Here is a 112,827-nt window from a genome sequence, read left to right on the forward strand (position 1 = left end):
TCCGAATTCACGCGCACTGAATTCGTCTCTTGCGTGGCGCGCTGAAATCCCGCAATAGCGGAACCCAAGTTGAGCTGGAACAATGTGAATGTCGCTTGGCATCTCTCTTGCGATTTCGGCAACTGCCACCGCCGTACGCTTACGAACTCGTAAGCGCTCCGGCGTGATATACCCTTCACGGTAGGTCCGAAGCTTCGTCAACTCAGCGAGCTTCTCCAGTACAAATTGTACGGCACGGCAATACTGATCGCTCGGACCATAGTTTTGCGAAAAATGCTTCTTCGCAACCGCCTCGACGCTAGGGATCGCGAACCAGGCTTCGGCGCCTTTTGGAAGTTCCGGAAGGTTAGCTGCAAAGGCGTGCGCCCACATCGGATCAAGCTGAAAGGCGTTTGCGATTACCTCTATCTGGGCTTCGATCGGCCGCGGCCGATATCGGTTTGGGTACGCATAGCGGGGTTTTGCCTCACTGTCGGATTGTGACTCAGTATGACTGGGTGAAGTTCGTTTGAACATCTTGATTACCTTCAGCCCGATGTTCGGCTAGGGCGAGCACCCGTCTCCCATGAGACGAGCTCTTCAAGGTCCATGCCGATGAACCACGAAAAGCTCGTCTCTTGTCAACGAGCCCCGGAAATGCGCGACCCAGTCACCCTTGGTTCCTCCGAGGCTTGCACGACACGTGAGCTTGCCGGAAATACTATACACGCATAGGCTGTTCTTCGGTATTGACACTCACAACGAAAAGTGTCGCATTGATTCTTGGCGCCTTGTGCTGCGCGTGCATCGCAGGGTGGCCAAAGTAGATTCGTGAAACGCGTTCGCGAAAAGGCGAACATTCGCCAAGTACTAAACCAATTTTACTTGCCGGCCCGTTCCATCCTCCCAAGTGTATGAAATCGGATCAATCGCGCTAAGTTCGTCGCGTATTGCGAACAAGAACAGACTTGGTCCGACACTTTGCGGGACATTCAATTGTAGAAGCGCTTCTCTCATCGAGCGTGCCCGGCGATGATCGGTCGTGACCGTCAGAACCCGGAATGTCTTCCACCCAAATTGGATTTCATGCTGCATGGCCAGATGAGCTGCAAGGTACGCGCGCATCTTGCGCTCGAAGCTAGTTTGCGAAGCGTCAGCGCGGGTTATTGGCATAGTTCCCCGGTCGATCTCCACCATGAAGCAGCGGCGTGAACCATCGGGAAACCTAATGCCAAATATCAGATCTGGCACAAGCCCAATCTCCCGAGTTTTTCCGTTATACGATACGCCGACACGCATTGCGAGTGGATTGCGCGCGCTACGCGTTTGCTCTGTGAATGCGACGATTAGTTCTTCGGAATGGATGAGGCTGATATCACTGCGCTTGTGAACAGCCAGCTCAAGTGCGACCTGAAAGTCAACGATCTCCAGTTGGTGTTCGATGAATGGACGGCCCGCCTCACGGTTTTTCCGACTCCATTCAATCTTTGCCGCAATTGTGCCGCCACCTTGGCTCAGCAAATGCGCCCCAAGATCGGCAATTGCGTACACCATTGGCGCCGACCCCGCCGTCGGATAATAGTCGAGCTGCGCCCGCGGACGATCAATGTATCCGGCGTGAAAAAGCCGTAACAGGCGATCATTCGCGCGGTCGAGGGAACGGTCGACGAGCGCGGCTATGTGAGTTGATCGGAGGAACCGATATCGCGCGAGCAAGCGCAAGATAATCACGTCATTATGGGTCAGGCGAAAGGATAGCGGCTCCGACGCGCGGCGGAATCGTGGTCGACGTGTGCGCTTCGTATCCGTAGCATCCTGCATGTCGAGCAGCATACCCGAGCCAGGATCGCGTTCGAATATGCGTCATCGACAGCGCACCAAAAAGTGAAACATGATCATACTGTCTCACGGAAGCACATAGTCGCACATAGCGAACGACCAGAGAAGCGCGCCCCGCCGAATTCAACTGACCCAGACGATAGGGATCTGTACTCTCTTTCCAGGAGGAGGTGATACCATGGACATAGATGTCAAGATCGCACGCGTTAAAGAGCTGATCGCGAAACGCGAGGAATTGAATGCTGAACTTCAGGAGTTGTTCGCTGGCTCTCTGAAGGAACGCCGCGCGCCGAAATGCTCGAATTGCGGCGATGCTGGGCACCGAGCCAACGCGTGCCCATCAAAACAGGCCGTAGCCGTTCAATGAACTTCAAAGCCCGCTTTCGGCGGGCTTTCTTCTATCCCGCTATGAGCGCCAATCGTCGCCGCCAAGGTCTGACGCTGTCGCCGGTCCGGCAGTAGGCGGCTCTACTAAGGTCGCACGCCGTGCCCCCGCATCCGTCTGAGCAGCTGTCGGCGCCTCTGGCCTGACCGAATAGCGCTCTCGGATTCTCTGGCGAACGGTAGCGCGTTCAGCCGGCGTCATGCGCGGCATCGCATTCATGTCGATCCCCGGCACGCCGACCGACACCGCCGCACTTGTCATGCCGCGGATGTATGCTGCAAAATGATACGGCGGCTGATTGAGAATGAACTCTGGTGTCGTTCGCATGTCGCGCGCGAGCGCATGAGCAGCCGCGTCGCTGATTTTGGAAGCGACTTTTATAGCGGTCGCACCATACAGAGCATCAAGTACATGCGGCTGCATTTGCTGCAATCGTTGATGCGCGAGGACTAAGCCGACGTTGAGCTTACGTGCCTGGTCCAGGATGACCGGTATTTTGGGATCGCGCTTGATGAAATCCTGGCACTCGTCGATGTAGACGAAACAGGGGAGGCGCCTCTCCTTTGGAAGAAGCTGACGCTTGTGCGCGGCCAGCAAGATCATTGAAATGAAGAAGCGGCCCACGATCTCCACGCCCTCCTCTTGAAGGAGGCTTTGCGGCACGTTGACGAGAATAACCTTCCCAGCGTCCATTTCCGTGAAAAAGTCGAACTTGGATCTTGGCGCTGCAAACATCCGAGACAAAGTGCGGATGCGTTTGACGGCAAACAGGCGATCAACGACCTGCTCCTTCGTACGGTCAAACTCCTTGCTGTTGAACTTCAGCTCAAAGAAACGCCGAGCATCCGGATCGAGCTTGGACAGGTGCTGCTCGAATTGGGTGAGGCCGCGAGGCTGCATCAGGTCGATGAGGGTATCGATCGTGGCTGACGGAATGGTAAGCAGCAGCTCGATCGTGAAATGGAACAATGTGTTCTGACGGCTGGTCATTTCCGCCGACAGCAACGAGCTGAAGATGTAGTCGTACTGCGCGAGCACGGCGTTGCGGAAGCCTTCATGCTCGGCGGAGGAGTAGGACTGCGTCTCCTCGATTCCTACGTCGAAAAGATTGAGCGCGACCGGCCATTCTATGTCTTCGGCGTCAATGACGACGAGCTTGCCGTCGAGGCGTTCTCCGGGCGCGAACGCCTTTAACCCTTCGATCGCTTTGATGAGGTCGCGGTTGCTCTCCATTACAACGATTGACGCCTTGTTGTTCGCTACGAGCTCCAGATCGCGCATGATGAGGTACTGGAGGAGCGTGGACTTCCCAGCCCCGGGCGGGGCCACGATCCACTGGTGCTCGAAGCGAGACTTTTGGGGGAGTGCGAAGGGAATGGGGAAGAGAAAGAGGTCAACGAAGGGGGTGCCCTTCAGATACGTCTCGACCAACTCGATGGGCGGAAGCTCGGAGTCCGACGCGTAGATCATCGGCCTTCGAGGCTTCTCATCTTCGGGAGCGACCCCAGAGGCCTCGCACAAATTGGCGTACAGCCGTTCATACAGCGTCGTAAAGAGACCTGCCTCAACGTTTTCCTTTCTGCAGATGGTGCCGATAATTCGACCCACAACGTCGCGAGGGCCGTGCAATAGACAGACGAGCGGAACCGTGAGCGGCGCGGCATCTGCGCTCTCGGACAAGGCAGGCAGGCTGGAAATAAAGCCCCAACATGCATCGCGCAGGGCCGTAATGAGCAGATCGCTTACGCGATCGTCATTGGCGAGAAAGTGCTGCTTGGCACGCAGGATGCGGCGCAGGTCTACGTGTTCCTTGATCGAGAGCGTCGCGCTGTTCAGGTCGATTTCCGGGAAGGAGAAGACGGTCGTCTCGAGGGCGAGGACCGCTTCTTGGCAGCGATCCAGGGCCTTCACTAGCGTGATTGACGTCGGCAGTTCAATGACCTCCCCAACCTGCTCTGCAATGTATGTATTGACGCGAGCGATCGAATCCTCACGTGCCCACATTGATCCGAAATGAGCCGCGCGTACTTCATCATACAGGGCGATGGTCTCCGACAGCTCACGTGCCCGCTCATCCGTGAAGCGCCTCAGAAACGGAGTGAAAGGTGACGGAGGTATGTACTTTGGAAGCTTAGAACTCAAGGACCTCCTCCCGTCCGTCAAAGGTCTGCGCCGTTTCAAGGTACGCCTTGAGGTTCTTGCATGCATTGAGAATGGCCGCTTCGGCGCCAAGCAGTTCGTCGAGATCCTTGCATTCGATGTGTTGACCGCTCATCAGGCTTTCGACGGTGATTCGAAGCGAGAGCGCCATCATGGCGGCGCTTGCAATTCCGCGGGCATTTTTCCAAATCGAACGCCCAACGGTGCTATTTGCGCCCTCATCGAAATGACCGTAGGCGGCCTCACCATGTTTCTTACGCGCCTCGCTATCGTACACGACGAGCTTTCCAAGACCGTACTTTCCCACCAATCCCTTTTCATCGGGCGTGAGGTCGGTGCGTGCATCGAGAGCAAAGATGATCTTCCCCCCAAGCATTCCACCCGTGCGCTGGGAGCGTTTGAGCTTTAAATGCATGGAGTAATCCTTCCCTGCAAAATGGAAACGGAGCATGCACGCTCGAGAAGTAAAATGCCAGGTGTACCCGTTACAGGATTCCGGGTTCTCTCACGTTCCTTACTAAAGGCCGATGAAGCTAGCGGCGCCCTCAAGTGAAGCTTGTCCTCCTCATGAAGCGATTGATGAGGCTCGGACGAAGTCTGAGATGGATCAATCGCGAATACGAGGAGGAACATATGAACCGCGCTGGCGCGCGTTGTGCGTCAGCACAACGGAAGTCGCGCGGAGAGCCCCACCTTATTGCTTAAACATGGAGACGCATTGGTGGGCATGCCTACTGTTCACCCCGCCTTACCCTAAAGGCGGGGCGTTAGGAGGGGCGTAAGGGGGCTGGTCACTAACCCCGCGACCTTAATCGCCCAACAAGAGGAAGGGCTGGCTTTGGAGGGCCAGCCCCGCTCCTACTTTGTTGGAGCGTCGGCAGGCTTGGCGTTTGCGTGAGAGTCAAGCCACTCGATGATCTCATGCAGCCACCAGACCGGCGGGCTGTTTCGGTGTCGGCCGAGTTTGAAAAACTGCGGAGCCTCTCCACTAGAACACAGCCTGAACCAGTGCGTGCGGCTGTAGGGAATTCCAAGTGCCTTAAGTCCACGCCAGTTGACCACTTCCTTACCAGTCATCGCTGAGCTCCATTGGGTTGGAGCCGTCGCGACGGCCGTTAAGTGTCAGCCGACGGGGCGATGCTATCTGAAGTTGCGAATTAGGTGGTCAACTTTTTCAGGCGCGCTTCGAACATTTGCAGCGCACCGGTGCGTCTCAGGTAGGTAACTATACCTGCCCTATGTCGACCAAAAACGGTTTGGGAACGGAATTTGCCGGGGAACGTCGCGCAGACCGCCGACCGAGCCCCACCATACCTTTCCGATTGGCCCGATCAAGAGCGGACAGCCCCCGGCGTCGCCAATTCGCTGTTCGTTTCCACCGGGCTAGGCGAATTACTTATTTCTTGCGCGCGTTGATTGTGGTTCTCTCCCAAAAGGGGGGAACGAATGGATAAAGGAATTTCAATAAGATACTATCGGGTTGAGCGTGCAGAGCAACATCACCTGACCTTCGCAGGAACATTGCAAGCCATCGCGGCTCTCGGAGCGCCGGGCAAGCGCATGAGAGAGCACAATGGGATGAAGATACGATTGGAGCGCTTCGCCACGCCAGCCGCAAAAATCTTCGAAGGGGAGTTCGTTCGACTTCAGGAAACTGACTATCCTTCGGAAGTGCACGAAAACAGCGTCGCGGCTCTCCAAACGGCGCTGCCTCTCGGCCATCATGTCGCGTTTGTTTATGATGAGAGTCGACACGTGCTCGCAGCTCAGTACGATCCGCGCACCCTGTCACTATCGAGAGTGAATGGCTATATAAGCTGCTTCCCGCCTCACACTTGGTACCTATTTACACCATTGGTACGGAAGGACACGTGGAACCAATTCATCTCGACTCCGCCGAAAAAGCTTCGTTTTGCGATTGCAAATCCGGAGGACCTTGACCACCTCACGGGAGCGAACAAAGCCGTTTATGAGAACATCTCTCAGATGGCTAAGAATTACAGTCCGCATCTAATTGAGATTTCCATGTCGATGGGGCAGTCGAAAGGTGCCCTTCAAAAGGCACATGAAATCGCGAAAGACCTTCTCCGTCGGGGCGATAACGGCGATATCGACCTCCGAAAGCTGAAGGGAAAGGGAGCAGAGCAGCAGGAAGAGTTGGATTTGTTAGAAGAGGTGCTGACGGAACGGATTTCGCTCGATCTCCCTCGCAATGATCCGAACCAAAGTTATCAGCTTAGGCTTGCGGCACTACACGCCGGCATGAAGCGCAACAATGCCAAGTTCTAGATTTCCCACCGTTGGATATGTGGTCGAGCGCTTTGGGCCGCTCGGCTGCGTATTAGCTTGGCTGATCGCAGCTTACTTTCTACGCCGCTGGCTCGTCACGAATATCAATTCGGGTGAGATATCACTATCCGGACTGTTTTCGGCGGTGTTCGGCTGGGCCGCAATACAAACGGGCTTCATTTTTAGTGTCTTCGGCTTCGTCACGACGAAGACCGGCGGGTTTATCGAGAAATTCCGAGGCACCAATGTGATGGCTCAGTTCCAGCTTTACACTGAGCGAGCCATGTACATGGGCTTCGTTTTGACAGTCTACTGCATCCCACTCATGGTCTTGAAAATCGATGTATCCAACAATTGGGTTTACTGGGTCGTCGTTGCTTGGTTCGCTGCATTCATCTGGGCCTTCACGTCCTTCCTTCGAGTCGCATTGAACTTTGGCCGCTTGGCGATGATTCCCGATGCAGATTATATTCCCGGCTGATCTCGCCGCCCTAGCGCAGGCGCCATCGGCAGTGCTTAACTCCGTGTCGACGGGCTTTAAGCTCGCGAGTATGGTTCCGCCTAGAGTGATCCATACAGAATGACAAAACCCGCCCCGGTGGGCGGCGAGTGCGTGCCCACATCGCCGGCTGTTTAGCGTCGCTCGAGGGCATGCTGGTGAGGGGGGCGATGGGACGGCCGATAAGTATCAGCCGACGAGTTGCGGTATCACGTGCTGCAGAATGTAGCGTTCGAAATTTTCCATCGCGAGGGCCATTTCGGGTAAGTAGGTGTGCCTGTCATATATGACTTCAACGTCGGAGCGAGACGAGATATGGTTGACTAGGCGCTCTGCGATGTGAGGTGGGGTGCCGATGCGGGCGTGAATGGTGCGAAAGGTGCGGCGCAGGTCGTGAAGCGTCCATTTCCCCACGCCGCTAACCTTATCGAGCGCCTTCTTGCTTTTGGACCAGCCGTTAAACGGCGTAGCTCTTCCGCGAGCGGGAAATAGCAAGGCGTCGCATGTGAGCAGGGGCGCCAGGATGGACAGAGCGATATTGCCCAGCGGTAGCTCATGCTGTCGTTTGTTCTTGGTGAGCGTATCAGGAAGGCAGATCGATTTTTGATTATGCGAGACGTAGATCTTTTCCACGCCTGCGATCTCATTTTTTCTTTGGCCGGTGAGCATCAAGAGTTTCACTATCGTGCGATAGCTTTCCGGCATGTCATGATGAGGCTCGGAGCAGGCAATCCAAATTCTCTTCAGTTCTTCGTCGGAGAGGACGCGCGTACGAGACGGGACCGAGCGCCGTTCAATGCCAGTCGTCGGGTTTTCGGTGATGTAGCGTCGGTTGGTGCACCAGGTGAAGAAGGTGCGCCCCACGCGGAGAGCCGCGTTGAACTCCTGGGATGTCTTGATCCCTTCAAGCCGTCGAACGATCTGGTTGTGAGTTACCTTCCCAAGCTTTCCTAGAATATCGAAGTGACGTTCGAGGCGATCCTTAAGGTCCTGAACGGTGCGTGCACGTCGCGCCTTCTCTTTCTCTTTCAAGAAGAGCTCACGCGCCTTCTCGACGGTTATGGACTGGGGTTGAATTCTGCCAAGCGTCTTCTCGGCGAGTAGCCGTTTTGCCTCGCGGCGAGCCTCCGCAAGACTAATGAGAGGCCATCTGCCGATTGCCCTGCGGGAGTTATGGGTTTTGAGGATGAAGGTCTTCGCGCCTCCTCGAGACACACGGCAGGCGAATGAGGGAAGTGTCAGATCCCAATAGTCGACCGTGCCTTGCGCAGGGGCTGGCAAAGACCGTAGGCCGACATCAGAGAGCTTAATCCGTGGCACTTGCTTGGCACCTTGAACAGGTGGATTGGAGCGATCATCAGTGTTGTACCTAGGAGGAGAAAATGCAAGAAGAACGAATAGCTTACGGTGGCTATGACGAGTGGCGGTGAACCTAGGAAAAGAGCTGTTTTCGTTTTCCTAAACCGTAGGTCGGAAGTTCGAGTCTTCCCGGGATCGCCAGCTTTTCGATGACTTAGCATTATGGGGCGGAGCGTGGTGGTTTCGCAACGCCACGCATTATGAGCTGATTGATCGGCACCCTCCCAAAGACATTCGTCGCAACCATATTGCTTTGGGGGCTGGCAACGGCAACGCGCCGGCGATTCGGGCCCTGCGTCGTCAGCGATCTCAGGGATTCCCAAAGTGCCGGCTAGCACGGCTCGAAGACATCACCACATCGAGCTATGGGCAGGGGTGTCGCTTGCCATCGTATCCGAGATACGTTCCCGAAGCCGGGTCGTACGAGCGATATTTTTGTTCGCAATAGGACGAGCCATCCGCAGAGTCGTCGTAATCGCCGTAGTAGCCGTCGTCGTAGCCGCCATAGTAAGGCCAGCCCGAATAGGCGCCCAATGCGAAGGCGCCGCCAAGGCCAAGACCCCCGCCGTAAGCCCATGCGTGGCGGTAGCGATGCCGGAACCCGGCATGATGGAATTGACCGCCATGGAAGCCGGCGCCGGCCGCGATGGGACGCCCGGCCTGATGGAGACCGCCGGGCGCATGGAAGCCGCCGGCGGCCCGGAAATGACCAGCTCCGCCGTGGAAGCCTCCGCCGCCTCCGAAGTGCCCACCACCGTGAAATCCGCCGCCTCCGAAATGTCCGCCACCGCCCCCATGTCCACCGCCGCCATGTCCGCCGCCGCGCGCAGAGGCAGCCTGTCCCGGCGCCAAGGCTGCGCAAAGAGCGATCACGCCAAGCAATTTCAGTCGTTCCATCGTTTTTCTCCAACTACATGATGTCGGCCACGTCTCAACCTTTGCCGGACACTCATTGGCCCGAGACCTGCCGACGACTCCATGTTTGCCGGATGCGCGCTCGCCGTCTTTTCAATAGGCCGCGGATGTTTCAGCTTTGCACGTGAAGTCGGAATCCGAGCGAACAGGCCGCTGATATTGTTGACCTGAGACCGGTTTCGTAAAACATGCGTTGAAAGTTCGAGCAGTCCCGGGATCGCCATTTTGTCATGGGCAATCGTCGCTGTTTGCCACGCTCGTCGGCGCAAAATTTGCTAGAAGCGGAAGACTTCCTTCCTGGCCTTGCCGACGTGCCGGCCACGCCTCGCTGCCCTATCCGGAGATACCAATGCCTTTCGACTTGATCCTGCGCGGCGGCCGTGTGGTCGACCCGTCCCAGAAGCTCGATGCCGTCACCGATGTCGCCTTTGCGGGCGGCAAGGTCGCCGCCATCGGCACCGGGCTTAAGGCCGATCCGGGCACCGATGTGCGCGACGTCTCGCGTTATATCGTGACGCCGGGGCTGATCGATCTGCACACCCATGTCTATTGGGGCGGTACTTCGCTCGGCATCGACGCCGAGGAATTCTGCCGCCTCTCCGGCGTCACCACGGCGGTCGATACCGGCAGCGCCGGTCCCGGCAATTTCGCGGGCTTCCGCAAGCATGTGATCGAGCCGAGCCAGGTCCGCATCCTCGCCTATCTGCACGTCTCGCATGCCGGCATCTTCGGCTTCTCGCACCGGATCATGGTCGGCGAGAGCGAGGAGTTGCGGCTGATGAATCCGATCGAGGCGGCCAAGGTGGCCGATGCAAACCGCGACCTCATCGTCGGCATCAAGGTGCGCGTGGGGCTGCACTCCTCGGGCACGTCGGGGATCGTGCCGCTCGACATCGCGCTCGAGGTCGCGAACGAGGTCGGCATGCCCCTGATGGCGCATATCGACCATCCGCCGCCGAGCTACGAGGAGGTGCTGGGCCGCCTGCGTCCGGGCGACGTGCTGACCCATGCGTTCCGCCCCTTCCCCAATACGCCGGCGACCGCGCAAGGCACGGTGAAGAAGGCGGTGCTGGACGCGCGCGAGCGCGGCGTGCTGTTCGATATCGGCCACGGCAAGGGCTCGTTCGCCTTCAAGACCGCGCGCGCGATGCTCGCCAACGGCTTCTATCCCGACACCATCTCTTCCGACATCCATCAGCTCTGCATCGACGGCCCGGCCTTCGACCAGGTCACGACCATGTCGAAGTTTTTGTGCATGGGCATGGAGCTGTCGGACGTGATCGCGGCCTCGACGGTGAACGCGGCGATGGCGCTGCGGCGTCCCGAGCTCGGCAGCCTCAAGCCCGGCTGCGTCGGCGACGCCACGCTTGTTACGGTCAGGCAGGGCCAGTTCGACTATGAGGACGTCGTCGGCGAGCACCTGATCGGTGATCGCAAGATCGTCTCCGAGGGCGTCGTGATCGGCGGCCGCTGGTGGCATCCGAATTAGGGCTTTGCCTCCTCCCGTGAGGACGGGGAGAGGAAGCTACTCGTTCTTGTCCACATTCCAGAACATCGGCGTCGCCGGGCCGTCGATCACGCCGGTGAGCGATTTGCGCCAGGCGCTCGGGGCCTGGAACTGGCCGAGCGGGACGTAGATCACCTGATCGTAGGCCTCCTTCTGCACGTCGAAGGCGATGTTCTTCCGCTCTTCCGGTGAGGCGGCGCGGGCAAAGGCGTCGCGGAGCTCTTCGAGCTTGGGGTCCTCGGACCAGCCGAACCAGCCGCCCTCCTTGCCCTTGCCGACCATGGCGCCATTGACGAGCGGGTTCATCGAATCGGCGGCGCCCTGGTAAGTGAAGAACATGTTCCAGCCGCCTTCCTTCGGCGACTTCTGGTTGGCGCGGCGGGTGACCACGGTCTGCCAGTCCATCGCCTGAAGGTCGACCTTGAAACCGGCGTCGCGCAACAGCTGCGCGACCACGACCGGCTGGGCCTTCAGCAGAATCTGATCGGTCGGTGCCAGGATCACCACGGGCGTGCCGTCATAACCGGACTCGGCCAGCGCCTTCTTGGCGTCCGCCATGCCGTTGCCCTTGATCAGGGTCTCGCCGCCGGCGTCGCTGGCCAGCGGCGTATCGCAGATGAAGAATGCGCCGCAGAGCTTGTAGTATTTGGGATTGCCGATCTGTGCGTCGAGCACGTCCTTCTGGTTGATCGCGAGCATCGCGGCGCGGCGGATCTTCACATTGTCGAACGGCGGATGCAGGAAGTTCATCCGGCCGAACGACTGGAAGCCGAACTTGTTCAGGATCGTCACGTTGATGTCCGGATTGGACTCGAGCGCGGGCAGCAGGTCGAACGGCGGCGTCTCGACGAAATCGACATCACCGGATTGCAGCGCGTTGAGCGCGGTCTGCGCGTCCGGCATCGTCAACCACTCGACCCGGTCGACCTTGACCACCTTGCCGCCGGCCGTCCATTCGGCCGGCTCCTTGCGCGGCACATAGTCGGTGTTCTTCTCGTAAACGGCCTTCACGCCGGGCTGGAATTCGGCCGCGACGAATTTGAACGGGCCGGAGCCGATCTGCTCTGGAATCTGCTTGCTGATCGGGGTCTCCGCGAGTCGCTTGGGCATCATGAAGGCGCAGATCGACGATGGCTTGGCGATCGTCTCCAGCACCAGGCCATAGGGCTCCTTCAGCTTGAAGACGATTGTTTTGGCGTCCGCGGCTTCGATACCGGCCGTGAAGTCCATCAGCTTGCGCGCCATGCCGTCGACGCTCGTACCCCAGCGCTTCAGCGAGGCCACGCAATCCTCCGCCGTCACCGGTGCGCCGTCATGCCACTTCAGGCCGTCGCGCAAGGTGAAGGTGTAGGTCAGCTTGTCCGCGGACACCGTCCAGTCGGCCATCTGCGGCTGCACCTTGAAGCTGGAATCGATGCCGAGCAGCGTATCGTAGACCATGTAGCCATGGTCGCGGGTGATGATGGCTGTCGTGAAGCCAGGGTCGGTGACGCGAAGGTCCGATTGCATCACCACGCTCAGGGTCTTCTTTCCGGTCGCGGCAGATACAACCGAGGTCCAGGCCAGAGGAAGTGCCGATGGCGCAACAGCCGCAAGCTGAAGCAGTTTCCGTCGCGAGACGTGAACCATTCGCAATTCTCCCGATGCAAGCGAGACCAGACGGCGGCTGCCGATGATGGGCAGCGTATGGTTTGCTGCCGCACCTTGCAATGACGGTTGTCTCGCAAATCTGACGTCGTTTGCGGGCGAGCAGGGACCGCCGGGACCGGTGGCGCGGCGGCCGGCTGTCTCGTTCTAGGCTTGTTCGCGATAGAATGTCAGCAGCCGCGCGCCTGCCGGCGAGAGCCACTCGGCCGCGCCGGTGATGTAGCCTTCGACGCGGTTGGTTGTTCCGACCAGATAGGTGATGGGCATGCCATTGAGCGTGAAGACCGAGGTGGATGCTTCGGCTGCCGCGCCATACGCGTCGACATAGCAGGCGAGGTTCTGCACGGCGAGGCCGCCGAGGAACGCGCGGATTTTTCGAAGGTCCTTGGTGTCGGTGCAGATCGCCACGACATCCAGCTGGTCGCGCTGCGATCCGGCGAGGCTTGCGAGCACGGGCAGATCGAGCCGGCAGGCCGCGCACCACGTCGCCCAGAAATTGATGAGGGTGATGCGGCCTGGCTTCGCCTTGACCACTGCCTCCCTGCCGCCGATGTCGTGGAGCCTTAGCTGTGGCATTAACGCGCGCGGCCGCACCACCGTGAACTGACTGCGGCCGGCCTCGAACACCGGCGGCCAGCTTTCCTGCGCGCGGGCCGTGCGCAAGGAACCAAAAAGTGCCGGTGCAGCCATCAGGATCGATCGCCGCGATATTGCTGGAACGCGTTCGCGCGCCTCGTCATGCATGAATATACGCCCAGCCCTTGAGTTGCAGATCGACCACGCGGCCGATTCCGAAGGGGACGAGGCTCGCGCCTGATATCAGCGGAATCGAGATCTGCTCCTTGGCTTCCGCGATCGCCTTGGACGATGCGCACATGCTGTAGGTGAGGTTGGGCAGCGACTGCCGCAGCGTCGCAAGCGGCTCGATGAGCGGGGTCTTGTCTGCCCGGAAGACGTCGATGCCCTTGCCGTTGGCGACGACCTCGATCAGCAATCTCGCTCCCCTGTCGGCAAAATGCCTGGAGAGGTTGGCCGAGTAGCTGATCGCATGACCCATGACATAGGGCTCGTTGCTGTCGATCAGGATCACGACGCCGTCGGCGAGACGATCCTCCTTGGCCGCGGCGGTGCCGCCGGCCGTGAGGATCGCGGTGCCCGCAAGCAGACCCCTCCGGGACCATCCATTGGCTGAGATCATGGCCGCGCCGTCCTGCCGCTCAAAATTGCCGAGCAGCAATCGGCGCCTTGCGGCCGCGTCCCCACAGCACGAACAGGCTGAGCGCGAGCAGAACGACATTGAGAGGCGCAACCGGCGCCTCGCCGCGCGAGAGGTGGAAGACGAGCGCGAACACCTGCAGCACCGAACAGCCGAGCGCGGCCAGCACCGTCAGCCGCGGCAGGATCCGTGTCAGGGCCGGCAGCAGAATGCCAATCCCGCCGGCGAGATCGACCAGCCCGATGAAGCGAACGAACGTCTCGGAATACTGGCCGGCCCAGGGCATCATCGCGGCAAGCTCGGGAATCGGCGTCAGTAGCTTGACCAGCCCGGCCGAGCCGAAGGCGAGGAAGATCAGGCCCTGCGCGACCCAGAGGCAGATGCGAAGGGCGCGGCCGGGAGTGGCGGTCTCGAAGGTCGTGGTGGACATCGTGGTTCTCCAGAACGTGAGGGTTGCCACCATTTGATGGTTTCGCCTTATTTGATCATTATGTGTTCCGGGATGAGTTCCTTTCCTGAATGTTGATGATTTCATGGATTCCCTGGTCAGCATGAGGGTGTTTTGCCTGGTCGCGGAGCTGAAGAGCTTTGCGACCGCGGCGCAGCGCCTGCGCATTTCGCCCGCGATGGCGAGCAAGCATGTGATGCAGCTCGAGAAGCGGCTCGGCACGCGGCTGCTCAACCGGACCAGCCGGCGCGTCAGCCTGAGCGAGAGTGGTGCGCTCTATTTCGAGCAGGCGCGGCAGATGCTCGATTCGCTCGACGAGGTCGAAGCCGCCGTCAGCAACGCGACCGTCGTTCCGCGCGGCACGCTGCGGCTGACCGCGCCGGTCTGGATGGCGAACACGATCTTCGCGGGCGTGCTCGCGGACTACCAGGCCCGCTATCCGGAAGTTTGCCTCGATGTCGATCTCAGCGGGCGGCTGGTCAATCTGGTCGAGGAGGGATTTGACCTCGCGCTGCGTGCGACCGGCGCGCCCGACGAGGCGCTGATCGCGCGCCCCATCACCAGGGTCGCATTCCACCTGGTCGCTGCGCCCGCCTTTCTCGATCGCGCCGGACGCCCCAGGAGGCCGGCCGACCTCGCCGGCCAGGCGCTGCTGCACTACGCGCTCTATCCAGGCGAAAGCTTCTCCTTGAACAGGAACGGCACGGTCGAGACCGTCAAGCTTACCCCGGTCCTGCGCAGCGGCAACGAGACGCTGCTGCACATGGCCGCGCTGGAAGGCATGGGCTTCGCGTTCCTGCCGAAATGGCTGGTCACCGAGGACATCGCCGCCGGGCGTCTCGTGCACGTCCTGCCCGACGACATCATCTTCGACGGGCGGCTGTTCGCGGTCTATCCGAGCCGCAAATATCTCTCCGCGAAGGTGCGGACCTTCATCGACTTCGTCGCCGCCGACAAGCGGATGAGGTGACCGGCGACCGCGCGATCAAGCCGCGCAGCTCAGTCGCGCCCCGCCTCCATGATCGCCTTGGCCAGCCGCGCGGGATCGGAGAAGCACAGCTCGTGGCTTCCCGGCACCTGCACCAGGCGGAACAGACCAAGCTTCTCCGACAGACGCGGATGCCAGGGATGGCTGTGCGGCATCGCGATGTCCTCGGTGCAGTTGATGTAGGACTTTGCCAGCGGCATCTCCGCCGGATTGGTCTTGAGCGCGATCTTGTCGGTGAAAGTCGCGAACGGGTGCGGGTTGAGCACGTCATAGGCGCGCTGCGCGGTCTCGAGATCGGCATCGTTGATGAAGACTTCGCGCCAGATGGGGAAGGGCAACACCACAGAGCTGTCGCCGCGTTCGGCCGCGATGGCATCGAACAGCCCGATAAAGTGCGGCGGCACCATGTCGTTGAGGCATTCGCCGTTGTTCGGCACGAAGGCATTCCAATAGACCAGGCGGCGAATGCGCTCGGGCGCGAGGTCGGCGACGCCGGTGATGATCATGCCGCCATAGGAGTGGCCGACCAGGACGACGTCCCTAAGATTGTTCTCGGCGAGATAATCGGCGATCGACTGGATCGCTTCCTTCAGCCCGGTCGTCTTGGCATCGCCCGGGCGGTTGCCCTTGATTGTCGGCGTATAGACCTTGTGGCCGGCGGCGCGGATCGGGGCCGCGACGGGTTCGAACTCGGCACCGGTGTGCCAGGCGCCATGGACGAGAACGTAGGTCGACATGTTGTAGCTGCTCCCGAGGGTGTGGTTAGATCGGCATGACGTGGGTCCTTTGCGGCGCTCACGAGGCGCGGCGGACAATTCTTGTTGTGCGAAGTGTGAACCGGCTGGCCATTTTCCGCTTGGCTGGCGCTGAACCGGATTGGTCTCGGAGCGAACTGATGGAGCAGGTCAGTCCCACAAGCCGGCCGCGGCACGTCATCTGGAACACCGCAGTGACCCGGCCGGACGAGCAGTTTTCCTACTATCGCGAGGCGATCTGCCAGGCATTCATGAACCTGACGCCGGAGGCGGCGACGACGTCACGCTTCCCTGCCAAGGTGGAGACGATCGGGCTGGGCGCCGGCGCAATCAACCGGGTGATGTTTCCCGAGCACACCGTGCATCGTTCGCGCGCTGATATCGCGGCATCGACCGAGAGCTGCTTCTATCTCAACTTCAAGCTCGCCGGGCGCTGCCGCATGCTCCAGGGCGACAGCGAGGTCAGCCTGTCCCGCGGTCAGGTCGGCATCGTCGACAGCGACCGCGAGGTGACGCTGCTGCACGATCGCGGTCCGACGCTGGAGGTCGCTTCGTTCTGGGTGCCATCGCGCGCCTTACGCGACCGGCTGCCGCCGTCGTTCGATTTCAGAGCCGAGCGCGTCTCCGACGATCCCCATGTCGGTCATCTCATCGTCGAGACCGCGCGATCGCTGAATGCCGGCGCATTGCGGATGGCGGAAGAGGACAGCATTCGGCTGTTCGATGTGCTGCTCGATCTCGTTGCGCTCAGCCTGTCGCGCCGCTCGCGGGCGCAGACGGCGGAGGCCGCAAGCTTTGCAGACGCGACCGTGCTGGCGCTGCGCCGCGCCATTCACGAGCGGCTGCGCGAGCCGGGACTGACGGTCGCGGCGGTCGCCGGCGCCGTCGGCATCAGCGAGCGCTATGTCCACAAGCTGTTCGAACGCTCCGGCACGACATTTTCGGACTATTTGATGGATCGCCGCCTCGTGGGCGCGGCGGCCGACCTGAAGGATCCGGCATCGGGCGGCCGCGCGATCGGCGTTATCGCGTTCGACTGGGGCTTCTCCGATCTCTCCCACTTCGCGCGGCGCTTCAAGCAGCGCTTCGGCTGCCGCCCACGCGATTGGCGTGCGCGTTGAACAGAGCTACAGCGACCTCGCAATCAGCAGCTTCATGATCTCGTTGGTGCCGCCATAGATCTTCTGGATGCGGGAATCGATGAAGATGCGCGAGATCGGATATTCCTGCATGTAGCCGTAGCCGCCGAACAGCTGGAGGCATTCGTCCGCGGTCTGGACCTGCTTGTCCGAGCACCAGTATTTCGCCATCGACGCCGTGACGGTGTCGAGGTCCTTGGCGACGAGGCGCTCGATGCACCAGTCGACGAAGACGCGCGCGATCATCGCTTCGGTCTTGCGCTCGGCGAGCGTGAAGGCGGTGTTCTGGAAATCCATCAGCGGCTTGCCAAACGCCTTCCGCTCCTTGGTGTAATCGACGGTGAGTTTGACGGCGCGCTCCATCGCGGCGACGGCGCCGACCGCGAGCGCAAGGCGCTCCTGCGGCAGCTGCTGCATCAGCTGGACAAAACCCTGGCCTTCCTCCTTGCCGAGCAGGTTCTCCGGCGGCACGGTGACGTTGTCGAAGAACAGTTCTGACGTGTCGGAGGCGTGCAGGCCGATCTTGTCGAGGTTGCGCCCGCGCTTGTAGCCGTCGGCGCCGGCGGTCTCGACGACGATCAGCGAAATGCCCTTGGCGCCGGCTTCGCCCGTGCGTGCCACGACGACGACGAGATCGGCGGCCTGGCCGTTGGTAATGAAAGTCTTCTGGCCGTTGATGACGTAGGAATTGCCCTGCCTCTTCGCGGTGGTCTTGACGGCCTGCAGGTCCGAGCCGGTGCCGGGCTCGGTCATGGCGATGGCGCCGACCATCTCGCCGGAAGCCATCTTCGGCAGCCAGCGCTTCCTCTGCTCCTCCGAGCCGTAATTGAGGATGTAGTGCGCGACGATGGCGCTGTGCACGGAGACGCCGGTGGTCAGCTCCGGCACCGTGCTTTCGAGGTCGTCGAGCACGGCGGCGTCATAGGCGAAGGTGGCGCCCAGGCCGCCATATTCCTCCGGCACGCTCGCCAGCAGCGCGCCCATCTCGCCGAGCCCGCGCCAGGCGAAGCGGTCGACCATCTTCTGCTCGCGCCATTTCTCGGCATGCGGCGCCAGATCCTTGGCCAGATATTTCCGGAACTGGTCGCGGAAGATTTCGAGCTCTTCAGTCATCCAGGAGGAGCGGTAGGACATGATTACCTCGGTTGATACGGCTTCGGCTTGGTAGGCCAGTCGGCCGCGGCAATTATTGTGTTTTCAGGCTGCACGGGTGACGCTACCAAGGCGGCCGGAAAACGCGTCTGTCGGGATGGCTGATTGTGGCGACCAAAACTCAAGAGCTCAAGCTCGACGTCGAGCGCATCGGCACGGTCTCGGCGATCCTGGTGCGGCCGACCAAGGCGCGCGCCTGCTACGTCCTCGCGCACGGCGCCGGCGCAGGGATGCGGCACGCATCGATGGACAGGATTGCGGAGGGGCTCGCGGATCGTGGCATCGCGACGTTCCGCTTCAATTTTCCCTACATGGAAAACAAGCAGGGCCGTCCTGACCAGCCAGCGGTCGCCCACGCCACCATCCGCGCGGCTGTCGAGGACGCAAGCCGGCTCTGCCCCGGCTTGAAGCTCGTTGCCGGCGGAAAGTCGTTTGGCGGGCGCATGACCTCGCAGGCGCAGTCCAAGGCGCCGCTGGCTAACGTCAAAGGGCTCGCCTTTCTCGGCTTTCCCCTGCACGCCGACAAAAAGCCGTCGACGGAGCGCGCCGAGCACCTGGCCCATGTCGAGATCCCGATGCTGTTCCTGCAAGGCACGCGCGACGGGCTTGCCGATCTCAGCCTCCTCAAGCCCGTGATCGCGCAACTCGGCCCGAAGGCGACGCTGCACGAGGTCGCCGGCGGCGATCATTCCTTCGCGGTGCTGAAGAAGTCCGGCCGAACCAACGAAGAGGCAATTACCGAGGTGCTCGATACGCTCGCGGCCTGGATCGACGGGCTCGCCTAAAGCTTACGCCGAATAAAGCCCCTTGTCGCGCGCCTTCTGGATCGCGAGCGCGGCGATCAGGTCGAGCGTCGGCGTCGACAGGCCGGCGGTGCGGGCGAAGGCGGCGGGCGCCTTCACCAGCACGTCGATTTCCATGGCGCGACCGAGCTCGTAATCCTGGAGCAGCGACGGCTTGTGGTTGGGGGCGGGGCCGCTGCGCGTCACGCGCTTGACCTCGGGGATGAAGTGCTGCGCGATGTCGTTGGCCTCGTTCAGCATGCGCGGAATGACCTCGGCAAAGGCCGGGTCGTCACGCACGCCGCGCGCGGTCTGGCCGGTGAGCAGGCACAGCACCGACAGTGACATGTTGGTCAGGAGCTTTGACCAGATCGCCTCGCGGATCTCCGCCACCGGCGGCGATTCCAGCCGTGCATCGTTGAGAACGCCGCGAAGCCTGGTGATGCGCTCGCAATTGCGGTCGTCGCATTCGCCGATCAGCAGGCGGTTGCGGTCCGGCGTCAGGTTCTGCACCACACCGGGCGCGGTCACCTCGTTGGAGGAGAAGACGACGCCGCCGACGATCCGCTCTTTCGGGATGCAAGCGCGCAAGCGGCCGCCGGGGTCGAGGAAGGAAATGTCGGGCGGCGTCGGATGCCGCGGCGGCAGGCCGATGCCGTACCACCAGGGAATACCGTTCTGCGCAAAGACGATCGCGGTGTCGTCCTGGAGCAGCGGTTTTATGCTGGCGACCAGCCCCGTCAGCGCGGTCGCCTTGAGCGTGCTGATCACGACGTCCTGCGGGCCGAGTTGGGCCGCATCGCCGGAGGCGTTCACCTTGGCGGTGACCTCGGAATCGCCGACGCGCAGCTTCAGGCCATTGGCGCGGACCGCCTCCAGATGGGCGCCGCGCATCACGCACGAGACCTCATGGCCGGCGCGGGCCAGCCTGACCGCGATATGGCTGCCGACGGCGCCCGCGCCGAAAATGCAGATGCGCATGGTGTGATGTCCCGTCCCTGATCCCGTGATGTCGCCCGACAGCAGCATGACACAAGCCGCCATGCGATGGACGCGGCCGCCCTACGCCGGAAAGATATGGATCGGGATGAGTTGCCTCAGCCATAGTGGGCGGCAAACAAGATGACCGGAGGATCGCCGATGACTGCCAACCCCGTCCTGTGGACCCTCGATGAGCGTGGGGTTGCGACCGTCACGTTGAACCGGCCTGAAGTGAACAATGCCTATGACGGCGCATTGATCGCAGGCGTGCTCGCGGCCACGGACGATCTCGGCAGGAAGTCCAACCTTCGCGTCGTCGTGCTCCGGGGCAATGGCAAGCATTTCCAGGCCGGCGCCGACCTCAAATGGATCAACGGCGTGCGGCCGCAATCGACTGAGGCGAACGAGGCGGCGTCGCGGGCGACCTTCGAGGCCGTGCAGCGGCTCAATACCTTGCCAATCCCGACCGTCGCGCTGGTGCAGGGCGGCTGCTTTGGCGGCGGCACCGGCGTGATTGCCGCCTGCGACGTCGTGATCGCGGCGGACAATGCGCTGTTCTCGATCACGGAGGTGCGGTGGGGCCTGACCGCCGCCATCATCATCCCGCAGCTTTGCGATGCCATTAGTGTACGGCAAGTCCGCCGCTACGCGCTGACGGGCGAACGCTTCGGCGCCGAAGACGCCCGCCGCATCGGCCTCGTCCACGAGGTCGTCCCGCTCGCCGACCTCGAGGCCGCCGGAGCCAAGGTGGTCGAGCAGCTCCTTGCCAACGGACCGGAGGCGATGGCGGAAACCAAGAAGCTCGCGCTGGAGAGCTCGTTTGGCGGGATGGCGGTGGACGATGCCGCGTACAAGCGGCTCGTGCACCTGCATTCAGTCAAGCGTCAGAGCGCTGAGGCGGCGGAAGGGCTGGCATCGTTCGCCGAGAAGCGGGCGGCGAGTTGGGGTGGCGGTCAAGGCTGAGCCTCTGTCGTTCAGCAGCCGCGGCAGATGTTGTTGATGCTGCGATAGACGGCATCGTCGTCCTGCCGCATCTGGCGCATCGATTCGAGCGTCTTGCTTTCCGCGCTGGGCTCCGGCTTGCGCTTGGCGGCGAGCGCGGCTTCCTGACGTTGGTAACACGCCTCCCGCTCCGGCTTGGCCTGGATGAACCGGCATTGCGCGACCTCGGCGCGGGCCGGGGCCGTACCGCCCATGATGCCGATCGCGATGGCGGCAGCCATTTGTATTCTTGATCCCATCGTCATTCTCTCGAACCGCTCATTATCCCACAGCAATCCGATACCATCTGCATCGGACCTCTGTCCCAAATCTCGTCGGCGGCCGATCGACCCGAATCTCCGTAATTCCGCGGGGCCTTCCTTAAGGGTTCAATCATTCCAGGACATTAGGGTTACGACAATTGTCACGCCACGGTGTCGAATGCACAGACAAGTTTTGGGACTTTGGAAAGCCGGATCGATCGTCGCCGCGGCGGCAGGGTTGCTGGTTCTGCAACCGGCTGCCGCTTCACCGCGATTGGTCTCTCTGGCGTTCAATTCCCAGTTGGGGAGCCCGCAGCAAATCGGGGCTGATGAGTTTCGCCAGAAGCTGGTGGCATCGGCCGGCAAGCGCATGGTGATCGACGAGCGGGCCACCAACGCGCTCGGCAGCGAGAACGCCATCCTGGCGGCGACCCGGGCCGGTTCGGTCGATATGGCGGTGCTGTCGGGGTCTGTGGTCAGTTCGGTCGTCCCCGAACTTGGCGTCTTCGACATTCCCTTCCTGTTCCGCGACGCAGCCCACGCGAAGGCCGTGGCGCAAGGTCCGATCGGCGCGGCGATCGCCGTCAAATTCGCCGACAAGGGGCTGACGCTGCTGGCGATCGGCCGACAGGGATTTCGCAACGTCACGAATTCGAAGCGGCCGGTTCGCACGCCCGAGGATATCAAAGGGCTCAAGATTCGCGTCATTCCGAACGAGATCTACCAGATGACGTTCAAGGCGCTCGGCGCCGAAGTGGTCCCGATGGAATTTCCGCTGGTCTATACCGCGCTGAAGGACGGCCGGCTCGATGGGCAGGAAAATCCGGTGCCGACCATCGCCGGCTCCCGGCTCTACGAAGTCCAGAAATACCTCACGCTGACCGGTCACTTCTTCGCGCCGATCGCGTTCGTCGCCAACCGTGCCATGTTCGAACAGCTTCCGCCGGCCGACCAGGCCATGCTGATCGCGCTGGCGAAGGAGGGAGCGGAGGCGACCTGGCAGGCGAAGCTCGATGCCGCATCGCTTGAGCAAGTGCGTAGCGGCGGCATGAACGTCATCGAGACATTCGATCGCCAGCCCTTCGTCGATGCGGTCAAGCCGCTCGATCAGGAATTCGAGAAGCGGTTTGGCAAGGATCTGCTCGCCGCCATCCGCTCCACTCGTTGAAGAATTTCGGATTTGCCATGAAATTATCGCACATGATGTCCCGGGTCGGCGTTCGTCCGCGCGTGTTTGGCGGCTTCGCGCTGGTTCTCAGCTTTCTGGTCCTGCTCGCGGGCTTTGCCATGGTCCAGGTCGAGCGGATCGGCGGAACGGTCAATGAGCTCGTGACCAGCGCCGCCGGCGACGCCGGCATGTCACAGGCGCGGGCCGCGCTTCTGGAGGCGAACTCGGCGGTCGAGAAATTCATCCGAACCTGGAATGTCGGCGACAAGGATGCCGCGGCCAAGGCGATCGACGGCGTCGGCAAACTGGCCGATCAGGTCGACCGGCAATTCGGCAAGCTGCAAGCGATCGCGGAAGGCATCGGCCCGGTCAAGACCGCGCTGGAAACCTATCGCTCGTCGTTCACCGCGGCAGCGGAGGCGGCGGATCGGCTGCGCGCCGCGACCACGAAGACCGACGCCCAGGGGGCAGCCGCCGGCCTCAATGTCAGCGGCATTCAGGTTGCGCTCGCCAACCGGTCCGAGGACGCGGAACGGCTGGTCAACCCGATGCGCCTGGCCGGCGTCGTTGACGCACTGCGCATCACCGTGATGCGCTATGGGTCCACTCTGTCGACGGGTGATGCCGACGACGCCAAGCAGGCGTTGTCCTATGCCCAGCTGGCGATCGCAGACACCGAGGCTGAGCTGGCGGGGGCGAACGACGCCAAGCTGAAGGCGCTGGTCGCGGCGCTCAAGACTGCGATCACTGCCGACGCGGCCGCGCTGGACGAGGTCATCAAGGTGGCTGCCGATCTGCGCGCCAGACAGGCTGAATTGAAGAAGGCCAGTGCGGCAATCGACGACCACGTCAACAGGATCAACGCGAACCTCGGCACCGTGCGCGCCGAGCAGGGCGACAAGACCGCGGCAGCGGTCGATCAGACCAAGCAGACCGTGATCGCGACCGCGGCCGGCGCGCTGCTGCTGGGAGCGGTGCTGGCCTGGCTGATCGGCGCCAGCGTGTCGGGTCCTATTCGCGGCATGACGGACCGGATGCAGTCGCTGGCGGCGGGCGAGCTCGATGAGCCGATCCCCGGCGGCGACTCGCGCGACGAAATTGGCCGCATGGCGCGCGCCGTCGAGGTGTTCCGCGAAAACGCGCTGGCGGTTCGCCGCATGGAAGGTGAGGCGACGGCACAGCGCGAAGCCAGCGAGGCCGACCGCGCCCGCATGATGTCGGATCTTGCCGGCCGCTTCGAGCAGGGCATGCAGGGCGTCATTTCCGGTGTCGGCGGCCGTGCCGACGACATGGGGCGCAGCGCCGAGGAATTGGCAAAGGTCGCCGAACGCGGGCGCGGGCTCGCCGAAGCGGTCGCGACCCGCGCCGAGCAGGCATCGATGAATGTGCAGACCGTCGCCTCCGCCACCCAGCAGCTGGCGGCCTCGATCCGTGAAATCTCGAGCCAGGTGCACCGCTCCGTCGCAGTCTCGAACAGGGCGACCGACGAGACCAACCGCACCTCCGAATTGATGCATGGGCTGTCGGATGCGGCTGAGAAGATCGGCACCATCATTCAGCTGATTCAGGCCATCGCGAGCCAGACCAATTTGCTGGCGCTGAACGCGACCATCGAAGCGGCGCGCGCCGGCGACGCCGGCCGGGGCTTCGCGATCGTCGCCAGCGAGGTCAAGAGTCTCGCCACCCAGACGGCGCAGGCGACCGAGCAGATCGCCAGCCAGATCGCGACGATCCAGAGTGCGACCGGCCAATCGGTTCAGGCGATCAGGCAGTTCGGCTCCACCGTCAAGGAAATGGCCGACATCGCCACTGCGATTGCCGCGGCCGTCGAAGAGCAGGGCGCGGCCACGGGCGAAATCGCGCGCAACGTCGAGGAGGCGGCCAACGGCACCACGGCGGTGACGCAGGAAATCGGTCAGGTGCGCGCCGTGGCGGGCGAGACCGACGCCGGCGCCGAAGCCGCCCTTACGGTCGCAGCCGCCCTGAAGCAGCAGGCGGATTCGATGAGGTCGAACGTCGACGATTTCCTCCACACCATCCGCTCGGCGGCCTGAACTCCGGAGAAGTCGGCGACGCCGCGGGGGCGAACGAGGCGGCCTACAGCACCGGTAGCAGCGCGCTCTTCAATTCGCGCAAGAGAGCCTGCACCGCGGCGGCGTTGCGCCGCCGCTCGGGGATCGCGGCCTTGACCCACAGCTCGGGAATTGGAAAGTCGCGCAGCACCGGCTTGAGCGTACCGTCGCGCAGGGCATCCGCCACGAGGTAATGAGAGATCAGCGCGATGCCGTTGCCGGCGATCGCGCTGCGCGCCAGCACATGGCCCTCGTTGGAGGAGAGCAGCGGGCTGATCTGGATGCTGATGCGCCCGCGCGGGCCGTCGAAGATCCACTCTGGTCCCGTCGGCAGAAAGCTGAGGCAGCGATGGTCGACGAGGTCGCGCGGATGCTTTGGTGTGCCGTGCTTCTTCAAATAGACCGGTGAGGCGCAGAGCAGGCGCTTCAGCGGGCACAGCGGCTCGTCGACCACGCCGCCGAAGGAATGAGGGAAGGCGCCGATGGCGATGTCAAAGCCTTCGGTGACGGGATCGACCGGGCGGTCGATCAGCACGATCTCGAGTTTCAATCGCGGGTTCTGCGTCTGGAAGGCGCTGAAGGCGTCGGCAAGGCGCGCCACGGTGAGCGAGGTCGGCGCCTTGATGCGGAGGTGATCGACGAGATCGTGTCCCTTCTCGCCCATGCGCGAGAGCAGGTCGGTGGCATCGGCGACGACACTGCGGGCGCGATGCACATAGCGCTGGCCGGCTTCCGTCAGGCGCAATTGCCGGGTCGAGCGATGGAACAGCGGCGCGCCGATCCGCGCCTCCAGTTGCGTGACGCGCTTGGCGACGACCGAGGTCGAGACATTGAGCTTGCGTGCGGCGGCAGAGAATCCGGCCGTATCCGCAGTGGCGAGGAAGGCCTGAAGGTTTACCAGGATGTCCATGTCGACCTTTCTCGATTCGAGAAAGCTGATCGCGTATTTTGGTGGATTGTAGCTCGCCCTGCGTTAATTCATAGTCGGCTTCAAGCAAGAGATTTTGGGAGCGGACGCTCATGCGGGCCATGATGATCGAAGAACCGGCACGCCAGGTGCCGCTCTACGGCGAATATGAAGTCGTCGTTCTCGGCGGCGGACCCGCCGGCATCGTGGCGGCGGCGTCAGCGGCGCGCGCGGGACGAAAGACGCTGCTGATCGAGCGCTACGGCTTCCTCGGCGGCATGGGCACGGCTGCCGGCGTCACCAATTTCTGCGGCCTGCATGGCAATGTCTACGGCCAGGCCCACCGGCTGGTGCAGGGCATGGCGTCCGATCTGCTGGCGCGGATCGATCATTTGAACGGCCTCAACGCGCCGCATCTGATCCTCGGCAAGGTCTTCGCCCAGGCCTATGACACCGCGGCCTACAAGATCGCGGCCGACGAGCTGCTCGCCAGCCACAAGGTGCACATCCTTTTCCATGCGCTCGGTGCCGGTGTCGTGATGGGCGATAACAGCCGCGTCGATGCGCTGATGGTCGAGACCAAGGCCGGACGGCAGGCGGTCCGCGCCGAGGTCTTTATCGATTGCTCCGGCGACGGCGACCTCGCGGTCTGGGCCGGGGCGCCCTTCGAGGTCGGCGACGAGCACGGCCATCCGATGTACCCCTCGATGATGCTTCGTCTCAACGGCATCGATCCGGACAAGGCGGGCGATGCCTGGCGGACCATCCCGCAATTGATGGAGAAGGCGCTCGCCGCCGGCACCCACACATTCCCGCGCAAGAGCGCGATCGTGCGGCCGCAGAAATCAGGCATCGAATGGCGGGTGAATTTCACGCAAGTGGCGCGCGAGGACGGCCATGCCATCAACGGCATCGAGCCCGACGACCTCACCCGCGGCGAGATCGAGGGCCGCAAGCAGGCGCTGGCCGCATTCGAGTTCCTGCGCAGCACCGTGCCAGGCTTTGAAAAGTCCTACATCGTCGATTTGCCGCCGCAGCTCGGCATCCGCGAGACCCGCCGCATCAAGGGCGGCTACCAGCTCAGCGGCGAGGACGTGCTCGGCTGCGCCTCGTTCGCGGATTCGATCGGCGTCAATGGCTGGCCGATCGAGGCCCATGTTCCCGGCGACGTCGTCTTCACGTTCCCGCCAATCCCGGAATCGCGCGGCTATAACGAGCTGCCTTACCGCATGCTGGTGCCCGAAGGCGTCGACAATCTCCTCGTCGCCGGCCGCTGCGCCTCGATGACCCATGAGGGCCAGTCGGCGGCGCGGGTTTCCGGTGCCTGTTTCGTGATGGGGGAGGCCGCCGGTTCCGCCGCGGCGCTCGCGCTCTCAGGAAACCGCATCCCGCGCGACATCCCCATTGAAAAATTGCAGGAAACGTTGAAACAACAGGGCGCCTTCATCGGGCGAGACCAGCCCGTGCCCGAAGGTTTGTGACGGTTGTAACATTACGACCGAGGGAACGACGACGGAGGAAACGGGATGATCGGGATTGCGCGGCTCGCACTGGCTGGCCTGATGGCGATCACAGCGATGGGCACGGCCCGGGCCGAAGACGCGCTGAAGGCGAGGATCGGCGTACTCCGCCTGTCGTCGTCCGCGCCGGTCTTCATTGCGCAGGACAAGGGCTATTTCCGCGAGGCCGGTCTCGACGTCGAGCTGAAGTTCTTCGACGCGGCGCAGCCGATCGCGGTCGCGACGACCTCGGGCGACGTCGATTTCGGCGTCACCGCCTTCACCGCGGGTCTCTACAATCTTGCGGGCAAAGGCACGCTGAAGGTGATCGGCGGCATGAGCCGCGAGAAGGCCGGTTATCCCCTGATCGGCTATTTCGCCAGCAACAACGCCTATGCCGCCGGACTGAAGACGCCGAAGGACCTCGCGGGCAAGCGCATAGCGATGACGCAGGTCGGCTCGAGCTTTCACTATTCGCTGGGGCTGCTCGCCGACAAATACGGCTTCAAGCTCGCCGACGTGAAGATCGTGCCGCTGCAATCGCTGTCGAACGCGGCCGCCGCCCTGAAGGGCGAGACGGTCGATGCGGCGCTGCTGCCCATTTCTACTGCGCGAAAGCTGATGGACGAAGGCGGCGCGAAGTTTTTGGGATGGGTCGGCGACGAGACACCCTGGCAATTGGGTGCGGTGTTCGCTTCGCCCAAGACACTCACCAACAAGGTGCTGGTGACGAAATTTCTCGGCGTGCTCGCGAAAGCCGACCGCGAATATCACGACGTCATCCTCACTGCGATGAAGGACGGCGTTGCCCCGATCAACGACAAGACAAAACCGCTGCTGGAGATCATCGCGAAATACACCAATTTGCCGGTCGAGCAAGTGGTCGGCAATTGCGCCTACATCGATCCCGACGGCAAGCTGGACGTCAAGAACGTCGACAACCAGATCAAGTGGCTGCAGGAGCAAGGTTTTGCCGACAAGGGCTTTGATGCGAACGCGATCATCGCCAAGGATTTTGTGAAGGCGGATTGATGCTGCGCTCCTCCAACCATCCCCGTCATCCTGAGGTGCGAGTGGCGCAGTGCATCCGCACTGCGCTGCGAGCCTCGAAGGATGAGCGGCCGAGCTGCATCCGGGCCGCGCATCCTTCGAGGCTCGCTTCGCGAGCACCTCAGGATGACGGGTCTAGGGCGGGGGAGTTGCGTTAATGGACCTGATCGCCAACCACATCAGCCATCGTTTCGATGACCTCGCCGTGCTCGGCGACGTCTCCTTCACCGTCGGTGCCGGCGAGGTGGTGGCGATCGTCGGTCCGTCCGGCTGCGGCAAGAGCACGCTGCTGTCGATCCTCGGCGGGCTGTTGCAGCCGACCTCGGGCGCGCCCGAGCTGCGCGGGGCGCCGCCGGCGGACAGTCTCAATCCGCTGACCTTCGTCTTCCAGGATTTCGCGCTGCTGCCCTGGGCCACGGTCGAGGAGAATGTCGAATTTCCGCTGCTGCACACGCAGCTCTCGGCAGCCCAACGCCGCGCGTTGGTCGACGACGCCTTGCGCCGCACCGGGCTGACCGATTTTCGCACAACCTATCCGAAGCAGCTCTCCGGCGGCATGCGCCAGCGCGTCGGCATTTCGCGCGCGCTCGCGGTCAAGCCCGCCATCCTGCTGATGGACGAGCCGCTCTCGGCGCTGGATTCGCAGACCCGCGAATTGCTGATGGAAGACTTCGTCCGCCTGCTCGCCGACGGCGGCATGGGCGCGGTCTATGTCACCCACAATCTCGAGGAAGCGGCGCGGCTCGCCGACCGCATCGTGGTGCTGTCGCGGCGGCCGGGCCGCATTCGCGAAGTCGTGACGGTGCCGATGACGCGCACTGAACGCGGCGAGATCGCTGCGCGTGAACAGCTGCTGGCGCTTCAGAACCAGATCTGGTCGCTGATCCGCAACGAGGCGATCGACGCCGAGCGCGAGGTCCAGCATGCTTGATCGCGCGGGGATGCCTGCGAAGGATGACACGACGCGGCGCGTCCGTTTTCGCGGCGCCGGCTTCGTGCCCGCCAGCAGCCGCTTCGGCGGCTGGATCGCGCTCGCCCTCGTCATCGCGATCTGGCAGGCGGCCGGCAGCGCGGGGCTCGTCAATCCGCTGTTCCTGCCGGCACCGGCTGCGATCGCGCGGGCGATCTACGAGCTCGCGGTCTCAGGCGCGCTCTGGCAGCATCTCTCCGCCTCGTTGCTGCGCATCGGTGTCGGCTGGCTGCTGGGAACAGCGGCCGGTGTCGTCGTCGGCTTTGCCATCGGCTTGTCGCGGCTTGCGCGCAGCGTCGGCATCACCTTCATCTCGGCGCTGTTCCCGATCCCGAAGATCGCACTGCTGCCATTGCTCATTCTCTGGCTCGGCATCGGCGAAGAGCCGAAGATCGCGACCATTGCATTAGGCGTGTTCTTCTCGACCGCGATCTCGGTCTATAGCGGCGTCGATGCGGTGCCGCGCAACCTCATCCGCATGGCGCAGAGTTTCAACGTTCCCTTCGCCACCATCGTGCGCAAGGTGATCTGGCCCGGCGCGCTACCCGCCATCCTCGCCGGCTTCCGCATCACGGCGTCCGTCGCACTGCTGCTCGTCGTCAGTGCGGAGATGATCGGCGCCCAGTACGGCATCGGCGCCTTCGTGCTTCAGGCCGGCAATCTGATGCAGACGGACCAGCTGCTCGCGGGCGTGGTGATCCTGTCGGTGTTCGGGCTTGTGGTCGGGAAGGTGATCGGCTGGCTGGAGACAAGGTTGCTGCACTGGCGTTAGCCGCAATCACTGCTGCCGTAGGGTGGGCAAAGCGAAGCGTGCCCACCATTTTCCATGAGTCGCGAAGACGTGGGCACGGCGCAAGGACGCCTTTGCCCACCCTACGAGACTGCTGCACTGGCGGTAGCCACAGCCGTCATTGCGAGGAGCCCTTGCGACGAAGCAATCCAGACTGTCTCCGCAGAAAGATTCTGGATTGCTTCGCTTCGCTCGCAATGACGGTGTGGCTAGCAGCGTCGCCTACCCGTTCCCGCGATCCTCACGAAACAGATCCAGCTTCTGCTGCACCGGCCGATCCGAGAAGCTGAACAGCACGGCGTCGTCGTCAGCCTCGTGCGTCACCCACTGCCAGCTCGGCACCACGAACAGATCGCGCGGGCCCCACTCGAAAACGGCATCGCCGATGCGGCTGCGGCCACGGCCCTCGATCGGACAGAACACGGTCGCATCGGTCGCGCGATAGCGCGCGGTCTTGAAACCCTTCGGCAGCAACTGGATGAAGGTGCCGATGGTCGGCATTGCGAAATCGCCGGTCTCGGGGTTGCTGAATTTCAGCTTCAATCCGTGGCAGGCGTCCCACTCCTGGCTCGCGCGGGCTTTCTCCAGCGCCTCGCGGGTGTAGGCATAGGGATAGCTGAAGATCGGCGAGGTCTTCGAGCTCCGCTTCACGTCGACCGGCAGCAGATTGTGGCCGTAGCGCGCAAAGCTGTCGCCGGCCGGTCTTGTGATCTTCTGCTGATCTTCCTTGGAGCCTTCCGCGAAAGAGCAGTCGAAGAACTGCACCAGAGGGATATCGAGGCCGTCGAGCCAGAACATCGGCTCACTGGTCTCGTTGGAATGGTCGTGCCAGGTCATCGACGGCGTGATGATGAAGTCGCCGGGTTCCATCGCGGTACGCTCGCCGTCGACCGCGGTGTGGGCGCCACTGCCTTCGAGCACGAAGCGCAGCGCCGACTGGCTATGCCGGTGGGCGGGCGCGACGTCGCCGGGCACCACCATCTGCACGCCGGCATAGAGCGAGGTCGTGATTTTCGACTGGCCGCGCAGGCCGGGGTTCTCCAGCACCAGCACGCGCCGCTCGGCTTCCTTGGCGGTGATCAGTCGGCCTGCTTCGGTCATGTAGTCGCGGATGACGTCGAATTTCCACAGATGCGGCCGGCAGGCGCTCCTCGGCTCCGGCGTGATCAAATCGCTCATCACCGTCCAAAGCGCGGTGAGGTTTTCGCCGTCGATCTTCTTGTAGAACGCCTCGCGTTCCGGCGTCTTGGTCACGGCTTCCATGGTGCGGCTCCCGTTCGTTTTGTTGATTGACAGTATACTTACGATTTAGGTAGCGTCAACGTGACGAACGACATACAAGGTCGTCGTCATTCCGGGCTCTCGCTTCGCGGGCCCCGGAATGACGGAAAACAAAAGGGAGGGTTCCGATGAAGCTGCACGGCTATTTCCGCTCCAGCGCCGCCTATCGGGTGCGGATCGCGCTGAACCTCAAGGGCCTCGGCGCCCAGCACCTGCCGCATCATCTTCGCAAGGGCGAGCAATGTGCGCCCGCCTATCTCGCCATCAATCCGCAAGGGCTGGTGCCGACGCTGGAGAACGATGGGGGCGCGGTGCTGACCCAATCGGTCGCAGTCATCGAATGGCTCGACGAGACGCACCCCAATCCGCCGCTGCTGCCGAAGGATCCGCTGCGGCGCGCGAAGGTGAGGGCGTTCGCGCTGGCGATCGCCTGCGACACCCACCCGGTGCAGAATTTGAAGGTGCTGGCGCGGCTGCGCGAGCTTGGGCTCGCCGAGGAGAAGGTCCAGGACTGGGCGGCGTGGGTCAACCGCGAGGGGCTGTCGGCCTGCGAGACGCTGATCAGGGACGAGCCGGGACCGTTCTGCTTCGGCGATGTGCCGACGCTCGCCGATCTCTGCCTGGTGCCGCAGCTCGCCAATGCCCGCCGTTTCGGCGTCGATGTGTCGGCCTATCCGCGGCTGCTGAAGGCGGAAACCGCGGCAAAGGCGCTGCCGGCCTTCGCAAACGCCGCCCCGGAGAAGCAGCCCGATGCCGAGTAAGCCCGCCACTCCGATCACGATAGACGCGGTCTATGCCGCGCCGGGCTATCTGTTCCGGCGCATGCAGCAGATCGCAGTCTCGATCTTCATGGAGGAGTGCAAGGCGTTCGATCTTACGCCGGTGCAATATGCGGCGCTGATCGCGATCCACACCCATCCCGGCATCGACGCGACGCGGCTGTCGGCGGTGATCGCCTTCGACCGCTCCACGCTCGGCAGCGTGATCGAGCGGCTGCAGGTCAAGGATTTTATCGAGCGCAAGCCGGCACCCGAAGACAAGCGGATCAAGCTGCTCTATCTGACGAAATCAGGCGCGGCGATCCTGCGCGAGATCATCCCCGCCGTCGAGCGCGCCCAGGCGCGCATGCTGGAGCCGCTGAAACCCGCCGACCGCAAGGCGCTGATGGGGCTTTTGGTGCAGCTCGTCGACCTCAACAACGAGGCCTCGCGCGTGCCGCTGCGCGCGGAGGACGCGCTGGAGCATCTGGGGAAGGCGTGAGGGCGACGCCACAGCGAGCCCAGCACCAAATCTCGTAGGGCAAAGGCGCCCTTGCGCCGTGCCCACCATCTCTCCATTGGATGAGAAGTCGTGGGCACGCTTCGCTTTGCCCACCCTACGATTGCTGAGAACGTGGCGGCGCCGTTGGTCACATCCGCAGCAACGCCTGCCGGTCGATCTTCCCCGTTCCCGTCTTCGGCAGCTCGTCGATGAAGATCACCTCGCGCGGATATTTATACGGCAAGAGCTTGCCCTTGACGTAATCCTGTAGCCGCCGCGTCGCCTCATTCTGATCAGTCGCGCGGTTGTTCATCACCACCACCGCCTTCAGCGTCATGCGTCGGTCCGGCAGCTCGGCGGCGAACACCGCGCATTCGCGGATGTCGGGGTGATCGGCGAGGCACAGCTCGACCTCGAGCGGATAGACCCATTGGCCGGAGATCTTGATGAGGTCGTCGGCACGGCCGCGGAAGAAGTGGAAGCCGTCGGCATCGCGCACGAAACGGTCGCCGGTGTAGATCCAGCCGCCCTCGCGGACGGTCTCGGCGGATTTGTCCGGCCGGTTCCAGTACAGCGGCGTGTTGGAATCGCCGCGCACCCACAGGATGCCTTCCTCGTCGTCGGCGACGTCGCGGCCGTCCTTGTCGCGCAGTGCGACCTCGTAGCCTGGCACGCGCAGGCCTGCGGCGCCGAGCTTCTTCTGCTCGGGGCGGTTGGAGAGATAGATGTGCAGCACCTCGGTCGAGCCGAGGCCTTCGACGATCTCGAGGCCGGTGAGAGTCTTCCAGCCGTTGAAGACGTCCGCAGACAAGACCTCGGCCGCCGAGAGCGACATGCGCAGCGACGAGAAGTTGGTCTTGTCTGCTCCCTCCGCCTTGGTCAGTGAAGTGTACAGCGTCGGCAGGCCGAAGAAGACCGTCGGCTTGTATTGCTCGATCGCGGCAAAGATCGATGCAGGCTTCGGCTGGCCCGGCAGCAGCAGCGTCGCGGCACCCGCGGAGAACGGGAAGGTGACGGAGTTGCCGAAACCGTAGGCGAAGAAGATCTTCGGCACCGAGAAGCAGATGTCGCCGGGTGTCAGCTTCAACACGTTCTGGGCGAAGGCGGCATTGCTGTAGGCCATGTCGTGCTGGAGATGCACGATGCCTTTGGGCCGGCCGGTCGAGCCGGAGGAGTACATCCAGAACGCCATCTCGTCGCGATGCGTGTCCGCTTCCGCGAGCTCGGCCGGGAACTGCGCGAGCCAGCCGGGCGCCGCGATCGCCGCAGGCGCGGCGTGGCCGCGCGCTTCGCCGTTGACGACGATCAGCGTGCGCAGGCCGGTCGCCTTGCAGGCCTCCGCATCGAAGCGCGTCGCGAATTCGGCATCCGCCACCGCGACGGCGGCGCCGGAATCGGCGAGATAGAATTGCAGCAGGTCCGGCGGCGTCAGCGTGTTGATCAGGAGCGGCACGAAACCGGCGCGCACCGCGCCGAAGAATGCGGCGGGATAGGCGGGGGTATCGTCGAGGAACAGCAGCACGCGGTCGCCGCGCTTCAGGCCGAGCGATGCGAACCCGTTGCCCCAGCGGCAAGCTTCCGCGCAAAGCTCGGCATAGCTGCGCGTCCCCGCGGGGCCGATCAGCGCGGGCTTGTGGCCGCGGCCCTTGGCAAGCTGGTCGAATAGCACGCGGCTGGCATTGTAGGTTTGCGGAATGGCAAAGCCGATTTCGCGGGCGCCCGGGCTGGCGGCGGGCACCTGGTCGCGGATCTCGCTGCTCATGCGGCATCTCCGCCGTTCTTCTCGGCCTCGTAGCGCGTCATGAAGGCGGGCGACATCGCGCGCAGCCGGGGGTCGTCGATGCGGCCGGAGCGGGTGATGTAGCTGTAGGCGAAGTCCATCAGGCCGAGCTGCATGTGCTGGGCGAAGTGCTCGTACCAGAAGGCCGAGGTGCGCGCGGCATTGACGAGCTTCTCTACCACCGGTTTTCGCGCGGCCTGGTAACGGTGCAGCGCGGTCGACAGATGCGCATCCGATTCCAGCGCCTTGACCAGCGCAATGGCGTCCTCGATCGCGAGCCGCGTCCCCGAGCCGATGGAGAAATGCGCCGAGTGCAGGGCGTCGCCGAGCAGCACCATGTTCTTGAACGACCAGTGCTCGTTCCAGACCCAGGGAAAGTTGCGCCAGACCGACTTGTTGGAGACCAGGCAGTGGCCGCCCAGCGTGTCGGCAAAGACCTCCTCGCAGACGCCCTTGCACTGCTCTGCATCCTTGTAGGCGAAGCCATAGGCCTGCCATGTCGCGTGGTCGCATTCGACCAGGAAGGTGCTCATGGTCGGGGAGTAGCGATAGTGATGGGCATTGAAGGCGCCGCGGTCGGTCTTCACGAAGGTCTGCGACAGCGTGTCGAAGCGTTTTGAGGTCCCGTACCAGACGAACTTGTTGGAGGAGTAGGACAGCGACGTCCCGAAATCGCCCTCATAGGCGCGCCGCACCAGCGAATTCAGTCCGTCGGCCGCGACGATCAGGTCGTGGCCGTTGAGCTGGTCGATGGCGTGGATCTGCGTGTCGAAGCGCGGCGTGACGCCGGCGTCGAGCGCGCGCTGCTGGAGGAACTGCAAGAGCTCCAGCCTGCCGATCGAGGAGAAGCCGACGCCGTCGATGGCGACGCTGTCGCCGTGCAGGTTGAGCGTGATGTTCTCCCAGCTCTCCATGTGCGGCGCGATCGCATCGACCGTTTCGGGGTCGTCGGCGCGCAGGAATTCCAGGGCCTGATCGGAGAACACGACGCCAAAGCCCCAGGTCGCGTCGGCCGGGTTCTGTTCGAACAGGTCGACTTGATCCTCGGGGTGACGCTTCTTCCAGAGATAGGCGAAATAGAGCCCACCGGGCCCCCCGCCAATCACGGCGATCCGCAACGTCTGCCTCCCTAATTGACAGTATACTTACTATCTAGGGGTAGCCTAATGTGCTCCGGCCGTCCACGCCAGTGGAATTATCGAAGGCGAGGCGCGTCGAAGCCTACTCCCGGACATGCGCGTCTGGCACGTGTCCGAAGCAGTGGCGTTGCGAACCATAGCCAAACGGCGCGGGCTTGGCCATCCGGGGTCAGACGCAGCGCTTCACGTAGACGCCGTTCACCAGCACCCTGGTACAGCGGACCGCGGGAACCGGCTTGCGCACCACGACGGCCGCATTCGGCCCAGCACAGCCGGCGCGGTAGACGCCGCGGGCGCACACCACCGCGTTGGCATCGGTGGTCTCAAAGGTCATGCTCGCGCCGAAGGCGAGGAGCGCGGCAGCAATAAGCAGAAATGAACGCATGTTGTCCTCCCGGTCTTGTCGTGATTGAAATCGGTTACTTGCAAAGGGTTTGTCGCGGCAGGCGCGCGAAAATTCATTCGCGCGCGGCCGGTCGGTGGCGCGCCCTTGGCGCGCAATCGCGCGCCGCTTATCGCGCCGCGAACGGCGCCAGCACTTCCTTGCAGGCGGGCGACAGTGATGCGGCATTGCTGGAGATGCATTGCACGATGCGGCCCCCGCCCGGCGCGACGCCGGCGCAGAGCGTGCGGATGTCGGCACCGCAGGCCGAGCGCACGATGAACAGCTCTTCGCGCGGCCGCAGCGGGCGCAGAGCGATCACGGCCGGCGCCGCCGCTGGTGCTGCCGCCGCTGGAGCTGCGCCTGCGGGGGCTGCCGTTGCAGCGGCGCCGCCGCCACCGGTTGCGGCGCTCACCGCCTTCTCGCAGGCCGGCGAAACCTTGGCCTTGTTCTTCTCGAGGCATTCGAGGGCTGGGGCGCCGCCCGGCGGCACGCTGGCGCACACCTTGGGATAATCGGCGCGGCACGCGCTCTTGACCGCGGCAATCTGCGTGCTGCTCGGCTGCTTTGACGCCGCCGCTTTCGGAGCGGCTGCGGCGGCGGGCTTCGCCCCGGCGGCGGGGGCCGCTTCGGTCTTTGCCGGTTCAGACTTGGCGGGCGCAGCTTCAGTCTTCGGCGCCGAAGCGGGCTCGACCGCGCGAACCACGGTCTGGCATCCCGATGACAGGCTGGACATGTTCTTCTGGAGACATTGATACGCCTCCACGCCGCCGGGCGTGACGCTCGCGCAGTGCGCCATGAAGTCGGAGCGGCATGCGGAACGGATGGCGCTCTTCTGAGCCTCGGTCGGCGCTTGCGCGAATGCGCCTGTTGCAGTTGCGAAGAGCGTTGCCGCCAGCAGCGCGCGACGCGTTGATGCATGTTTCAACGTGTTGAACATTTGGGTAAATTCCCTGCCCTGTCGGTTAACGCCGACGATTTTTAAATGCAATGCAAGCAATCATTGCGGGTGATGCCGCGTGCAGCATCATTGGCTGCCTCGACCTCTACCGCAAGTAGATTATACGGGCGCAATTGCGACGCAACTAGAGCACGATCCGGAAAAGTGTGCCGTGGCTTTCCCTCGCGACAAACGCGGAACGCGTTTGCGCGGAGATCATGCTCAAACAATGCGTCGTCAGAGCTTGACCATGCGCTTGCCGCGGTTCTCTCCCGCGAGCAATCCGATCAGCGCCTTCGGCGTGTTCTCCAATCCGGCGATGATGTCCTCCTGCACCTTCAGTTTACCGGATGCGACCCAGCCCTGGAGGTCGGCGAGCGCGCGCTGGCTCTCCTTCATGTAGTCCATCACGATGAAGCCCTGCATGACGAGTCGCTTCACCACGATCAGGCCGGGCACGCCGCGCGGGCCGTGCGCGGCAGGCGCGCTGTCATATTGCGAGATCGCGCCGCAGCAGGCGATGCGGCCGTAATTGTTCATCTGCGGCAGGCAGGCTTCCAGAATGTCGCCGCCGACATTGTCGAAATAGACGTCGATGCCTTTTGGCGCGGCCGCGCGCAGGGCCTTGAACACCGCGCCGTCCTTGTAGCCGACGGCGGCATCGAAGCCGAGCTCGGAGGTCAGCCAGTTGCACTTGTCCGCGCCGCCGGCGATGCCGATCACGCGACATCCCTTGATCTTGGCGATCTGCCCGACGATCGAGCCGACCGAGCCTGCGGCTGCGGACACCACGACGGTCTCGCCCTCTTTGGGCTTGCCGACCTCCAGCAGGCCGAAATAGGCGGTGAGGCCGGCGATGCCGTACACGCTGAGCAGATGCGTCATCGGCTCCAGCTTCGGCATTTTCGTGAGATGCTTTGCCGGCACCGCGGCAAACTCCTGCCAGCCGGTGTCGCCGAACACGATGTCGCCGGCAGCCAGCCCCGGCGCCTTCGAGCTGACGACCTCGGCGATGCCGCCGCCGGCCATCACGCTGTTGGCCTCGACCGCGGAGCGATAGGTCGCGCCGTGCATCCAGGCGCGGTTGGCCGCGTCGAGCGAGATGTAACGCACCTGCAGCAAGGCCTCGCCGTCCTTCGGCTCCGGCATCGCACCCTCGACCATCTTGAAGTGCTCTGCACCGAGCTTGCCGCTGGGCTTTTCGACCAGAAGAATCTGGCGATTGATGCTGCTGCTCATGGCGTTTCCTCTTCGTTTGCTTGACGATTATTGATGCAGCCGCCGCAGAGAAAACGTGCAAGCCGCATTCGTTGTGCGCTGCATGAAGGCTAGATCGCGCCGACCCGTTTCGCAACGGGAACATCCGGCCATCGCGCGCGCACGCCAAGCGTGTTGCGTCGTCGTCATATCTGCGACATCATGAAGCGCCGGTGTAGGTGGGGGTAAGCGATGTCGAACAAGTTTACACAATACATTCTGGCCGCGATGGTGCTGGGCATCGTCATGGGGGCGGCGATCTTCAACTTCCTGCCCGACACCAGAGCCGAATGGGCTTCCTCCATCAACCTGATCGCCATGATGTTCCTGCGCCTGATCAAGATGATCATCGCGCCGCTGGTGTTCGCGACCCTGGTCGGCGGCATCGCGCATATGGGAAGCGGTTCGCGGCTCGGGCGCATCTTCGCCAAGACCATGGGCTGGTTCGTCAGCGCGTCCTTCGTGTCGCTGCTGCTCGGCCTCGTCATGGTCAATCTGCTCCAGCCCGGCGCGAACTTCCCCGGTACGCTGCCGCAGGCGGGGCAATCGACCGGCTTGCCGGTCTCGGCCTTCTCGATCGAAAAATTCCTGACCCACCTGATCCCGACCTCGATCGCCGACGCCATGGCGCAGAACGAGATCCTCCAGATCGTGATCTTCGCCGTGTTCTTCTCGGTGGCGATGGGCTCGATGCCGGAACGGTCGAAGCCGATCCTGGCAATGATCGATGACGTCGCTCACATCATGCTCAAGGTGACGAGCTATGTGATGCTGTTCGCCCCGCTCGCGGTATGGGCCGCCATCACGGCCACCGTCGCCAAGAACGGCCTCGGCGTGCTGTGGAAGCTCGTCGTCTTCATGGGCGGCTTCTATCTCGCGCTGGCGATCCTGTGGGGCATCCTGATGGTCGTCGGCTTCATCGTGATCGGGCCGCGCTACAGCCATCTCTTGAGACTGATCCGCGAGCCGTTGATGATTGCGTTCTCCACCGCGAGCTCGGAAGCGGCCTATCCGAAGACGCTGGAGGGGCTGACCAAGTTCGGCGCGTCGTCGCGGATCTCGAGCTTCGTGCTGCCGCTCGGCTACTCCTTCAATCTCGACGGCACGATGATGTACTGCACCTTCGCAAGCATCTTTATCGCGCAGACCTACCACATCGAGATGTCGCTCGCGACGCAGCTGGCGATGCTCGCGACGTTGATGATCACCTCCAAGGGCGTTGCCGGCGTGCCGCGTGCGTCTCTCGTGGTAATCGCCTCGACGCTGTCGCAGTTCGGCATCCCCGAGGCAGGTCTGCTGATGATCATGGGCATTGACACGTTCCTCGACATGGGGCGCAGCGCCACCAATGTCATCGGCAATTCGCTCGCGACTGCCGTGGTCGCGAAGTGGGAAGGTGAGCTCGGGCCCGAGCACGAGCTCGGACCCGGCGAAGCGGCGACGCCGGACATGGTTCCGGGCGAACTGCCCGCGATGGCCGGCCATTGACGGGAGTGCGTCATGCGCCTTTCAACGGCGATATCGGGCGGCCTGTTGCTGGCGGCGGTGGCGTGCCTGCTGGCAACCGGCGCCTCCGCCCAGACCGGTGGCAGCGAAGGGCTTAGCCCGACGCTGTCGGCCATCAAGAACAGGCACACCGTGCGGCTCGGCTATCGCGAGAGCTCGCCGCCGTTCTCCTTCCTCGACCAGTCGGGCCGCCCGATCGGCTACAGCCTCGAACTCTGCGAGGCCATCGTCGAGGAGATCGGCGTCGAGGTCGACGATCCCAACCTGAAGATCGACTACGTCAAGGTTACCTCGGACGACCGCATCGACGCCGTGCTCCAGAACAAGATCGACCTGGAATGCGGTTCGACCACCGCCAATGCCGAGCGCGGCAAGCGCGTCGCGTTCTCGCCTTTGATATTCGTCGCCGGCACCAAGCTGATGGTGCCGAAGGCATCAAAGGTCCAGTCGCTGACCGATCTGAAGGGCAAGACCGTGGTGGTGACGAAGGGCACCACCAACGAGCAGGCGATCCAGGCGGCCGACAAGAAGTCCTCGCTCGGGCTGAACATCGTCACCTCGCCGGATCACGAGCAGTCGTACCAGATGCTCGTCGACGGCAAGGCCGATGCATTCGCGACCGACGACATCCTGCTCTCCGGCCTGATCGCGCGCCACAAGGCGCAGGACAAGTTCCGCGTCACCGGCGATTACCTGTCCTATGACCCCTACGGCATCATGTTCAGGAAGGGTGAGCCTCCGCTGACGGCGGTGGTCGACCGTACCTTCCGCAAGCTCGGCTCCAATCAGGACCTCATCCCACTCTACAACAAATGGTTCATCGCACGGCTTCCGACCGGCGAGCGTCTGAACGTGCCGATCTCCCTGCAGCTGGAGGAAGCGTTCAAGTCGATGGACGATTCCGCGAGCGCGAATAACTAGTGGCGATCTCCCTTACCCTCCCCTGGAGGGGGAGGGTCGATCGCGCGAAGCGCGAGCGGGGTGGGGTGATCTCTCCAGCGGCACCGCGTATGTTGAGAGACTGTCACCCCACCCCGTCTCGCATCGCTGACGCGCTGCGAGCCGACCCTCCCGCTCCAAGGGAGGGTGCAGCGAACCAGCAGGCACTAGTTTCCAGCAAACACCCGATCCAGCGCCGCGTCGTACGTCGCCTGCACCAGCTCCGGATGCAGCTTCGCCAGCGCTTCCATCATCACGCCGGAATTGATTTCCAGCACCCGCCACACGCCATCGACACGGACCACGTCGATCGATGCGAAGGTGATGCCGATGGCGTCGGCGGCTTCTCCGGCGAGTTTTGCGCAGGCCGCTCGGACCTCGCCGTCCTCCATGAGCACCGGCCGCGCACCCGCGTCGAGATTGTGCCGCCAGTTCAGGATACGCTGCTCGCCCTTCGGGACAATGGCGTTCACCTCGCGCGTACCGAGCTCGGAGAGCGCCCCGTCATGTCCCGCCGCGGTCGCCAGCTCACGCAAGGTGTGCACGCCGTCGCCAACGACCTGTGGGCGCTCCTTGCGGTAGACGAGCATCGCCTGACCAGCGAGCAGGATGACGCGGACCTCGTCCTCGATCTCGACATAGGGCGCGATGACGAGCCCGAGGCTCGATGCAAATACCTCGGTCACGGCACGATCAAGCGCGTCGCGGCCCGTCACCTTGAACACCGCGCGTCCGGACGTGCCCTCGTTCGGTTTCACCACGATGCCTTGCGGATTCTGCCCGAGCAGCGCCAGCATCGCTTGCTGCCAATCGGGGCCTGCAACGTGCGCGCCCATGCTCGGGTTGAGGAAGAGGTGATGCGGAACGCATGGCACGCCCTCAAGCGCCAGCACCTCGGCAGTGGCCGATTTGTCGTTGGCGAGGCGGTGCGCGATGGCGCTGTTGAGGCCGATGTCGTAGCCGAATGCGAAATGGCGCTTCGCGCGGCTGCGCATCGCGAGCAGCCAGCCGCCGGCGCGGACATCGAGCGCGATGCCATGGGTCGCGCAATAGCGCCTGATCGCCTGGACGAAGATCCGCTCGCCGCTTGCCATGTGTTCAGTCGTTCCTGTCGCAAAAAGCCGCAAAAATGCGGGAAACGGCGCCAAGCCGGGGTGAAAGTCAGAGCTATTCTTAATGAAATTCTCGCGAGCGCGACGGAAATTAAGTGCTGCAATCAGGCCCTGAAGGGAAAAGAAATTGCCCGCCGCGCATGCCCGACAGCAGATTCATTAATGATGTGGCCGTTTCCGCCGCAAATGCCGGTCTGAGCGGCATCAATTGCATCCGGAACGAGGTTGATTATTGGCCTCAATGGCGTAGATCACACACGCGAAATCCTCCGCCATGGCAATGGTGTCCGCCCCGCTTTCGGGGGCCGGGCAATGCTTTTGCCCTAAAACCGCAATTATTCGGAATATCGAAAATCATGAGCGCGTTTTACCGAGAGAAGGTTCTTTCCGTCCAGCACTGGACCGACACGCTGTTCAGCTTCCGCGCCACGCGCGACACCGGCTTCCGCTTCCAGAATGGCCAGTTCGCCATGATCGGCCTCGAGGTCGACGGCCGTCCGCTGCTGCGCGCCTACAGCATGGCGAGCGCCAACCACGAGGAAGAGCTCGAGTTCTTCTCGATCAAGGTTCAGGACGGTCCGCTGACCTCGCGCCTCCAGAAGATCAAGGAAGGCGACATCATCCTGGTCGGCCGCAAGGCGACCGGCACGCTGATCACCGACAACCTCATTCCCGGCAAGCGGCTGATGCTGCTCTCGACCGGCACCGGTCTCGCGCCCTTCGCCAGCCTGATCAAGGACCCCGAGGTCTACGACCAGTTCGACAGCATCGTGCTGGTGCATGGCTGCCGCCAGGTCTCCGAGCTTGCCTATGGCGAGAAGCTGGTTGCTTCCTTGCGCGAGGACGAGCTGTTCGGGGAGCTGCTGGCGGACAAGCTGATCTACTATCCGACCGTGACCCGCGAGCCGTTCAAGAACCGCGGCCGCATCACCGACCTCATCAACTCCGAGCAGATCTTCAACGATATCGGACAGGGCCCGCTCGACATCGAAACCGACCGCATCATGATGTGCGGCAGCCCGGCGATGCTGGAAGAGCTGAAGGTGATGTTCGAAGGCCGCGATTTCATCGAGGGCTCCGGCAACAAGCCCGGCCATTTCGTGATCGAGAAGGCGTTCGTCGAGCGGTAAGCGCCGTTCGGCTTTTGATTGACGCTCCGTAGCCACAACATCGCTGTCGTCCCGGGGCGCGCGACTTGTCCGCCGTAGCTCGACGAGCGAAGGCGGAAGCGCGAGCCCGGGACCCATAACCACAGGAAGTGGTTTGGCGAAGACTCGTGGTTATCAGCTCGCGCAATAATTCCTCCCTGTGGCTATGGATCCCCGCCTTCGCGGGGATGACGGCGGTGAGTGTGGCTGCCATCCCGCCTCACACTCGCTAACACCACCCTCTTCCCTCACCATCCTCCCTCGACTTTGTTATTGGCGCGTCTCGCGCGCCCCTTGTTATAAGCTCGCGCCAAAATCTCGCCGCGATGTTGCAATGCGAGAGCTGGGGGAGCTGCGCAAATCTTGTCCGTGATCGACCATGGTCCGCCGAAACCGACCGCCTTCGTGCTGGCGGGCGGCGGCAGTTTTGGAGCGATCCAGGTCGGCATGATGCATTCACTGGCGCGGCACGGGGTCGTCGCCGATCTCGTCGTCGGCTCCAGCGTCGGCGCGATCAACGGCGCCTATTATGCCGGCGACCCCTCGCTCAAGGGCGTGCTCGGGCTTGAAGCCGTCTGGCGCGGCCTGAAGCGTCATGATGTCTTCCCGGTCACCTGGAAGAGCCTCGCCGGATTCATGTGGCGGCGCGATTTCCTGATTCCCCATGACGGCATCCGCAAGCTGGTCGAGGACCACATCCCCTATCGCAACCTCGAGGATGCCGCGCTTCCGGTGCACATCGTCACCACCGATTTCGTCTCTGGAGAGAGCGTGGTGTTGTCGGAGGGGGCGACGGTGGACGCGATCCTGGCGTCCACTGCGATCCCCGGCGCGTTCTCGCCGGTCTACTACCGCAATCGGTTCCTCGCCGACGGTGCGATCTCCTCGAACACCCCGGTCCGGGTCGCGATCAGGAAAGGCGCAAAACGGCTGGTCGTGCTGCCGACCGGGCACGCCTGCGCGGTGAAGGACCCGCCGGTGGGCGCGGTTGCCAATGCCCTGCATGCGCTGACACTGCTGATCGCCCGGCAATTGGTGGCGGAGCTCGAGGGGTTGGCGTCCGACATCGAATATGTCGTGGTGCCGCCGCTCTGTCCGCTGGTGGGATCGCCCTACGATTTTTCGCGGACCGACGACCATATCGAGCGCGCGGTCGCGAGCACCGATGCCTGGCTGGCGCGAGGCGGCCTCGAGCAGCACGGCGTCATTCCGCACGAGGCGCAGCCTCATGGTCACTGATTTGTCATTTCATTTGAATCTATTGCACTGCGAAGCCCGCCGCGGGATGGATTGATTTGCGGCATCCGGATTCGGTAGCCTCAAGGCGGGGGCCGCGTCATATCCATGGACGTGGCGCGGGCGTATCATGCCCTGTCAGACTGACGAGAGGGATGTGGTCGTGGCCAACGATAACAAGACGCAAGCTTCGCCCGAAGGGCTGATGGAAACCCTGCTGCTCCCGTTCTCGCCGCGCTTCATCGTGCTGACCATCTGCGCGGTCGTCACCGCGCTGCTGATCGGCATCGGCCTCGCCGATGGCAAGATCTTCGACATCCTGCTGATCCCGATCGCGATCTTCGGCGCTCTCACGCTGCTCGGCGTCCGCGATCTCATGCAGAAGAGTCACGCGGTGCTGCGCAACTATCCGATCTCGGCGCATATCCGTTTTCTGCTCGAAGAGATACGCCCCGAGATGCGGCAGTATTTCTTCGAGAGCGAGAAGGACGGCATGCCGTTCTCGCGCGATACCCGCTCGCTGGTCTATCAGCGCGCCAAGATGGAGCTCGACAAGCGCCCGTTCGGCACCCAGGAGGACGTCTACCGCGAGGGCTACGAGTGGATGCATCACTCGGTCTCGCCGAAGACGCACGCCGAGGAGAAGTTTCGCGTCACCATCGGCGGGCCCGATTGCGCAAAGCCATATTCGGCATCGGTGTTCAACATCTCCGCGATGAGCTTCGGCGCGCTCAGCCCGAACGCCGTGCGCGCGCTCAATGCCGGCGCCAGGAAGGGCGGCTTCGCGCATGACACTGGCGAGGGCGGCTTCAGCCCTTACCATCGCGAGATGGGCGGCGACATCATCTGGGAGATCGGCTCCGGCTATTTCGGTTGCCGTCATCTCGACGGCACGTTCGATCCGGAGGCGTTCGCGCGCGTCGCGAGCCAGGACCAGATCAAGATGGTCGAGCTCAAGATCAGCCAGGGCGCCAAGCCCGGCCATGGCGGCGTGCTGCCCGCGGCAAAAGTCTCGGAGGAGATTTCCAAGATCCGCGGCGTCACGATGGGCGAGGACTGCATCTCGCCGGCCTCGCACCGCGCGTTCTCCACGCCCGTTGGCATGATGCAGTTCATCGCCGAGATGCGGCGCTTGTCCGGCGGCAAGCCGGCCGGCTTCAAGCTGTGCATCGGTCACCCCTGGGAATTCCTGGCGATCTGCAAGGCCATGCTGGAAACCGGCATCTATCCGGATTTCATCGTTGTCGACGGTAATGAAGGCGGCACCGGCGCCGCGCCGCTGGAGTTCATGGACCATCTGGGCATGCCGATGCGCGAGGGCGTCAATCTCGTCCACAACGCGCTGGTCGGCATCAATGCGCGCGACCGCATCAGGATCGGCGCGTCCGGCAAGATCGCGACCGCCTTCGACATGGCGCGGGCGATGGCGATCGGCGCCGACTATTGCAACTCGGCGCGCGGCTTCATGTTCTCGCTCGGCTGCATCCAGTCGCTGAGCTGCCACACCGACCGCTGCCCGACCGGTGTTGCGACCCAGGACCCGACGCGGGCGCGCGCGCTCTACGTGCCGCTCAAGATCGACCGCGTGCATAATTATCACCACGCCACGCTGCACTCGCTGACCGAGCTGATCGCAGCGGCCGGTCTCGAACATCCGCAGCAGCTGCGTCCGATCCATTTCAGCCAGCGGACATCGACCACCCAGGTGCGATCCTTTGCGCAGCTCTATCCGTCGCTGCGTCCGGGCGAACTGCTCGAAGGCACCGAAGATCCGCGCTTCCGTGATGCCTGGCAGATGGCGCGGGCGGAGTCGTTCCAGCCGGCGCCGTAGGAGTCACCGCATGATCCGCCTCATCCTGCGGCGGTGTAAATTCATCGGGGATTGTGGTTGTGTTTTAACGTCTGTGTCAGCTTGGGGTGTAGATTGGCCCCATGGACGAGCGACGCGACAAAGCCAGGCACCGTGTGCTGAAAGCCGGAACCATCGAGTTCGGCGGCGGCGCGATCGACTGCACCGTCCGTAATTTCTCCGATACGGGTGCCGCGCTCGATGTCACCAGTCCCGTCGGTATCCCCGAGCGCTTCACCCTGGTCATCCAGGCCGACGGAACGCATCTCGCCTGCACGGTCGTCTGGCGCAAGGAGAAGCGGATCGGGGTGCGGTTCGGGTGATGGGTGCGCGTTTGGCGCGAGCTCGCACCACAAACTCCGCTGTCTTCCCGGGGCGCGACAAAGTCGCGAGCCCGGGACCCATAACCCCAAGGAGAAGTTGCCGGGCAAGCTGGCAACGACGAATCTTCGTCAAACCACTCCCTGTGGTTATGGGGCCCGGATCGGCGCGCGCTCAGGGCGCGCTTGTCCGGGACGACGGGTGGAGGGTTGGGTGCGCAATCACCCCGTCTCGACCTCACTCAACCGGCCCGCCAGAATCTTGTCGATCCTCCTACCGTCGAGATCGACCACCTCGATATGCCAGCCGGCGAAGTCGAAGGCATCGCCGACATTGGGCAGCACGCTGAACTGTTGCAGCACCAGGCCCGCCACCGTGTTGTAGCGGTGCGGCGGCAGCTCGACGCCGAGCAACTCGCCGAACTCGTCGACCGGCATCCAGCCGGAGACCAGCAGCGAGCCGTCGTCGCGCCTGACATAGGCCGGCTCCGGCGGTCCCTCCTCGGAGTGGAAGGCGCCGACGATCGATTCCAGAATGTCAGCCGTCGTCACGATACCCTCGAAGGCGCCGTATTCGTCGTAGACCAGGCCGACATGAACCGGAGCGGCTTTCAGGATCGCCAGCACGTCGCGGGCGTCGGCTGATGCCGGAATGCCGGGCGCCTCGCGCACCAGCGCTCGCAGATCCGGCGTGCGCTCGTTCATGTAGGCGACCAGCAGGTCCTTGGCCTGGAGCACGCCGATCGGCTTGTCGCGATCGCCGTCCGAGACGGGAAAGCGCGAATGCGGGCTCTTCGCGATGATCGCTTGAATGGCCTCCGGCGCATCGTTCAAATCGATCTCGTTGACCTCCGTGCGCGGCGTCATGATCGCGCCGACCGGCCGGTCGCCGAGCCGCATGACGCCCGCGATCATCTCCTTTTCGCCCGACTCCAGCACGCCCGCGTTCTCGGCTTCGCTGACGAGGTGATGGATCTCGTCCTCCGAGACCTTCTCCTCGGCCTTGCCGCCGCGGCCGAGCAGCGTGAGGATCAGCTTGCCGGAGAGATCGAGCAGGAAGACGAGCGGCAGCGAGATCCGCGCCAGAACATGCATCGCGGGCGCGACCTTGACCGCGATGCTCTCGGGGTCGCGCAGCGCCACCTGTTTCGGCACCAGCTCGCCGACGATCAGGGTAGCGTAGGTGATGAGCGTGACGACGATGCCGACGCCGACGATGTCGGCAATCCCTGAGGACAGGCCGAGCTCGACCAGCCATTGCGTCAACCGCTGTCCGAGCGTCGCGCCCGAGAACGCGCCCGAGAGCACGCCGACCAGCGTGATGCCGATCTGCACCGTCGAGAGGAACTTTCCGGGATCGGCCGCCAGCGTCAGCGCCCGCTCGGCGCCGCGCACCCCCTTGGCCGCGAGCAGCGACAGCCGGGCCGGGCGGGACGAGACCACGGCCAGCTCGGACATGGACAACAGGCCGTTAATGACGATCAGGACGACGACGATGATGAGTTCGACGGACAACATTGCGCGCAAGGAAAAGGGATACCTGACCCGGCGAACGCCGGACCAAGCCCATTATATATGAACTCGACGCACAATTTGTCCGGTTCCAGCCAAATTGCCGCAGGCGGTATCAAGCGCTCTCGCCCGGGTTTTCGAGGCTGAACGTCTCCGACTGCTCATCATACGCGAACAGCTCGCCATAACGGCCCCAGGACACGACGGTCCTGAGCGTCTCGTCCGCATAGTCCTCGGACATGTAGTCTTCGAGCTCGTTGCGGAACCGTGCCGCGGGGGCGGTATGGGAGGGACGTTCGTCGAGCACGCGGCGAATCAATCCCATCACCGGCACGTAAGTGACGAGATGCTCGGCGAACAGCTTCTTGCGCGCGTCGGTTTCGAGATGGGCAAAACGCTTGCCCGTGTCGGTGAGCATCAGGTCGCCTTCGCTCAGCTGGGCGAAGCGCAGCAGTTGCAGGGACTCACCGAGGTGGAGGATCTCGTCGGCCTCGAGCCGGAGCTGGCTTGCGAGCACGGGCAGGTCGGCGTGTCCGTGATAGGGCGGCCCCGCCAGCGTCTCGATCAGGCCCGACAGCACGTTGGACGATACGTGGTGCAGGGTCATGCCGACCCCGGAGCCCAGGATGCCTTCGACGGGAGGCGCCTTCGGTTCGGCGCGTTGGGTCATGCGCGCGTAAATGTTGTCGACGAGCTGCCGGAAATGGGGGTCGAGCCGGTTGCGCGGATGCGGCATGTCGACCTTGATCTCGGCGGCGACACGCCCTGGATTGGATGAGAACACCAGGATGCGATCGCACATCAGGACCGCCTCCTCGATATTGTGCGTCACCATCAGGATCGATTTGATCGGCAACCGGCCCTCGATCCAGAGGTCGATCAGATCCGTGCGTAGCGTCTCGGCCGTGAGGACGTCGAGTGCCGAGAACGGCTCGTCCATCAGCAGGAGGTCCGGATGCACCACCAGCGCGCGGGCGAAGCCGACGCGCTGGCGCATGCCACCCGACAGTTCCTTCGGGAAGGCGGACTCAAACCCGTCAAGGCCGATCAGGTCGATCGCAGCAAGGGCGCGCTTGTGGCGCTCGGTGGCATCGACGCCCAGCGCTTCGAGTCCGAGTTCGACGTTCTGGAGCACGGTCAGCCAGGGAAACAACGCGAATGATTGGAACACCATGGCGACGCCGTTCGGCGGCCCGACGATGGTCTCGCCGCGACAGGTCGCCTGTCCCGCAGACGGGCTGACCAGGCCGGCGATGATCCGCAGCAAGGTGGACTTGCCGGAGCCGGAGCGGCCGAGCAGGCCGACGATCTCGCCCGAGCGGATCGTCAGGTCGACCTTGTCCAGCACCAGGAGCTGTTCGCCGCTGCCTTTCGGGAAGGATCGGCAGACACCGCGGATGTCGATGAGCGCAGAGGGTTGATCGAGCATGATGGTCTCCTCGTCAGCCGAGCCGCAGGCGACGCTCGCCGAAGGCATACAGCGGCCGCCAGACCAGACGATTGAACAACGTCACCAGGATGCACATCGTGGCAATTCCAAGCACGACGCGCGGGAAGTCGCCGGCTTCCGTGGCGGAAGCAATATAGGCGCCGAGCCCGGTGGCCTTCAGATGCGTGTCGCCCCAGCTTGCGACCTCCGCGACGATCGACGCATTCCAGGAGCCGCCGGACGCGGTGATCGCGCCGGTGACGTAATAGGGGAAGATGCCGGGCAGGATCGCCTTGAACCACCACCGCCAGCCGCCGAGGTGGAAGCTGCTCGCGGCCTCGCGCAGGTCGCTCGGGAAGGCGCTGGCGCCCGCGATGACATTGAACAGGATGTACCATTGTGTGCCCAGGATCATCAGCGGGCTCAGCCAGATGTCGGCGGCAAGCTTGAAGTGCACGATGGCGAGGACGAAGACGGGAAAGGCGAGGTTCGCCGGGAAGGCCGCCAGAAACTGCGCCAGCGGCTGAATCCGTTCCGCCAGTTTCGGGCGAAGGCCGATCCAGACCCCGACCGGCACCCAAACCAGCGTGGCGAGGCTGATCAGGACGGCGACGCGCAACAATGTGATGAGCCCGTCCCTGATGACGACGAGAACGTCGGACATTCCGAGACTGGCTGAGAGATAGCGATAGGTCAGCCAGGCGGCATAGGCTGTGCCGGCGAGGATCAATGCGATCCAGACCGTATCGACGAGGCGTGAAGTCTGGACCTTGCCTGCTGCCGCGGGCGGCAGCTTCGGCAGCGGAATGCGCAAGTTCGAGATCGCGCGGCTCAGCGCCGCGAAAGGAAGGGTCAGCGCACGCAGCGCCCGAGTCCGGCGGAACAGGTCGAGCATCCAGGAGGCCGGCGCCTCGCCTGAGGCGGTCTGCTCGAAGCGGAATTTATCGGCCCAGGCGACGATGGGGCGGAACAGCAGCTGATCATAGGCGATGATCACGAGCAGCATCGCCAGCATGGCGTAGAGGATCGCCGGCAAATCCTGCTGCTGAATCGCCAGCGCGACATAGGAGCCGATTCCCGGCAAGGTCACCGTGGTCGTGCCGACGGTGATCGCTTCCGAGGCGACCACGAAGAACCAGCCACCCGACATCGACATCATCGCGTTCCAGATCAGTCCCGGCATCGCGAACGGCACGTCGAGGCGCCAGAAGCGCTGCCAGCCGGACAAATGGAAGCTTTGCGTGGCCTCCTCGAGGTCCTTCGGCACGTTGCGCATCGACTGGTACATGCTGAAGGTCATGTTCCAGGCCTGGCTGGTGAAGATCGCAAACACAGAGGCGAGCTCGGCGCCCAGCACCTGGCCCGGAAACAAATTCATGAAGAAGACGACAGTGAAGGTGAGGAAGCCGAGGATCGGCACCGACTGGAGGATGTCCAGCAGCGGGATCATCACCATCTCCGCGCGCCGGCTCTTGGCGGCAATCGCCGCATAGACGAAGGTGAAGACCGTCGAGCATGCCATCGCCAGCAGCATCCGCAACGTGGTGCGCAAGGCGTAGAGCGGCAAGTTTGAAGGATCGAGCGAGACGGGCGTGCGGTCCAGCTCGGACAGGGGCGCGACGGTCTGCTTGCCGCCATAGACGATCAGTACCATGGCGCCGATCACGAGGATCAGCGCCGCGACATCCCAGACATTGGGGAGGAGCGCGCGGCCGATCGCGGCCGTGCGGATATCTCTCGGCTTCATCGGCCCGCCCTTGGGCTGGAATTTTGGGCTAGAACTCTGCGTGCAGGCGGCCCGAGAAGATCGAGACCGGCCCGCGGTCGGCGTTATAGGCCGGGTTTGTGATCAATTGATAGTCCGCGGTCAGCGTGACGTTCTTGATCACCGAGTAGGCGTAGTAAGCCTCGAGGATTCGCTCATTGTTGTAGTTCAGCCGACCATCGCCGATTAGGAGGCCGATGCCGCCGGCTGCGAGGAAATCGCGATGCCCGGCCGACAGGCCGTTGATGGCGCCGCCGATGCCGACTGTATCGTCCGGCCGTCCCCAGCGGCTACCCTTGATCGAGAGGCCGCCAGCGAGACTGCGGTCAATGTCGGTGAATGACAGAATCTGGTTCTGGCCGTCGTTCCAACTCGCGCGGGCGAATAGTCCGACGTCGTTGACGATCTGCTGCTCAAGATTGACGTAGAAGCCGTACTTGGGGCGGATGCGCTGGGTTGCGGTGGCGATGTCGTTGATGTCGAGCGCAGGGTTCGCGGCCGCCAGAGCCAGCACTTCGCGATAGTTCGCGGTGTTGCCGCCGTTGGCGAAGACGCCGACGCGCAGCTTGCCGGGCTGCTCGAAGATCGAATGGCGCTCTTCGAATTCGACGACCGCGCCGCCCATCTTGTAGACCAGTGTATCGCTGTTGGGCGCATCGGGGACCTGGAACAATCCGCCGCGCACGGCCCAATCCTTGCGATTGAGCTCGACCACGGCGCCGCGCGTATAACCGGGCAGATCGGCGGGGAAATCATAGGCCCCCGACGACCACATCGCCCAGTTCATGAAGTCGGCGCGCGGGTCCTTGGCGTAGGAATTGCCGTCGAAGAAATCGCCGACGGCGAAGCGGCCGACGATCAGCGTGACGCGGTCGATATCGCGTTTGCCGGCAAGCTGGTTCGGGGCGTCAGGAACCTCTTCCTGCTCGCCGCCGAGCCCAAAAGTCTGCTTGAAGTAGTAGCGCTGCGCGCGGATTTTCGGGAATGGCGCGCCGGCCTTCTGCGCCTCGCCATTGGAGAAGCCCGCAAGTCCGAGCGTTCCGTTGAGGCCAAAACCCTGCGCCAACTCGGGATTGAAGTAGAATTCGCCGCCATCCCACAGCCGCGCGCCGAGGAACGCCGTCGTCGTCCATGTCGCCTGAAACTGGCCGCTGCCGGGCAGGCTCTGCGGACTGGCATAAGGCGAATGGATCGGCCCGTAGCCCTGCGGCAGTACGGTGGTCTGCGCGTGGACATTCCAGTCGCCGGAGTCCGGCAGCTTGGTCTTGCCGTTGATCGGCGCCATCCAGGGCGTGTCGCCAAACTGGTAGTTGAGGCCGAGCTTGAACAGGTGAACGCGCGGCTCGACATCGACGTTGCCGAGGCCAAAGCCGCTGAGGTCATAGGTCCGGCGCGACAACGCGACGTAATCGTATTCGGCCTTTGCGGTCCAATTGCCGCTGACGGCGTATTCAAGGCCGAGTCCAGCCGTCCATCCGGTCTGGTACTTTCCGACCGGAAACAGCTCCGAGACTCCGTCGGCATCGTTGACGTTGATATGCGTGTGGCCCCAGGCGAAGCCGCCGGTGACGAAGGGCATGAAGCGGTCGAAGGCATAACCGATGCGGCCGCGCACGGTGCCGACATAGTCGGCCGTGGTGTTGAACGGCGCCGGCGACCGTTCATGCGCGACGATATCGCGCGCGCCGGTGAACGTGGAGTCCGCCTCGATGCCGAGCACGACACGGTTTGCGAGCTGGCGATTGTAGCCGAGCTGATAGCCGCCGTTGAGCCCGGTTGCGCTGGGCGGCAGGATCACGCCTTGCAGCGGCAGTGAATTGGTGCCGGGTCCGAAGCTTGAATCGCCGTAGCCGAAATGGCCGCCGACATAGAATCCGGTCCAGTCATAAACCGTCTTCGCGGCACGTGCCTTCAGCGGCAGGTCGGCAGCGAAGCCTGCGGCGGGAAACGCCATCACGCCCGAGGCGATTGCCGCGGCCGTCCGCAAATACCTGTAACGGTGACCTCTCAACGTCAAAACGCACGCCCCCAAAACGCGAATGTCATCCACCCGCCGCGATATCCCTGCCGATTCGCGGCGATCCTGTCATCAGGTTCCGGTTATCCACGCCACCGGCCGAGATGATCTCGATTCGATGCGGTTTCGTCCCAAGCCCCTGCACTTGCTGCCAACCTTATTGCGATTAATTCGCAATAGCAACTGGCGTAGATTGCCACAGGGGATGGTTGGCACCGCTGTGTGACGCGACTGCAACAAATTCCCAGGCCAAAAATGGATGACCCCGCCCGGGGGGACAGCCGGGCGGGGTCGGGGACACGACACGGGGTGGATGAGGCGCCCGTGTCGGACGCAGGATCCACGTGAGATCAGCCTCAGGTACCTAGATCAGTAGCAAGTACGAACGCGGCCGACGTACTGGCCGAAGGCGTTGTACTGGGCGACCCAGCCGCAGCGGTGATAGCCGTAGTAATAGGGGTCGTTGCTGGCGGCGATCGCGGAGCCGACGACGGCGGCGGTAGCGATGCCGGCACCCACACCCCAGACCCAGCCGGGCTGCTTGGCTTCGGCCGAGGAGGTGGTGGACACGATGCTGCCGGTGACGGCGAGGGCAGCGAGTGCGACGGCGGCAATCCTGGTCTTGATCGACATGTGAAACTCCATCCGGGTTGAGGCGGTCCGTTGTGGCCCGCGTGCCCAGTTGGACGGAGGCTCGCCGCGTCCGGTTCGAATCCCGCAAAAGCGAGCGTGCAGCCCGGCTGTTTCCTGAATGATTCCAGCCGGATGCGAGCTAGCCGAGAGGCCCTTTGACGAGCCTGTTCACGTCGAAGTTATCGACCTCGGCGAGCAGCTCGCAAAAGGCGCGCGCCCCCTGATCGATGAGCTGCTCGCCCTTTTCGGCGACGGCCAGCGTCGCATTGCCGATCGCGCCGCTCGTGTGGAGATCCTGCGCCTGCCAGGCGAACGGTGCGGGCCGCTGCGTCGACAGCCAGCGATACTGCCTTTCCATGGCGATGCTGCTCGCGGGAAAATCCGCGATCGCATCCTTGCGCACCTGACCTGGATAGCGTGCCAGCATGATCGAGGTCTCGACCGCGCCGCCATGGATGCCGTGGCGTACCTCATCCGCCGGGAACAGCTCCTCCGCGCCCGACAGCCGCGACCACGACGTCGTCACCACAAAGAGCTTGTGATGCGCGCGAAGATCCTGCGCGACCAGCATCATTGCCGCGCTGTTGCCGCCATGGCTGGTGATGATGACGAGCTTTTTCACGCCGCGCTGCGCGATGTCCTCGCCGATCCCGGTCCATCGCTTCAGCGCCACCTCGGTCGGCAGCGTCTGCGTGCCCGGATAGTCGATATGCTCGGTGGAAATCCCGACCGCTTCAACGGGCAGGAACGTCGCCGGAACATTTGCGGGCAACAGCTCGCGCACGCGCGCGAGATACGCGTCCGCGATCATCACGTCGGTCTCGAGCGGCAGATGCGGGCCGTGTTGCTCGGTCGCCGCCAGCGGCAGCACCGCGATCCAGCGCGACACGTCTGCAAGGCTCGCATCGGCCCAGTTGATGTCGATCCAGTCCCGAGACGGCGTCATCGTGGTTTCTTTGCCCGAATTTGTCGCGTATTTTGGGGTTATCAGGGGACGCGGGCCTGGCCGGCTCGCGTCCCCGAATGTCTTGCGGTTTTATCGCGTTGCCTTCACATCGGCCAGCCACGATCGACGGAGTGCCATCATGACCCCCTCTCATTTGCGGCGAGCGTTAACGGCGGGCTTGATGGCCGCTTGCGTCTCTCTTGCGCCGGCGCGTGCCGAGACGCTGGACAAGGTCACCTTCGGCACCAATTGGGTCGCCGAGGCCGAGCATGGCGGTTTCTTCCAGGCGGTCGCCGACGGCACCTACAAGAAATACGGGCTCGACGTCACCATCGTTCCCGGCGGTCCGAACGAGAACAACCGGATGCTGCTGATCGCCGGCAAGATCGATTTCTTCATGGCCGCGAACACGCTGATGTCGTTCGATGCGGTGGCAAATAGCGTCCCCGTCGTCACCATCGCAGCGGTCTTCCAGAAGGATCCCCAGGTGATGCTGACGCAGCCGGACGCCAAGGTCGCCAAGATCGAGGATCTCAAGCCGCTGACCTTGTTCGTCTCCAAGGAGGGCATGACCAGCTACTTCCAGTGGCTGAAGTCCGAATACGGCTTCAACGAGAAGAACGTTCGTCCCTACAATTTCAATCCGCAGCCTTTCATCGCCAACCCCAAAAGCGCGATGCAGGGCTACGTCACCTCCGAGCCCTTCGCGGTCGAGAAGGCCGCCGGCTTCAAGCCGAATGTGCTGCTGCTTGCCGATTACGGCTTCAACACCTATTCGACCCTGATCGAGACCCGCCGCGACATGGTCGAGAAGAAGCCGGACCTGGTGCAGCGCTTCGTCGATGCCTCCATGGTCGGCTGGTACAATTACATCTACCGCGACAATTCCGCGGGCAATGCCATGATCAAGAAGCTCAACCCGGAGATGACCGACGAGCTGCTCGCCTATTCCGTCGCCAAGATGAAGGAATACGGCATCGTCGATTCCGGCGAGTCCTTGAAGAACGGCATCGGCGCGATGAGCGACGATCGCTACACCTCCTTCTTCAACAAGATGGTGAAGGCCGGCGTCGTGAAGGCGGATCTCGACTTCCGCAAGTCCTATACGCTGCGCTTCGTCAACAAGGGCGTCGGCGTCGAGCTGCGCCCGAGCAAGCCGTAGTGCAAGGTCCATGTCATCCGTCAAAACCTCGTCCGGGGTCGAGGCCGGCCTGACGGCTCTCGCCGTCAGCCTGCGCGGCGTGACGAAGGCGTATGATAATGGCGTCATGGCGCTCGGCCCGCTCGACCTTGCCGTTCGCAAGGGCGAGTTCATCTCGCTGCTGGGCCCGTCCGGTTGCGGCAAGTCCACTGCGCTGCGCCTGATCGCAGAGCTTAGCGCGCCATCGTCCGGCATCGTGCGGGTGGCGCACCACGAGGGCGATGTGCTGCCAGGTCATGGCATCGGCTTCGTGTTCCAGGAGCCGACGCTGATGCCCTGGACCAGCGTGCGCGAGAATGTGCGGCTGCCCTTGAGGCTCGCAGGCGTTCCGAAGCCGGAGGCGCGCGCGCGGGCTGATGAGGCGTTGGCCAGCGTGGGTCTTGCCGATTTCGCCGATGCTTTCCCGCGCGAGCTCTCCGGCGGCATGAAGATGCGGGTGTCGCTGGCGCGTGCGCTCGTCACCGACCCTGATATCCTCCTGATGGATGAGCCGTTCGCCGCGCTCGACGAGATCACGCGTTTTCGCCTCAACAACGACCTGCTTGCGCTGTGGCGAGCCCTTGGCAAGACCGTCATCTTCGTCACCCATTCGGTGTTCGAATCCGTCTATTTGTCGCAGCGGGTCGTGGTCATGACCGCGCGGCCCGGCCGCATCCAGGCCGATATCCGCATCGAGACGGTCGAGCCGCGCGGTGAGGAGTTTCGGACCTCTGCCGCCTATTCCAATTATTGCCGGAAGGTGTCGGCCGCGCTGGCGCCGTCCTATTCGGGGCAATCGATGCTATGAACGCGCAAGCTCCCGCCGCAAAACCATCCGGCGCGCAACGCGCGATCCGCTTCGTGCTTCCCGTCATCGTGTTCGCAGCCGGACTCGCGGCCTGGGAACTGGTCGTCCGCATCAAGGACATCCCGCCTTACGTTCTGCCAGCGCCCTCCGTCATCTTCCTGACGCTGATCAAGGACTGGGCGGTGCTGTCACAATCGCTCGCGACCACGCTGCTGACCACGGTCGAAGGTTTTGTCGCCGCCGGCATCGGCGGCATCGCGCTGGCGCTGTTGTTCAACCAGTCGAAATGGGTGGAATATTCGCTATTCCCCTATGCAATCGTGCTCCAGGTGACGCCGGTGATCGCGATTGCGCCGCTGCTTCTGATCTATCTGGAGCAGCAGACCGCAGTCGTGGTCTGCGCCTTCATCGTTGCCTTTTTCCCGGTGCTGTCCAACACCACGCTCGGGCTGAATTCGGTCGATCGCAACCTTGCCGGCCTGTTCCAGCTCTATGGCGCCTCGCCGCCGCAAACCCTGCGCTTCCTGAAGCTGCCGGCGGCGCTGCCCCATATCCTCGGGGGCCTGCGCATTGCCGGCGGCCTGTCGCTGATTGGCGCGGTCGTGGCCGAAATCGCAGCCGGAACGGCCGGCGCGGGCTCCGGGCTCGCCTACAGGATCGCCGAATCCGGCTATCGATTGAACATACCCCGCATGTTCGCAGCGCTGCTGCTGTTGTCGCTGGCCGGGATTGTCATCTATGGGGTGCTGGCGCTAGTTTCCCACCTCGTTTTACGGCGCTGGCACGAGAGCGCGCTTGGAAAGGATAACTGATGACTGCCGGTTCGATTTCGTCCGAAAAGATCGACCTTTTGATTTATGGACCGGTGCGGCCGATCCTCGACAACGGTTTTTCCGATCATTTCGTCGTGCACAAGGCGGAGACACGGGGCGATCTCGAGCGGCTGACACCGGCGATCCGCGAAAAAATCCGCGGCGTGGCGGTGACCTATCACACCGTGCGGGCCGACAAGGATTCGCTGTCGCAGCTGCCCAAGCTGGAGATGGTGGCGAGCTTCGGCGTCGGCTACGACCACATCGACGCCAAATACGCGGCCGAGCACAACATCATCGTCACCAACACGCCCGACGTGCTGACCGAGGAGGTCGCCGACGTTGCGATGGGCCTTCTGATCTCCACCGTGCGTGAGTTCATCAAGGCCGACCGCTACGTCCGCTCCGGCCTCTGGCAGACGCAGAACTATCCGCTCAGCGTCGGCTCGCTGCGCGACCGCAAGGTCGGCATCGTCGGCATGGGCCGGATCGGCCAGGCGATCGCGCGCCGGCTCGATGCCTCGCTGGTGCCGGTGGTCTACCACTCCCGCAATCCGTCGAAGGACGTCTCCTACAAGCACTATCCCGATCTGATCGAGATGGCGAAGGCCGTGGACACGCTGATGGTGATCGTGCCCGGCGGCGCCTCGACCAACAAGATGATCAATGCCGAGGTGCTGAAGGCGCTCGGTCCGCGCGGCGTGCTGGTCAACGTGGCGCGCGGTTCGGTGATCGACGAGCCCGCGCTGGTCCAGGCGCTCAAGTCCGGCACCATCCTCGCCGCCGGTCTCGACGTGTTCGCGGCCGAGCCGAGCGTGCCGGACGAGCTCAAGACCATGCAGAACGTCGTGCTGCTGCCGCATATCGGCTCGGCGTCGGTGGTGACGCGCAACGCGATGGATCAGCTCGTGGTCGACAACCTCAAGTCCTGGTTCGCCGGCAAGGCGCCGTTGACGCCGGTTGCGGAAACGCCGTTCAAGGGGCGCTGATGAGAGGTCTTCGGGTCGTTGCATTCGCCGTCGCGGCCTGCGTGGCCGCGATCGGCATCGCGCATGCGCAGGATGCGACGACCCTGAAGAAGGCGATGCCCGGGCAGTGGGAGCTCTCGACCACCGAGCGCAGCAAGACCTGCGTCGTCACGATGAAAGGCGATGCCGCGGGGCAGGGGTTCAAGCTGGAGCTGGAGCCGGCCTGCAAGACCACGCTGCCCTTTACGAAGGACATCGTCGCCTGGAGCGTCAGGGGCCTCGACATCGTTCGTTTGCAGGACGCGACCGGTGAAGCCGTGATCGACTTCACCGAGGTCGAGGCCGGCATCTTCGAAGGCCTGCGGCAGGGCGAGGGCGTCTACATCCTCCAGGACCTCGCCGCAGCCCGCTCGATGGCCAAGTCGATGGACCAGATGATCGGCGACTGGTCGATGGTGCGCGGCAACGGCCAGCCGGTGTGCGGGCTGACGCTGACCAACACGGAAGCCGGCCCGGACAATTTCCAGGTCTTCGTCAAGCCGAAATGCGATCCGGCGATTGCTCAGTTCAATCCGGCGCAATGGCGGCTCGAACGCGGCCAGATCGTCCTGATGTCGAAATCAGGCGAGGTCTGGCAGTTCGAGGCCGACGACAACGCGCAATGGCGGCGCGTCCCCGATACCGCCGATCCCCTGATCATGCTGCGGCAATAATTCTTCCGGTCGATGTCGATTTAGCCGAGGCTCAATCGTCACATCCACAGCGAGCCGGTTTGCAGCCGGAGCGGCTGCTGCTCGCCAAGGGAGTTTTTCATGCGCTTCATGTACATCGTCACCTCCAGCCAGCCGATGGCTGCCCCGAGCCCGGCGCTGATGGAGGCCATGCAGAACATATCCGAGCGGGAGATCAAGGCCGGTCGAATGATCGACAATGGCGGCCTCATGCCGCTTGCGACCGGCGCACGGGTGCGAATCGTCGACGGTGAGCTCAGCGTCATCGACGGCCCCTTCGTCGAGGCCAAGGAAGTGATCGGCGGCTATGCCATTTTCGAGCTGCGCGACAAGGCGGAGGCCGTGGCCATGGCGCGTCAAAACAAGAATCTGGAGCCCCGTTCCGATTCCATCGGAACGGAAAGGGCTCTGGTCGGCGGCGATGACGACCGCCGACATCGATCACGCGATCCGTGCCGCGATTCACGCAACTTGGCGCGTCGCGCAGCCGCGGCTGATCGCTACGCTGTCGCGTATGCTGCGGGACGTGCCACTGGCGGAGGAATTGACCCAGGACGCACTGGTCGCAGCGCTGGAAGCCTGGCCGCTCAGCGGGGTGCCGGACAATCCCGGCGCGTGGCTGGTTGCGACGGCCAAGCGTCGTGGGCTCGATCATCTGCGCCGGGCAAAGATGCTCACCCGCAAGCAGGACCTGCTGACGCACGAGCTGATGCAGGAGCAGGACGCGATGCCGGATTTCGACGCCGCCCTCGACGACGATATCGGTGACGAATGGTTGCGGCTGATCTTCACGGCCTGTCACCCGCTGCTGCCGCGGCAGGCCCGCGCGGCGCTGGCATTGCGTATGATCTGCGGCCTGACCACCGACGAGATCGCGCGCGCCTTCCTGGTCACGGAGGCAACCGTCGCGCAACGCATCGTCCGCGCCAAGCGCACGCTGTCGCGGTCGGGTCTGAGCTACGAGATCCCGAGCGGCGAGGCGCTTTCGGAGCGTCTCGCCTCGGTGCTCGAGGTCGTCTATCTCATCTTCAACGAGGGCTATTCGGCCTCAGGCGGCGAGGAGTGGCTGCGGCCGCAGCTCTGCGACGAGGCCCTGCGCATGGGGCGGGTGCTGGTCGGCCTCGCGCCTCTCGAGCCCGAGGTCCACGGTCTCATGGCACTGATGGAGCTGAATGCCGCGCGGAAGCAGGCGCGCACGGGCGTCGATGGCGAGCCCATCCTGCTCATGGACCAGGACCGCAGGCTCTGGGACCGGCGCCAGATTGGCGGCGGCCTTCGCGCGCTCGATCGCGCGCGCGAGCTCGGTGGTGCCGGCCGGTTCTACACGCTGCAGGCCACGATCGTCGCGTGTCACGCGACGGCGGAGACGGCCGCTGCCACCGACTGGCGCCGCATCGCGGAGCTCTATGGCCAGCTTGCGGCGCTGGTGCGCTCGCCGGTGATCGAGCTCAACCGAGCGGTCGCGCTTGGCATGGCCGAAGGGCCGCAGGCCGGTCTCGATCTCGTGGACATGATCGCGGACGAACCGGCGCTCGGGGCTTACCACCATCTCCATTCTGTCCGCGGCGACCTCCTGGAGAAGCTCGGCCGCTTCGCCGAGGCGCGAATATCGTTCAAGACCGCTGCACGTCTCGCGAACAATGCGCGCGAGCGGGTGTTGATGGAGCGGCGTGCGGCAGCTATTGCCGATGCCGACGGCTGAAAACGCGAACGGCCTTACGTCGTCGGCTTCGGCGGCGGCGCGGTGCCTTGCGCCCACTTCTCGAACTTGCCGAGCACGCCCCAGGCGGTGAGCGCCAGCGAGATCGGCATCGCGAACTGGCCGAGCCCCGGCACCGCCGACACGATCGTCCCGAGCAGTCCGGCAAGACCGCCCGCATTCGGGCTCGCGGTCACCGAAGAGAGCAGCGCAGTGAGCACCGAGCCGCCGATGCCGAGTGCCGTCTTCTTGCCGTCGAGCAGCTTGCCGATGGTCTCGCCGAGCGCGCCGTTGACCTGGCCGAGCACCGGCTTGCCGTCCTTGTTGAGCAGGGTGCTGAGCAGGTCGACGACCTGCTTCAACTGATCGACGGGGGCCGGGTTGGTCGGGCTGACCGGTCCTGGCACGGGCGCCGTCTTGTTGATGAGGGAGAAGAGCCGTTCGAACAGGCTGATCGGATCGTTGGTGGCGGGCAGCGTGTTGCCCGGTGTCGTCGTTCCCGGTGTTACGGCGCCGGCTGACGGTCGCAGCAACTGTGCGAGGTCTTCCAGCCGCTTCAGGATCTTGGAAATATCGCCGCTCGGCACGGAGCCTCCCGCCTGCGTTGCACGCGTGAGCGCCGCGACCGTGGCCCCGTCGAGAAGCCCGGTATCCCTCAGGCCGTTCCGCTGCTGAAACTGCGAGACCGCGGCCCCGGTCTTCGGTCCGCTGATGCCGTCCTCGGCGAGCGGCGGATTTGCGCCGAGCTTGTTGAGCGCCTGTTGCATCAAGACAATCGTCGACGCCGCATCGTCCTCGGGCTCGGTGCGGTCGGCGAATTGTGGGCTGCCGTCGAGGGTGATCGAGGAATCGAGCGACATCATCGCATGCAGGATCACCGCCGTGCCGAGCTGGGAATCGACGTGGTTCGAGTCGAACACGTGGTCGCGGATGAATTTGCCGGCCCTCGCCTCGGGCGGGCCGTACAGTGTCGAACCGCCATAGAGGTAGGGCGAATTGCAGCCCTTGGAGTGATAGCCGAAGCCGTTGAACGCCTCGAGCCGGAATAGGATCCGGGCGATGCCCCAGTCGTGGGCGCCGATGAAGTTCTCGATTCTGAACGCGTCCACGGCGCCGTCCACGAACGTGGCAAAGGGGCCGCGCCCTTTCGGAACGATGGTCGTCACGCGATGAAGCGTTTCGCCGTTGCCGAGATAGGTGTCGAAATCGTAGTTGGATTCGCGGTAATGGCAGAGCGCAGCAAAGTACCAGGGGACTCCGGTCAACCGCTCGATCTGCTGATAGGTCGCCTTGCCGTTGATCGCCTTGCGCGCGACTCCATTCGCGTCGGCGAGGCGCGAAGGCCGGATCTCGAGATTGGCCCAATTCCGCTCGTACTCGCTTTTCAGACTCTCGAATGAGACCATCTTCCGCTCCCGAAAATTGATGAATTATCGAAATTTCGTGCAAGTCAGATATGGACAGGTGCCGTGATCGGCGTGTGGCTCCAATGTGATCTCCGGCAAATGTGGCAGGTTGCCGGCCCGGCGCATGTGAAATGGCTTACAGCCTGGGCGGGAAAATGTGCCGCAGGGCCGGACCCGCGCCTTCGCCGGCAGCGCGACCCGTCAGTGGGGGAACCGGCATGGTCGTTCGTCCGTTAGCATTTTAGACGATGCGGTAGGGAGCCCTGCATGGCCAAGCGCGTCCTCGCGATCGGCATCGAACCCGGCAATGCGGATTACAGCGCGTTTCCGCAGCTCACGCCGGAGCTCGTGCGCCATTATATCGAAGCGCAATTGCTGCGCCTGCGTGATCTCGGCTACGAGGTCACGAGCTGCCTGATCGATCTCGACGCGACCGCCGAAGCCGGCGTTACGGCCGCACTGCGCGACGAGCGCTTCGACTGCATCGTGATCGGCGCGGGGCTGCGCGAGCCGAAAGAGCGCCTGTTGCTGTTCGAGAAGGTGCTCAACCTCGTCCATCGCCTGGCGCCTGACGCCGCCATCTGCTTCAACTCCACGCCGGCCGACACCGCCGAGGCCGTGCAGCGCTGGATCGATCCCTGACGTCCGATCGGCCGGTGCATCGCTCGCGGCATGGTTTGAGCCGTCTTCGCGCTGCGCCTCCGACGCCATCGCGTAGGCGTCGTGAGCCGCGCCGCCGGCTATTTGTCTGGTCCGAATCCGCTTCCGGCGCTATGACTGGCTCATCACAGGGAGGGCGAGCATGCTTCGAGGTCTTCGCACAGGAAGCTTTGGAATTGGAAGTTTTGGAATCGCGGCATGTCTGACGGTCGCGATGGCGATGCCGGCGCATGAGGCCGCGGCCCAGGATGCCATCGGCGGCGCGATCATCGGCGGTGTCGGCGGGGCGATCCTCGGCGGCGCGCTCGGCGGAGGCCGCGGCGCCGCAATCGGCGCGGTCGTCGGTGCCGGCACGGGCGCTGCGATCGCCTCCGAGGGCGAGCGTCGCCGCGCCGGCTACTACGCCTATCAGCGCGGCTGCTACATGCAGCGTCCCGACGGCTATTACGTCCGGGTCAGCCAACGCTATTGCTATTGATCGATCAGCCGCCGGCGTCACAGGATCGATGGCGGCCGGCGGTAGATTGGACGCGGAGGGGTGAGTATCGGCCGGCGAGCCGCTCTTCCGAGCTGGTGGTTCGCATGAGCATCCGATCTCGCATATGCCGGTGGCTGATCGCCGCGATCGTGGCCGGCGATCTCGTCGGAGCCGGGGCTGCCCGGGCGCAACAGATTCCAGCCGACGAACCCGCGTTTACGGCTTTCGTGGCCGAGCGCATCCGCGCCGAGATTCGTGACACCCCGGTCGTGATCAAGGGACCGCTGACGCTGTCGGTCGGCCCTCTGCAAACCAACCTCGACCGCATCTACGCCTTCTGCAAGGCCAACACCGGCGGCTGCGCCAGGGAGATCGGCGCTTATGTCAGCGGCGTCAAGGCAACGGCGAGCAGCCGGAACGATCCGCCGACCCGAGCAGCCCTTCGCGTGGTCGTGCGCTCGGCCGACTACATGCGGCAGGCGCTTCGGGAGGTCGACGCGCGCGGCCCGGCCCTGACGCGGCCACTGGCAGAGGGGCTGGTGATCGTCCCGGTGCTGGACTCGCCGCGGGCGGTCAGGGTGTTCAACGACAAGGACCGTGCCGCGCTCGGCTTGACGCAGGAGCAGGTCTTCGACATCGCCATCGCCAATCTGCGCAGCAGCGTGAAGCCGCTCACGACGGTCGCAAAAGCGGTCCCGTCAGGACAATTCGGCACGCTGACGGGGGACTATTATCAGACCAGCCGGCTCGCGCTGGTCGACAGCTGGGCGCCGCTCGCGCAGGCCCAGGGCGGGATCCTGATCGTCGCGGCGCCGTCGGCCGATCTCGTGCTCTATGCAAGCGAAGACAGCAGTGCCGCGATCGACGCGCTGCGGACGCTGGCCAGGAACATGATGGCGCGCGCGCCGAAGCCGCTGTCCGGCACGCTGCTGCGCTGGACGCCGAAGGGCTGGCAGCTCGTCCGGTGAGATGCTCTCTCGCGGGGCGGCCGCTCTGCTCAACTCTTGCCGGGGTCTGCCGGCATGATCTGGAGCAGCGGCTCCGGTTGGATCGAGATCTGGCCGGCGAACGGCCGGTCATGCGCGGCGATGAGTAGCACGGAGGTGGCGACGCCGGTGGCGAACAGGCCCATCGCGATCGCCGATCCCAGCCGGTTGTCGCAATGAACGAGGCCGATCACCAGCAGCGCGCAGGCCGCCTGGAGATACAGGCACCACCATTTGACCGGGTTCACCGCGGCGAGGCTGACGATGATCCGCTGCCGCCGCGCGTCCAGCGCCTGCTCCAGCGCGGCGATGAGCTCGCGCTGCACATTCGCCTGCCCCGGGCCTTGCGGCGTCATCGCAACGACGAACTGCAGGGCTTCGGCGAGCGCCGGCGGCGTGACCTTCAGCGACACCTCCTGATGCGCCATCATCGGCCATTCCACCGCGACGGCCTGCCCGACATAGTCGCGGACCAGGCCGCGCAGCTTCGTCTCCTGCTCCGCCGGCAGGCCGGCGGCCAGCAGCACGGCGCTGCGCAGCGCACTGGCCTCGCGGCTCACCGCGGCGCTGGCGCGGTCGCTGTCGCCCCATACCTGCGCCGCGGTAAAGGCGACGAACAGGCCGAAGATGATGCCGAGCACCGGCAGCATGCCCGGCGAGATCGCCTTCAGCGACTTCGCGCGCTCCTCCGTCGCAGCCCTCGCGACGCCTGCGAAGATGGCCGCGGCGAACAGGTACGTGAATCCGAAGATCACCAGCGCCATCGCAGGCACCGGCAGATTGTGCAGCCAGTCGCTCATGCTGCTGTTGTCACTTGATTCGAAGCCCTAGATCAACCGCATCCGCGCAGGCCGGCGTGGCCGCTCTTGCCGACAATGAAGCACGATACAGCCCGGAATTGTCGTCATTTGAGCTGCGCGCAACAATTAGCACGGCGCGGCTGCGGCGCGATCAAGGGAGACGGAATGAGGACCTTCGAGAATTTCTAGCTCCGGTCTACGGCTGGCTTACCGAGGGCCCCGACACCCGTGACCTGAGTGGAGCAAAGGCGTTGTTGGAGGAGTTCGCGACGTCGTAACTGGAAATAGCGCCCGCTTGCTCATTTGCAAACGGGCGCTGTCTTCTAATACAACGATGTTAGTTCTTTGCTTCTTTGGGTGCTGGCGGATTCTGCGCAATAAAGGTGTGGGCCTTGGTCTTCCAGTTCCCGTCAGCTTGTTTAAGCAGAACGCGCAACGTGTGCCCGCTCATCGTCCGTACCTCGCCCCCGCTCTTGACTTGGTTCACAGTCCAACTCGACAGGAGGTACGCGAGATTTCCATCGGCGCGGGTCTCAATTATCTCGAAGGTGTGATCCTTGAAGCCCGCCTTGATGGCCCCCTCCCAAAATTGCTTGATTGCCTCAGGCCCAATTGCGACCGGGGAGCCTCCTGGTACCAAGATCGCATCGTCAGTGTACATAGCAGGAAATGCCGCGGTATTTGGAGTGTTAAATGCGTTCAGCCATTGTTGGTTGGAAACTTCCATCGCTGTACGAAGATCATCCGCCCTTGCAGATGAGCCCCACATCAGAAGCGGGAGAAGCAATGCGAAGACCAATGATTTCGCGCTCGTTTTCCTCTCCTATTGTCTGCCATTGAGAAAATGAAGTCAGGAAAACAGCAGACGTTATCCCATGCCGTTGGTTCGCGAAATGCCAGAAATGTGCGGGAGACTCACCCGGTGAAGCCAGTTTATCCGGTGGCAATATAGCCGCGCGCGCCTCGTCGAGATGCAGGAACAGCTATGTCTGATCCAGACGAACAGCGCTGAAATCCCCGAAGCGGATAGCAACGTCAGCAGTTCTGACGGAGCTCGTGATCGGGTTAGTGGCTTAGGCGACTGGCAGCACGAAGACCGCCGCCCGAGGCCAAGCTGAACGGTCTCAGAGAGCCGCTCCAAAGAGAGCCCCGACCGTGCCAGCCGGGGCTCCAGGCCAGATCCGCGCGGCCGGGAGAGCAAGCCGCGCAATTTCGGAGTATGCCTCAGTCCATGCTGCCTCCGGTGATGGAAGTGCGGCGGTCCACAGGAAAGCTGCTCAAAGCAATCCGCTCGCCGTGAACCTGCAACGAGTGGCCGCCACCGCGTGACAGGTGAGGTGAACGCCAGAACGCCACTGCCGCGCCACCAAATCGCTTAACGACTCAACGACGCATGTTGCATCGGGCCGGGGCGATGCGCATGGGTGGTGTAGTGATGCGCAATTGGTCCAATGTTTATGTGACTGCGTCCGTGAGCGGGCTGATGGTCACGATGCTTTTGCTTGGCGCGATCCTCGCTCGACATGCCGGACTGGCGGAGAAGAAAGGCGACCGGGTCATCGCTGTGTCAGCGCACAGCGAGGCCCGCACCCGGACAACTTCTGAGAACGGTGGCGGAGCCACGGTAGATTTTGGTGTCGCGGACCTTAGAGGGTCGCTGCCGTAAGGAAGTGATCATCGGCCCGCCCTGCCGAGTTCGCTGAGGGACCTTTCGGCTGGCCAGTCATCTTGCCTAAAGCGCGATGAGATTGGGATGAATCGTCATCGCGCTTTAGGTTGGTGTTTGAGCATGATCTCCGCGCAAACGCGTTCCGCGTTTGTCGCGAGGGAAAACCGCTGCGCACTTTTCCGGATCATGCTTTAGCCGAGGCGATCGGCGCGTTGTAGGCTGCCAATCCGAGTCATTCGTGACCAAGCGAAGACGGCCGCATGGAAGCGGCCTGCCTTGGGCGCTGGCCACTTCCGGTCTTCTCCGGTTCGCAGACATTCTCAAAGTCGGTCGGCATGTCTCAAACGGGCCAGTAGCTGACACATTTCGAATCAATAGCGACTGCCATCCATCGGCGCCCCTGGGATCGCACTGAATTGCGATCCCAGCGAGTTCCAGACCCGCGTTGCGGCTGATGCTTCGGGAAACAGCGTGTCCTAGGCTACTTCATGTATCCTACGTAGTAGATACCGATTACATTCTTCGATGCGTCCCGGATCGGCTTGTAACCTGTGATGAAGGGCTTACCGAGAATGTCCGCCTCTCCGTAGAATGGTTCATCCTTTTTGATGGATTCGATCGCTTTGCCTTTGGGGTCGAGAATGGTTCCGACCGCTCGCGTGCCGTCATCCTTCTTAACGTTAGTGGCAACGCGAACGTACTCCTCGCCGTTCTTCACAAATATGGTGGCCGTTCCCTGAGCCTCCTTAACCACTTCATCGACCAAATCGAAATTGTTGTTCATCTTTGTAGAACCAAAATAGATTGCCGGGACTTGCTTGCCAGCCACAGTATCGGTCCCATTGATCTTCGGTGGACCTAGCTTATTCGCCTTTGACTCCAACAGCTCCATTGCAGTCTTGACCTTCGCATCCTGGGCCTGAACGAGGTTTGGAAAGAGTGCTGCTGCCCCGATAAGGCATGCGACTTTTAAGAAACCAATGGGTTTGAAGTTCATGAGTATTCCTCCCGTGAAAATGCTGTACCGTTCGGGGGCATCGTCCATCTGGGCAATGGCTCTCAAGATAACTCAGTGCGGGTTCGAAGTTTGCATCACGCGATGACCTCGTATGAAAAGGACGTGCCTAGCCGTCCCCAACGGGTTTCCTAGTCGCGTGCTTCAAATCGGGATTGAGACGATCCCAATCCTTTTCGCAACTGAGATACTCAGCCATACCCCAGCAACAGCTATCTTGATGTGGATCAAGGTAGGGCAAGGCAATTTAGCGGTGCATTTTCGCCTCGCTCCGCGATGTCTCAGTTGGGTCACAAGCGACCATCTGAGCTAAATTATGAAAAGAAGAAGAGCCCAGCTGTGATGGGCTAGGCTCTCTTTCAGCGATTGATGGCCGCCTCAACAGTCACCTTTACGGCGGCGTCGAGTTCAGGATCACTTGATTTCCCAGGATGTGTTGTGCGGGATGTCCATCGCAAAATAATCGCCAGAGCCAGCCAGCGCAGGCATAGCTATGCACGCAAATGGTTCGCTTCCGGTGATGCCCTTATACTTACCGGTACCGCCGGTGATGATATGCGTTCCACAATCCATCTTCGGCTGGGTCTTGTCGAGGTCTCGAGTATCGAATGTCGAGAAAATCTTGTCGCCGTCGCTGTCGGCGAGCACGCAAGCTCCGTCAATGTATTTCTTGTCCCCGGACGCGACGTTCAGCGCCACGCAGCGTGCTGACATCTTGTCCAGCATCTTCTCTCCCTTCATGTTTTGAGTGGTCCCGACCGCCTCCAGCGTAGTGGCCTTGCCGAGTTCGGCGGTGTCAATGCTCATCAAGGGCCGAAAAATAAAGTGCGTCACATAAGGAGTAGTCCCCTTCTTTTCAATCGACTCTGCCGCGACAGTGGCGGGGGCAAAGGACATGAGCGCTGCAGCAAAAGCCGTTGCTTTGGTGAGTCTCATCGCTGCGGTGAATGTGGGGACTATGCGCACGTTGAAGAAGTTCATGAGTGCCTCCTTAGATCAAGCGACGGTTCAGGTCTCCGCCGTGAACTGCCGCGAGTTGAAATCGACCTGCGTACGCTTTCTCCTGTCAAATCGAGTTGCACGCCGGCGCCGAGCGTCAACGTGATCATGCTTTCATGATGCTTCGCCTTAGACTGACGAAGTATGTGGGGATGGTGGCTCCAATCATCGGTTTTGACCTCAATACAAGGCTCGACCGAACGACCTGGGATACAAACATAATAGCATGGAACGCGGCGGACGTCAGCGTCATGCCCAGAAAACGCAGCGCGCACGGTCAACTGTCCTGACCGAATGCGCTATGCAAAATGTAATTCGCCTGTTGTTCAGATGAAACACGGTGCACATGGGTTCAGCGACCCTGTCGCCACTCTTCATGCTTTGCGTCGTTCCGCTTGCAACTCAGGAGGTGAGCATTGAGTGATGCCGATTTCCGCAGCCACCAACATCCGTAATATCCGCCTTGGGTCAATCGCGTCGTTTTGCGAGTTCGCGGTAAGGTCCGCTTTAGCCCCCAAGAGGCGACGTCGTTTAGATCAGCTTCAGTCCCCTCAGACTCGCATGACCGCTCTTGCCGACGATGATGTGGTCGTGCACGGCAATTCCCAGCGGCTTGGCGATGTCGATGATCGCCTTGGTCATCTGGATATCGGCCTGCGAGGGGGAGGGATCGCCTGAGGGGTGGTTGTGCACCAGGATCAGCGCGGTTGCCGACAGCTCCAGCGCGCGCTTGATGACCTCGCGTGGATAGACCGGGGTGTGGTCGACGGTGCCGGTCTGCTGCACCTCGTCGGCGATCAGCTGGTTGCGCTTGTCGAGGAAGAGCAGGCGGAATTGCTCCTTGTCTGAAAACGCCATGCTGGAGCGGCAATAATCGATCACCTCGTTCCAGGATGACAGCGCATTGCGGCTGTTGACCTCACCCTTGGCGACGCGATGCGTCGCCGCGGCGATCAGCTTGAGCTGGTGGATCGCGGCTTCGCCGATGCCGCCCACCTCGCGCAGCCGCGCCACCGGCGCGTGCACGACCTCGGCGAACGAGCCAAAAATCTTGATCAGCGTCTTTGCCAGCGGCTTGGTGTCGCGCCGCGGCAGCGCCGGAAACAGCGCCATCTCCAGCAGCTCGTAATCGCTCAGCGCATCCGCGCCGGCGCTGTAGAAGCGTTCGCGCAGCCGCTCGCGATGGCCGTGATAATGCGGCGCGTCCTCGGGCTTGGCCTTGTCGTGGTCGGTCTTGGCGGGCATCGCCCGCCAGCATTGCCGCGGACCAGCGCTTTTGCAACCGTCAATTGCGGCACGGCAGGCCGGTCTCGGTACCTGACTTTGGTGACAATCAGCCCGCCGGTTTCCTGGCGGTCTGCGCTGGCACGGGCATCGTGACGGCAACGACGCCGGCGAGAATGAACGCCATTCCTGCGACAATCGACCAGGTGAAGCGCTCGCCGAGCAGCGCGGTGCCGAGCGCCACCGCAAAGCCCGCGCGCAGGTAGCTTCCGCTTGTGGTCCCAAGCGGGCCGAGTGTGCGGATCAAACGGAAATAGATCACCATCGCGAGCGCCGTGCAGACCACCGCGAGGCTGACGACGGCCGCGACCGCCTGCGACGTCGGTGCCAGCGTCCAGGGTCGCTCGAGGACGAGTGCGGCAGGGACCATGAGGATCGCGGCACAGCTCATGGCGCCGGCCGCCGTGACGGTGGCGGGAAAGGCGGAGAACCGCTGCCCCCATATCGGTGCGAGCGCGTAGCAGAGGCTTGCGCCGAGCACGGCGGCCTGCGCCAGCGGGGCCGTCGTGCCCAACCCGGACAGCGCATCGATGCCGATCGTGACCGCGACGCCCGCAAGACCCAGCGCGACGCCGATGATCTTCCGGGTGCTGATCGCCTGCCGCCCGCGTGCGGTCATCATCGCGATCGCGAGCACGAACATCGGCGGGGTCGCATTGAGCACGCCGGCGAGACCGCTTGCGATATGCATCTCGCCCCAACTGATCAGGGTAAACGGCAGCGCGCTTTGCAGCAGCCCTTGCACGAAGAAAGCCGCCCAGATCGGTCCTCGACCGGGAAGAGCGTGCCCCTGAGCGCGCGCGATCGCGATCAGGAGAATAGCCGCGATCGTCACGCGCGCGGCGACCATCGTGAATGGCGGGATCGTCGGGATTGCGACCTTGATCAGCGTGAACGAGCTGCCCCAGATCAGTGAGAGCAGCAGCAGAAGCCCGATCTCGAACGTGAGCGTGGTTTGTCCTGACGTCGTTGGTTGCGCCTGCGTGTGCATTGCGAATCTGCTCCGGGATGGACCGGGACCATGATCCGGCGCGGCGGCGCAGGCTGGCCGGATTCGGACCTCATCGCCCGAATCGAGTCCGATTCCAGCTACTCGGCGGGCTGCGTTGAAACTATTCTTCCGCCATGGCAACAGGCTCGGCACATCGGCAAACGCTGCCGCCGCACCTCGACTGGGAGACCTGCGATCGGGCGCGGCTGGCGCGGGCACGCGCGTTCGACGGGCTGTTCTTCTCCGGCGTTCGCTCGACGCGCATCTATTGCCGGCCGGTCTGTCCGGTTCGCCCCGCTCGCTCCGAGAACGTCACCTTTTATGCGACCGCCGCTGCCGCCGAGCGCGCCGGCTTTCGTCCATGCCTGCGCTGCCGGCCGGAAACCGCGCCGGGATCGCCGGCCTGGATGGGAACGGCCACCACCGTCGCGCGCGGGATGCGCCTGATCAATGACGGATTTTTGGATCGCGCGTCCATGACGGAGCTTGCTGAAGCCCTTGGCGTCGGGCCGCGCCATCTGCTGCGTCTATTCCTGCGCCATGCCGGCGCGAGCCCGAGCGAGATTGCGGCGACGCGACGCGTGCAGGAAGCCAAGCGCCTGATCGACCAGACCAGCATGACATTGGCGGAGATCGCCTTCGCCGCTGGTTTCGGCAGCGTTCGCAGATTCAACGATGCATTTGTCGCGACCTACAAGCGGCCGCCGTCGTCATTCCGCCGCCATCGCTAGGGCGCGGCGCCGGGCATCACCCGATCTGCTTCTCGCCGTGCCGCTTCGACAGCGTGAAGATCTCGACGCCCGTCGCGGTCACCCCGACGGAGTGCTCGAACTGCGCCGACAGCGAGCGGTCGCGGGTCACCGCGGTCCAGCCGTCGGAGAGGATCTTCACGTGCGGCTTGCCGAGATTGATCATCGGCTCGATGGTGAAGAACATGCCGGGCTTGAGCTGAACGCCTTCGCCGGGCCGGCCGATATGGATGATGTTCGGCTCGTCGTGGAACATGCGCCCCAGGCCATGGCCGCAGAAATCGCGCACCACGCTCATGCCCTGCGGCTCGACGAAGCTCTGGATGGCGTGGCCGATGTCGCCGGTGGTGGCGCCCGGCTTCACCGCGGCGATGCCGCGCATCATCGCCTCATACGTCACCTCGATCAGCCGCTCGGCCTTGCGCGCGATCGGGCCGACCGCATACATCCGGCTGGAATCGCCGTACCAGCCGTCGACGATGAAGGTGACGTCGATGTTGACGATGTCGCCTTCCTTCAACGGACGGTCGCCGGGCATACCGTGGCAGACCACGTGGTTGAGCGAGGTACAGGTCGAGTAGCGGTAGCCGCGATACATCAGCGTGGCCGGATAGGCGCCGTGGCTGAAGGCGAAGTCGCGGACGAACTGGTCGATGCGCTCGGTCGGCACGCCGGGCCCGACGATGTCGGTGAGCTCGTCGAGGCACTTCGCCACCAGCGCGCCCGCCTTATGCATGCCGGCAAAGGCGCTCGGCCCGTGCAGCTTGATCTGTCCTGTCTTGCGCAGGGAGGTATCGGAGGCTTCGACGTAGCTCATGCGGGGCTGGTCTCGATGTCGGCGGAAGGGCTTGATTTCAAGGCCATAATCTAATGATCACGGGCCTTCATGCAAGTCAGGCGTGGCTCTTGGGCCGAAACAGGGCCTAATTCGGGACTTCTACGGTGGTTTCCACCGGCAGGGCGCCGCCCCGGACGCGGATCTCGCGGACGGGATAGGGAACCCGGATGCCCTCGCGCTTGAAGGCCTCCCACAGCGCCAGCATCACGTCGCTCTTGACGCCATCCATGCCGTCGGGGTCCGCGATCCAGAAGGTCAGCGAGAACTTCATCCCGGCTTCCGCGAACTCGGTCAGGATGCTGTTCGGCGGCTTGCCTTTCTGCGCGCGGGGATGGGCGGCCGCGGTCTCGGCGGCGAGCTTGCAAACCAGCCGCGGATCGGCGTCGTAATTGGTGCCGAAGGCGATCTTCACCAGCGTGTTCTTGTCGGTATAGGTCCAGTTGACGACCTTCTGCGTCACCAGGTCCTCGTTCGGCACCAGGAATTCGCGGCCGTCGCCGGCGGCGACGGAAATATAGCGCGTCTTCATCGCACTGATGCGCCCGGTGTTGTCGCCGATGGTGACGAGGTCGCCCGGCTTCACCGACTTGTCGGCGAGCAGGATGATGCCCGAGATGAAGTTGGCGACGATCTTCTGGAGGCCGATACCGATGCCGACGCCGACCGCGCCGGAGAACACCGCGAGCGCCGAGAGATCGATTCCGACCGCGCCGAGCGCAATGACGATTGCGATGGCCAGCAGCCCGATGCGGATGATCTTGACCAGCAGCACCTGCACCGACGGCGTCAGATCGGTGGTCGAATTGATCCGGCTCTCGGCGAAATTGCTGGCGATGTTGGTGGCCCAGAGCGCGATGAGCAGCAGAGCGCCGGCCTTGATCACCAGCAGCGGCGTCAGCCGCAGGCCGCCGAGCACGATCGCAAAGGAATCGAGCAGGTCGACCGTGCTGTCGAGCTGGCCGATGATGGACAGCGCCGCGACGAACCACGCCGTGATCGACACCAGCTTGACGATGAAGGCGTTGCGCAGCACCGAGGTCACGAGCCGGATCGCAAGCCAGGCCAGGCCCAGCTTGGCGGCGACCATCAGCAGATAGCTGCGGCTCGGCCAGGTCGCGTGATACATCACCACGCGCTCGATGATCACGAGCAGGGTGAACACCGCCGTCGAGGCGCTGGAGACCATCACCCGCGCGAAATGCCGGAGCGGCAGCGGCCAGCGCAGCGCCAGGGACGTCAGGTCGACGCGCCTGCGAATACCAGCCTCCGCCGCATAGGCGATGCCGGCCGCGGCCAGGATGAGGCCGAATTGCAGGTAGAACCAGGGTGAGGAGATTTCCGCCCCGACGCTGCGCGCGGTGGTCTGCACGAACTCCATGAAGTCTTTGAGGTCCATGTCCATCGGTCTCGTCGGCAAGCAGGCGGGAGGATTTGATTCGAGGGCGGCGCAGAATCCCACAAAGGGCGCCGCCGGGCCATCGATACACCGCCAAGTGAAGCGCGTTAAGGCCGCAAAATACGGGCAGATTGCCGCGAGCGGGAGAAAATGGGTTGGCGTGGGAGTCTGCCGACGATAAGGATGCAATTCCAGCGATTTGTACCCGGAAGGTGGATGGCTTCCCTCGACTCTGTCAGCCTCGCCATATTGCTCGGCGCCGTCCTCGTCATGGCCGGTATCCTGTCGAGCCTGCTTGCTCTGCGCTTCGGCGCGCCCTTGCTGCTCGTCTTCCTCGCCATCGGCATGCTCGCGGGCGATTCCGGCCCCGGGCAGCTGCAGTTCGACGACGTCCGCACCACCTATCTGGTCGGCTCGGTGGCGCTCGCCCTGATCCTGTTCGACGGCGGCCTGAAGACGCGCTTTGCCAGCATCCGCACCGTGCTTGCGCCCTCCGTCGTGCTCGCGACTGTCGGGGTGCTTCTGACCGCGCTGATCACGGCGCCGTTCGCCAAATACGCGCTCGACCTCAACTGGACGGAATCGCTGCTGGTCGGTGCCGTCGTGGCCTCGACCGACGCGGCCGCAGTGTTCCTGCTGGTGCACACCCAGGGCCTGCGCCTGCGTCCGCGCGTCGGCGCGACGCTGGAGGCCGAATCCGGCACCAACGACCCCTTCGCGATCTTCCTCACCTTGATGCTGGTCGAATACATCTCGCTGGGATCGAGCTCGGCCGGGCATGTGGCGATGGAGTTCATCCAGGAGGCGGTGCTGGGCGCCGTCGTCGGCGTGGTCGGGGGACGTCTCGTCGTCGTCGCGCTCAACCAGGTGGCGCTGCCGCAGGGCCTGCATGCGCCGTTCGTGACCACGGGCGCGCTCGTGATCTTCGGCGGCTCGCAGATCATGCACGCCTCCGGCTTCCTTGCGGTTTACCTGGCCGGCATCATCATCGGCAACCGCCCGACCCGCGCGCATAATTCGGTGGTGGCCTTCCTGGATGCCGCGACCTGGCTGGCGCAGATCGTGATGTTCGTCCTGCTCGGCCTCCTGGTCTCGCCGAGCCGGCTTGGCGCCAGTGCGCTGCCGGCGGTCGAGGTCGCATTCGTCCTGATGCTGGTCGCGCGGCCGGTCGCGGTGTTCGTGTGCCTGGCCCCGTTTCGCTTCAACTGGCGCGAGAAGATCTTCATCGCCTGGACCGGCCTGCGCGGCGCGGTCGCGATCTTCCTGGCGTCGATCCCGATGCTGGTCGGCCTGTCGAAAGCCTATCTCTATTTCGATGTTGCCTTCGTCGTCGTCATCATCTCGCTCCTGCTGCAGGGCTGGACGCTGGCGCCCGCCGCGCGCAAGCTGCACGTGGCGCTGCCGCGCGCCGAGCGTGGTCCGCGCCGTGTCGAGCTGGATCTGCCCGGCCAGCTCGAGCAGCAGCTCGTCGGCTATCCGGTGCGGCCCAAGAGCCTGTACTTCCGCCGCGGTCTGATCCCGTCCTGGTCCAAGCCGACGCTGGTGATCCGCAACGAGAACATCTTGACCCCGACGGAAGCCGATCCGATCGCGCCCGGCGACTACATCTATCTACTGGCCCCGCCGGAAAAGGCCGAGTCGCTCGACCGCTTCTTCGTCGACATGCAGCCGAGCTCGGCGCCGGATCCGCATCTGCTCGGCGACTTCATGGTCTCCGGCGAGCACACGCTGGCCGAGCTTGCCGGGATTTACGGCGTGAAGGTCGGCGAGGATGACGGCAAGCTGACCCTCGCCGACTATTTCGACGTCCATCTCGACCGCGCGCCGAAGGAGGGCGCCGAGCTGCCGCTGGACGAGATCGTGCTGGTCGCACGCTCGATCTCCGGCGGCCGCGTCAACGTCGTCGGCCTGCGGTTGCCGGAGGACGAAGAAACGCCCGCGCCGCTGACGCGCCGGCAGGCGCTGCGGCGCAAGCTCGCGGATTTGTGGACGTCGGTGGCGGGGGTTTAGCTGTCGCGAGAGCGGGTACCGCGTGCGCCAAAATCGCGGTGTCATTGCCCGCGAAGGCGGGCAATCCAGTATTCCAGAGGCGGTCGTAATTGAACCGAGAGGCCGCGGCGTACTGGATGCCCCGGTCAAGCCGGGGCATGACAGCGGTGGTGAGGCGGAAGCAAGCCGCACGAGCCCCTCACGTCAGCACCTTCACCCCGCCGAACGACGTCACCCGGCCCTGCTTCAGCATCACGATCTGCGTCGCGAGCTGGCGCAATTCGGCGACGTCGTGGCTGACATAGACCATGGGGACATTGGCCTCGTCGCGCAGCCGCACTAAGTAAGGCAGGATCTCCAGCTTGCGGCCCTCGTCGAGAGCGCCGAGCGGTTCGTCGAGCAGCAGCAGGCGCGGCCTCGACAGCAGCGCGCGCCCGAGCGCGACGCGCTGCCGTTCGCCGCCGGAGAGTTTTCCGGGACGACGGTCGAGCAGGGCGCCGATGTCGAGCAGGTCGACGACGCGCTTGTGCTGGGCAGGATCGGGCGCGAGGCTGCTCATCCGCCGGCCATAGTCGAGATTTTGCGCGACGTTGAGATGCGGAAACAGCCGCGCGTCCTGGAACACATAGCCGATGCGGCGGCGATAAGTGGGCACATGGATGTCAGCCGCGGTGTCGTCCACGGTCTCGCCATCGATCACGATGGTGCCGCGGTCGGGCCGCAACAGGCCTGCGATCATGTTGACCAGCGAGCTCTTGCCGGCACCGGACGCGCCGAACAGGCCGATGACGCGGCCTTCGCTGGTGAAGGTTGCGGAGAGCGAGAATTCGCCGAGTTGTTTTTCGATGTCGACGCGCAGCATGGTCAGTTCCCGTGCAGGCGCTGTGTGGCGCGGCGGGCGAACCATTCGGCGGCGATCAGCGCGCCGAGCGCCAGCACGATCGAGACGATCACGAGTCGTCCCGCGGCCGCGTCGCCATCGGGCGTCTGGATCAGCGAATAGATCGCGGAAGAAATCGTCTGGGTCTCGCCGGGAATGTTGGAGACGAAGGTGATGGTCGCGCCGAACTCGCCGATCGCCTTGGCAAAGCCCAGCACCATGCCGGCGAGCACGCCGGGCAGCGCCAGCGGCAGCGTCACCGTGAAGAAGACTTTCCAGGGCGCCGCTCCCAGCGTCTCCGCGGCCTGCTCGAGCCGGCGGTCGATCGCCTCGATCGACAGCCGCATCGGGCGCACCAGCAGCGGAAACGACATGATGCCACAGGCGAGCGCGGCACCGGTCCAGCGGAAGGCGAAGACGATGCCGAGGTATTCGGCCAGGAAGCCGCCGACGAGTCCCTTGCGACCGAAGGTGAGGAGCAGGAGATAGCCGGTGACGACAGGCGGCAGCACCAGCGGCAGATGCACCACCGCGTCGAGAAACGATTTGCCCCAGAAGTCATGGCGGGCAAGCAGCCATGCCAGCGCAATGCCGAACGGCGTTGCGACCAGCGTGGCAATGACGGCGACCCTGAGCGAGAGCAGGATCGCCGTCCATTCGGCGGGAGAGATCTCGAGCACGAAAAATCAGGTTGTCGGGCTTACCAGGAACTTGAAGCCGTATTTTTCCAAAATGGTCTTGGCTGCGGTCGAGCGCAGGAAGGCGAGATAGTCGTTGGTCTCGGCCTTCGCGGTGGTGGTCGCGGCGACGGGATAGATGATCGCGGGATGCGAATCCGCCGGGAAGGTGCCGACGGTCTTGACGCCCGGCTCGACCTTGGCGTCGGTCGAATAGACGATGCCGAGATTGGCCTCGCCGCGGGCGACCAGCGTCAGCGCAGCACGGACGCTCTCGGCCATGGCGAATTTCGGCTCGGCGGCCTGCCAGGCGCTCAGCTTCTCGAGCGCCGCCTTGGCGTATTTGCCGACCGGCACGGACTTGACGTCGCCAGTCGCGACCTTGCCGTCGCCCGCGAGCTTGGCGAGATCAAAGCCTTGCGCGATCGTGACATTGTCGATCTTGGAGTCCTTCGGCGCGATCAGCACGATGCTGTTGCCGAGCAGATTGACGCGGGTCGGTTCGTTGATGGTCTTTTTCGAGATGGCGTAGTCCATCCAGTCGGTGTCGGCGGAGACGAACACGTCGGCCGGCGCGCCCTGCTCGATCTGCTTGGCGAGCACCGAGCTTGCGGCATAGCTGACGCTGAACTTGACGCCGGTCTTGGCGGTGTAGGCGGCGTCGACCTCGTCGAGCGCGTTCTTCATCGAGGCTGCGGCGAACACGGTGATGGTCTTGTCCTCGGCGCTAGCAGGCGAAAGGCTCGCGCCCGCGAGGACCACGAAGGCGGTGAGAAGTCCGGCAATACGAATCATGGAGTGCGCTCCGTGCGAGCTCGCGCGCGCGAAAGGCACGCGCAAATCTGGCGTTGGTTGGGTCGGATGCGACGGGCGGAAGCGCTGTTCCACGGGGGCCCCGCGACGGCTTACGGCCGGCAGGGATATCGCAGCTGCGAAGATAGCAGGCTGGCGCCTCAGGTCAAAGGCGACCGTTTGTCTAACCGGGCAGCCTTATTGCGCCGGCAGGATCGCGATCGACAGCGAATTGTCCTTGGCACCGCTGATCTGGAGCACGAAAGGCTGCGCCGACAGCTCGTATTTCACGGTCTTGCGGATGCCGTCGCAATCGGTCGCGCCGCTGAAGGCCACGGGCTTGAGGAAATGCCCGTCCTGGACCACGTCCACCCAGGCCCCGGAGGACAGGCTGACCGTATAGAGCCCGGCCTTCGGCGCCTTGATGCTGGTGAAGCCCGCGAAGGTGCCGTCCTTCGGCGCCCTTTCCGGCGGTGTGGGCAGCTTCGCGTCCGCGGGGGCAACCAGCCCCAGCGTAATGGCCGACGACGGCAGGGCCGCCTGCTCGCTTCCGGTCGCGAGCTTGGCACGATCCGGCGCAGTGAGCGCAGCGCGCTCGCGCTCGATCGGCCATTTGAACTTGTCGCAGCCGCTGGGCTCTTCGGCAGCCAGAGCGGTGGTCGCACCGAGCGAAAGCGCAGCGAGGAAGGTGAGGACGCGCATGTCAAATCTCATCGTTGGCCACGCGAACGATGCGGGGCTTGCGGTCAGGCTTGTTGAACGGCGGGATGCGCATCCCGAAATGCCGCTGGCTTACGGCCGAGCGGCGAAGCGATCCTAGCGCACCAGGGGAGGCGCACCAACTCTCTAGTTCGTCATCCCGGGGCGCGCGCAGCGCGAGCCCGGGATCCATAGCCACAGGATTGTGTTTGGCGAAGACTCGGAGTTACCGCCTCGCGCAACAACCATTCCCTGTGGTTATGGGTCCCGGGCTCGCTTCGCGCCCCGGGACGACGGCGGTGGGTGAGGCGGCAGCGTACGCTACCAAGCTGTAATACGCCCTACGGCTTCGTATCCGCCGCGTGCAGCACCACCTTGCAGGCCGCCGGCATCTGCGCCAGCGTCATCGGCGGCTTTGGCTTCGGCGGCTCCGGCGGAGGCTTCGGATGCAGCACGGCGTCGCTGAACCAGTAGGCGAGGTCGGACGGGTTGCAGCCTTCGTCCTCGGATTGCGACGACTGGCCTTCGCATTCGCGCGAGCCCGCCGGGCAGCGCATGCGGATGTGGAAGTGATAGTCGTGGCCCCACCACGGCCGGATCTTCCAAAGCCACGAGCGGTCGCCCTTGGCCTCGCGGCACAGCGCCCTCTTGATCGCGGGATTGACGAAGATGCGCTGCACCGCCGGCTCCTGCGCCGCGTCGCGCAGCACCAGAACATGAGCAGGCGTGAACACCTTGGGGTCGATGTCGAGCCGATCCTGGCGCACCATCATCACCGCCGACATGTCCTCGCGCTCCTCGCGCGACAAGCGACGGTCCGGCATCGGTGTCAGCCAGATGTCGGCATCCAGGCCAATTTGATGGCTGGCATGGCCCGACAGTGCCGGCCCGCCGCGCGGCTGGCCGATGTCGCCGACCAGAATGCCCGGCCATCCGGCGTCCTTGTGCGCCCTGGCGGCGAGCCGCTTGATCAGCGCGATCATGTCGGGGTGGCCGTAATTGCGGTTACGCGACAGCCGCATCACCTGCCAATTGTCGCCGTTGAGCGGCATCTGCATGGCGCCGCCGATACAGCCCTTGGTGTAGGAGCCGATGACATGAGCCGTTCCCTTCGACGGCAGCAGCTTTCGCGCGAACAGCTCCTTGGCGCCGATGCTGGGATCGTTTGGATTGGCGAGCGGCGGCAGCGGTTTTGGGTTGACGCTGCCCTTGTCCTGGGCCAGCGCGGCGCCGGCGGTCAGGAACGTCATGACGAGCAGGAGAGGGGCGAGGCGGCGGGGACTCATGCTGTCACCCTTATAACCCAACGCGGCGCCAGGATGTCAGGGTTAAGAAACAATCCCTCGGCTGAAATATCGTCCGAAAGTCGCAGTTCCCTACGCGGGGCCGGCCGATTTTTAACGACGCGATAACCCTCTCGTGCATTGACCAAAATTCGTGCGTGGGAGGCGTGCTCGCTGCCTTCTGCATGCATTCGCGCGCGATCTCGGAAATGATTCAAGGCAGCGCGCAATTTTGCGCCATCGCGTTCTCCGATGACGACGATGTGATGGGCTTGGCGCGCCCGGCGGCGCTGCCGCGCCGCGCAAAGCGGCAATTAGGGCTGCTTTGCTGCGGCCACCAGATCGTGCGACCGACCGGCAAGCCGCCCAAGATTACTTTTTTTTCAGACACTTGCCCCAAAACTTGCGGCCACTGGGCGCGACTGGGACGTATCAAGTTGAGTTTGGGGTCTCGAAAAACAACAAAGCGAAAGGGAGGCGTGCTCGCCCGGGCTGGCCGACAGCCGCGCAAGCCGCGCTTCGCGCGCGCGCCTCGACCCGTTTCCGAACGCGACGAACTCCTGCACCGCCGCGCCGAGGCGGAGGCCGCGATTGCCGAGGCCCGCAAATCCCATGAGCGCCTGCGCCAGGCCATCGACCTCCTGCCGCAAGGCATCGTGTTTCTCGATGCCGAAGGCCGCTACGTGCTCTGGAACAGGAAATACGCCGAGATCTACAGCAAGACCGCCGATCTGTTCGAGGAAGGCGCGCGCCTCGAGGACACGCTGCGCATCGGCGTCGCGCGTGGCGACTATCCCGAGGCCGCCGGCCACGAGGACGAGTGGATCGCCGAGCGGCTGCAGAAGCTCTATCAGCCCGGCGCACGCCACGAGCAGATGCTCGCGGACGGCCGCGTCATCCTGATCGACGAGCGGCTGACCGACGACGGCGGCGTGGTCGGCCTGCGCGTCGACATCACCGAGTTGAAGCAGCGCGAGGCCTCGTTCCGCCTGCTGTTCGACGGCAATCCCGTCCCCATGATCGTCTGTGCGCTCGACGACGAGCGCATCCTCGGCGTCAACGATGCCGCGATTTCCCATTACGGCTATAGCCGCGCTGAGTTCGAGAAGCTGAAGATCCGCTCGTTGCAGGCTTTCGACAGCGAGCCGCCCTGGACCACCGATCGCTCCAGCGAGGAGCAGGCCGCGCGCACATGGAAGCACGTCAAGGCCGACGGCGCGCTGATCGACCTTGCGATCTATTCGCGCGAATTGACCTATGCCGATCGGCCCGCGGTGCTGCTTGCGCTGATGGACATCACCGAGCGCAAGCGCGCCGAGGCGCGGCTCGCCTTCATGGCCCAGCATGACGGGCTGACCGGCCTGCCCAACCGCAATCTGCTGCGCCAGCAGGTGGACGAGATGCTGCTGCATAGGCGGCGCAGCTCCGACAAGGTCGCGCTGCTGATGCTGGGGCTCGACAATTTCAAGGCGGTCAACGACACGCTGGGACACGCGGTCGGCGACAAGCTGCTGCGCGGCGTGGCCAAGCGGCTGCGCTCGACCTTGCGCGAGGACGACGCGCTGGCGCGGCTGAACTCCGACGAGTTCGCGATCGTGCAGAGCGGTCTGGCCCGGCCGGAAGATGCGGTGATGCTGGCAAAGCGCCTGCTGGAAGCCATCGCAGATCCCTATCTGCTCGACGGCCATTCCGTGGTGATCGGCGCCTCCATCGGCATCGCGATGGCGCCCGGCGACGGCGATGATTCCGAAAAGCTGCTCAAGAACGCCGACATGGCGCTGTCGCGCGCCAAGGCCGATGCCCGCGGCACCTTCGCCTTCTTCGAGGCCGCGCTCGATGCCAAGGCGCAGAGCCGGCGCAAGATCGAGGTCGAGCTGCGCGACGCGATCCAGAACGACGTGCTGCGGCCCTACTATCAGCCGCTGGTCGATCTCTCGAGCGGCCGCATCACCGGCTTCGAGGCGCTGGTGCGCTGGCCGCATGCCGAGCGCGGCATGGTCTCGCCAGCCGACTTCATTCCGGTCGCCGAGGAAACCGGCCTGATCAATCCGCTCGGCGGCCTGATGCTGCGCCGCGCGTGCCTGGATGCCGCGACCTGGCCCGACGACGTCCGCGTCGCCGTCAACCTGTCGCCGCTCCAGTTCCGCAGCGGCAATCTGCTCTCGGTGGTGACGGACGCGCTGAAACATTCCGGCCTGCCGGCGCGGCGGCTGGAGCTCGAGATCACCGAGACGCTGCTCTTGGAGAAAAGCGCGCACGTGCTGGCGACGCTGCATGCGCTGCGCGCGCTCGGCGTCCGCATCTCGATGGACGATTTCGGCACCGGCTATTCCAGCCTCAGTTACTTACGCAGCTTCCCGTTCGACAAGATCAAGATCGACCAATCCTTCGTGCGCGATCTCGGCGCCAACCGCGAGGCCCAGGCGATCATCCGCTCCATCGTCAGCCTCGGCAAAGGCCTTGGCGTCACCATCACCGCCGAGGGCGTCGAGACCGAAGCCGAGCTGAGCTGCCTCCGCGCTGAGGGCTGCGACGAGGGCCAGGGCTTTCTGTTCAGCAAGGCCCGACCCAACGCCGAGATCATCAGCCTCTTGGCCGCCCAGCGCGGCATCGATGGGGCGGACGGGAATGCCGCGATGGTGGCTTGAGCGGATACCGGCGTCAGGGACGCGTCGCTCTCTCACTCCCTCGCCCCGTTCTTACGGGGAGAGGGTGAGCAAGCCCGCCGCGCATCACCCCTCCGCCAAAATCGCCTTCCCCACATCCTCATAATGCGTATCCCGCGCCTGGATCTGCTGCGCGATGGCGTGCATGTCGCGAAACCGCCGCTCGAACGGATTGCTGCGGAACACCGCTGTCGCGCCGGCCATGTGATAGGCCGCGTCGACCACCTTCGCCGATTGATGGATCGTCCAGGTCGCGGCCAGCCGCACCGCGCTCCGCTGCGCTGGGCTGAACTCGCCGGTCGCGCAGAGGTCGTGCCACATAGCAAGCGCCGTCGCATAGAGATAGGCGCGCGCGGCGCGTAAGTCCCCCTCGGTGCGGCCGATCAGGCCCTGGACAGCCTGGTTGTCGCGCATGACGCTCGCTGCCAGCGACTGGTGCTTTGCCCGCGACAAGGCGATGGCGGCATCCAGCGTCGCGCGCGCGACGCCCAACGAGACCGCGGCAAAGCCGAGGCTGAAGGTCGAGCCGGTGCCGATCCTGTAGAGCGGGCCCTTCTCAACCAGCGCCGACGGCACGTCACGGAACGCCGTGAAGCGCTCGGGAATGAAGAGGTCGCTCACCTCATACGAATCCGTGCCGGTGCCGGCGAGCCCGATCGCCTGCCAGACGTCATGCAGCACCGCGCTCGCAGCCGGAAACAGGATGGTGCGAACCTCCGGCGAGCTGTCGGCATTTCTGCGCGGCGTCCCGTCGGTACCGAGGATGCGGACATGCGCCCCCAGCCAGCTCGCCTGCCGCGAACCCGAGGCAAAATCCCAGCGCGCCGTGACGCGATAGCCGCCCTCGACCGCACGCGCCTCATGCGCGATCGCGCCCCAGGCGAGGATGCCGGGAGCTGTGTTGAAGATCTCATTTGCGGTGTGGTGGTCGAGCGAGGCTGCGATCATCGCGCAGACGCTGCATTGGCCGAGACACCAGGCCGTCGAGGCGTCCGCCTTCGCGAGCTCCTCCAGCATCTGCATGAAGATGTTGATGGGGGCCTCGGCACCGCCGAGACTCTGCGGCAAAAGCGCGCGATAGAGCCCGCTCTCGATCAGCGCGCTGACGACCGCGGGCGTCAGCCGTCGCGTCCGCTCGATATCTTCCGCCTCGCCCGCAATCAGCGGTGCGATGGCGCGTGCCCGCTCGACCAGGCCAAACCCGGGAGTTGCGTTCATGCGCGTTTCCTCGCCCCTTCTGCCGTGAGCAGTCAGGGACGATGGTGGTTTATTTGGTAGTGAGGATCAAGACCGTGCCTCCGTCATTCCGGGGCGTGTGACGTGTCCGCCGAAGCTCGGAGGGCGAAGGCCTCGACTCCATCGGTGGGCGGCAAGTCGAGGACCTGTCATTGCGCCCGCGCAAATCGCCCTTGTTGATTTGACGGTGAGAGCAGGTTGCTGGTGCGACGCGCAGCGCCTTGCCGGTGTCATCGTAACTTCGCAAAGGCGCTGCAAAGGATTACGCGCGCGATCCATCTCATGCAACTTGGCGCCCTCCCGAAAGATGACGTGGCTTTTGGTACGGCCGCGACTGAGCTCATTAAACTCACGGCATGACAATAAAGAAATTCAGAGGACTTCCGTGACCATCGGCCAACGATTAGACGAGGTTCAGGGATTTGGACCTGGCTTTGATTTCCTGCGCATATTCCTGGCCGTCAGCGTCGTGCTGATTCACGCTCCGCTGATTACCGGAACGTGGTCACCGCTCGATCCGGTCTGGATGTTTCAGTTTTCGATCCTGCCGATGTTCTTCGCTCTCAGCGGCTTCCTGATCGGGGGAAGCGCCCAACGGCTCGCGTTCAGCTCGTTCATCCTGAACCGCGGGTTCCGGATCATGCCGGCCTTGGTCGTGGAAATCGTTCTCTCGGCGCTGGTTCTCGGACCGCTCGTGACGAGCTTGGATCTCGCCTCCTATTTCAGCGACGAACGGTTCTTCAGGTACTTCCTCAGCATTGTCGGTCTCATTCAATACGAGCTGCCAGGCGTCTTTGAGAACGCCCACTATACGAGGTTTCTCAACGGGCACGAGGTGGGGATTGTCAACGGGTCGCTGTGGACCGTCCCGCATGAGATGTTCTGCTACCTCGTCATGTCAGCCATCATCCTCTTGGGTCTGCTCAAGAGACCTCTCTTGGTGCTGTCATTCACAATTCTCGTCGTGTCCGGCGGCATCGCGCTTCAACTGACGGCACCGCATCCGGGTCGCATTCTCGACTCGCTCACTTACATCTTTGCCCAGCGTGGCTCCGCGCGCCTTATTCCAGCGTTTCTTGCTGGATTGCTCGTCTACCAATTCCGGCATGCGATACCACTCAGGTGGTCGCTCGTGGCGGGTTGCTTCGCCGGCCTTGCCGCGATCCAATTCATCGGGACGCAAGACTGGATTGCATCAGTGCTCGTCCAGGCCATAACCACACCGATGCTGGCCTATGTCACGGTCTTCTTGGGATTGACGCCGCTTCCAAGGCTTGGGATTCTCAACACGGGTGATTACTCCTACGGAATCTATCTTTATTCCTGCCCGATTCAGCAAACTGTGAATTGGCTGCTGCCGGACATTCGCAGCAATGCCTTCAATTTCATCACCAGCCTGGTACTGACGGCACTGTTCGCGGCCTTCTCTTGGCACTTCATCGAGAAGCCCGCACTGAAGCTGCGAAAGAGCTTTTCTTTGCGGCGGCCCACACACCAGGACGACAAGACGCTCGCCGTTGAACCGACACCGCTAACGGTACCCTCCCGGGAAATCGCCTAGGCAGAGAATGCGGTTCGAAATCTTGCGACTGAACTGTTCGCGGTTGCCAGAAAATGGGTTTCGCGTTGAAGGGTGACACCTCCACCCCTCTCAGGCAACGACTTGGCTACGCCCCTGGATATCAAGTCCCGTTGGCGAAATTCAGTGTCACGACCTTTGTGCTGTCGAGGGGGGAAACATCGCGGATAGGCGCGGCAAGAATTTCACCATATCCCTGAAAGATCCCTGTGACGGTTGCCGGATCGTGGGATCCGTTCACGACGAAGAGGTCCAGCGCGACATGGGGCGGGGCGTATGACGTTGAAACGGACAGCCGCGCCTGCGTGATCAGGTTGGCCTGGTTCATCACGATGCCCTGCCGGTGCGTCAGGATGGGGTCCGGGTAGGGGAAATTTCCACCCAGCGTCGACGTACAGTCGAACTTCCAGGCATTGGAAGCCAAGCCGCCCAGACCGCCACTAAAGTCGGTTGCGTCCAGCTGCATCGTCCCTGCGATCGCCCAGTTCGAGCAGTTTGGATTGCCGTTGGCTTCTCCCGTCATCACTCGAAACCAGGCGTTGCCGCCGCCCGCGAGCTTGAGCGAGAAAGGCTTGAGCCTGCGAAATCCGGAGCCGTAAATCGGTGACACGATACCCATCGGAGCAGCATTGCCGCTGGACGCAAGCGCGCCGGCAAAAGAGGGACCGCTTTCGACCATCCAGTAGAAGAGGGAAAACGACGTCTGACCGAGCTGCCAGCCGACATAGTTGATGTCGGATTGCTGGATCCCGACGTCACCCTTCTTCGCGGCAGCAAACGCATGCGTGTGGGAATGTCCGTCCGGTCCGAAAATGGTGGCCGTTCGACCGGCAAAATCATACTCGATCGAACAATTCAGCGGCGTACCGTCGGTCGGCCACGGCGTTTCCCACAAGCCGAAACCGAATACGCCGTCGTCCAAACCCTTCGTTCCGGTCGCGGTTTGCTGCAGAGTGTAGCCATCAGCCGCCACCTGCGCGTGAAAGAACTTGCCCTGCGTTTCCGTAAACTGGGTATCTGCAGAGGCGAACATCACTGAGTTCGCATTGGCGCGGTCGCCCGATCCGCCTGGGACGGGCAGAAAGGAAACGACCTCTGACTGTCGATAAAACGTGCCGGGCTGGACTGGCAGGTAGTTGTAGCAGTTGTCCTGGGCCGTCATGCGGGCGCCGACAATCTGCAACGTTGAAACGCCGGGTCCAGTGCAGAACCACGTTTGTCCGGTCGGGCTGACACGCCCCTGCACGGGCGTCCCGTTGGAAGCATCGAAATTGTCATAGATCGTTGGAGCCCTGGATGCGAGATTGGCGCGGGCACGCACGAGGATCGATGCGGATGCAGATCCGAAATTCATCCACACGGCCGCGTCGCGTGCGCCGCTCAGGCACTGCCAGATGGTGCCGGAAGCGACGTTGATCCATGTCGAACCGACCTCATAGCCTTGCGATGAGTCATTCGTCGCAGCCGGGTCACTGTTGGCCGAATAATTGTTCTTCACAATTTGATCTCCTCATTGGCCCGGGACTCAACGTGCGCCGTGCACAGCCGCTTTCGCGGTAGTGGCAGTCCGTGGGTATCCGCGGCAGTTGCATAGAGATAATCCGCGACGCCGCGATGACGTCGCACCGGACTGTTCGCTATCGCGATCGCTCCGGTTCGTGGCTCATGGCCGTCTTGCGCGGATCAAGAGGCGGTCTGACGGCTGGTGCACGACGCCCGGCGACGCCGAAGGACGCCGCTAGTGCACCGGCGCGTTCGACGAGATCGAAGCCTTGCGAGCTGTTCAGGCGTTGCTTCGTCAGGCCGCGGCGCGGCCGAGGTCGAGCCCTTGCCTGCGTCTGGTCGGAAAACTCAGCGCCACCGCGACGGCGGCGAGCCCGATCGCGAAGGAGCCGACGTGCAGCCAGGTGTATCGTTGGAAGTTGTCGAACACGAGCCCGCCGGCCCAGGGACCCAGCGCCATGCCGAGGCTGGCAAAGGCCGACACCGCGCCGAACACCGTGCCCATGATGCGCGCGCCAAAATATTCGCGGACCAGCACCGCATAGAGCGGCATCACCCCGCCATAGGCGAGGCCGAACACGACCGAGAGCGCGTAGAATTCCCCGAGCTGGGCCACCGCGAGATAGGTCGCGATGCACATCGCCTGCACGAACAGGCCGCCGACCAGCACGGGCTTTGCACCGATGCGATCGGCCGCCGCGCCGAGCAGCAGGCGTCCGCCGAGGCCTGAGACGCCGGCGACGCTGTAGACCGTGACCGCGGTGAGCGGCGCGATGCCGCACACCATCGCATAGGACACCATGTGGAAGATCGGGCCGGAATGCGCCGCGCAACACGCGAAATGCGCGGCCGCGAGCGCGATGAATTGCGGCGTGCGTAGCGCCTGCGCCGCGGTCAGCTCGATCTCCGGCGCCGCGTCGGTGCTTGCCGGGCCAGCCGCTTGCGGCGCCGGCCGCACCAGGAAGCAGGCCGGGATCAGCAGCGCCCATGCGGCGATGCCGATCACCAGCATCGCTGTGCGCCAGTCATAGGCCATGATCAGCCAGCTTGCGGTCGGCGCGATCGTCACCGGCGACACGCCCATGCCGGCAGAGACCAGCGCCACCGCGAGGCTGCGGTTCTTTTCGATCCAGGCGCTCGCGAGCGCCATCATCGGGGCGTAGAAGCTGCCGGCAGCGACGCCGATCAGCACGCCGAAGAACAGCTGGAATTGCCACAGGCTGGTCGCCTGGCTCGCGGTGACGAGGCCAAGCCCCAGCAACAGGCTTCCGGCGAGCACCACGATGCGCGTGCCGAACCGGTCCGACAGGGTGCCCCAGAAGAACGCGGCAACGCCCATGCAGAGGAAATCCAGCGTCGCCGCCGCCGACACGCCGGCGCGCGACCAGCCCATCGCTTCGGAGATCGGCTGCAGGAAGACCGCAAGCGACAGCATCGTGCCGAAGCCGACACAGGTCATCAGCGCTCCCGCGGCGACAACGACCCAGCCATAGTCGAACCCTGACGGCTTGCTCATGCGTTTCCTCGGCGCTTTTGCTCTTGTTGATGCGCGCGGGGATGGTGGCCCATCTGTCGGCGGAGGGCAAGGTTACGCGCAATGCGGGGGGTACAGAGCTCGCTGCCTTGCGGCGCCTTGCGCATCGGCACGCGCCATGGGCCGCCGCAACGTCGACTTAGGAGGTGTCTTGTGCCGCAGCTTCGCTGCCCCCGCGTGCCCGTTCCATTTGCCCCGGCCACCCGTAAGCCGAGATCAGGCTCATGTAGGCCTCAAGACCCGTGCCGGTCATATTGAGGGAGCGGCTGCACTGTTGGAGGGCTTCTTCATATTGACGGAGGTGCAAGTGTGCGACGCAGAGAAGCCGCGCCGCGATGGTATCCTGCAAGACGGCCAGGTTTGCGAGATCGCCGTCGAACCGATCCGACCAGATGTCGCGGGCGGTCTGAAGGTCGGTTAGAGATACGTTGACCCGCACCTGGTCTCCGTTGCGTCGCACCGCGCCCCGCACGGCCCAGCGGACGCGGAGATCCGTCCCGAGCTGCTGCAGATCAATCACCTTCTTCTTGTAGGTCAGGGCGGTGTCGCGTCCGACAACGAGAGTGGCGGGCGTTCGCGCGAGATCGGTGGTCAAGCCTGTCGAGATCACGTCGGCAAAGGAGTCCTGCGCCGGACCGTCGTTGAGGCTGGCGAAGGGCAACACGACGAGAGAGAGGCGAGGCGCGATCCCGGGCCTGACTGTCGGCTGTGCCTGGATATTCTGAGCTTCCCGTTGTGCGTCGGTACGGACCGTCTTCCAGGCATTCCAGTATCCGGCAACGCCACCGGCAATTGCGCCGATGGCAGCGACCGACGCCAGCACGCTGCCGACGAGCTTCAAACGGCCCCTGATGTCCTCCAGCCAACCGGCGGATCGCCGCTCGCCAACAGCGTTCGCAGAGGTACCCGGGATCGTAACAGCTGCCATAGTTCGTGGTTGCCGATCCTCATCGTGCACGGCGCCGACGAAACGAAAGCCCTTTCGTGGAAATGTCTTGATAAGACGTTGTTGCTGACCGGAGTCACCGATCGCGCGCCGGACGGCGTTCAGCCGGGTCGTCAGCGCCGCATCGGATACGATCCGGCCATTCCAAATCGCGTTGACGAGATCGTCCTTGCTGACGACGCGATCCCTGCTGCGGATCAAATGTTCGAGCAGATCGAGAACCTGGGGTGTCGTGGGCACCACATCGAGCCCGCGCCGCAATTCGCGCCGCTCAGTGTCCAACGCACAGTCCTCGAAGAAATAGCGCATGGCACCATTCTCCAAGCCTGCCCTCTATCCTCCGAGGGCGTGGGAGCTGCAATCCGTCGACAATAGGGCTTCGGTAGCGAAAATGTAAGCCGCGAACATCGGTCCACCCCATCAGGGAGTGGCAGCGCCGTGCCTTTTCGGAAGGCCCGCTTCGCAGAGACCCTTCTCGAAGATCGCGAAGTCATCTGCCCGGCGAAACGGTGCCAGATTCCCGAGATTGGCACGAAGATCCGGATTGCATTCAAGGGCTTGCAGGAGGGATCGTTGCGCTCGTTCATGCCGCCCGGCGAGTGCGTTGCTGGCTGCGGACATGCAGGTCACGAGCAGGAAACTCGTCTGACCACGCAGTGCACTCTCGGCGCATGATGCTGCCGCGTCATAGCGGCCCGCCAGAAAATGCGCATAAGCCATGGCCCCCTGCGCGTCGTAGTACATGGGCGGATCGAGCGGGCTAAGTCGCACGGCATGTGCGGCGTGCTCGAGGGCGAGATCCGGCTCTCCCCTCCAAACTCTCAGCCAGGCACTGGTGGCCCAGGCTTGCGCGAAGTTCGGGTTGTCAGCCAAAGCGCGATCCACGAAAGCAGCCGCGTCGTCGAACTCATGGGCGATGAAGGCGAGTGCATATCCACCCACGGACAGTGCAACCGGATCATTTGCTCCCAGTTCTACAGCCTTCCGGGCCAGCCGGGTGGCTTCCGCAATTTCCTTCGCCGGATCGCTGATCCAGCCATTCGCCTTGCGCCGCGCATAGCACCAGGCGGCCATGGCATAGCCACAAGCCAGTCGAGGGTCGAGTTCGGTCGCCTTGCAAAAGAGCTGCAGCGCCTCGGTGTTTGCGTTGTTGGACCAACGGGATTTCGCCAGGCCGCGCAGATAATGGTCATACGCATCCAGATTTTCGGGCGGCTTCCGCCTTGCCCGCTTGATCTCCTCGCGCTGCAGCTTCGGGGCGATTGCGCCTATGACACTGGACGTCAGATTGTCCTGCAGATCGAACATGTCCTCAATCGGGCCCTCAAAGCGGTCTGCCCAGAGATGCGTTCCAGTTTCGGCATCGATGAGCTGCCCCGCGATTCGAATGCGATTTCCGGCTTTGCGGACGCTGCCTTCGAGCACATAGCGGACACCAAGCTCGCGGCCGACCTGCTTTACGTCGACGACCCGGCCCTTATACGCAAAGCTCGAATTGCGCGCGATCACGAACAGCCAGCGAAAATGAGCGAGGGCCATCGTGATTTCCTCGACGATGCCATCTGCGAAATACTCCTGTTCGGGATCGGAGCTGAGGCTGACGAAAGGGAGTACGGCAATCGAGGGCTTATCCGGTAGTGGGAGAGCCGCTGTTCTCGCTTCTGACGGGCGAGGGACGGTTGAAGGATCCGGCTCCCGTACTTCCCGGACTGCTCCGACGAAACGGAAGCCCTTGCGCGGGATCGTCTTGATCAGGCGCTGCGCTTCCCCGCAATCGCCGACTGCCGTGCGGACGCCATTCATGCGGGTCGCAAGCGCGGCCTCCGATACGATGCGCCCCTTCCAGATGGCGTTCATGAGGTCGTCCTTGCTGACGACACGCTCCCTGTTGCCGATCAAGTAATCTAGAATGTCGAAGACCTGTGGCGCAACGGAAACAGCATCGGCCCCGCGATGCAGCTCGCGCCGATCCGTGTCGAGCACGTATTCATCGAAGAGATAGCGCAAGTTGCCACTCCCGTAGCGTCGGATGAAGCCGCCTCTGCACCTGCTGGGGCGTAAAGTAAGGCGCCGGTCAGGAAAATGTAAGCCGCACGTCAAGCGTGCCCGGCGAAGTCCTGACATCCTGCCCTCGGTAAAGGTATCGCCAAGGGATATCGCCGATGAGTACCATCCACGGCGTTGCGCAGGTGCGACGGACTGCCACACCCGTGCAGCAAGTGACCAGCCTTTTCCTGCGGGTCTGGAGCGCATGGCAGAAGCGCCGCAGACGGCTGAAGGTACAAACCGCTCTCTGTGCCCTCAGCGATCGGGAGCTGATGGATATCGGCGCGACGCGCGCCGATATTGACTACGTTGCCTTGCAGCAAGGCCGCGCAAGGCCCGATCGTCCGGCACCCTGGCGCATTGGTAGTGCGCTTGCGATTCTGTTGCTCATCAACCTGTTCAGCTTGATTTCCGTAGATCGCACCGAGGCTCAATGCACGGCGCAGGATGTTTTGCGGAGGCAGCTGGCGGTCAAGGTCGGCCCGCCGGCTCCCAGATCGGAGATTCCGATCAGCTCCGCTACAGATGTCCTGGTGTGGAAGACGATCCGGATAGGAACATTCACGGATACTTTCGCCCTGCGCAGCGCGATGAGTGCAATGGGCTGCGGCGTCGGAAACGCGGCCGATGAGATACTCGCTCGACCGGCCTTTACCCTAAGTCGCAAGAAGGCGGAGGTTGAGCTTGTTGCCGTGTCGGTTGCCGAGCTCGGCTTTCAAGGCGAGGCTTCGCTGCGGGAAATCTATGCGCGTGCACAACAGCTCGGTCTTGCTCTGGCGCCCGCCGAAATCGCGCCCCAGCTGAGGCTCCAGTATTTGGACCAGCCGATCGGTGAGTTTCTGACCATCGGGATGGAGCCTATCGGGACGTGGGCGGGTGAAGCGGTCGTCCTGACGGTGGCGAATGGCGGAGCAGGCCTCATTTTGATCGGCCAGGATGGCCGTGAGGACGCGCAGATCTCTGCGATATCCCGTTTCGTGTTCGTGCGGCCCGGTTCATCCATGGCTCCTGAGGCCGCAGCGATGGCCAGGTAGCATGCCGCGATCTCATTTGGTCTGGGCTCGATCAGGGAGACGGGTGATGATCACGCGTCGTGATGTGTTGTCGGCGGCCGCCGCGGCGTTCGCCGCTACGCATATTTCACCGCGGGCGCTCGCCCAGCCGATCGCGAAAACCGTGCATATCCTGACGGGCTTCACGCCCGGGCTGCAGGATGGGTTGGCGCGGCTCGTGGCCGGCCAGATGAGCGGCTATGCGGAAACCATCGTGGTTGAGAGCCGGCCAGGCGCGGCCGGTCGCATCGCGGTGGAGGCGGTGAAGAACGCCGACGCCGACGGATCGGTCATGCTGTTCGCGCCGCTCGGCTTCATGATGTTCTTTCCGCACGTCTACAAGACACTGAGATACCATCCGCGGGATTTCACGCCGGTGTCGACTGTCGCCTCGACCCCGACATTGTTGACGGTCGGTCCCGGCGTACCGGCCGACGTCAAGACACTGGCGGACTTCGTGGCCTGGTGCCGCGCCAATCCGAAGCACGCCACCTTTGGTTCGCCGGGCGCCGGAACCTCGCTGCATTTTCTCGGTGCGATGCTGGGCCGCAGCGCCGGCTTCGATTTTCTTCACGTGCCCTATCAGGGCGGTGGCGCGATTCAGGATCTGGTCAAGGGCGTGATTGCCGCGACCGTCATGCCGATCGGCAGCTCGCTCGGGCTCGTCCAATCCGGCGATCTTCGCGCGCTGGCGACCACCGGACCGCGCCGCAGCCTGTTTGTTCCGGCGGTGCCGACGATGCGGGAGGCCGGATATCCGTCGCTCGAGGACCTCACATGGTTTGCGTTCTTCGTTCCGGCGAAGACGCCGGCGCCGATCGTCGATAAGCTCAACACCGCGATCCAGGCGGCCTTGCGCACCGACGAGGTCAAGGCCGGCATGGCAAAGCTGGCCGTCGAGCCCGACGCGATCGCCATGGAAGACTTCGCCCGGCTGATCGCATCCGAATCCGACCGGTGGAAGGCGATCGTGCAAGCAACGGGGTTCGTCCCGACCGATTGAAGCGGCATTGACAGGAGGCAACACATGAGCGGGCCGGCATCCGTGCATGATCTCGTACAGTCGCATCGCATCACCGCGGTGATCTATGCGGCGGCGAAGCTCAATCTCGCCGAGGCCATCGGCGATGAGGCGAAATCGGTAGCCGAGCTCGCCCGGCTGGTGTCCGCCGATGAAAGCGCGCTGCGCAGATTGCTCGTTGGCCTGACGACACTCGGCCTGTGTAGGCAGGCAGGTCGGGACCGGTTTGCCATCACCGAGCTCGGCCGGCAGCTCGACGAGACCGCCGACCCCTCCTTCAAGGATTGGGTTCTCTTCGAGGGCGAGATGCTCGCGCAATCCTGGATCGGACTGGTCGATTCGGTTCGTTCCGGGAAGAGCGCGGGCGAGCTGCGCGGCGATGGCGACGATCGCTATGCCGCGACGAGCAATGCGCCGGAATTCACCCGCCGCTTCAACGCTGCGATGGTCAGCCTGACGCGGAGCATCGTTCCAAGGATCGTCGCGGCGCACGACTTCGCGACCGCGCGCATTGTCATGGATCTCGGCGGCGGCACCGGTGAATTGATCGGCGGCGTGCTCCAGCACAGCCCGCATCTTGAGGGCATCGCCTTCGATCTCGCGCGCTGCGAGCCGGGAGCGCGGGCGCATTTTGACCGGCTTGGCATCGCCAATCGCTGCCGGTTCGTTGCCGGCAGTTTCTTCGAGAAGGTCCCGGGCGGCGCCGACACGATCCTGATGAAGAGCATCCTGCACAATTGGAAGGACGATCGTTGCGAGGTGATCCTGCGCAACTGCCGGGACGCGCTGCCGGCCAGCGGAACGTTGATCGTGATCGAGCGGATCATGCCGGAGCCTGCGACGACCGAGACCCAGGACCGCTCCTGCGCCATGAGCGACCTCAATATGCTGCGGGGACCTGGCGGCCGCGAGCGGACGGAAGCCGAGTACCGCAGGCTCGGCGTCCTGGCCGGCTTCGCCTTCGTCGGCAGCAGCGGTGTCGGCTCGTTCAGCCTGGTCGAATTCCGAAAGGTCGGGCACTGACTGCCGTCCGTTGGGGACGCCAGTCGAGTCTCATCCCCATCAGGCCCTGGCGCAGGTTCGATCAGCAGCCCCGGCAGACGCCGGAGATCTTGCGATCGACGTTGGCATCCTCCTGGTCGAGGTAATCCAGCGATCCCAAACTTGCCGAGGGCACGTCGGAGGCGTGGGGCTGGCGGTGACCGACCGGCGCCGTCCACGGCCTGGTGGTCGTTTCCTTTCCGGGCAGCGAGGGGTGGAAAGGTTGCGCCGAAGCGGCGCCCATCGTCGATACGATCGTGACCACAATCAGCATCCTTGAGGTGATCATAGGTGTCTCCAAATGCATCCCGCCCTGCGTGTGCGGTTCAGACATTCAGATTTGCATCGAAGGCCTGCTATTCCCTGTCATCGCGCAGGCGTGATACCGCCGTGGTCCGGCCTTCCGGAACGACGTTGGTCAGGCCGGCGCTTTCCTGCCGATCAGACCGAAGACGATCATGACGAGGCTGACGCCGCCGACGGCGCCCGAGACCTCTCCGACCGTGCGCATCAGGGCGGCGGGATCATTGGACCACGGCGTCATGTCCCGCATCGAGAGGAAGAACAGGACGGCGAGCACCAGCAGCACTGAGCCTACGGCAATCAATCGCCAGTTTCGCTTTCGCATGACGGACACTCCCCCGTATCTCCGGGATGGGCGGGGCGGTTTAGGAAGCAGGGAGATAGTGTCGTCGAGCTCGGGTCAGGTTCAATGGCCACGAGCCGCATCGAACAAATGTGACCCTCATCCCCAGTTTGTTCGCGGCCGCTGGTGGGTGGCCAGCAGACGTTTTGACATTTTTGTGTTTTCAACGCTTTGACGGCTCGACCCTGTCGGCATGGACCAGTCTCGATCGTCCTTGGATGGACCCCGCACACGTAAGTGATGCCGTCACCTAGAAAATCGAACCAGGAGCTTATGTTCATGAGGATCACCGTCGAAACCACCGTAGCAGCCCCCATCGATCAGGTCTGGCGTGCCTATACGACACCTGCTGACATCATGGAGTGGAACGCCGCTTCCGACGACTGGCATACGACCAAGGCTACGGTCGACCTGCGGGAAGGCGGGGTCTTCTCGTCGCGCATGGAGGCCAAGGACGGCAGCATGGGCTTTGACTTCGCCGGTACCTACACGACGATCGTCGAACACAAGCTGATCGAATATTCATTCGGCGATCGCAAGGCCGAAGTCGAGTTCGTGCCCGGGGCGAAGGGCGTCGTCGTCCGCGTTGTCTTCGATAGCGAACCGACACACTCGGTTGAGCAGCAGCAGGGCGGCTGGCAGGCCATCCTCGACAAGTTCGCGCGACACGTGCAGGCGAAGAAGACGTCGTGAAGCCGTGCGCGGTGGGCCAACAGGTGACGTCAAGCTGCTACGACGGCGCCACACCCGCCGCGCGCGACTCTGGGGACGCGCCACCCCTCAGGGGAAGCGGCTGGTCGCCGAGCAACACCTTCACCACCACGTCACGCGCATTGCCGGGATCAAGCGAGTGCTTTGCGATCAGGTCGCTACAGTCGGCGACGATCTGGTCGGCGTCCTGCATGATCTTGAGCTCTTTGTAGCGATCGTGCCGATGCAGGCCCATGCTTTCGCCGACCACTTCAAGGATATTTACGATACGGAAAGGCCAGTCGCGCTCGTGCGCGCACAGTTCGCGATGATCGGAATGATAGACCGCGACCAGTGCATCGACACCTGCATCGCGCGCCGCCTCAAGCTCCATGAGTTGCAATTCGCGCTTGAAGTTTGGAAGCACGCCGACATCCACGCTCTGCAAACCCACCGCCGGCTGGTTCAGATCGACGAGTTCGATACCGGGTACCGCCGTCAAGATTTCGGCGGCGGCTTCCACGACGCCGGCCACGCCGGGATGCTTGTGCAGCGCGACCCGCATTTCGACCCTGCGCCGAAGGTGCGGCTTGAGCTGCGCCAGCCGGTCGCCGAGAAAGCGCATGAATGGGCTCATCTCGAACGGGCGCGACCCGTGCTGTCGCTCCACCGTTGGCAGGATGGTCTCCGTGTACTGGACGTAGCACGACGGGCACCAGGAGATCACCTGCCCCGAGTTGGAGTGCGACAGCTTTTCCATCGTACTCGATCCCATACGACCGGCCATCTCTGCGTCGCCAGACTTGAGCTGGAGAATGCCGCAACAATGGCTCGGTCCGCCCATCACCTGGTAACTGACGCCGAGCGCGTCCATGATATCGAGGGCAAGCAGGGCGATGTGCGGCGTCTTGAGCACATTGCAGCCGGTGTAAAACACGAAATCCGGCGCCTCGACGGGCGTGGCGACCGACGCCGAACTCTGACCCAGTCGTTCGAGCACGTCCGCATCGAGTTGCAGGCGCGAAAGCACGTTCACGCCACGACCGCCGTCGCGGTACTTCTCGACACCCCGCCGGCGTCGTTCGGCAAGCTCATTGTCCGACTTCGCGATGCCAAGTCGCGCCATGCTCAGCAGGAAGCGCGGATTGACGCCATAGGCGCACGCCTTGATGCATGCCCCGCTCCGCATGCAGGACTGCGCCCATTTGCGCGAAGCTTCCGGGCCGTCGCCGGTACGGACCAATTCGAGAATGCCGCCGATGATGTCTTCGGACTTTGTCGTCCGCGAGATGCCGGCCGGCTCGACACTCGGACAAGCCTCGACGCATTTCCCGCATCGCGTACAGGCGTCGAGCATGTCTTCGGCATATTCGGCCAGGGACGTCTCGAACGGGACCTCGTTCATCGGCTGCATGACCAACTCCCAGGCCTGCTGGCGGATCAGACACGTGCGGCACGCGACAACCCCGGAACCTACCCTACAATTGGCGAGCTGTACACGAGCAGGCTGCAATGGGGATTTGTCGCCTACGAGTCAATCGCGTCTGCCCGGCGACGCGCCGCATCCGGTAAAAATGCTTGATATGGCGATGCTTGTGCAGATGGGAGGCCAGCTCTGGCGCGTCTCATCATATCCCTGGGTGCGATCGCCGCGGTGCGGTGGTGGCTGGTCATACCGATCAACTTGGCGCGCGCGCCGATCGATCCGAATGCCAGACTGCAATGCATATCGTACGCGCCCTTCCGCAACAACCAAACGTTGGAGTCGCCGATACCGGTGCCTCGGGACCAGATCGCGGAAGATCACGCCCAGCTTGCCAAAATAACCGACTGTATCCGTACCTATGCGACGCCAAAGTGGATGACCAAGTGCTCTTGGCTTGCATTCGCCGAAGGTGGTGGAGAAGCTGGGGTATGTGATGGGGATCGTGCGGGAGCGGGCGTGACTCGCTCGCATCGCGCTGTGAAGCATGAACGCTGCCAGCAGCCACTTCAATTCGTCGTGGTCTTGCCGCCGCGCATGGACACGAGCTTTTCCTCACGAAATCGGAGAATGAGCCATGCGGTCTCATCGAAACCGTCCGCGAGCTTTCCGTCGTGAGAATACACCATCTGAGCAGCTTCCGACTTCGACGGCGGTCCCAGCGCCGTGACTACCTCCAAACGCGACATACCTAAATGCAGCTTGCCGTCGAAGACGAGGGGCGCGAACTTTTCCGGGATGATGGCGCAATCGGTCGAGGTCTCGGTGTCGTTCTCGGTGAGCTCTTCAACGATCTCTGTGACGAGATGGTCGGGGCCGCCCATCTCTCCGCTGGACACAACCCATAATCGATGCCGCGCGCGCCTATAACACAGCCAATAGATGCTATCTCCAGCGTCGCCCTGGTGTTGGATGGTCCCTTCGCCCACGGCTTCGCGGACCGCGCCGAGCGGCGTCTCCTCGAAGCGGCCGGCGAATGCGCCTAGCGAAAAGCGGGTCGCCAATCTCTTCACGACCGTCGGCGGCACGCGCTCGAACGCATGTTCGTCGACTGGCGGCGGCGGTGTCTGCGCGGAGCAATCGTCCGCGGGGATCGCGAAAAGAAGAAGCAGCAAGAAGAGCGTCTTTCGACCACCAACTCCGAATTGCCTTACATTGAAGGTTGAGCGCTTCTGCATAGCTCAATTGCTCATCATTTTGGGCTCAAAGCTTTCTTTTAGTACGCGGCGCCACGGTTGTTGTCGCTGATCGCAAGATCGCGAGCTATTTCCCCGAACCCTCTTCCGACCCTTGGTCGGGGTCACAATTCAAATGGTTCATACACGAACTCGGTCAGCTTCCGGTCCGGGTCAAAATGCGAAGAATTCAGAGTGAGCAAGTCAGTCCGCTCTACCCGACCAAGCGGACCTCAATGAAAGGTGTCGCCGCTTCGCTGACGGGCCGGGAGTGGACATTCCCGTTCGTAGCCCGAGTGTGTTAGCCTGAGGCACCATGCCCACACCTGCCGAAGCAGTAAGAACCTACATCCTGGCCAAGGACGGCAACCGACCGTTCTTGATGAGGCAGGCGTTCGCTGAAGACATTGCACTCGAAATGGTGGTCAAGACCGACGCCATTTCGTTCCCCAACACGGCTTCCGGCTTGAATGCCGTGGAGGAAATTTTGGTGCGTCGTTTTGGTGTCGAATACGAGAACATCTACACGTTCTGCCTATCCCAGCCTTCCGAGACTGACCGAGCGCGCTTTCAGTGCCATTGGTTGGTGGGGATGTCCGCTAAGGCCGGCGGGCAACCGCTGCGAGTTGGATGCGGACGTTACGACTGGCATTTCAATGAGCACGGAAAAGTGGTGAGGCTGGTGATCACCATTGAAGTCATGAAAGTCTTATCGGGCGCCGAGCTCGATGGCGTGATGCGCTGGCTATCTTCGCTTCCCTATCCATGGTGCAGTCCGTCTCAGGCTCTGCTGTCATTTCCGCCGCAGAACGACCTGCGCGAGGTTGAAGCCTACTTGAAGCAGGTTCAGTAATCTTCGCGGTCGAACGCGCTAGACGCGCATGCGCGGTGGCGGGGCCGAACCGATTGTCGCCCGGTCATCCGGGAAATACACTTAGGGTTGCCGACAACAAAATATAAGGACTCCAATACGGAATGCTGAGCGCGTGGATGAGGAGAGACCGAACGAACAACTTACTTTTTTCTCGTCTCCGGCCTATTCTCGGTGTCACTCTGCGATGAGCGTGCTTGGGAAGAAATGTGGTCTACCAGGCGGAGAAGACGGCCTTGCGCTATCTCTTCGAGGACTACGTATTGGATACGGACCAGCGCGAGCTGCGCTGCGGGGCCGAGCTGATTGCCACTGCGCCACAGACGTTTGACTTGCTCCTATACCTTATTCGCAACAGGGAGCGGGTTGTCAGCAAGGACGACCTCCTCGGTGCGGTTTGGAGTGGTCGCATCGTCTCGGATGCCGCGCTCACGACGCGCATGAATGCTGCTCGCGGCGCAATTGGCGACACGGGCGCGAGACAGCGTCTGATCAAGACGATGACCCGCAAGGGTTTCCGCTTTGTTGGCACAGTGCAGGAGGCGCAAAGGCCCACAACCATCCCCCCTGGCTATGTGGCGCAGAACGATGATGCGGCGCAGAGGTCGCTTTCACCACCGCGCCTTTCCATCGTTGTGTTGCCCTTCGCCAACCTCAGCAGCGCCCCCGAGCAGGACTACTTTGTCGATGGTGTGACCGGGAGCCTCACCACGGATTTATCACGCATCAGTGGCTCATTTGTCATCGGCCAGCACACCGCGTTCACCTACAAAGGCAAATCGGTCGATGTCAGGCAGATAGGTCGTGAGTTGAATGTTCGCTACGCGCTCGAAGGCTCGGTGCAGCGTGGCGACAATCGTCTCCGGGTGAATGTTCAATTGATCGACGCGACGACGGGCAATCATTTGTGGGCCGACCGCTTCGACAAGCCCTTCGCCGACCTGCTCGATATGCAGGACGAAATCGTAGCCAGGATTGCGCGGACTCTAGACAATCAGCTCATCGTGGCTGAGGCGCGTCGCGCGGCAAGAACGTTGAATCCCGATGCCATGGATCTCTATTTCCAGGGCCGCCATTCTTGCAATAGGGGAGCGACACTCGAGAATTTGACAGAAGCTCGCAGTTCTTTTGAACGGGCTCTGGCGACTGATCCGCAAAATGTCGACGCCATGAGCTGGAGCGCGTTGGTCGAGACAGCGCTTGTCGCGGCATTCCTGACCGACAACGGGCCTTCGTATCTGGCAGCGGCAGAGACCATGGTGCTAAAGGCGCTCCGCCTCGCTCCGGACCATGCCTGGGCACATTTCACCTTGGCCATGGTGCTCATCTATACCAACCGGACGGCCCAAGGCGTGGCTGAGTGCGAGCGAGCCTTGGCCCTGGATCGCAATCTGGCTGACGCTCACGAGATGATGGGTCAGGCTAAATTCTATATGGGTTGCGGTGCAGATACCGAGTTCCACGTCAACGAAGCACTGCGCCTTTCCCCTCGCGATATCTCCGCCTTCCGATGGATGAACACGGCGGGCTTTGCCAAGCTGCAGATCGCAGCAGACGCTGAAGCGGCCGCTTGGTGTGCGCGAGGAATCGAGGCCAACCGAAACTATCCGCTGCTGCATTTCGGGTATGCTGCAGCACTCGCGCTTCTTGGGAGGCTGGACGCGGCGCAAGTGGCCGCCAAAACTGGACTTGCACTTGATCCAACATTTACGATCCGTCGCCTCAGAAACGTTCCAGTGCGCGGCGGCGGTGCGAATTTCGTTGCAGGAGCCAAACGCATGGTCAAAGGATTGTACATCGCCGGAGTGCCGGAGGGGTGATGCCGGCGATGGGTCAACCGGCGCCGTCCTGACCGCCGCCGATGAGCGGACTCTGTGGCACTGGCAATTGGGCTGGCGTTAGGGCTTGTTAGTGCAACTGACACGTGTCTTCGTATTTGGGGCCTCTATGAAGCGTACGAAACAGACCTTGGCTTTGGTTGGCTCGACCCTATCGATAACCATCATCGCGGCAGCAACGTGCTTTTTGTTTTGGCATAAAAGTCTGACGGCGTTTCTTTCCTTTGTAGTTATCGTCCCGGTCTTTCTCATCCTGGCGCTAGGCTTTCTCAAACAAGCGCGTGCTCGATGAACAGGGCTTGGTATGTCTGCCTGGGGTAAAAAGGCGAAGAACTCAGAGTGAGCAAAGTCAGTCCGCTCTACCCCACCAAGGGGACTCAATGAAAGGTGTCGCCACTTCGCTGATGGGCCAATAGGCGACATCGGTCCGGCTGGGAATTCCATCTGATCCGTCGTACAATGGCATTCAAAACGGATCGCGGGCCATGGCGCAGGAGCGGCTAGGGCGGGTCGAGCGCAGGTTGGCGGCCATATTGGCCGCCGACGTGGCTGGTTATTCGAGGCTCATGCATCATGACGAAGAGGCGACGCACACCAAACTGACAGCGCTATTGGCAGAGGCTGTTGATCCAGCAATCACCGAACACAGCGGCCGGATCGTCAAGAATACCGGCGACGGGTTCTTGGCCGAGTTTCCGAGTGCCGTCGAAGCGGTTCGAGCTGCGGTGCTGTTCCAGAGCCGCGTCAAGGAGCTGACCTCTAATGACGTTGAAGAACGGCGCATTGCTTTCCGGGTTGGTATCAACATTAGTGACGTAATTGTTGAGCCACATGACATCTTCGGAGATGGCGTCAACATTGCAGCGCGGCTTGAGAGCTTGGCGCAACCAGGCGGCATCTGTATCTCGTCTTCTGCGTACGATCATGTCCGCGGCAAAGCTGGGGTCGACTTCATCGATCTGGGCGAGCGACCTCTCAAGAACATTGATCGCGCTGTGCGGTCCTACGCTGTAATCTGGGATGACCTGAGCACATCGTCGCGGGCACAGCGGGCGCTTCGGCCTTCATCCTCTCCACCTCGTCTTTCCATTGTCGTGCTGCCTTTTGCCAATCTCGGTGGTGGTCCGGAGCAAGAGTATTTCGTGGACGGCGTCACAGAGGCCTTGACCACGGACATGTCGCGCATATCCGGTGCATTTGTAATCGGCCGACACACCGCATTCACGTACAAAGGTGCGACGATCGACTTAAAGAGGGTTGGGCGCGAATTGAACGTGCGCTACGTGCTTGAAGGATCTGTCCAGCGGAGTGGTAATCGGCTTCGGGTGAACGCTCAGCTTGTCGACAGCGAAAGTGGCAGTCACCTTTGGGCCGAACGGTTTGATAAACCTCTTGCTGATCTGTTCGATATGCAGGACGAGATCGTCGCTCGGTTGGCTGGTGCGCTAAATGCTGAGCTCATTGCGGCCGAGGCGCGGCGAGCCCAACGCTCCGTAGATCCAGACGCTATGGATCTTTATTTCCAGGGCGTCGCTATCGCGAACAGAGGGACGACGTCAGAGCACCTGACGCAGGCGCGCGGCTTTTTCGAACGAGCCTTGGTGTTAGACCCGGGCTGCATCGAGGCGCTGGTCGGCCGCGCAGGTCTGGATGAAGCAGCGGTCGCCGCATTGTTAACAGACGAGCCCACTCCGCGCCTTGCGATGGCCGAGGCGACTATAAATGAGGTCTTGTCGCTGGCTCCTCAGCATGCGTTGGCGCACTTGCGATTGGGCGTCGTCCAAGTTCTTACGAACCGCGTGCCTGAGGGTATTGCTGAATGCGAACGGGCCCTGGCGCTGGATCGCAATTTGGCCCATGCTCACGCTTGGATCGGTCTCGCCAAGGTGTATATCGGCCGTGCAGGGGAGACTGAAGCCGATGTGCAGGAGGCTCTTCGCTTGTCTCCTCGCGATACCCGTTCTTATATTTGGCTGATGATCGTCGGAATGGCCAAGTTTCACCTTGGCGCATATGGAGAGGCGGTATTTTGCTTACGCCGTAGCATTGAGGCCAATCGAAATCATCCGCTCGCGCATTTTTGGCTGGCGGCTGCGTTGGCGCGGCTCGGTGCGATCGAGGAGGCTAAGCGCGCGGCGCGGGCGGCACTTGCCCTGAATCCAAGTTTCTCCATACGCCGCGTGCGCTTCCACCTGCCAAGCGACAACCCGATCTACCTCGCCGGACGCGCTCACCTGTATGAGGGGCTGAGCTTGGCTGGGGTGCCGGAGCAGTGACGTCGCCTTTGGGTTAATCGCGTCACTTTGGCCGCGTGCCGCTCTCTTCCGGTTTACCCCTGTGAACGGAAATCGTCAGACTGCACCACCATGTCTCACACGGGCCATGAACAGACATAGCCTCACCCGTCGCGTTAGCGCCGAGCTCTGACCGCCGCTGCAAAGCGCCCTAATAAACCAGGCTAGTGCCGGGCGGCTTCTCTAGCGCGGCAGCCAACGACCGGTACTCCTCGCAGCCAGTCCCGCAAATCGCCGCGATCCGACTCAAATGATATTGCGCTTGATCGCGGTTGCCCTGCTCGATTTGCCATAGACCGTAATATTGCCAGGTCAGCACATGGTTCGGATCTGCTTTCAGGGCGCGCTCGTACCAGACCTGCGAAAGCTTGTAGTGGCCGAGCTTGCGATAGGAGTAGCCGATCGGATTGGCCACATTCGGGTGATCGTCGTGGCCGAGCGTCTTCAACTGCTCAATCGCAGAGGCATAGTCGGTGCGGTCGTAGACCGCCGAATAAGCTGCGCGGTACCCATGAGCAAAGGCGGGGTCGTCGAACAGGGACTGCTTCGCTTTTTTGGGCTTGGGCGCGTGAGTGGCCTTGTTGCCCGACCGCTTCGGGTATGACGAAGGCGGATTAGCGGAGCGTTGCCCCGTCCCGCTATAGTCTGCGTCACTGCCACCTGGCTCGGTGCCCGGGGCCGCAACAGCCGGAGTGACCGAGAACGCGACGATCAGCGCAATCGAACACGTTGCCAGCGTCACAATCCTGATCATCAAGTTGGCCATAGAAACCTCCTGCAGGCTACGCCTTCGAGCTCCCAATCCAACCGAACATGTTAACTCCGGCTTACCTCAAACATTCCTGGAAAGGTATTTAGAAAAAACGAGATTCTGTGTGACAGCAATGTTGTCTTATGAGCCAATCAATGTCCGCAGCGGGTCACACGCTGGCGTCGCGACCATATTTGTCCTTGGTCCGTTCGCACCCAGCAAGCCGACGTCAGGGCGTAGAAACAGAGAGGCAGCTAAGGGGCCAATAACAGACCTCAGTTGACCCGTTTGATGGCAGGTAGCCGGTAAGAACCGTCAAGTACGGGCGTCTCTGGCCCATAGAACCGCAAGGTGAGATTGAAATTGCCGGCCGCTGCGGGAAGCCAATTAGCTGTCTCCGCCGGCTGGTCCTTCTGGATCAGGACAGTCAGCGAGCCGTCGGGGTTCTTCTTCAGTCCGTCCGTCGTGCTTCCGAAACTATAGCGGCCGAAATCGTTCTCCACGAAGAGCATATCGCTTCCGTACATCGTCAAGTTCCAGAAGGTCGCCACCGGCGGCAGTTTGCCGGCGTCGAAATGCAGAACGTATTTTCGCGTGCCCGTCAGTTGCTCGCCTTTGTCATCGACGCTGGTGTTGGGGTAAATCACCTGATCGGAAAGCTGCGCCCCGACCTCATATTTGGCGAGAGCCGCACGAAGTCCCGGATCGTAGCCGGCCCTTCCGCCGGCAAACGTGTACTTCCAGCCGTTGGTAATTTCGCCCGTCGCCTCCCACTTCTTATCGACAATCTGCGCGCCGACTTTTGCTGCGCGCGCGAGTCCGCGTTTGGTTGGTTCGTCCAGTGTCTCCCAAGCGAATCCCTTGCCGACGCTCAATCCAATCTGCTGGAACGACCCAACTAGAGAGTCAGTCGCATCCGTGGCGGCAGGAAGGCGCTTTTGCATCGCGTCGCCCAGCTCGTCGAAGAAGCGAATATCTGCTGGCGCCTTGCTGTCGTACAGCGTCATCGAAGGCCGAGGGGTTGGCGGCTTGTAGGCTAGACCCGAGCGCAAGTAGGCCGACAACGGCATCAAGCGGAAGCCCTTCTGGGCCTCGGCCGCTTTGGGCAGATCGGCAGCGCCATTGGCAAGGATGCGCACCGCAACCAGACCGATCTTGGTGCGGCTCTTGATTGGGATCATCTCGCCGGGCACCTCTCCCGTGTAGTCCGGTCCTGTGACGACATAGACGCCGGGCTGTGGCCCTTTGGTGCCCCCGAGGTTGCGAATAATCTCATCAAAGGAATCCCCGATCTGCACAATGTACCAGCGGGGCTCCGTGAGCGCGGGCACGAAGACCACAACCGGCTCGGCCGTCACATCGAAAGTAGCGTACGCGTCGATTGTTACGTTGTTCGGTGTAACGACAAACTTGTCTTTAGCCGTCTTGAGTTCGGGAAACTTGCGAAAATCATTGATGTAGGTTCCGCCAACCTCGATGCTTTTCGGACTGCTGCGGCTGTAATAGTGCAACGGGAAGCCCCACAAGTAGGCTTGGAGACCGATAGCATAGGCATTTTCCTCGCGTGCCTGTTCCGCGGATATTCCCACGGAAGCGGTTTGTGCCGCCGCGGCGCACGGAAAAGCCATCACTACAAGCGATACGGCCACGATAACCCGAACGCGCAGAGGCATGATTAGCTCTCCACCTAGCGAGCAAACCGTAATCTCTTGGGACGGAAGGTCAATGTCCGCCTCGGGGTCAAAAGCGGTCTTCGAGGAGCTGCACTTGGCGGGTCGGTTGACGGGCCAGTAGCCGGCGCAAGCCGTCACCGACGTGGCGCCTAGATATCGAATTCAGAGGTTGCCGATCGGTCGGCGGTCGAGATGGTGCGTGCTGATGGGCGCCCGCTGCACACCCGCTGCCATGATGTCATCATGCCCCTGTTTTGCCCGACGGGTCAAATCGATTTCGTAAAATCGAAAGAGCCCAATGCCGACAAGGGCCCGGCTACTGTGCATGGGGTTGTTTTCGCGAATCTTGTTTGCCGGCCCCCGATATCCGGGCCGAGGCCCAATCTCGTCAGGTCCGGAGTGGCCTGAGCGTTCGCCTCAGCTGTCCACCTTCAACGCGGCAATGAAGGCTTCCTGCGGGATGTCGACCTTGCCGAACTGCCGCATCTTCTTCTTGCCTTCCTTCTGCTTCTCCAGAAGTTTCCGCTTACGCGTGATGTCGCCGCCGTAGCACTTCGCGGTGACGTCCTTGCGCAGGGCGCGCACCGTCTCGCGCGCGATCACCTTGCCGCCGATCGCCGCCTGGATCGGGATCTGGAACATGTGCGGCGGGATCAGCTCCTTCATCTTCTCGACCATGGCGCGGCCGCGCCCCTCCGCGCGGGTGCGATGCACCAGCATCGACAGCGCGTCGACCGGCTCGTTGTTGACCAGGATCTGCATCTTGACGAGATCGGCCACCTTGTAGTCGGTCAGGTGATAGTCGAACGAGGCGTAGCCTTTCGAGACCGATTTCAGGCGGTCGTAGAAGTCGAACACGACTTCGTTGAGCGGCAGATCGTACTTCACCATGGCGCGGGAGCCGACATAGGTCAGCTCCTTCTGCGCGCCGCGGCGGTCCTGGCACAGCTTCAAAACGCTACCGAGATATTCGTCGGGAGTGAGGATGGTGGCCTCGATCCAGGGCTCCTCGATATCGGCGATCTTGACCACGTCGGGCATGTCGACGGGATTGTGGATCGAGATCTCCTGGCCGTCGGTCAGGTGCATCTTGTAGATCACGCTTGGCGCGGTCGCGATCAGGTTGAGGTCGAACTCGCGCGACAGCCGCTCTTGGATAATCTCGAGGTGCAATAGCCCGAGGAAGCCGCAGCGGAAGCCGAAGCCCAGCGCAGCCGAGGTTTCCATCTCGTAGGAGAAGCTCGCGTCGTTGAGGCGCAACTTGCCCATCGCCCCGCGCAGCGTTTCGAAGTCATTGGCGTCGGCCGGGAACAGGCCGCAGAACACCACCGGGATCGCCGGCTTGAAGCCCGGCAGCATTTCGGTGACCGGCTTCCTGTCGTCGGTGATGGTGTCGCCGACGCGGGTGTCGGCGACTTCCTTGATCGCCGCGGTGATGAAGCCGATCTCGCCGGGGCCGAGCTCGTCGACCTGCTCCATCTTCGGGGTGAAGAAGCCGACGCGCTCGACGTCATAGGCCGCGCCTGTGCCCATCATGCGGATGCGCTGGTTCTTCTTCATGACGCCGTCGACGACGCGGATCAGCACGACGACGCCGAGATAGACGTCGTACCAGCTGTCGACCAGGAGCGCCTTCAAGGTCGCGTCGCGGTCGCCCTTCGGCGGCGGCAGGCGGGTGACGATGGCTTCCAGCACGTCGGGGACGCCGAGGCCGGTCTTGGCCGAGATCATCACGGCGTCGGAGGCATCGATGCCGATGACGTCCTCGATCTGCTGCTTGATCTTCTCGGGTTCGGCCGCGGGAAGGTCGACCTTGTTCAGGACCGGGACGATCTCGTGGTTGTTGTCGAGCGCCTGGTAGACGTTGGCAAGCGTCTGCGCTTCGACGCCCTGGCTGGCGTCGACCACCAGCAGGGAACCCTCGCAGGCCGCCAGCGACCGCGAGACTTCGTAGGCGAAGTCGACATGGCCGGGCGTGTCCATCAGGTTGAAGATGTAGTCCTTGCCGTCCTTGGCGCGGTAGGCGAGGCGGACCGTCTGCGCCTTGATGGTGATGCCGCGCTCGCGCTCGATGTCCATGGAATCGAGCACCTGCTCCTTGCCCGCCATTTCGCGGTCGGTGAGGCCGCCGGTCATCTGGATCAGGCGGTCGGCCAGCGTCGACTTGCCATGGTCGATATGGGCGACGATGGAGAAATTGCGGATGTTGGAAATGGGGACGGTCGTCATGGGCGCGGGATACCACTCACATCCCCGTGCGGCAACCATATTGCTGTATTTTCAGGGCCTTTCTTCACGCCAAGCTGATTCCACGAGGGCCCAAAACGCGCTACGCAACGGCCCATGTCCAGGCTCATGTCCACGACCTCGATCCCCTCCGCCCGAGCACGCGCAAAACCCCGGGTGAGCTTTAACCGCTTCCGGGCCTGGCTGGTCGCCTGCGCGATCCGGCCCGAAGCGCGGCTCTGGCTGGTGATCCAGCTCGCCATCCTGCATGCGGTGATCTGGACCTTCATCCTGATCAATCTCAAGGCAGCGCAGGACGTTCACATGGACGTCGCAGAAGCCTTTGGCTGGGGCCAGGAATTCCTGTGGGGCTACGGCAAGCACCCACCGCTGTCGGGCTGGGTCGCCGGCCTCTGGTTCAGGGTGTTCCCGGCGGCGGACTGGGCGACCTATGCGCTGGCGATGGCGACCGTCGGCGTCGGCATGGTGATCTGCTGGCTGCTGAGCTTGCGCGTCGTGGACGCGCGGCGCGCGTTCCTGGTCGTGGTGATGGTCGCGCTCTACCCGATCTTCAATTTCAAGGGTTTCAAGTACAATCCCGACCTGCTCCAGCTCGTCACGCTGCCGCTGCTCGTGCTCGCCTATCTCAACGCCTTCGAGAAGCGGACCTGGCAGTCCGGCATCTGGTTCGGGCTCGCCGGCGCGCTGGCGCTGATGACCAAATACTGGGTGCTGACCATGATCGGCGCCATCGGCCTTGCTGCGCTGATCCATCCCGACCGGCTGCGATTCCTGCTGTCGCCGGCGCCGTGGGTGGCGATCGCGACGATGGTCGTGGCGATGATCCCGCATATCGTCTGGCTTGCGGGCGTGCATTTCGTGCCGCTGACCTATGCCGGCGATACCTACAGCCTCGATGACAGCCGCCAGGTCCATCAGCTCGTGGCGGGCTACGCCCTGCATAATTTGGCGCTGCTGGCGCTGCCGGTGGCGCTGGCCGCCCTCGCAATGGCGCTGGTGCCGCATTGGTTCACGCTGCTGCTGCGCGCACCGTTACGCATCGTCACGCGCGCCTGGGGGCGCGGCGCCAATCCCGGCGTCAATGTTGCGCAGGCGTTGAACGTCTGGATCATCCAGATCATCGTCGCGGTCGGCCCGCCGCTCGGCGCGCTGGCCTTCAGCATCTACATGAAGACCGATTGGGGCATCTCGCTGTTCTTCCTGGTGCCCTTGGCGCTGGTCGCGATCCCGGCGCTGCGGGTGCAGAGTGCGGCCCTGTTCAACATCGCCGCGATCTGGCTCGTGCTCAGTGTCGCCACGCTCGCAGCCTCGCCCTGGATCGCCGCGCGCGAGATGGCGGCCAATGCCGGTAACACGGCGACCTACGGCGCGCGCTCGGAGCTGGCGCGTGAATTGACGCAGGCCTGGCACACGCGTTTCGGCTCGCGCTGGGCTGTCGTTGCCGGCACCATGGAGTCGATCCAGCCGATGGTGTTCTATAGCCCCGATCATCCGGCCGCGTTGATGCCGCTCGAAGCATGGGATTCCGGGCTGACGTCGCGCGAGGACGCCAGGAAGTATGGCTTCATCGGCGTGTTCGATCCGACCGACGGCCGCCTGCCGGCGTTCGAGAAATGGGTCTCGGAGATCGCGCCGAACGCCGAGCGCATCGTGATGACGACGCGCCGCTTCACCCACGGCAAGGCCGGCCCGTCGATGAGCTGGAATATCTATATCGCGCCGCCGGCGAAGTGACCGAGCGCCGCGAAGCGCTAGATCCCTTCCTCGTTGAACTTGCTTTCAACGAGCTCCGTGATCGCCGCGAGTGCGGCTTCCGCTTCAGTGCCGGCGGCGGCGACCGTGATCGTCGTGCCCGGTCCTGCGGCCAGCATCATCAGGCCCATGATCGAGGTGCCGCCGACGGTCTCGCCGCCGCGCGTCACCCACACCTGCGCGTCGAAGCGCTCCACCGCCTGGACAAATTTCGCCGAGGCGCGGGCGTGCAGGCCGCGCTTGTTGATGATCAGGAGCTCCTTGGAGATCGCGCCCGCGGGCACGCCCGTCCCGGCTTGCGGCGCGTCGTCGCTCATTTGCCGGCGAGCACGCGGCTGGCAATGGTGACGTATTTGCGGCCTGCTTCCTGGGCCATCGCGATCGCGTCGGGCAACGGACGCTCCTCGCGCACCTTGGCAAGCTTCACCAGCATGGGAAGGTTGATGCCGGCGAGCACTTCGACCTTCGGCCGGCTCATGCAGGATATTGCAAGATTGGACGGCGTGCCGCCGAACATGTCGGTGAGGATCGCAACGCCGTCGCCGGAATCGACGCGGTTGACCGCCTCGATGATGTCGCTTCGGCAGAGATCGGAATCATCTTCGGCACCGATCGTGATCGCTTCGATTTGCTTTTGTGGGCCCATGACATGCTCAAGCGCTGCCTTGAATTCGTCGGCAAGGCGCCCGTGGGTCACAAGTACTAGACCAATCATCGGAAAACTCCTCGCGGGCGCTTTTGGTGCACCGCACGAACGCGCCACTTTGACCATCCAGAGCCCCCGCGCAAGAGGGGATGTTGCGAATCTCCCTGAATCTAGACGGATGGATGAGGGGAGCTGCGCCGGTCTATTCGGTCGCGATAGTGGGGTTCATATGGTTACCATTTCCCTTCAAACAATCGCCTGAAGGGTTAACGGAAGATGAACTCTTGGTAGTGGTCAAGGCCGCAACAACCAAAGGGAGGGGCGAATAGTCGCGCCCGACGGGGATTCGCGGTATTTCCACACCGGAAATGCTTGTATTCAGCGATTCCGCCGCAGGCAGCCGTTCCGCGTCGGCGGCGTCCAGATCGACCACGAGGCCGACGGTCGCATGCTCCACGAAGTCGCAGCGGCGGATTCCCAGTCCCCGTATCTCGATCAGGCCGGCCAGCAGCGGCGCGGGGCGGACTTCAATTTCGTCGCCGACTGTCGCCAGATGGACACGGTCATCGCCGACCAGAACGGCCCTTTCGACCACGCCGGCGCGTCCCGCCATGATCAAATCGAAGGCAAGGCGCGACTTGCCAGAGCCTGAGGGCCCGCGGATCAGCACCGCCAGAGTCCCGACCTTGACTGCGGAGGCGTGAACGCTGGGGCCACCGTCGCTCATAGCGCCGGCAGCCTCACCACGAAACGCGCGCCCGCAACCGTAGGTGCTCCGTCCTCGTCCACCGGGCCCGGGCGGTTCTCGGCCCAGATGCGTCCGCCATGGGCATCGACGATCTGCTTGGAGATCGACAGGCCGAGGCCGGAGTTCTGGCCAAAGCCCTGGTGCGGACGGTCGGTGTAGAAGCGCTCGAAGATGCGCTCCAGCGCGTCGTCGCGGATGCCGGGCCCGTCGTCGTCGACCACGATCTCGATCTCGGAGCGGACGCGGCGGCAGGTGAGGCGCACCTTGCTGCCGGGCTCGGAGAACGATTGCGCGTTGGAGAGCAGGTTGGAGACTACCTGCCCGAGCCGCGAATCGTGGCCGGTCACGGAGAACGTGTCGTTCGCGCCGCGGCCCTCGAAGCGCGTTTCGACCGCGACGTCATGGCCGAGCTTGGTTTCATTGGCGACGGATACGAGCGTCGTCAGCAGGCGGCGCAGGTCGACCCGGACCGCATCCTGGCGCTGCAATTCGGCGTCGAGGCGGCTGGCGTCGGAGATGTCGGAGATGAGGCGGTCGAGCCGCTTGACGTCATGCTCGATCACCTCGAGCAGGCGCGCGCGGCTGGTCTCGTTGCGCGCCAGCGGCAGCGTCTCGACCGCGGAGCGCAGCGAGGTCAGCGGGTTCTTCAGTTCGTGCGCGACATCGGCGGCGAACATCTCGATCGCCTCGATGCGGCTGTAGAGCGCGCTGGTCATGTCGCGCAGCGCGCCGGAAAGGTGACCGATTTCGTCGCGGCGCCGGGTGAAGTCGGGAATCTCGATGCGGGCCTTGATGCGGCGGCGGACGCGCTCGGCGCTGTCGGCGAGCCGGCGCACCGGACCTGCGATCGTGCTTGCAAGCAGCAGCGACAGCATGATCATCACCGCGGCAGCGACGCCGCCGACCTTCAGGATCGCCAGGCGCTCGGCGGTGACCATCTGGTCGATGTCGTCGCCCTGCGTCGACAGCATCAGGGCGCCGTGGATGGCGCGCGAGCGCAGCACGGGGACTGCGACCGATACGATCACCTCGCCGCGCGAATTGACCCGCACCATCGAACGCTTCTGACCCTGGAGCGCGTCGCCCACTTCCGCGTAGCCATTGCCGTTCTCGCGCCCGAGCTCGCGATACAGCGGCAGGTCACCGCGGTTGATCCAGAGGCGCACCGAGGTCAGGCCGCGCTCGATCACGCCGGGCTTCTGCGATGGCGGCGGCAACGGGAAGATCAGCACGTTCTCGAGGTCGCGGCTGTCGAGCAGCACCGTCCCGTTGGGATCGAATATCCGCGCCCGGGTCTTGGTCGGCGAGATCAGCGTACGCAGCACGGGTGCCACGCGCTCCGGGCTGATCGGGAAGTTCAGCGCCGAATAATCGTCGGATTCGCCGTAGCTGTCGCCGAGCTTCAGATC

General features: G+C 63.2%; 101 protein-coding genes and 3 pseudogenes (2 of these 104 only partly in view). 45 read left to right on the plus strand and 59 right to left on the minus strand.

Going from position 1 to position 112,827, the window contains the following annotated elements; genetic code table 11:
* Together ACKWRH_RS03725 and ACKWRH_RS03730 are read right to left on the minus strand one after the other, a co-directional pair.
* Positions 1 to 516, minus strand: partial view of a hypothetical protein gene (locus ACKWRH_RS03725; RefSeq protein WP_445219369.1) — the 5' portion only. 240 nt of this gene lie to the left of the window's left edge; 516 of the gene's 756 nt are visible here — the first part of the coding sequence; the start codon lies at positions 514 to 516; the stop codon falls past the left edge of the window.
* Between the two features lie 333 nt (positions 517 to 849).
* Positions 850 to 1,812: a replication-relaxation family protein gene (locus tag ACKWRH_RS03730; protein WP_445219370.1), complete on the minus strand. Its 963-nt coding sequence runs from the start codon at positions 1,810 to 1,812 to the stop codon at positions 850 to 852.
* A gap of 184 nt (positions 1,813 to 1,996) precedes the next feature.
* On the opposite strand from ACKWRH_RS03730, the gene ACKWRH_RS03735 reads away from it, so the two are divergent.
* The gene (locus ACKWRH_RS03735) at positions 1,997 to 2,185 is read left to right on the plus strand and encodes a zinc finger CCHC domain-containing protein (RefSeq protein ID WP_445219371.1); all 189 of its coding nucleotides are present in this window, start codon (positions 1,997 to 1,999) and stop codon (positions 2,183 to 2,185) included.
* Between the two features lie 39 nt (positions 2,186 to 2,224).
* On the opposite strand, the gene ACKWRH_RS03740 is transcribed toward ACKWRH_RS03735, so the two are convergent.
* Both ACKWRH_RS03740 and ACKWRH_RS03745 read right to left on the minus strand, forming a co-directional pair.
* On the minus strand, positions 2,225 to 4,345 hold the full coding sequence (locus ACKWRH_RS03740; protein WP_445219372.1) for an ATP-binding protein: 2,121 nt from the start codon (positions 4,343 to 4,345) through the stop codon (positions 2,225 to 2,227).
* On the minus strand, positions 4,335 to 4,778 hold the full coding sequence (locus ACKWRH_RS03745) for a hypothetical protein (RefSeq protein WP_439372693.1): 444 nt from the start codon (positions 4,776 to 4,778) through the stop codon (positions 4,335 to 4,337). Before ACKWRH_RS03745 ends, ACKWRH_RS03740 begins: the two co-directional genes overlap by 11 nt.
* Positions 4,779 to 5,809: 1,031 nt before the next feature.
* Between ACKWRH_RS03745 and ACKWRH_RS03750 the strand changes: the two genes are divergently transcribed.
* Both ACKWRH_RS03750 and ACKWRH_RS03755 read left to right on the plus strand, forming a co-directional pair.
* Positions 5,810 to 6,652, plus strand: coding sequence for a DUF6731 family protein (locus tag ACKWRH_RS03750; RefSeq protein ID WP_439372694.1), 843 nt, complete (start codon positions 5,810 to 5,812; stop codon positions 6,650 to 6,652).
* Positions 6,639 to 7,133 (plus strand): hypothetical protein, encoded by a 495-nt coding sequence (locus ACKWRH_RS03755; protein ID WP_445219373.1) that lies wholly within the window; start codon positions 6,639 to 6,641, stop codon positions 7,131 to 7,133. The genes ACKWRH_RS03750 and ACKWRH_RS03755 overlap by 14 nt, the downstream gene beginning before the upstream one ends.
* Before the next feature lie 207 nt (positions 7,134 to 7,340).
* Here ACKWRH_RS03755 and ACKWRH_RS03760 read toward each other — a convergent pair whose 3' ends face one another.
* From ACKWRH_RS03760 to ACKWRH_RS03770, 3 genes and pseudogenes are all read right to left on the minus strand, one after another.
* A complete protein-coding gene (locus tag ACKWRH_RS03760; protein WP_439375788.1) occupies positions 7,341 to 8,183 on the minus strand; it encodes a tyrosine-type recombinase/integrase in 843 nt (280 codons plus the stop codon).
* 108 nt (positions 8,184 to 8,291) lie between these two features.
* Positions 8,292 to 8,471, minus strand: a pseudogene (locus tag ACKWRH_RS03765) (tyrosine-type recombinase/integrase); the annotation flags it as partial.
* A gap of 402 nt (positions 8,472 to 8,873) precedes the next feature.
* Positions 8,874 to 9,044 carry a BA14K family protein gene (locus ACKWRH_RS03770; protein ID WP_231145450.1) on the minus strand — a complete coding sequence of 57 codons (171 nt, stop codon included), beginning with the start codon at positions 9,042 to 9,044 and terminating at the stop codon, positions 8,874 to 8,876.
* 72 nt (positions 9,045 to 9,116) lie between these two features.
* On the opposite strand from ACKWRH_RS03770, the gene ACKWRH_RS03775 reads away from it, so the two are divergent.
* Together ACKWRH_RS03775 and ACKWRH_RS03780 are read left to right on the plus strand one after the other, a co-directional pair.
* Positions 9,117 to 9,428, plus strand: a complete 312-nt coding sequence (locus tag ACKWRH_RS03775; RefSeq protein ID WP_445222641.1) for a hypothetical protein — start codon at positions 9,117 to 9,119, stop codon at positions 9,426 to 9,428.
* 346 nt (positions 9,429 to 9,774) lie between these two features.
* Positions 9,775 to 10,914: an amidohydrolase/deacetylase family metallohydrolase gene (locus ACKWRH_RS03780; RefSeq protein WP_445219374.1), complete on the plus strand. Its 1,140-nt coding sequence runs from the start codon at positions 9,775 to 9,777 to the stop codon at positions 10,912 to 10,914.
* Between the two features lie 36 nt (positions 10,915 to 10,950).
* Here ACKWRH_RS03780 and ACKWRH_RS03785 read toward each other — a convergent pair whose 3' ends face one another.
* From ACKWRH_RS03785 to ACKWRH_RS03800, 4 genes are all read right to left on the minus strand, one after another.
* Complete coding sequence (locus tag ACKWRH_RS03785; RefSeq protein WP_445219375.1) at positions 10,951 to 12,561, minus strand: ABC transporter substrate-binding protein; 1,611 nt, start codon at positions 12,559 to 12,561, stop codon at positions 10,951 to 10,953.
* A gap of 165 nt (positions 12,562 to 12,726) precedes the next feature.
* Positions 12,727 to 13,269, minus strand: coding sequence for a TlpA disulfide reductase family protein (locus ACKWRH_RS03790; protein ID WP_445219376.1), 543 nt, complete (start codon positions 13,267 to 13,269; stop codon positions 12,727 to 12,729).
* 46 nt (positions 13,270 to 13,315) lie between these two features.
* Positions 13,316 to 13,777, minus strand: a complete 462-nt coding sequence (locus ACKWRH_RS03795; protein ID WP_445219377.1) for a DsrE family protein — start codon at positions 13,775 to 13,777, stop codon at positions 13,316 to 13,318.
* 19 nt (positions 13,778 to 13,796) lie between these two features.
* Positions 13,797 to 14,225, minus strand: a complete 429-nt coding sequence (locus ACKWRH_RS03800) for a DoxX family protein (RefSeq protein ID WP_445219378.1) — start codon at positions 14,223 to 14,225, stop codon at positions 13,797 to 13,799.
* A 103-nt stretch (positions 14,226 to 14,328) separates the two neighbouring features.
* Between ACKWRH_RS03800 and ACKWRH_RS03805 the strand changes: the two genes are divergently transcribed.
* Positions 14,329 to 15,213: a LysR family transcriptional regulator gene (locus ACKWRH_RS03805; protein ID WP_445219379.1), complete on the plus strand. Its 885-nt coding sequence runs from the start codon at positions 14,329 to 14,331 to the stop codon at positions 15,211 to 15,213.
* A 29-nt stretch (positions 15,214 to 15,242) separates the two neighbouring features.
* Here the strand turns inward: ACKWRH_RS03805 and ACKWRH_RS03810 are convergent, their stop codons facing one another.
* Positions 15,243 to 15,968: an alpha/beta fold hydrolase gene (locus ACKWRH_RS03810; protein WP_445219380.1), complete on the minus strand. Its 726-nt coding sequence runs from the start codon at positions 15,966 to 15,968 to the stop codon at positions 15,243 to 15,245.
* A 158-nt stretch (positions 15,969 to 16,126) separates the two neighbouring features.
* On the opposite strand from ACKWRH_RS03810, the gene ACKWRH_RS03815 reads away from it, so the two are divergent.
* A complete protein-coding gene (locus ACKWRH_RS03815; RefSeq protein ID WP_445219381.1) occupies positions 16,127 to 17,107 on the plus strand; it encodes a helix-turn-helix domain-containing protein in 981 nt (326 codons plus the stop codon).
* Between the two features lie 6 nt (positions 17,108 to 17,113).
* Here ACKWRH_RS03815 and ACKWRH_RS03820 read toward each other — a convergent pair whose 3' ends face one another.
* Positions 17,114 to 18,259 carry an acyl-CoA dehydrogenase family protein gene (locus ACKWRH_RS03820; protein ID WP_445219382.1) on the minus strand — a complete coding sequence of 382 codons (1,146 nt, stop codon included), beginning with the start codon at positions 18,257 to 18,259 and terminating at the stop codon, positions 17,114 to 17,116.
* A 125-nt stretch (positions 18,260 to 18,384) separates the two neighbouring features.
* On the opposite strand from ACKWRH_RS03820, the gene ACKWRH_RS03825 reads away from it, so the two are divergent.
* The gene (locus ACKWRH_RS03825) at positions 18,385 to 19,062 is read left to right on the plus strand and encodes an alpha/beta hydrolase family protein (protein ID WP_445219383.1); all 678 of its coding nucleotides are present in this window, start codon (positions 18,385 to 18,387) and stop codon (positions 19,060 to 19,062) included.
* Between the two features lie 3 nt (positions 19,063 to 19,065).
* On the opposite strand, the gene ACKWRH_RS03830 is transcribed toward ACKWRH_RS03825, so the two are convergent.
* Positions 19,066 to 20,040 (minus strand): ketopantoate reductase family protein, encoded by a 975-nt coding sequence (locus ACKWRH_RS03830; protein ID WP_166353464.1) that lies wholly within the window; start codon positions 20,038 to 20,040, stop codon positions 19,066 to 19,068.
* 159 nt (positions 20,041 to 20,199) lie between these two features.
* Here ACKWRH_RS03830 and ACKWRH_RS03835 point away from each other — a divergent pair, with 159 nt between their 5' ends.
* On the plus strand, positions 20,200 to 21,003 hold the full coding sequence (locus ACKWRH_RS03835) for an enoyl-CoA hydratase-related protein (RefSeq protein WP_445219384.1): 804 nt from the start codon (positions 20,200 to 20,202) through the stop codon (positions 21,001 to 21,003).
* 11 nt (positions 21,004 to 21,014) lie between these two features.
* Here ACKWRH_RS03835 and ACKWRH_RS03840 read toward each other — a convergent pair whose 3' ends face one another.
* Positions 21,015 to 21,263 (minus strand): hypothetical protein, encoded by a 249-nt coding sequence (locus ACKWRH_RS03840; RefSeq protein WP_441496827.1) that lies wholly within the window; start codon positions 21,261 to 21,263, stop codon positions 21,015 to 21,017.
* 199 nt (positions 21,264 to 21,462) lie between these two features.
* Here ACKWRH_RS03840 and ACKWRH_RS03845 point away from each other — a divergent pair, with 199 nt between their 5' ends.
* Both ACKWRH_RS03845 and ACKWRH_RS03850 read left to right on the plus strand, forming a co-directional pair.
* Positions 21,463 to 22,452 carry a TRAP transporter substrate-binding protein gene (locus ACKWRH_RS03845; protein ID WP_445222617.1) on the plus strand — a complete coding sequence of 330 codons (990 nt, stop codon included), beginning with the start codon at positions 21,463 to 21,465 and terminating at the stop codon, positions 22,450 to 22,452.
* A gap of 17 nt (positions 22,453 to 22,469) precedes the next feature.
* On the plus strand, positions 22,470 to 24,506 hold the full coding sequence (locus tag ACKWRH_RS03850; protein ID WP_445219385.1) for a methyl-accepting chemotaxis protein: 2,037 nt from the start codon (positions 22,470 to 22,472) through the stop codon (positions 24,504 to 24,506).
* 43 nt (positions 24,507 to 24,549) lie between these two features.
* On the opposite strand, the gene ACKWRH_RS03855 is transcribed toward ACKWRH_RS03850, so the two are convergent.
* Positions 24,550 to 25,434, minus strand: coding sequence for a LysR family transcriptional regulator (locus ACKWRH_RS03855; protein WP_445219386.1), 885 nt, complete (start codon positions 25,432 to 25,434; stop codon positions 24,550 to 24,552).
* 110 nt (positions 25,435 to 25,544) lie between these two features.
* On the opposite strand from ACKWRH_RS03855, the gene ACKWRH_RS03860 reads away from it, so the two are divergent.
* From ACKWRH_RS03860 to ACKWRH_RS03875, 4 genes are all read left to right on the plus strand, one after another.
* On the plus strand, positions 25,545 to 26,912 hold the full coding sequence (locus tag ACKWRH_RS03860; protein WP_445219387.1) for an FAD-dependent oxidoreductase: 1,368 nt from the start codon (positions 25,545 to 25,547) through the stop codon (positions 26,910 to 26,912).
* 45 nt (positions 26,913 to 26,957) lie between these two features.
* Positions 26,958 to 27,962 carry an ABC transporter substrate-binding protein gene (locus ACKWRH_RS03865; RefSeq protein ID WP_445219388.1) on the plus strand — a complete coding sequence of 335 codons (1,005 nt, stop codon included), beginning with the start codon at positions 26,958 to 26,960 and terminating at the stop codon, positions 27,960 to 27,962.
* 175 nt (positions 27,963 to 28,137) lie between these two features.
* Positions 28,138 to 28,911, plus strand: a complete 774-nt coding sequence (locus ACKWRH_RS03870; RefSeq protein WP_445219389.1) for an ABC transporter ATP-binding protein — start codon at positions 28,138 to 28,140, stop codon at positions 28,909 to 28,911.
* Positions 28,904 to 29,722, plus strand: coding sequence for an ABC transporter permease (locus tag ACKWRH_RS03875; protein WP_445219390.1), 819 nt, complete (start codon positions 28,904 to 28,906; stop codon positions 29,720 to 29,722). The genes ACKWRH_RS03870 and ACKWRH_RS03875 overlap by 8 nt, the downstream gene beginning before the upstream one ends.
* A 240-nt stretch (positions 29,723 to 29,962) precedes the next feature.
* On the opposite strand, the gene gtdA is transcribed toward ACKWRH_RS03875, so the two are convergent.
* Positions 29,963 to 31,003, minus strand: a complete 1,041-nt coding sequence (gtdA, locus tag ACKWRH_RS03880; protein WP_445219391.1) for a gentisate 1,2-dioxygenase — start codon at positions 31,001 to 31,003, stop codon at positions 29,963 to 29,965.
* Between the two features lie 146 nt (positions 31,004 to 31,149).
* On the opposite strand from gtdA, the gene maiA reads away from it, so the two are divergent.
* The gene (gene maiA / locus ACKWRH_RS03885; RefSeq protein WP_445219392.1) at positions 31,150 to 31,782 is read left to right on the plus strand and encodes a maleylacetoacetate isomerase; all 633 of its coding nucleotides are present in this window, start codon (positions 31,150 to 31,152) and stop codon (positions 31,780 to 31,782) included.
* A complete protein-coding gene (locus tag ACKWRH_RS03890; protein WP_445219393.1) occupies positions 31,772 to 32,281 on the plus strand; it encodes a MarR family winged helix-turn-helix transcriptional regulator in 510 nt (169 codons plus the stop codon). The genes maiA and ACKWRH_RS03890 overlap by 11 nt, the downstream gene beginning before the upstream one ends.
* 148 nt (positions 32,282 to 32,429) lie before the next feature.
* On the opposite strand, the gene ACKWRH_RS03895 is transcribed toward ACKWRH_RS03890, so the two are convergent.
* The 5 genes from ACKWRH_RS03895 to ACKWRH_RS03915 all read right to left on the minus strand — a co-directional run bounded on the left by ACKWRH_RS03895 (position 32,430) and on the right by ACKWRH_RS03915 (position 37,761).
* Positions 32,430 to 34,043 carry a benzoate-CoA ligase family protein gene (locus ACKWRH_RS03895; RefSeq protein ID WP_445219394.1) on the minus strand — a complete coding sequence of 538 codons (1,614 nt, stop codon included), beginning with the start codon at positions 34,041 to 34,043 and terminating at the stop codon, positions 32,430 to 32,432.
* Complete coding sequence (locus ACKWRH_RS03900; RefSeq protein WP_445219395.1) at positions 34,040 to 35,179, minus strand: FAD-dependent monooxygenase; 1,140 nt, start codon at positions 35,177 to 35,179, stop codon at positions 34,040 to 34,042. Before ACKWRH_RS03900 ends, ACKWRH_RS03895 begins: the two co-directional genes overlap by 4 nt.
* 190 nt (positions 35,180 to 35,369) lie before the next feature.
* A complete protein-coding gene (locus ACKWRH_RS03905; RefSeq protein ID WP_445219396.1) occupies positions 35,370 to 35,585 on the minus strand; it encodes a hypothetical protein in 216 nt (71 codons plus the stop codon).
* A 127-nt stretch (positions 35,586 to 35,712) separates the two neighbouring features.
* Entirely contained in the window at positions 35,713 to 36,522 is an 810-nt protein-coding gene (locus ACKWRH_RS03910; protein WP_445219397.1) for a cysteine rich repeat-containing protein, read from the minus strand.
* A gap of 237 nt (positions 36,523 to 36,759) precedes the next feature.
* The gene (locus tag ACKWRH_RS03915) at positions 36,760 to 37,761 is read right to left on the minus strand and encodes an NADP-dependent oxidoreductase (protein WP_445219398.1); all 1,002 of its coding nucleotides are present in this window, start codon (positions 37,759 to 37,761) and stop codon (positions 36,760 to 36,762) included.
* A gap of 210 nt (positions 37,762 to 37,971) precedes the next feature.
* Here ACKWRH_RS03915 and ACKWRH_RS03920 point away from each other — a divergent pair, with 210 nt between their 5' ends.
* On the plus strand, positions 37,972 to 39,267 hold the full coding sequence (locus ACKWRH_RS03920; protein ID WP_445219399.1) for a dicarboxylate/amino acid:cation symporter: 1,296 nt from the start codon (positions 37,972 to 37,974) through the stop codon (positions 39,265 to 39,267).
* A gap of 12 nt (positions 39,268 to 39,279) precedes the next feature.
* Positions 39,280 to 40,206, plus strand: coding sequence for an amino acid ABC transporter substrate-binding protein (locus tag ACKWRH_RS03925; RefSeq protein WP_445219400.1), 927 nt, complete (start codon positions 39,280 to 39,282; stop codon positions 40,204 to 40,206).
* A 185-nt stretch (positions 40,207 to 40,391) separates the two neighbouring features.
* Here the strand turns inward: ACKWRH_RS03925 and ACKWRH_RS03930 are convergent, their stop codons facing one another.
* Positions 40,392 to 41,318 carry an ATP-grasp domain-containing protein gene (locus ACKWRH_RS03930; protein ID WP_445219401.1) on the minus strand — a complete coding sequence of 309 codons (927 nt, stop codon included), beginning with the start codon at positions 41,316 to 41,318 and terminating at the stop codon, positions 40,392 to 40,394.
* Between the two features lie 374 nt (positions 41,319 to 41,692).
* Here ACKWRH_RS03930 and ACKWRH_RS03935 point away from each other — a divergent pair, with 374 nt between their 5' ends.
* From ACKWRH_RS03935 to ACKWRH_RS03950, 4 genes are all read left to right on the plus strand, one after another.
* A complete protein-coding gene (locus tag ACKWRH_RS03935; protein ID WP_445219402.1) occupies positions 41,693 to 42,466 on the plus strand; it encodes a ferredoxin--NADP reductase in 774 nt (257 codons plus the stop codon).
* Positions 42,467 to 42,853: 387 nt separating this feature from the next.
* Positions 42,854 to 43,723, plus strand: coding sequence for a patatin-like phospholipase family protein (locus ACKWRH_RS03940; protein ID WP_445222618.1), 870 nt, complete (start codon positions 42,854 to 42,856; stop codon positions 43,721 to 43,723).
* A 202-nt stretch (positions 43,724 to 43,925) separates the two neighbouring features.
* Positions 43,926 to 45,551: an FMN-binding glutamate synthase family protein gene (locus ACKWRH_RS03945; protein WP_445222619.1), complete on the plus strand. Its 1,626-nt coding sequence runs from the start codon at positions 43,926 to 43,928 to the stop codon at positions 45,549 to 45,551.
* A 101-nt stretch (positions 45,552 to 45,652) separates the two neighbouring features.
* Positions 45,653 to 45,892, plus strand: coding sequence for a PilZ domain-containing protein (locus ACKWRH_RS03950; RefSeq protein ID WP_028159962.1), 240 nt, complete (start codon positions 45,653 to 45,655; stop codon positions 45,890 to 45,892).
* 219 nt (positions 45,893 to 46,111) lie between these two features.
* On the opposite strand, the gene ACKWRH_RS03955 is transcribed toward ACKWRH_RS03950, so the two are convergent.
* From ACKWRH_RS03955 to ACKWRH_RS03980, 6 genes are all read right to left on the minus strand, one after another.
* Entirely contained in the window at positions 46,112 to 47,407 is a 1,296-nt protein-coding gene (locus tag ACKWRH_RS03955) for a hemolysin family protein (protein WP_248883539.1), read from the minus strand.
* A gap of 109 nt (positions 47,408 to 47,516) precedes the next feature.
* Positions 47,517 to 48,830 carry an ABC transporter ATP-binding protein gene (locus tag ACKWRH_RS03960; protein ID WP_445219403.1) on the minus strand — a complete coding sequence of 438 codons (1,314 nt, stop codon included), beginning with the start codon at positions 48,828 to 48,830 and terminating at the stop codon, positions 47,517 to 47,519.
* A gap of 13 nt (positions 48,831 to 48,843) precedes the next feature.
* A complete protein-coding gene (locus ACKWRH_RS03965) occupies positions 48,844 to 50,577 on the minus strand; it encodes an ABC transporter permease (RefSeq protein ID WP_445219404.1) in 1,734 nt (577 codons plus the stop codon).
* 28 nt (positions 50,578 to 50,605) lie between these two features.
* A complete protein-coding gene (locus ACKWRH_RS03970) occupies positions 50,606 to 52,549 on the minus strand; it encodes a carbohydrate porin (RefSeq protein ID WP_445222620.1) in 1,944 nt (647 codons plus the stop codon).
* Positions 52,550 to 52,981: 432 nt separating this feature from the next.
* The gene (locus tag ACKWRH_RS03975) at positions 52,982 to 53,245 is read right to left on the minus strand and encodes a hypothetical protein (RefSeq protein ID WP_063980696.1); all 264 of its coding nucleotides are present in this window, start codon (positions 53,243 to 53,245) and stop codon (positions 52,982 to 52,984) included.
* A 139-nt stretch (positions 53,246 to 53,384) separates the two neighbouring features.
* The gene (locus tag ACKWRH_RS03980) at positions 53,385 to 54,191 is read right to left on the minus strand and encodes a creatininase family protein (RefSeq protein ID WP_445219405.1); all 807 of its coding nucleotides are present in this window, start codon (positions 54,189 to 54,191) and stop codon (positions 53,385 to 53,387) included.
* A 139-nt stretch (positions 54,192 to 54,330) separates the two neighbouring features.
* Here ACKWRH_RS03980 and ACKWRH_RS03985 point away from each other — a divergent pair, with 139 nt between their 5' ends.
* The 7 genes and pseudogenes from ACKWRH_RS03985 to ACKWRH_RS04015 all read left to right on the plus strand — a co-directional run bounded on the left by ACKWRH_RS03985 (position 54,331) and on the right by ACKWRH_RS04015 (position 60,392).
* Positions 54,331 to 55,353 carry an ABC transporter substrate-binding protein gene (locus ACKWRH_RS03985; protein ID WP_445219406.1) on the plus strand — a complete coding sequence of 341 codons (1,023 nt, stop codon included), beginning with the start codon at positions 54,331 to 54,333 and terminating at the stop codon, positions 55,351 to 55,353.
* Positions 55,354 to 55,363: 10 nt separating this feature from the next.
* Positions 55,364 to 56,179 (plus strand): ABC transporter ATP-binding protein, encoded by an 816-nt coding sequence (locus ACKWRH_RS03990; protein WP_445219407.1) that lies wholly within the window; start codon positions 55,364 to 55,366, stop codon positions 56,177 to 56,179.
* Positions 56,176 to 56,991, plus strand: a complete 816-nt coding sequence (locus tag ACKWRH_RS03995) for an ABC transporter permease (protein ID WP_445219408.1) — start codon at positions 56,176 to 56,178, stop codon at positions 56,989 to 56,991. The genes ACKWRH_RS03990 and ACKWRH_RS03995 overlap by 4 nt, the downstream gene beginning before the upstream one ends.
* Positions 56,991 to 57,980 (plus strand): 2-hydroxyacid dehydrogenase, encoded by a 990-nt coding sequence (locus ACKWRH_RS04000; protein ID WP_445219409.1) that lies wholly within the window; start codon positions 56,991 to 56,993, stop codon positions 57,978 to 57,980. Before ACKWRH_RS03995 ends, ACKWRH_RS04000 begins: the two co-directional genes overlap by 1 nt.
* Positions 57,980 to 58,672, plus strand: coding sequence for an AprI/Inh family metalloprotease inhibitor (locus tag ACKWRH_RS04005; RefSeq protein WP_445219410.1), 693 nt, complete (start codon positions 57,980 to 57,982; stop codon positions 58,670 to 58,672). The genes ACKWRH_RS04000 and ACKWRH_RS04005 overlap by 1 nt, the downstream gene beginning before the upstream one ends.
* A 159-nt stretch (positions 58,673 to 58,831) precedes the next feature.
* Positions 58,832 to 58,993: pseudogene (locus tag ACKWRH_RS04010) on the plus strand (YciI family protein); the annotation flags it as partial.
* A 118-nt stretch (positions 58,994 to 59,111) separates the two neighbouring features.
* Positions 59,112 to 60,392, plus strand: coding sequence for an RNA polymerase sigma factor (locus tag ACKWRH_RS04015; RefSeq protein ID WP_445219411.1), 1,281 nt, complete (start codon positions 59,112 to 59,114; stop codon positions 60,390 to 60,392).
* Between the two features lie 14 nt (positions 60,393 to 60,406).
* On the opposite strand, the gene ACKWRH_RS04020 is transcribed toward ACKWRH_RS04015, so the two are convergent.
* Entirely contained in the window at positions 60,407 to 61,795 is a 1,389-nt protein-coding gene (locus tag ACKWRH_RS04020; protein WP_445219412.1) for a peptidoglycan-binding protein, read from the minus strand.
* A 267-nt stretch (positions 61,796 to 62,062) separates the two neighbouring features.
* On the opposite strand from ACKWRH_RS04020, the gene ACKWRH_RS04025 reads away from it, so the two are divergent.
* The 3 genes from ACKWRH_RS04025 (at position 62,063) to ACKWRH_RS04035 (ending at position 63,901) form a co-directional block, all read left to right on the plus strand.
* Positions 62,063 to 62,437 (plus strand): hypothetical protein, encoded by a 375-nt coding sequence (locus tag ACKWRH_RS04025; protein ID WP_038934469.1) that lies wholly within the window; start codon positions 62,063 to 62,065, stop codon positions 62,435 to 62,437.
* 160 nt (positions 62,438 to 62,597) lie between these two features.
* Positions 62,598 to 62,933: a hypothetical protein gene (locus tag ACKWRH_RS04030; RefSeq protein WP_445219413.1), complete on the plus strand. Its 336-nt coding sequence runs from the start codon at positions 62,598 to 62,600 to the stop codon at positions 62,931 to 62,933.
* Between the two features lie 104 nt (positions 62,934 to 63,037).
* Entirely contained in the window at positions 63,038 to 63,901 is an 864-nt protein-coding gene (locus ACKWRH_RS04035) for a hypothetical protein (protein ID WP_445219414.1), read from the plus strand.
* Between the two features lie 29 nt (positions 63,902 to 63,930).
* On the opposite strand, the gene ACKWRH_RS04040 is transcribed toward ACKWRH_RS04035, so the two are convergent.
* From ACKWRH_RS04040 to ACKWRH_RS04065, 6 genes are all read right to left on the minus strand, one after another.
* The gene (locus ACKWRH_RS04040; protein ID WP_445219415.1) at positions 63,931 to 64,719 is read right to left on the minus strand and encodes a bestrophin-like domain; all 789 of its coding nucleotides are present in this window, start codon (positions 64,717 to 64,719) and stop codon (positions 63,931 to 63,933) included.
* A 337-nt stretch (positions 64,720 to 65,056) separates the two neighbouring features.
* Complete coding sequence (locus ACKWRH_RS04045; protein WP_445219416.1) at positions 65,057 to 65,446, minus strand: YybH family protein; 390 nt, start codon at positions 65,444 to 65,446, stop codon at positions 65,057 to 65,059.
* A gap of 1,423 nt (positions 65,447 to 66,869) precedes the next feature.
* Positions 66,870 to 67,433, minus strand: a complete 564-nt coding sequence (locus tag ACKWRH_RS04050; protein WP_445219417.1) for a Cache 3/Cache 2 fusion domain-containing protein — start codon at positions 67,431 to 67,433, stop codon at positions 66,870 to 66,872.
* Between the two features lie 384 nt (positions 67,434 to 67,817).
* Positions 67,818 to 68,384 carry a hypothetical protein gene (locus tag ACKWRH_RS04055; RefSeq protein WP_445219418.1) on the minus strand — a complete coding sequence of 189 codons (567 nt, stop codon included), beginning with the start codon at positions 68,382 to 68,384 and terminating at the stop codon, positions 67,818 to 67,820.
* Positions 68,385 to 68,933: 549 nt separating this feature from the next.
* On the minus strand, positions 68,934 to 69,647 hold the full coding sequence (gene radC, locus ACKWRH_RS04060; RefSeq protein WP_445219419.1) for a RadC family protein: 714 nt from the start codon (positions 69,645 to 69,647) through the stop codon (positions 68,934 to 68,936).
* Positions 69,648 to 69,735: 88 nt separating this feature from the next.
* On the minus strand, positions 69,736 to 70,677 hold the full coding sequence (locus tag ACKWRH_RS04065; protein WP_445219420.1) for a DMT family transporter: 942 nt from the start codon (positions 70,675 to 70,677) through the stop codon (positions 69,736 to 69,738).
* A 134-nt stretch (positions 70,678 to 70,811) separates the two neighbouring features.
* On the opposite strand from ACKWRH_RS04065, the gene ACKWRH_RS04070 reads away from it, so the two are divergent.
* Complete coding sequence (locus ACKWRH_RS04070; RefSeq protein ID WP_445219421.1) at positions 70,812 to 71,408, plus strand: bifunctional transcriptional activator/DNA repair enzyme AdaA; 597 nt, start codon at positions 70,812 to 70,814, stop codon at positions 71,406 to 71,408.
* A 16-nt stretch (positions 71,409 to 71,424) separates the two neighbouring features.
* On the opposite strand, the gene map is transcribed toward ACKWRH_RS04070, so the two are convergent.
* Positions 71,425 to 72,243 (minus strand): type I methionyl aminopeptidase, encoded by an 819-nt coding sequence (gene map / locus ACKWRH_RS04075; RefSeq protein ID WP_014498584.1) that lies wholly within the window; start codon positions 72,241 to 72,243, stop codon positions 71,425 to 71,427.
* A gap of 106 nt (positions 72,244 to 72,349) precedes the next feature.
* Positions 72,350 to 73,666, minus strand: coding sequence for a mechanosensitive ion channel family protein (locus tag ACKWRH_RS04080; protein ID WP_445219422.1), 1,317 nt, complete (start codon positions 73,664 to 73,666; stop codon positions 72,350 to 72,352).
* A 210-nt stretch (positions 73,667 to 73,876) separates the two neighbouring features.
* Between ACKWRH_RS04080 and ACKWRH_RS04085 the strand changes: the two genes are divergently transcribed.
* Entirely contained in the window at positions 73,877 to 75,670 is a 1,794-nt protein-coding gene (locus tag ACKWRH_RS04085) for a potassium/proton antiporter (protein ID WP_445219423.1), read from the plus strand.
* Between the two features lie 178 nt (positions 75,671 to 75,848).
* On the opposite strand, the gene modC is transcribed toward ACKWRH_RS04085, so the two are convergent.
* The 5 genes from modC to mepA all read right to left on the minus strand — a co-directional run bounded on the left by modC (position 75,849) and on the right by mepA (position 79,983).
* Complete coding sequence (gene modC / locus ACKWRH_RS04090) at positions 75,849 to 76,511, minus strand: molybdenum ABC transporter ATP-binding protein (RefSeq protein WP_445219424.1); 663 nt, start codon at positions 76,509 to 76,511, stop codon at positions 75,849 to 75,851.
* Between the two features lie 2 nt (positions 76,512 to 76,513).
* On the minus strand, positions 76,514 to 77,209 hold the full coding sequence (gene modB, locus ACKWRH_RS04095) for a molybdate ABC transporter permease subunit (RefSeq protein ID WP_445219425.1): 696 nt from the start codon (positions 77,207 to 77,209) through the stop codon (positions 76,514 to 76,516).
* 6 nt (positions 77,210 to 77,215) lie between these two features.
* A complete protein-coding gene (gene modA / locus ACKWRH_RS04100; protein ID WP_445219426.1) occupies positions 77,216 to 78,001 on the minus strand; it encodes a molybdate ABC transporter substrate-binding protein in 786 nt (261 codons plus the stop codon).
* Positions 78,002 to 78,196: 195 nt separating this feature from the next.
* The gene (locus ACKWRH_RS04105) at positions 78,197 to 78,700 is read right to left on the minus strand and encodes a hypothetical protein (protein ID WP_445219427.1); all 504 of its coding nucleotides are present in this window, start codon (positions 78,698 to 78,700) and stop codon (positions 78,197 to 78,199) included.
* Between the two features lie 338 nt (positions 78,701 to 79,038).
* Positions 79,039 to 79,983 (minus strand): penicillin-insensitive murein endopeptidase, encoded by a 945-nt coding sequence (gene mepA, locus ACKWRH_RS04110; RefSeq protein WP_445219428.1) that lies wholly within the window; start codon positions 79,981 to 79,983, stop codon positions 79,039 to 79,041.
* 476 nt (positions 79,984 to 80,459) lie between these two features.
* Between mepA and ACKWRH_RS04115 the strand changes: the two genes are divergently transcribed.
* The gene (locus ACKWRH_RS04115; protein ID WP_445219429.1) at positions 80,460 to 82,628 is read left to right on the plus strand and encodes a putative bifunctional diguanylate cyclase/phosphodiesterase; all 2,169 of its coding nucleotides are present in this window, start codon (positions 80,460 to 80,462) and stop codon (positions 82,626 to 82,628) included.
* Between the two features lie 84 nt (positions 82,629 to 82,712).
* Here the strand turns inward: ACKWRH_RS04115 and ACKWRH_RS04120 are convergent, their stop codons facing one another.
* Positions 82,713 to 83,864, minus strand: coding sequence for an acyl-CoA dehydrogenase family protein (locus ACKWRH_RS04120; protein WP_445219430.1), 1,152 nt, complete (start codon positions 83,862 to 83,864; stop codon positions 82,713 to 82,715).
* A gap of 403 nt (positions 83,865 to 84,267) precedes the next feature.
* On the opposite strand from ACKWRH_RS04120, the gene ACKWRH_RS04125 reads away from it, so the two are divergent.
* Positions 84,268 to 85,443: an acyltransferase family protein gene (locus tag ACKWRH_RS04125; protein WP_445219431.1), complete on the plus strand. Its 1,176-nt coding sequence runs from the start codon at positions 84,268 to 84,270 to the stop codon at positions 85,441 to 85,443.
* 121 nt (positions 85,444 to 85,564) lie between these two features.
* Here ACKWRH_RS04125 and ACKWRH_RS04130 read toward each other — a convergent pair whose 3' ends face one another.
* The 4 genes and pseudogenes from ACKWRH_RS04130 to ACKWRH_RS04145 form a co-directional block, all read right to left on the minus strand.
* Positions 85,565 to 86,959, minus strand: a complete 1,395-nt coding sequence (locus ACKWRH_RS04130; RefSeq protein ID WP_445219432.1) for a hypothetical protein — start codon at positions 86,957 to 86,959, stop codon at positions 85,565 to 85,567.
* A gap of 300 nt (positions 86,960 to 87,259) precedes the next feature.
* Positions 87,260 to 88,480: an MFS transporter gene (locus ACKWRH_RS04135; protein WP_445219433.1), complete on the minus strand. Its 1,221-nt coding sequence runs from the start codon at positions 88,478 to 88,480 to the stop codon at positions 87,260 to 87,262.
* 973 nt (positions 88,481 to 89,453) lie between these two features.
* Positions 89,454 to 89,753 (minus strand): annotated as a pseudogene (locus tag ACKWRH_RS04140) (winged helix-turn-helix domain-containing protein); the annotation flags it as partial.
* A gap of 111 nt (positions 89,754 to 89,864) precedes the next feature.
* Positions 89,865 to 91,451, minus strand: a complete 1,587-nt coding sequence (locus ACKWRH_RS04145; protein WP_445219434.1) for a winged helix-turn-helix domain-containing tetratricopeptide repeat protein — start codon at positions 91,449 to 91,451, stop codon at positions 89,865 to 89,867.
* Positions 91,452 to 91,606: 155 nt separating this feature from the next.
* Here ACKWRH_RS04145 and ACKWRH_RS04150 point away from each other — a divergent pair, with 155 nt between their 5' ends.
* The 3 genes from ACKWRH_RS04150 to ACKWRH_RS04160 are packed head-to-tail and all read left to right on the plus strand — an operon-like array spanning position 91,607 to position 94,586.
* Positions 91,607 to 92,524 carry a DUF1127 domain-containing protein gene (locus ACKWRH_RS04150; RefSeq protein ID WP_445219435.1) on the plus strand — a complete coding sequence of 306 codons (918 nt, stop codon included), beginning with the start codon at positions 91,607 to 91,609 and terminating at the stop codon, positions 92,522 to 92,524.
* Between the two features lie 46 nt (positions 92,525 to 92,570).
* A complete protein-coding gene (locus tag ACKWRH_RS04155) occupies positions 92,571 to 93,545 on the plus strand; it encodes a Bug family tripartite tricarboxylate transporter substrate binding protein (RefSeq protein WP_445219436.1) in 975 nt (324 codons plus the stop codon).
* Positions 93,546 to 93,569: 24 nt separating this feature from the next.
* A complete protein-coding gene (locus ACKWRH_RS04160) occupies positions 93,570 to 94,586 on the plus strand; it encodes a methyltransferase (RefSeq protein ID WP_445219437.1) in 1,017 nt (338 codons plus the stop codon).
* 61 nt (positions 94,587 to 94,647) lie between these two features.
* Here ACKWRH_RS04160 and ACKWRH_RS04165 read toward each other — a convergent pair whose 3' ends face one another.
* A complete protein-coding gene (locus ACKWRH_RS04165) occupies positions 94,648 to 94,893 on the minus strand; it encodes a hypothetical protein (protein WP_445219438.1) in 246 nt (81 codons plus the stop codon).
* Positions 94,894 to 95,022: 129 nt separating this feature from the next.
* Complete coding sequence (locus ACKWRH_RS04170; protein ID WP_445219439.1) at positions 95,023 to 95,232, minus strand: hypothetical protein; 210 nt, start codon at positions 95,230 to 95,232, stop codon at positions 95,023 to 95,025.
* Between the two features lie 297 nt (positions 95,233 to 95,529).
* Here ACKWRH_RS04170 and ACKWRH_RS04175 point away from each other — a divergent pair, with 297 nt between their 5' ends.
* Positions 95,530 to 95,943: an SRPBCC family protein gene (locus tag ACKWRH_RS04175; RefSeq protein WP_445219440.1), complete on the plus strand. Its 414-nt coding sequence runs from the start codon at positions 95,530 to 95,532 to the stop codon at positions 95,941 to 95,943.
* Between the two features lie 37 nt (positions 95,944 to 95,980).
* Here ACKWRH_RS04175 and ACKWRH_RS04180 read toward each other — a convergent pair whose 3' ends face one another.
* Both ACKWRH_RS04180 and ACKWRH_RS04185 read right to left on the minus strand, forming a co-directional pair.
* Positions 95,981 to 97,453: a heterodisulfide reductase-related iron-sulfur binding cluster gene (locus ACKWRH_RS04180; RefSeq protein ID WP_445219441.1), complete on the minus strand. Its 1,473-nt coding sequence runs from the start codon at positions 97,451 to 97,453 to the stop codon at positions 95,981 to 95,983.
* A gap of 479 nt (positions 97,454 to 97,932) precedes the next feature.
* The gene (locus tag ACKWRH_RS04185) at positions 97,933 to 98,538 is read right to left on the minus strand and encodes a hypothetical protein (RefSeq protein WP_445219442.1); all 606 of its coding nucleotides are present in this window, start codon (positions 98,536 to 98,538) and stop codon (positions 97,933 to 97,935) included.
* A gap of 376 nt (positions 98,539 to 98,914) precedes the next feature.
* Between ACKWRH_RS04185 and ACKWRH_RS04190 the strand changes: the two genes are divergently transcribed.
* The 3 genes from ACKWRH_RS04190 (at position 98,915) to ACKWRH_RS04200 (ending at position 103,583) form a co-directional block, all read left to right on the plus strand.
* The gene (locus tag ACKWRH_RS04190) at positions 98,915 to 99,451 is read left to right on the plus strand and encodes a hypothetical protein (RefSeq protein ID WP_445219443.1); all 537 of its coding nucleotides are present in this window, start codon (positions 98,915 to 98,917) and stop codon (positions 99,449 to 99,451) included.
* Between the two features lie 254 nt (positions 99,452 to 99,705).
* Complete coding sequence (locus ACKWRH_RS04195; RefSeq protein WP_445219444.1) at positions 99,706 to 101,289, plus strand: winged helix-turn-helix domain-containing protein; 1,584 nt, start codon at positions 99,706 to 99,708, stop codon at positions 101,287 to 101,289.
* A 503-nt stretch (positions 101,290 to 101,792) separates the two neighbouring features.
* Entirely contained in the window at positions 101,793 to 103,583 is a 1,791-nt protein-coding gene (locus tag ACKWRH_RS04200) for an adenylate/guanylate cyclase domain-containing protein (protein WP_445219445.1), read from the plus strand.
* Positions 103,584 to 103,752: 169 nt separating this feature from the next.
* On the opposite strand, the gene ACKWRH_RS04205 is transcribed toward ACKWRH_RS04200, so the two are convergent.
* The 3 genes from ACKWRH_RS04205 to lepA form a co-directional block, all read right to left on the minus strand.
* Entirely contained in the window at positions 103,753 to 104,367 is a 615-nt protein-coding gene (locus tag ACKWRH_RS04205; protein WP_445219446.1) for a tetratricopeptide repeat protein, read from the minus strand.
* Positions 104,368 to 104,627: 260 nt separating this feature from the next.
* Positions 104,628 to 106,025: a DUF1254 domain-containing protein gene (locus tag ACKWRH_RS04210; protein ID WP_445219447.1), complete on the minus strand. Its 1,398-nt coding sequence runs from the start codon at positions 106,023 to 106,025 to the stop codon at positions 104,628 to 104,630.
* Positions 106,026 to 106,442: 417 nt separating this feature from the next.
* Positions 106,443 to 108,254, minus strand: a complete 1,812-nt coding sequence (gene lepA, locus ACKWRH_RS04215) for a translation elongation factor 4 (RefSeq protein ID WP_028160588.1) — start codon at positions 108,252 to 108,254, stop codon at positions 106,443 to 106,445.
* Positions 108,255 to 108,380: 126 nt separating this feature from the next.
* Between lepA and ACKWRH_RS04220 the strand changes: the two genes are divergently transcribed.
* Entirely contained in the window at positions 108,381 to 110,006 is a 1,626-nt protein-coding gene (locus ACKWRH_RS04220; protein WP_445222621.1) for a glycosyltransferase family 39 protein, read from the plus strand.
* Positions 110,007 to 110,023: 17 nt separating this feature from the next.
* On the opposite strand, the gene ACKWRH_RS04225 is transcribed toward ACKWRH_RS04220, so the two are convergent.
* The 4 genes from ACKWRH_RS04225 to ACKWRH_RS04240 form a co-directional block, all read right to left on the minus strand.
* Positions 110,024 to 110,341 carry an HPr family phosphocarrier protein gene (locus ACKWRH_RS04225; RefSeq protein WP_014498546.1) on the minus strand — a complete coding sequence of 106 codons (318 nt, stop codon included), beginning with the start codon at positions 110,339 to 110,341 and terminating at the stop codon, positions 110,024 to 110,026.
* The gene (locus tag ACKWRH_RS04230; RefSeq protein WP_007597752.1) at positions 110,338 to 110,739 is read right to left on the minus strand and encodes a PTS sugar transporter subunit IIA; all 402 of its coding nucleotides are present in this window, start codon (positions 110,737 to 110,739) and stop codon (positions 110,338 to 110,340) included. The genes ACKWRH_RS04225 and ACKWRH_RS04230 overlap by 4 nt, the downstream gene beginning before the upstream one ends.
* Positions 110,740 to 110,872: 133 nt before the next feature.
* Positions 110,873 to 111,397, minus strand: a complete 525-nt coding sequence (locus ACKWRH_RS04235; RefSeq protein ID WP_445219448.1) for an HPr kinase/phosphorylase — start codon at positions 111,395 to 111,397, stop codon at positions 110,873 to 110,875.
* A protein-coding gene (locus ACKWRH_RS04240) for a stimulus-sensing domain-containing protein (RefSeq protein ID WP_445219449.1) crosses the window boundary here: on the minus strand, positions 111,394 to 112,827 show its 3' portion. The gene runs 369 nt beyond the window's last position; only the last 1,434 of its 1,803 coding nucleotides appear in the window; its start codon lies beyond the right edge, outside the window; the stop codon is at positions 111,394 to 111,396. Before ACKWRH_RS04240 ends, ACKWRH_RS04235 begins: the two co-directional genes overlap by 4 nt.

The sequence above is a fragment of the Bradyrhizobium sp. Pa8 genome (assembly GCF_052588265.1).

Bases quoted from the DNA above. Each gene is read 5' to 3' on its own strand.
- ACKWRH_RS03730 (WP_445219370.1), bottom strand. From the start codon at position 1,812: ATGCTGCTCGACATGCAGGATGCTACGGATACGAAGCGCACACGTCGA.
- ACKWRH_RS03735 (WP_445219371.1), top strand. From the start codon at position 1,997: ATGGACATAGATGTCAAGATCGCACGCGTTAAAGAGCTGATCGCGAAA.
- ACKWRH_RS03745 (WP_439372693.1), bottom strand. From the start codon at position 4,778: ATGCATTTAAAGCTCAAACGCTCCCAGCGCACGGGTGGAATGCTTGGG.
- ACKWRH_RS03750 (WP_439372694.1), top strand. From the start codon at position 5,810: ATGGATAAAGGAATTTCAATAAGATACTATCGGGTTGAGCGTGCAGAG.
- ACKWRH_RS03755 (WP_445219373.1), top strand. From the start codon at position 6,639: ATGCCAAGTTCTAGATTTCCCACCGTTGGATATGTGGTCGAGCGCTTT.
- ACKWRH_RS03775 (WP_445222641.1), top strand. From the start codon at position 9,117: ATGATGGAATTGACCGCCATGGAAGCCGGCGCCGGCCGCGATGGGACG.
- ACKWRH_RS03780 (WP_445219374.1), top strand. From the start codon at position 9,775: ATGCCTTTCGACTTGATCCTGCGCGGCGGCCGTGTGGTCGACCCGTCC.
- ACKWRH_RS03785 (WP_445219375.1), bottom strand. From the start codon at position 12,561: ATGGTTCACGTCTCGCGACGGAAACTGCTTCAGCTTGCGGCTGTTGCG.
- ACKWRH_RS03790 (WP_445219376.1), bottom strand. From the start codon at position 13,269: ATGGCTGCACCGGCACTTTTTGGTTCCTTGCGCACGGCCCGCGCGCAG.
- ACKWRH_RS03795 (WP_445219377.1), bottom strand. From the start codon at position 13,777: ATGATCTCAGCCAATGGATGGTCCCGGAGGGGTCTGCTTGCGGGCACC.
- ACKWRH_RS03800 (WP_445219378.1), bottom strand. From the start codon at position 14,225: ATGTCCACCACGACCTTCGAGACCGCCACTCCCGGCCGCGCCCTTCGC.
- ACKWRH_RS03805 (WP_445219379.1), top strand. From the start codon at position 14,329: ATGGATTCCCTGGTCAGCATGAGGGTGTTTTGCCTGGTCGCGGAGCTG.
- ACKWRH_RS03810 (WP_445219380.1), bottom strand. From the start codon at position 15,968: ATGTCGACCTACGTTCTCGTCCATGGCGCCTGGCACACCGGTGCCGAG.
- ACKWRH_RS03815 (WP_445219381.1), top strand. From the start codon at position 16,127: ATGGAGCAGGTCAGTCCCACAAGCCGGCCGCGGCACGTCATCTGGAAC.
- ACKWRH_RS03820 (WP_445219382.1), bottom strand. From the start codon at position 18,259: ATGTCCTACCGCTCCTCCTGGATGACTGAAGAGCTCGAAATCTTCCGC.
- ACKWRH_RS03830 (WP_166353464.1), bottom strand. From the start codon at position 20,040: ATGCGCATCTGCATTTTCGGCGCGGGCGCCGTCGGCAGCCATATCGCG.
- ACKWRH_RS03835 (WP_445219384.1), top strand. From the start codon at position 20,200: ATGACTGCCAACCCCGTCCTGTGGACCCTCGATGAGCGTGGGGTTGCG.
- ACKWRH_RS03840 (WP_441496827.1), bottom strand. From the start codon at position 21,263: ATGGCTGCCGCCATCGCGATCGGCATCATGGGCGGTACGGCCCCGGCC.
- ACKWRH_RS03845 (WP_445222617.1), top strand. From the start codon at position 21,463: ATGCACAGACAAGTTTTGGGACTTTGGAAAGCCGGATCGATCGTCGCC.
- ACKWRH_RS03850 (WP_445219385.1), top strand. From the start codon at position 22,470: ATGAAATTATCGCACATGATGTCCCGGGTCGGCGTTCGTCCGCGCGTG.
- ACKWRH_RS03855 (WP_445219386.1), bottom strand. From the start codon at position 25,434: ATGGACATCCTGGTAAACCTTCAGGCCTTCCTCGCCACTGCGGATACG.
- ACKWRH_RS03860 (WP_445219387.1), top strand. From the start codon at position 25,545: ATGCGGGCCATGATGATCGAAGAACCGGCACGCCAGGTGCCGCTCTAC.
- ACKWRH_RS03865 (WP_445219388.1), top strand. From the start codon at position 26,958: ATGATCGGGATTGCGCGGCTCGCACTGGCTGGCCTGATGGCGATCACA.
- ACKWRH_RS03870 (WP_445219389.1), top strand. From the start codon at position 28,138: ATGGACCTGATCGCCAACCACATCAGCCATCGTTTCGATGACCTCGCC.
- ACKWRH_RS03875 (WP_445219390.1), top strand. From the start codon at position 28,904: ATGCTTGATCGCGCGGGGATGCCTGCGAAGGATGACACGACGCGGCGC.
- gtdA (WP_445219391.1), bottom strand. From the start codon at position 31,003: ATGGAAGCCGTGACCAAGACGCCGGAACGCGAGGCGTTCTACAAGAAG.
- maiA (WP_445219392.1), top strand. From the start codon at position 31,150: ATGAAGCTGCACGGCTATTTCCGCTCCAGCGCCGCCTATCGGGTGCGG.
- ACKWRH_RS03890 (WP_445219393.1), top strand. From the start codon at position 31,772: ATGCCGAGTAAGCCCGCCACTCCGATCACGATAGACGCGGTCTATGCC.
- ACKWRH_RS03895 (WP_445219394.1), bottom strand. From the start codon at position 34,043: ATGAGCAGCGAGATCCGCGACCAGGTGCCCGCCGCCAGCCCGGGCGCC.
- ACKWRH_RS03905 (WP_445219396.1), bottom strand. From the start codon at position 35,585: ATGCGTTCATTTCTGCTTATTGCTGCCGCGCTCCTCGCCTTCGGCGCG.
- ACKWRH_RS03910 (WP_445219397.1), bottom strand. From the start codon at position 36,522: ATGTTCAACACGTTGAAACATGCATCAACGCGTCGCGCGCTGCTGGCG.
- ACKWRH_RS03915 (WP_445219398.1), bottom strand. From the start codon at position 37,761: ATGAGCAGCAGCATCAATCGCCAGATTCTTCTGGTCGAAAAGCCCAGC.
- ACKWRH_RS03920 (WP_445219399.1), top strand. From the start codon at position 37,972: ATGTCGAACAAGTTTACACAATACATTCTGGCCGCGATGGTGCTGGGC.
- ACKWRH_RS03925 (WP_445219400.1), top strand. From the start codon at position 39,280: ATGCGCCTTTCAACGGCGATATCGGGCGGCCTGTTGCTGGCGGCGGTG.
- ACKWRH_RS03930 (WP_445219401.1), bottom strand. From the start codon at position 41,318: ATGGCAAGCGGCGAGCGGATCTTCGTCCAGGCGATCAGGCGCTATTGC.
- ACKWRH_RS03935 (WP_445219402.1), top strand. From the start codon at position 41,693: ATGAGCGCGTTTTACCGAGAGAAGGTTCTTTCCGTCCAGCACTGGACC.
- ACKWRH_RS03945 (WP_445222619.1), top strand. From the start codon at position 43,926: ATGGAAACCCTGCTGCTCCCGTTCTCGCCGCGCTTCATCGTGCTGACC.
- ACKWRH_RS03950 (WP_028159962.1), top strand. From the start codon at position 45,653: ATGGACGAGCGACGCGACAAAGCCAGGCACCGTGTGCTGAAAGCCGGA.
- ACKWRH_RS03955 (WP_248883539.1), bottom strand. From the start codon at position 47,407: ATGTTGTCCGTCGAACTCATCATCGTCGTCGTCCTGATCGTCATTAAC.
- ACKWRH_RS03960 (WP_445219403.1), bottom strand. From the start codon at position 48,830: ATGCTCGATCAACCCTCTGCGCTCATCGACATCCGCGGTGTCTGCCGA.
- ACKWRH_RS03965 (WP_445219404.1), bottom strand. From the start codon at position 50,577: ATGAAGCCGAGAGATATCCGCACGGCCGCGATCGGCCGCGCGCTCCTC.
- ACKWRH_RS03970 (WP_445222620.1), bottom strand. From the start codon at position 52,549: ATGGCGTTTCCCGCCGCAGGCTTCGCTGCCGACCTGCCGCTGAAGGCA.
- ACKWRH_RS03975 (WP_063980696.1), bottom strand. From the start codon at position 53,245: ATGTCGATCAAGACCAGGATTGCCGCCGTCGCACTCGCTGCCCTCGCC.
- ACKWRH_RS03980 (WP_445219405.1), bottom strand. From the start codon at position 54,191: ATGACGCCGTCTCGGGACTGGATCGACATCAACTGGGCCGATGCGAGC.
- ACKWRH_RS03985 (WP_445219406.1), top strand. From the start codon at position 54,331: ATGACCCCCTCTCATTTGCGGCGAGCGTTAACGGCGGGCTTGATGGCC.
- ACKWRH_RS03990 (WP_445219407.1), top strand. From the start codon at position 55,364: ATGTCATCCGTCAAAACCTCGTCCGGGGTCGAGGCCGGCCTGACGGCT.
- ACKWRH_RS03995 (WP_445219408.1), top strand. From the start codon at position 56,176: ATGAACGCGCAAGCTCCCGCCGCAAAACCATCCGGCGCGCAACGCGCG.
- ACKWRH_RS04000 (WP_445219409.1), top strand. From the start codon at position 56,991: ATGACTGCCGGTTCGATTTCGTCCGAAAAGATCGACCTTTTGATTTAT.
- ACKWRH_RS04005 (WP_445219410.1), top strand. From the start codon at position 57,980: ATGAGAGGTCTTCGGGTCGTTGCATTCGCCGTCGCGGCCTGCGTGGCC.
- ACKWRH_RS04015 (WP_445219411.1), top strand. From the start codon at position 59,112: ATGACGACCGCCGACATCGATCACGCGATCCGTGCCGCGATTCACGCA.
- ACKWRH_RS04020 (WP_445219412.1), bottom strand. From the start codon at position 61,795: ATGGTCTCATTCGAGAGTCTGAAAAGCGAGTACGAGCGGAATTGGGCC.
- ACKWRH_RS04025 (WP_038934469.1), top strand. From the start codon at position 62,063: ATGGCCAAGCGCGTCCTCGCGATCGGCATCGAACCCGGCAATGCGGAT.
- ACKWRH_RS04030 (WP_445219413.1), top strand. From the start codon at position 62,598: ATGCTTCGAGGTCTTCGCACAGGAAGCTTTGGAATTGGAAGTTTTGGA.
- ACKWRH_RS04035 (WP_445219414.1), top strand. From the start codon at position 63,038: ATGAGCATCCGATCTCGCATATGCCGGTGGCTGATCGCCGCGATCGTG.
- ACKWRH_RS04040 (WP_445219415.1), bottom strand. From the start codon at position 64,719: ATGAGCGACTGGCTGCACAATCTGCCGGTGCCTGCGATGGCGCTGGTG.
- ACKWRH_RS04045 (WP_445219416.1), bottom strand. From the start codon at position 65,446: ATGGAAGTTTCCAACCAACAATGGCTGAACGCATTTAACACTCCAAAT.
- ACKWRH_RS04050 (WP_445219417.1), bottom strand. From the start codon at position 67,433: ATGGACGATGCCCCCGAACGGTACAGCATTTTCACGGGAGGAATACTC.
- ACKWRH_RS04055 (WP_445219418.1), bottom strand. From the start codon at position 68,384: ATGAACTTCTTCAACGTGCGCATAGTCCCCACATTCACCGCAGCGATG.
- radC (WP_445219419.1), bottom strand. From the start codon at position 69,647: ATGCCCGCCAAGACCGACCACGACAAGGCCAAGCCCGAGGACGCGCCG.
- ACKWRH_RS04065 (WP_445219420.1), bottom strand. From the start codon at position 70,677: ATGCACACGCAGGCGCAACCAACGACGTCAGGACAAACCACGCTCACG.
- ACKWRH_RS04070 (WP_445219421.1), top strand. From the start codon at position 70,812: ATGGCAACAGGCTCGGCACATCGGCAAACGCTGCCGCCGCACCTCGAC.
- map (WP_014498584.1), bottom strand. From the start codon at position 72,243: ATGAGCTACGTCGAAGCCTCCGATACCTCCCTGCGCAAGACAGGACAG.
- ACKWRH_RS04080 (WP_445219422.1), bottom strand. From the start codon at position 73,666: ATGGACATGGACCTCAAAGACTTCATGGAGTTCGTGCAGACCACCGCG.
- ACKWRH_RS04085 (WP_445219423.1), top strand. From the start codon at position 73,877: ATGGCTTCCCTCGACTCTGTCAGCCTCGCCATATTGCTCGGCGCCGTC.
- modC (WP_445219424.1), bottom strand. From the start codon at position 76,511: ATGCTGCGCGTCGACATCGAAAAACAACTCGGCGAATTCTCGCTCTCC.
- modA (WP_445219426.1), bottom strand. From the start codon at position 78,001: ATGATTCGTATTGCCGGACTTCTCACCGCCTTCGTGGTCCTCGCGGGC.
- ACKWRH_RS04105 (WP_445219427.1), bottom strand. From the start codon at position 78,700: ATGCGCGTCCTCACCTTCCTCGCTGCGCTTTCGCTCGGTGCGACCACC.
- mepA (WP_445219428.1), bottom strand. From the start codon at position 79,983: ATGAGTCCCCGCCGCCTCGCCCCTCTCCTGCTCGTCATGACGTTCCTG.
- ACKWRH_RS04120 (WP_445219430.1), bottom strand. From the start codon at position 83,864: ATGAACGCAACTCCCGGGTTTGGCCTGGTCGAGCGGGCACGCGCCATC.
- ACKWRH_RS04135 (WP_445219433.1), bottom strand. From the start codon at position 88,480: ATGAGCAAGCCGTCAGGGTTCGACTATGGCTGGGTCGTTGTCGCCGCG.
- ACKWRH_RS04150 (WP_445219435.1), top strand. From the start codon at position 91,607: ATGAGTACCATCCACGGCGTTGCGCAGGTGCGACGGACTGCCACACCC.
- ACKWRH_RS04155 (WP_445219436.1), top strand. From the start codon at position 92,571: ATGATCACGCGTCGTGATGTGTTGTCGGCGGCCGCCGCGGCGTTCGCC.
- ACKWRH_RS04160 (WP_445219437.1), top strand. From the start codon at position 93,570: ATGAGCGGGCCGGCATCCGTGCATGATCTCGTACAGTCGCATCGCATC.
- ACKWRH_RS04165 (WP_445219438.1), bottom strand. From the start codon at position 94,893: ATGATCACCTCAAGGATGCTGATTGTGGTCACGATCGTATCGACGATG.
- ACKWRH_RS04170 (WP_445219439.1), bottom strand. From the start codon at position 95,232: ATGCGAAAGCGAAACTGGCGATTGATTGCCGTAGGCTCAGTGCTGCTG.
- ACKWRH_RS04175 (WP_445219440.1), top strand. From the start codon at position 95,530: ATGAGGATCACCGTCGAAACCACCGTAGCAGCCCCCATCGATCAGGTC.
- ACKWRH_RS04190 (WP_445219443.1), top strand. From the start codon at position 98,915: ATGCCCACACCTGCCGAAGCAGTAAGAACCTACATCCTGGCCAAGGAC.
- ACKWRH_RS04200 (WP_445219445.1), top strand. From the start codon at position 101,793: ATGGCGCAGGAGCGGCTAGGGCGGGTCGAGCGCAGGTTGGCGGCCATA.
- ACKWRH_RS04205 (WP_445219446.1), bottom strand. From the start codon at position 104,367: ATGGCCAACTTGATGATCAGGATTGTGACGCTGGCAACGTGTTCGATT.
- ACKWRH_RS04210 (WP_445219447.1), bottom strand. From the start codon at position 106,025: ATGCCTCTGCGCGTTCGGGTTATCGTGGCCGTATCGCTTGTAGTGATG.
- lepA (WP_028160588.1), bottom strand. From the start codon at position 108,254: ATGACGACCGTCCCCATTTCCAACATCCGCAATTTCTCCATCGTCGCC.
- ACKWRH_RS04220 (WP_445222621.1), top strand. From the start codon at position 108,381: ATGTCCACGACCTCGATCCCCTCCGCCCGAGCACGCGCAAAACCCCGG.
- ACKWRH_RS04225 (WP_014498546.1), bottom strand. From the start codon at position 110,341: ATGAGCGACGACGCGCCGCAAGCCGGGACGGGCGTGCCCGCGGGCGCG.
- ACKWRH_RS04230 (WP_007597752.1), bottom strand. From the start codon at position 110,739: ATGATTGGTCTAGTACTTGTGACCCACGGGCGCCTTGCCGACGAATTC.
- ACKWRH_RS04235 (WP_445219448.1), bottom strand. From the start codon at position 111,397: ATGAGCGACGGTGGCCCCAGCGTTCACGCCTCCGCAGTCAAGGTCGGG.